This window comes from Aeromicrobium sp. Leaf350, from assembly GCF_916858655.1.
In the GTDB taxonomy this organism is placed as follows: Bacteria; Actinomycetota; Actinomycetes; order Propionibacteriales; family Nocardioidaceae; genus Aeromicrobium.
The window spans coordinates 226,123-339,729 of the sequence record NZ_CAKASL010000001.1; the positions used below are offsets into that span (position 1 = coordinate 226,123).

General features: G+C 69.6%; 109 protein-coding genes, 1 tRNA gene and 1 pseudogene (2 of these 111 cut by a window edge). 40 read left to right on the forward strand and 71 right to left on the reverse strand.

Annotated features, from left to right (window positions below):
• From prfA to LO931_RS01190, 7 genes are all read right to left on the reverse strand, one after another.
• Positions 1 to 206, reverse strand: the start of a protein-coding gene (gene prfA / locus LO931_RS01160; protein WP_229051368.1) for a peptide chain release factor 1. The gene continues 865 nt to the left of window position 1, outside the view; 206 of the gene's 1,071 nt are visible here — the first part of the coding sequence; it begins with the start codon at positions 204 to 206; its stop codon lies beyond the left edge, outside the window.
• 81 nt (positions 207 to 287) lie between these two features.
• A complete protein-coding gene (gene rpmE / locus LO931_RS01165) occupies positions 288 to 494 on the reverse strand; it encodes a 50S ribosomal protein L31 (protein WP_229051369.1) in 207 nt (68 codons plus the stop codon).
• 368 nt (positions 495 to 862) lie between these two features.
• Positions 863 to 1,345 carry a glutathione peroxidase gene (locus LO931_RS01170; RefSeq protein WP_229051370.1) on the reverse strand — a complete coding sequence of 161 codons (483 nt, stop codon included), beginning with the start codon at positions 1,343 to 1,345 and terminating at the stop codon, positions 863 to 865.
• Positions 1,346 to 1,466: 121 nt separating this feature from the next.
• Positions 1,467 to 3,341, reverse strand: a complete 1,875-nt coding sequence (gene rho, locus LO931_RS01175; protein WP_229051371.1) for a transcription termination factor Rho — start codon at positions 3,339 to 3,341, stop codon at positions 1,467 to 1,469.
• Positions 3,342 to 3,467: 126 nt separating this feature from the next.
• Positions 3,468 to 4,340, reverse strand: coding sequence for a homoserine kinase (gene thrB / locus LO931_RS01180; protein WP_229051372.1), 873 nt, complete (start codon positions 4,338 to 4,340; stop codon positions 3,468 to 3,470).
• On the reverse strand, positions 4,337 to 5,416 hold the full coding sequence (gene thrC, locus LO931_RS01185) for a threonine synthase (RefSeq protein WP_229051373.1): 1,080 nt from the start codon (positions 5,414 to 5,416) through the stop codon (positions 4,337 to 4,339). Before thrC ends, thrB begins: the two co-directional genes overlap by 4 nt.
• Positions 5,416 to 6,732, reverse strand: a complete 1,317-nt coding sequence (locus LO931_RS01190; protein WP_370636083.1) for a homoserine dehydrogenase — start codon at positions 6,730 to 6,732, stop codon at positions 5,416 to 5,418. Before LO931_RS01190 ends, thrC begins: the two co-directional genes overlap by 1 nt.
• A 105-nt stretch (positions 6,733 to 6,837) precedes the next feature.
• Between LO931_RS01190 and LO931_RS01195 the strand changes: the two genes are divergently transcribed.
• Positions 6,838 to 7,377 (forward strand): hypothetical protein, encoded by a 540-nt coding sequence (locus LO931_RS01195; RefSeq protein ID WP_229051375.1) that lies wholly within the window; start codon positions 6,838 to 6,840, stop codon positions 7,375 to 7,377.
• A 40-nt stretch (positions 7,378 to 7,417) separates the two neighbouring features.
• On the opposite strand, the gene lysA is transcribed toward LO931_RS01195, so the two are convergent.
• The 3 genes from lysA to LO931_RS01210 are packed head-to-tail and all read right to left on the reverse strand — an operon-like array spanning position 7,418 to position 10,896.
• Positions 7,418 to 8,812, reverse strand: coding sequence for a diaminopimelate decarboxylase (gene lysA, locus LO931_RS01200; RefSeq protein WP_229051376.1), 1,395 nt, complete (start codon positions 8,810 to 8,812; stop codon positions 7,418 to 7,420).
• A 2-nt stretch (positions 8,813 to 8,814) separates the two neighbouring features.
• Positions 8,815 to 10,479 (reverse strand): arginine--tRNA ligase, encoded by a 1,665-nt coding sequence (gene argS / locus LO931_RS01205; protein ID WP_229051377.1) that lies wholly within the window; start codon positions 10,477 to 10,479, stop codon positions 8,815 to 8,817.
• A 9-nt stretch (positions 10,480 to 10,488) separates the two neighbouring features.
• Positions 10,489 to 10,896, reverse strand: coding sequence for a response regulator (locus LO931_RS01210; protein ID WP_229051378.1), 408 nt, complete (start codon positions 10,894 to 10,896; stop codon positions 10,489 to 10,491).
• Positions 10,897 to 10,970: 74 nt separating this feature from the next.
• Here LO931_RS01210 and LO931_RS01215 point away from each other — a divergent pair.
• The 3 genes from LO931_RS01215 (at position 10,971) to LO931_RS01225 (ending at position 11,964) form a co-directional block, all read left to right on the forward strand.
• Positions 10,971 to 11,042 (forward strand) — tRNA-Arg (locus LO931_RS01215).
• Between the two features lie 102 nt (positions 11,043 to 11,144).
• A complete protein-coding gene (locus LO931_RS01220; protein WP_229051379.1) occupies positions 11,145 to 11,648 on the forward strand; it encodes a hypothetical protein in 504 nt (167 codons plus the stop codon).
• A gap of 25 nt (positions 11,649 to 11,673) precedes the next feature.
• Positions 11,674 to 11,964 (forward strand): hypothetical protein, encoded by a 291-nt coding sequence (locus LO931_RS01225; protein WP_229051380.1) that lies wholly within the window; start codon positions 11,674 to 11,676, stop codon positions 11,962 to 11,964.
• 6 nt (positions 11,965 to 11,970) lie between these two features.
• On the opposite strand, the gene LO931_RS01230 is transcribed toward LO931_RS01225, so the two are convergent.
• Entirely contained in the window at positions 11,971 to 12,540 is a 570-nt protein-coding gene (locus LO931_RS01230) for a dihydrofolate reductase family protein (RefSeq protein WP_229051381.1), read from the reverse strand.
• A gap of 104 nt (positions 12,541 to 12,644) precedes the next feature.
• On the opposite strand from LO931_RS01230, the gene LO931_RS01235 reads away from it, so the two are divergent.
• Together LO931_RS01235 and LO931_RS01240 are read left to right on the forward strand one after the other, a co-directional pair.
• Positions 12,645 to 13,016: a MerR family transcriptional regulator gene (locus tag LO931_RS01235; protein ID WP_229051382.1), complete on the forward strand. Its 372-nt coding sequence runs from the start codon at positions 12,645 to 12,647 to the stop codon at positions 13,014 to 13,016.
• Positions 13,013 to 13,453, forward strand: a complete 441-nt coding sequence (locus LO931_RS01240; protein WP_229051383.1) for a PaaI family thioesterase — start codon at positions 13,013 to 13,015, stop codon at positions 13,451 to 13,453. Before LO931_RS01235 ends, LO931_RS01240 begins: the two co-directional genes overlap by 4 nt.
• Here the strand turns inward: LO931_RS01240 and LO931_RS01245 are convergent.
• A complete protein-coding gene (locus LO931_RS01245) occupies positions 13,450 to 14,292 on the reverse strand; it encodes an alpha/beta fold hydrolase (protein ID WP_229051384.1) in 843 nt (280 codons plus the stop codon). The two genes, LO931_RS01240 and LO931_RS01245, sit on opposite strands and share 4 nt — an antisense overlap.
• 90 nt (positions 14,293 to 14,382) lie before the next feature.
• A complete protein-coding gene (locus tag LO931_RS01250; protein WP_229051385.1) occupies positions 14,383 to 15,225 on the reverse strand; it encodes an SDR family oxidoreductase in 843 nt (280 codons plus the stop codon).
• A 46-nt stretch (positions 15,226 to 15,271) separates the two neighbouring features.
• On the opposite strand from LO931_RS01250, the gene LO931_RS01255 reads away from it, so the two are divergent.
• A complete protein-coding gene (locus LO931_RS01255; protein WP_229051386.1) occupies positions 15,272 to 16,246 on the forward strand; it encodes a hypothetical protein in 975 nt (324 codons plus the stop codon).
• Between the two features lie 3 nt (positions 16,247 to 16,249).
• Here LO931_RS01255 and LO931_RS01260 read toward each other — a convergent pair whose 3' ends face one another.
• Positions 16,250 to 17,209 carry an NAD(P)-dependent oxidoreductase gene (locus tag LO931_RS01260; RefSeq protein ID WP_229051387.1) on the reverse strand — a complete coding sequence of 320 codons (960 nt, stop codon included), beginning with the start codon at positions 17,207 to 17,209 and terminating at the stop codon, positions 16,250 to 16,252.
• An 82-nt stretch (positions 17,210 to 17,291) separates the two neighbouring features.
• Between LO931_RS01260 and LO931_RS01265 the strand changes: the two genes are divergently transcribed.
• The 5 genes from LO931_RS01265 to LO931_RS01285 all read left to right on the forward strand — a co-directional run bounded on the left by LO931_RS01265 (position 17,292) and on the right by LO931_RS01285 (position 20,796).
• Complete coding sequence (locus LO931_RS01265; RefSeq protein ID WP_229051388.1) at positions 17,292 to 17,651, forward strand: CrcB family protein; 360 nt, start codon at positions 17,292 to 17,294, stop codon at positions 17,649 to 17,651.
• Positions 17,648 to 18,004 carry a CrcB family protein gene (locus tag LO931_RS01270; protein WP_229051389.1) on the forward strand — a complete coding sequence of 119 codons (357 nt, stop codon included), beginning with the start codon at positions 17,648 to 17,650 and terminating at the stop codon, positions 18,002 to 18,004. Before LO931_RS01265 ends, LO931_RS01270 begins: the two co-directional genes overlap by 4 nt.
• A 90-nt stretch (positions 18,005 to 18,094) precedes the next feature.
• Positions 18,095 to 18,532, forward strand: a complete 438-nt coding sequence (locus LO931_RS01275; protein ID WP_229051390.1) for a VOC family protein — start codon at positions 18,095 to 18,097, stop codon at positions 18,530 to 18,532.
• A 478-nt stretch (positions 18,533 to 19,010) separates the two neighbouring features.
• Positions 19,011 to 19,952 (forward strand): 2,3,4,5-tetrahydropyridine-2,6-dicarboxylate N-succinyltransferase, encoded by a 942-nt coding sequence (gene dapD, locus LO931_RS01280; protein ID WP_229051391.1) that lies wholly within the window; start codon positions 19,011 to 19,013, stop codon positions 19,950 to 19,952.
• A 19-nt stretch (positions 19,953 to 19,971) separates the two neighbouring features.
• Positions 19,972 to 20,796 (forward strand): hypothetical protein, encoded by an 825-nt coding sequence (locus LO931_RS01285; RefSeq protein WP_229051392.1) that lies wholly within the window; start codon positions 19,972 to 19,974, stop codon positions 20,794 to 20,796.
• Between the two features lie 18 nt (positions 20,797 to 20,814).
• Here LO931_RS01285 and LO931_RS01290 read toward each other — a convergent pair whose 3' ends face one another.
• From LO931_RS01290 to leuA, 3 genes are all read right to left on the reverse strand, one after another.
• The gene (locus tag LO931_RS01290; protein WP_229051393.1) at positions 20,815 to 21,627 is read right to left on the reverse strand and encodes an ABC transporter permease subunit; all 813 of its coding nucleotides are present in this window, start codon (positions 21,625 to 21,627) and stop codon (positions 20,815 to 20,817) included.
• Entirely contained in the window at positions 21,624 to 22,649 is a 1,026-nt protein-coding gene (locus LO931_RS01295) for an ATP-binding cassette domain-containing protein (RefSeq protein WP_229051394.1), read from the reverse strand. Before LO931_RS01295 ends, LO931_RS01290 begins: the two co-directional genes overlap by 4 nt.
• Positions 22,650 to 22,773: 124 nt before the next feature.
• Entirely contained in the window at positions 22,774 to 24,507 is a 1,734-nt protein-coding gene (leuA, locus tag LO931_RS01300; RefSeq protein ID WP_229051395.1) for a 2-isopropylmalate synthase, read from the reverse strand.
• Between the two features lie 140 nt (positions 24,508 to 24,647).
• On the opposite strand from leuA, the gene LO931_RS01305 reads away from it, so the two are divergent.
• Positions 24,648 to 25,604 carry a glutathione S-transferase family protein gene (locus tag LO931_RS01305; RefSeq protein ID WP_229051396.1) on the forward strand — a complete coding sequence of 319 codons (957 nt, stop codon included), beginning with the start codon at positions 24,648 to 24,650 and terminating at the stop codon, positions 25,602 to 25,604.
• 1 nt (position 25,605) lies between these two features.
• Here LO931_RS01305 and LO931_RS01310 read toward each other — a convergent pair whose 3' ends face one another.
• On the reverse strand, positions 25,606 to 26,346 hold the full coding sequence (locus tag LO931_RS01310; protein ID WP_229051397.1) for an IclR family transcriptional regulator: 741 nt from the start codon (positions 26,344 to 26,346) through the stop codon (positions 25,606 to 25,608).
• A 117-nt stretch (positions 26,347 to 26,463) separates the two neighbouring features.
• Here LO931_RS01310 and LO931_RS01315 point away from each other — a divergent pair, with 117 nt between their 5' ends.
• From LO931_RS01315 to LO931_RS01325, 3 genes are read left to right on the forward strand one after another with little or no spacing between them, the layout of a single operon-like run.
• A complete protein-coding gene (locus LO931_RS01315; protein ID WP_229051398.1) occupies positions 26,464 to 27,813 on the forward strand; it encodes an SLC13 family permease in 1,350 nt (449 codons plus the stop codon).
• Positions 27,810 to 29,225 (forward strand): acyl-CoA synthetase, encoded by a 1,416-nt coding sequence (locus LO931_RS01320; RefSeq protein WP_229051399.1) that lies wholly within the window; start codon positions 27,810 to 27,812, stop codon positions 29,223 to 29,225. The genes LO931_RS01315 and LO931_RS01320 overlap by 4 nt, the downstream gene beginning before the upstream one ends.
• Before the next feature lie 59 nt (positions 29,226 to 29,284).
• A complete protein-coding gene (locus LO931_RS01325; RefSeq protein WP_229051400.1) occupies positions 29,285 to 29,737 on the forward strand; it encodes a flavodoxin family protein in 453 nt (150 codons plus the stop codon).
• A 126-nt stretch (positions 29,738 to 29,863) separates the two neighbouring features.
• On the opposite strand, the gene LO931_RS01330 is transcribed toward LO931_RS01325, so the two are convergent.
• Entirely contained in the window at positions 29,864 to 30,805 is a 942-nt protein-coding gene (locus LO931_RS01330) for an NAD(P)/FAD-dependent oxidoreductase (RefSeq protein WP_229051401.1), read from the reverse strand.
• Positions 30,806 to 30,861: 56 nt separating this feature from the next.
• Between LO931_RS01330 and LO931_RS01335 the strand changes: the two genes are divergently transcribed.
• Positions 30,862 to 31,266 (forward strand): MerR family transcriptional regulator, encoded by a 405-nt coding sequence (locus LO931_RS01335; RefSeq protein ID WP_229051402.1) that lies wholly within the window; start codon positions 30,862 to 30,864, stop codon positions 31,264 to 31,266.
• Positions 31,267 to 31,279: 13 nt separating this feature from the next.
• Here LO931_RS01335 and LO931_RS01340 read toward each other — a convergent pair whose 3' ends face one another.
• From LO931_RS01340 to LO931_RS01355, 4 genes are all read right to left on the reverse strand, one after another.
• Positions 31,280 to 33,520 (reverse strand): DUF3488 and transglutaminase-like domain-containing protein, encoded by a 2,241-nt coding sequence (locus LO931_RS01340; RefSeq protein ID WP_229051403.1) that lies wholly within the window; start codon positions 33,518 to 33,520, stop codon positions 31,280 to 31,282.
• Complete coding sequence (locus LO931_RS01345) at positions 33,507 to 34,691, reverse strand: DUF58 domain-containing protein (protein ID WP_229051404.1); 1,185 nt, start codon at positions 34,689 to 34,691, stop codon at positions 33,507 to 33,509. Before LO931_RS01345 ends, LO931_RS01340 begins: the two co-directional genes overlap by 14 nt.
• Positions 34,691 to 35,614 (reverse strand): MoxR family ATPase, encoded by a 924-nt coding sequence (locus LO931_RS01350; protein WP_229051405.1) that lies wholly within the window; start codon positions 35,612 to 35,614, stop codon positions 34,691 to 34,693. The genes LO931_RS01345 and LO931_RS01350 overlap by 1 nt, the downstream gene beginning before the upstream one ends.
• A gap of 72 nt (positions 35,615 to 35,686) precedes the next feature.
• Complete coding sequence (locus LO931_RS01355) at positions 35,687 to 36,706, reverse strand: PHP domain-containing protein (RefSeq protein ID WP_229051406.1); 1,020 nt, start codon at positions 36,704 to 36,706, stop codon at positions 35,687 to 35,689.
• Between the two features lie 149 nt (positions 36,707 to 36,855).
• Between LO931_RS01355 and LO931_RS01360 the strand changes: the two genes are divergently transcribed.
• Positions 36,856 to 37,152, forward strand: a complete 297-nt coding sequence (locus LO931_RS01360) for a hypothetical protein (protein ID WP_229051407.1) — start codon at positions 36,856 to 36,858, stop codon at positions 37,150 to 37,152.
• On the opposite strand, the gene era is transcribed toward LO931_RS01360, so the two are convergent.
• From era to hrcA, 8 genes are read right to left on the reverse strand one after another with little or no spacing between them, the layout of a single operon-like run.
• A complete protein-coding gene (era, locus tag LO931_RS01365) occupies positions 37,149 to 38,078 on the reverse strand; it encodes a GTPase Era (RefSeq protein WP_229051408.1) in 930 nt (309 codons plus the stop codon). The two genes, LO931_RS01360 and era, sit on opposite strands and share 4 nt — an antisense overlap.
• 1 nt (position 38,079) lies before the next feature.
• Positions 38,080 to 38,433, reverse strand: coding sequence for a cytidine deaminase (locus LO931_RS01370; RefSeq protein WP_229051409.1), 354 nt, complete (start codon positions 38,431 to 38,433; stop codon positions 38,080 to 38,082).
• Positions 38,430 to 39,731: a hemolysin family protein gene (locus LO931_RS01375; RefSeq protein WP_229051410.1), complete on the reverse strand. Its 1,302-nt coding sequence runs from the start codon at positions 39,729 to 39,731 to the stop codon at positions 38,430 to 38,432. The genes LO931_RS01370 and LO931_RS01375 overlap by 4 nt, the downstream gene beginning before the upstream one ends.
• Positions 39,731 to 40,207, reverse strand: a complete 477-nt coding sequence (gene ybeY / locus LO931_RS01380; RefSeq protein ID WP_229051411.1) for an rRNA maturation RNase YbeY — start codon at positions 40,205 to 40,207, stop codon at positions 39,731 to 39,733. The genes LO931_RS01375 and ybeY overlap by 1 nt, the downstream gene beginning before the upstream one ends.
• Positions 40,185 to 41,186 (reverse strand): PhoH family protein, encoded by a 1,002-nt coding sequence (locus LO931_RS01385; RefSeq protein ID WP_229051412.1) that lies wholly within the window; start codon positions 41,184 to 41,186, stop codon positions 40,185 to 40,187. The genes ybeY and LO931_RS01385 overlap by 23 nt, the downstream gene beginning before the upstream one ends.
• Before the next feature lie 51 nt (positions 41,187 to 41,237).
• A complete protein-coding gene (locus tag LO931_RS01390) occupies positions 41,238 to 41,579 on the reverse strand; it encodes a histidine triad nucleotide-binding protein (protein ID WP_229051413.1) in 342 nt (113 codons plus the stop codon).
• A 26-nt stretch (positions 41,580 to 41,605) separates the two neighbouring features.
• The gene (gene dnaJ, locus LO931_RS01395; protein ID WP_229051414.1) at positions 41,606 to 42,766 is read right to left on the reverse strand and encodes a molecular chaperone DnaJ; all 1,161 of its coding nucleotides are present in this window, start codon (positions 42,764 to 42,766) and stop codon (positions 41,606 to 41,608) included.
• A 33-nt stretch (positions 42,767 to 42,799) separates the two neighbouring features.
• On the reverse strand, positions 42,800 to 43,813 hold the full coding sequence (gene hrcA / locus LO931_RS01400; RefSeq protein WP_229051415.1) for a heat-inducible transcriptional repressor HrcA: 1,014 nt from the start codon (positions 43,811 to 43,813) through the stop codon (positions 42,800 to 42,802).
• A gap of 85 nt (positions 43,814 to 43,898) precedes the next feature.
• On the opposite strand from hrcA, the gene LO931_RS01405 reads away from it, so the two are divergent.
• Positions 43,899 to 44,339, forward strand: a complete 441-nt coding sequence (locus LO931_RS01405; protein WP_229051416.1) for a hypothetical protein — start codon at positions 43,899 to 43,901, stop codon at positions 44,337 to 44,339.
• Positions 44,336 to 45,166: a DUF3097 domain-containing protein gene (locus tag LO931_RS01410; protein WP_229051417.1), complete on the forward strand. Its 831-nt coding sequence runs from the start codon at positions 44,336 to 44,338 to the stop codon at positions 45,164 to 45,166. The genes LO931_RS01405 and LO931_RS01410 overlap by 4 nt, the downstream gene beginning before the upstream one ends.
• Positions 45,167 to 45,224: 58 nt before the next feature.
• Here the strand turns inward: LO931_RS01410 and LO931_RS01415 are convergent, their stop codons facing one another.
• From LO931_RS01415 to LO931_RS01440, 6 genes are all read right to left on the reverse strand, one after another.
• Entirely contained in the window at positions 45,225 to 45,776 is a 552-nt protein-coding gene (locus LO931_RS01415; protein WP_229051418.1) for a GNAT family N-acetyltransferase, read from the reverse strand.
• On the reverse strand, positions 45,773 to 46,945 hold the full coding sequence (gene hemW / locus LO931_RS01420) for a radical SAM family heme chaperone HemW (RefSeq protein ID WP_229051419.1): 1,173 nt from the start codon (positions 46,943 to 46,945) through the stop codon (positions 45,773 to 45,775). The genes LO931_RS01415 and hemW overlap by 4 nt, the downstream gene beginning before the upstream one ends.
• A gap of 28 nt (positions 46,946 to 46,973) precedes the next feature.
• A complete protein-coding gene (locus tag LO931_RS01425; protein WP_229051420.1) occupies positions 46,974 to 48,815 on the reverse strand; it encodes a long-chain fatty acid--CoA ligase in 1,842 nt (613 codons plus the stop codon).
• A 121-nt stretch (positions 48,816 to 48,936) separates the two neighbouring features.
• Positions 48,937 to 49,710, reverse strand: a complete 774-nt coding sequence (locus LO931_RS01430) for a class I SAM-dependent methyltransferase (protein WP_229051421.1) — start codon at positions 49,708 to 49,710, stop codon at positions 48,937 to 48,939.
• A gap of 54 nt (positions 49,711 to 49,764) precedes the next feature.
• On the reverse strand, positions 49,765 to 51,627 hold the full coding sequence (lepA, locus tag LO931_RS01435) for a translation elongation factor 4 (RefSeq protein WP_229051422.1): 1,863 nt from the start codon (positions 51,625 to 51,627) through the stop codon (positions 49,765 to 49,767).
• A 7-nt stretch (positions 51,628 to 51,634) separates the two neighbouring features.
• Complete coding sequence (locus LO931_RS01440; protein WP_229051423.1) at positions 51,635 to 51,973, reverse strand: hypothetical protein; 339 nt, start codon at positions 51,971 to 51,973, stop codon at positions 51,635 to 51,637.
• A gap of 133 nt (positions 51,974 to 52,106) precedes the next feature.
• On the opposite strand from LO931_RS01440, the gene rpsT reads away from it, so the two are divergent.
• Complete coding sequence (gene rpsT, locus LO931_RS01445) at positions 52,107 to 52,367, forward strand: 30S ribosomal protein S20 (RefSeq protein ID WP_229051424.1); 261 nt, start codon at positions 52,107 to 52,109, stop codon at positions 52,365 to 52,367.
• A 204-nt stretch (positions 52,368 to 52,571) separates the two neighbouring features.
• On the opposite strand, the gene LO931_RS01450 is transcribed toward rpsT, so the two are convergent.
• The 7 genes from LO931_RS01450 to glf form a co-directional block, all read right to left on the reverse strand.
• Positions 52,572 to 53,711 (reverse strand): DUF418 domain-containing protein, encoded by a 1,140-nt coding sequence (locus LO931_RS01450; RefSeq protein WP_229051425.1) that lies wholly within the window; start codon positions 53,709 to 53,711, stop codon positions 52,572 to 52,574.
• Positions 53,712 to 53,718: 7 nt separating this feature from the next.
• Positions 53,719 to 54,702, reverse strand: coding sequence for a DNA polymerase III subunit delta (gene holA / locus LO931_RS01455; protein WP_229051426.1), 984 nt, complete (start codon positions 54,700 to 54,702; stop codon positions 53,719 to 53,721).
• Between the two features lie 10 nt (positions 54,703 to 54,712).
• Positions 54,713 to 56,965: a DNA internalization-related competence protein ComEC/Rec2 gene (locus tag LO931_RS01460; RefSeq protein WP_229051427.1), complete on the reverse strand. Its 2,253-nt coding sequence runs from the start codon at positions 56,963 to 56,965 to the stop codon at positions 54,713 to 54,715.
• Positions 56,966 to 56,993: 28 nt separating this feature from the next.
• Positions 56,994 to 57,722, reverse strand: coding sequence for a ComEA family DNA-binding protein (locus tag LO931_RS01465; RefSeq protein WP_229051428.1), 729 nt, complete (start codon positions 57,720 to 57,722; stop codon positions 56,994 to 56,996).
• Positions 57,723 to 57,817: 95 nt separating this feature from the next.
• Positions 57,818 to 58,699 (reverse strand): DegV family protein, encoded by an 882-nt coding sequence (locus tag LO931_RS01470; protein ID WP_229051429.1) that lies wholly within the window; start codon positions 58,697 to 58,699, stop codon positions 57,818 to 57,820.
• A gap of 71 nt (positions 58,700 to 58,770) precedes the next feature.
• Positions 58,771 to 61,467, reverse strand: a complete 2,697-nt coding sequence (leuS, locus tag LO931_RS01475) for a leucine--tRNA ligase (RefSeq protein ID WP_229051430.1) — start codon at positions 61,465 to 61,467, stop codon at positions 58,771 to 58,773.
• Complete coding sequence (gene glf, locus LO931_RS01480; protein ID WP_229053046.1) at positions 61,464 to 62,645, reverse strand: UDP-galactopyranose mutase; 1,182 nt, start codon at positions 62,643 to 62,645, stop codon at positions 61,464 to 61,466. The genes leuS and glf overlap by 4 nt, the downstream gene beginning before the upstream one ends.
• A 152-nt stretch (positions 62,646 to 62,797) precedes the next feature.
• Here glf and LO931_RS01485 point away from each other — a divergent pair, with 152 nt between their 5' ends.
• Positions 62,798 to 63,664, forward strand: coding sequence for an ABC transporter permease (locus tag LO931_RS01485; protein ID WP_229051431.1), 867 nt, complete (start codon positions 62,798 to 62,800; stop codon positions 63,662 to 63,664).
• A gap of 7 nt (positions 63,665 to 63,671) precedes the next feature.
• Positions 63,672 to 64,406 carry an ABC transporter ATP-binding protein gene (locus LO931_RS01490; RefSeq protein ID WP_229051432.1) on the forward strand — a complete coding sequence of 245 codons (735 nt, stop codon included), beginning with the start codon at positions 63,672 to 63,674 and terminating at the stop codon, positions 64,404 to 64,406.
• Between the two features lie 18 nt (positions 64,407 to 64,424).
• Here the strand turns inward: LO931_RS01490 and LO931_RS01495 are convergent, their stop codons facing one another.
• On the reverse strand, positions 64,425 to 64,844 hold the full coding sequence (locus LO931_RS01495; protein WP_229051433.1) for a cupin domain-containing protein: 420 nt from the start codon (positions 64,842 to 64,844) through the stop codon (positions 64,425 to 64,427).
• Positions 64,841 to 65,626, reverse strand: coding sequence for a phosphotransferase (locus tag LO931_RS01500; protein ID WP_229051434.1), 786 nt, complete (start codon positions 65,624 to 65,626; stop codon positions 64,841 to 64,843). Before LO931_RS01500 ends, LO931_RS01495 begins: the two co-directional genes overlap by 4 nt.
• A 9-nt stretch (positions 65,627 to 65,635) precedes the next feature.
• On the opposite strand from LO931_RS01500, the gene LO931_RS01505 reads away from it, so the two are divergent.
• Genes LO931_RS01505 through LO931_RS01515 form a run of 3 tightly spaced genes read left to right on the forward strand, consistent with a single transcriptional unit; the run spans position 65,636 to position 67,646 of the window.
• Positions 65,636 to 66,898, forward strand: coding sequence for a YibE/F family protein (locus tag LO931_RS01505; RefSeq protein ID WP_229051435.1), 1,263 nt, complete (start codon positions 65,636 to 65,638; stop codon positions 66,896 to 66,898).
• A gap of 9 nt (positions 66,899 to 66,907) precedes the next feature.
• A complete protein-coding gene (locus LO931_RS01510; protein WP_229051436.1) occupies positions 66,908 to 67,234 on the forward strand; it encodes a hypothetical protein in 327 nt (108 codons plus the stop codon).
• Positions 67,235 to 67,244: 10 nt separating this feature from the next.
• The gene (locus LO931_RS01515) at positions 67,245 to 67,646 is read left to right on the forward strand and encodes a hypothetical protein (RefSeq protein ID WP_229051437.1); all 402 of its coding nucleotides are present in this window, start codon (positions 67,245 to 67,247) and stop codon (positions 67,644 to 67,646) included.
• Here LO931_RS01515 and LO931_RS01520 read toward each other — a convergent pair.
• The 7 genes from LO931_RS01520 to LO931_RS01550 form a co-directional block, all read right to left on the reverse strand.
• Complete coding sequence (locus tag LO931_RS01520) at positions 67,643 to 68,263, reverse strand: class F sortase (protein ID WP_229051438.1); 621 nt, start codon at positions 68,261 to 68,263, stop codon at positions 67,643 to 67,645. The two genes, LO931_RS01515 and LO931_RS01520, sit on opposite strands and share 4 nt — an antisense overlap.
• On the reverse strand, positions 68,256 to 70,682 hold the full coding sequence (locus LO931_RS01525) for a hypothetical protein (protein ID WP_229051439.1): 2,427 nt from the start codon (positions 70,680 to 70,682) through the stop codon (positions 68,256 to 68,258). Before LO931_RS01525 ends, LO931_RS01520 begins: the two co-directional genes overlap by 8 nt.
• A gap of 210 nt (positions 70,683 to 70,892) precedes the next feature.
• Positions 70,893 to 71,414, reverse strand: coding sequence for a hypothetical protein (locus LO931_RS01530; protein WP_229051440.1), 522 nt, complete (start codon positions 71,412 to 71,414; stop codon positions 70,893 to 70,895).
• A gap of 19 nt (positions 71,415 to 71,433) precedes the next feature.
• Complete coding sequence (locus LO931_RS01535) at positions 71,434 to 71,775, reverse strand: VOC family protein (protein ID WP_229051441.1); 342 nt, start codon at positions 71,773 to 71,775, stop codon at positions 71,434 to 71,436.
• A complete protein-coding gene (locus LO931_RS01540) occupies positions 71,772 to 72,113 on the reverse strand; it encodes a DUF2200 domain-containing protein (RefSeq protein ID WP_229051442.1) in 342 nt (113 codons plus the stop codon). The genes LO931_RS01535 and LO931_RS01540 overlap by 4 nt, the downstream gene beginning before the upstream one ends.
• Before the next feature lie 54 nt (positions 72,114 to 72,167).
• The gene (locus LO931_RS01545; protein WP_229051443.1) at positions 72,168 to 73,406 is read right to left on the reverse strand and encodes an RNA polymerase sigma factor; all 1,239 of its coding nucleotides are present in this window, start codon (positions 73,404 to 73,406) and stop codon (positions 72,168 to 72,170) included.
• Entirely contained in the window at positions 73,403 to 73,750 is a 348-nt protein-coding gene (locus LO931_RS01550; protein ID WP_255657683.1) for a YciI family protein, read from the reverse strand. The genes LO931_RS01545 and LO931_RS01550 overlap by 4 nt, the downstream gene beginning before the upstream one ends.
• Before the next feature lie 147 nt (positions 73,751 to 73,897).
• On the opposite strand from LO931_RS01550, the gene LO931_RS01555 reads away from it, so the two are divergent.
• Positions 73,898 to 75,241, forward strand: a complete 1,344-nt coding sequence (locus LO931_RS01555) for an MFS transporter (protein WP_229051444.1) — start codon at positions 73,898 to 73,900, stop codon at positions 75,239 to 75,241.
• Positions 75,238 to 75,849: a hypothetical protein gene (locus LO931_RS01560; RefSeq protein WP_229051445.1), complete on the forward strand. Its 612-nt coding sequence runs from the start codon at positions 75,238 to 75,240 to the stop codon at positions 75,847 to 75,849. The genes LO931_RS01555 and LO931_RS01560 overlap by 4 nt, the downstream gene beginning before the upstream one ends.
• A 5-nt stretch (positions 75,850 to 75,854) precedes the next feature.
• On the opposite strand, the gene LO931_RS01565 is transcribed toward LO931_RS01560, so the two are convergent.
• Entirely contained in the window at positions 75,855 to 76,052 is a 198-nt protein-coding gene (locus tag LO931_RS01565; protein WP_229051446.1) for a hypothetical protein, read from the reverse strand.
• 10 nt (positions 76,053 to 76,062) lie between these two features.
• A complete protein-coding gene (locus LO931_RS01570) occupies positions 76,063 to 76,872 on the reverse strand; it encodes an alpha/beta fold hydrolase (RefSeq protein ID WP_229051447.1) in 810 nt (269 codons plus the stop codon).
• Between the two features lie 69 nt (positions 76,873 to 76,941).
• On the opposite strand from LO931_RS01570, the gene LO931_RS01575 reads away from it, so the two are divergent.
• Positions 76,942 to 77,286, forward strand: coding sequence for a VOC family protein (locus tag LO931_RS01575; RefSeq protein WP_229051448.1), 345 nt, complete (start codon positions 76,942 to 76,944; stop codon positions 77,284 to 77,286).
• 15 nt (positions 77,287 to 77,301) lie between these two features.
• Here LO931_RS01575 and LO931_RS01580 read toward each other — a convergent pair whose 3' ends face one another.
• The gene (locus tag LO931_RS01580) at positions 77,302 to 77,559 is read right to left on the reverse strand and encodes an amphi-Trp domain-containing protein (RefSeq protein WP_229051449.1); all 258 of its coding nucleotides are present in this window, start codon (positions 77,557 to 77,559) and stop codon (positions 77,302 to 77,304) included.
• Positions 77,560 to 77,650: 91 nt separating this feature from the next.
• The gene (locus LO931_RS01585; RefSeq protein WP_229051450.1) at positions 77,651 to 79,750 is read right to left on the reverse strand and encodes a SpoIIE family protein phosphatase; all 2,100 of its coding nucleotides are present in this window, start codon (positions 79,748 to 79,750) and stop codon (positions 77,651 to 77,653) included.
• Positions 79,751 to 79,966: 216 nt separating this feature from the next.
• Between LO931_RS01585 and LO931_RS01590 the strand changes: the two genes are divergently transcribed.
• A complete protein-coding gene (locus tag LO931_RS01590; protein WP_229051451.1) occupies positions 79,967 to 80,362 on the forward strand; it encodes an ATP-binding protein in 396 nt (131 codons plus the stop codon).
• A gap of 8 nt (positions 80,363 to 80,370) precedes the next feature.
• On the opposite strand, the gene LO931_RS01595 is transcribed toward LO931_RS01590, so the two are convergent.
• Genes LO931_RS01595 through LO931_RS01605 form a run of 3 tightly spaced genes read right to left on the reverse strand, consistent with a single transcriptional unit; the run spans position 80,371 to position 82,532 of the window.
• Entirely contained in the window at positions 80,371 to 81,240 is an 870-nt protein-coding gene (locus tag LO931_RS01595) for a hypothetical protein (RefSeq protein WP_229051452.1), read from the reverse strand.
• Between the two features lie 42 nt (positions 81,241 to 81,282).
• Positions 81,283 to 81,585 carry a hypothetical protein gene (locus LO931_RS01600; protein WP_229051453.1) on the reverse strand — a complete coding sequence of 101 codons (303 nt, stop codon included), beginning with the start codon at positions 81,583 to 81,585 and terminating at the stop codon, positions 81,283 to 81,285.
• The gene (locus LO931_RS01605) at positions 81,582 to 82,532 is read right to left on the reverse strand and encodes a hypothetical protein (protein ID WP_229051454.1); all 951 of its coding nucleotides are present in this window, start codon (positions 82,530 to 82,532) and stop codon (positions 81,582 to 81,584) included. Before LO931_RS01605 ends, LO931_RS01600 begins: the two co-directional genes overlap by 4 nt.
• A gap of 109 nt (positions 82,533 to 82,641) precedes the next feature.
• Between LO931_RS01605 and LO931_RS01610 the strand changes: the two genes are divergently transcribed.
• Together LO931_RS01610 and LO931_RS01615 are read left to right on the forward strand one after the other, a co-directional pair.
• Complete coding sequence (locus LO931_RS01610; RefSeq protein WP_229051455.1) at positions 82,642 to 82,950, forward strand: hypothetical protein; 309 nt, start codon at positions 82,642 to 82,644, stop codon at positions 82,948 to 82,950.
• A 129-nt stretch (positions 82,951 to 83,079) separates the two neighbouring features.
• Positions 83,080 to 83,442 carry a hypothetical protein gene (locus LO931_RS01615; RefSeq protein WP_229051456.1) on the forward strand — a complete coding sequence of 121 codons (363 nt, stop codon included), beginning with the start codon at positions 83,080 to 83,082 and terminating at the stop codon, positions 83,440 to 83,442.
• Between the two features lie 519 nt (positions 83,443 to 83,961).
• Here the strand turns inward: LO931_RS01615 and drmC are convergent.
• From drmC to drmA, 3 genes are read right to left on the reverse strand one after another with little or no spacing between them, the layout of a single operon-like run.
• Positions 83,962 to 84,672: a DISARM system phospholipase D-like protein DrmC gene (drmC, locus tag LO931_RS01620; protein WP_229051457.1), complete on the reverse strand. Its 711-nt coding sequence runs from the start codon at positions 84,670 to 84,672 to the stop codon at positions 83,962 to 83,964.
• Positions 84,662 to 86,707 carry a DUF1998 domain-containing protein gene (drmB, locus tag LO931_RS01625; RefSeq protein WP_229051458.1) on the reverse strand — a complete coding sequence of 682 codons (2,046 nt, stop codon included), beginning with the start codon at positions 86,705 to 86,707 and terminating at the stop codon, positions 84,662 to 84,664. The genes drmC and drmB overlap by 11 nt, the downstream gene beginning before the upstream one ends.
• Positions 86,707 to 90,417: a DISARM system helicase DrmA gene (gene drmA, locus LO931_RS01630; RefSeq protein WP_229051459.1), complete on the reverse strand. Its 3,711-nt coding sequence runs from the start codon at positions 90,415 to 90,417 to the stop codon at positions 86,707 to 86,709. Before drmA ends, drmB begins: the two co-directional genes overlap by 1 nt.
• Positions 90,418 to 90,531: 114 nt before the next feature.
• Between drmA and LO931_RS01635 the strand changes: the two genes are divergently transcribed.
• Entirely contained in the window at positions 90,532 to 91,671 is a 1,140-nt protein-coding gene (locus LO931_RS01635) for an ImmA/IrrE family metallo-endopeptidase (RefSeq protein ID WP_229051460.1), read from the forward strand.
• Positions 91,668 to 92,192 (forward strand): hypothetical protein, encoded by a 525-nt coding sequence (locus LO931_RS01640; protein WP_229051461.1) that lies wholly within the window; start codon positions 91,668 to 91,670, stop codon positions 92,190 to 92,192. Before LO931_RS01635 ends, LO931_RS01640 begins: the two co-directional genes overlap by 4 nt.
• Here LO931_RS01640 and LO931_RS01645 read toward each other — a convergent pair.
• Complete coding sequence (locus tag LO931_RS01645) at positions 92,179 to 93,477, reverse strand: recombinase family protein (RefSeq protein ID WP_229051462.1); 1,299 nt, start codon at positions 93,475 to 93,477, stop codon at positions 92,179 to 92,181. The genes LO931_RS01640 and LO931_RS01645 overlap by 14 nt on opposite strands.
• A 74-nt stretch (positions 93,478 to 93,551) precedes the next feature.
• Between LO931_RS01645 and LO931_RS01650 the strand changes: the two genes are divergently transcribed.
• Positions 93,552 to 94,139: a hypothetical protein gene (locus LO931_RS01650; RefSeq protein WP_229051463.1), complete on the forward strand. Its 588-nt coding sequence runs from the start codon at positions 93,552 to 93,554 to the stop codon at positions 94,137 to 94,139.
• A gap of 21 nt (positions 94,140 to 94,160) precedes the next feature.
• On the opposite strand, the gene LO931_RS01655 is transcribed toward LO931_RS01650, so the two are convergent.
• Both LO931_RS01655 and drmD read right to left on the reverse strand, forming a co-directional pair.
• Positions 94,161 to 98,234: a DNA methyltransferase gene (locus tag LO931_RS01655; RefSeq protein WP_229051464.1), complete on the reverse strand. Its 4,074-nt coding sequence runs from the start codon at positions 98,232 to 98,234 to the stop codon at positions 94,161 to 94,163.
• Positions 98,234 to 101,464, reverse strand: a complete 3,231-nt coding sequence (drmD, locus tag LO931_RS01660; RefSeq protein WP_255657685.1) for a DISARM system SNF2-like helicase DrmD — start codon at positions 101,462 to 101,464, stop codon at positions 98,234 to 98,236. Before drmD ends, LO931_RS01655 begins: the two co-directional genes overlap by 1 nt.
• Before the next feature lie 228 nt (positions 101,465 to 101,692).
• On the opposite strand from drmD, the pseudogene mobF reads away from it, so the two are divergent.
• Together mobF and LO931_RS17535 are read left to right on the forward strand one after the other, a co-directional pair.
• Positions 101,693 to 103,204: pseudogene (gene mobF, locus LO931_RS17530) on the forward strand (MobF family relaxase); the annotation flags it as partial.
• A 112-nt stretch (positions 103,205 to 103,316) separates the two neighbouring features.
• Entirely contained in the window at positions 103,317 to 104,435 is a 1,119-nt protein-coding gene (locus LO931_RS17535) for an ATP-dependent RecD-like DNA helicase (RefSeq protein WP_255657828.1), read from the forward strand.
• A gap of 13 nt (positions 104,436 to 104,448) precedes the next feature.
• Here the strand turns inward: LO931_RS17535 and LO931_RS01670 are convergent, their stop codons facing one another.
• Together LO931_RS01670 and LO931_RS01675 are read right to left on the reverse strand one after the other, a co-directional pair.
• Complete coding sequence (locus LO931_RS01670) at positions 104,449 to 104,793, reverse strand: DUF86 domain-containing protein (RefSeq protein ID WP_229051466.1); 345 nt, start codon at positions 104,791 to 104,793, stop codon at positions 104,449 to 104,451.
• Between the two features lie 11 nt (positions 104,794 to 104,804).
• A complete protein-coding gene (locus LO931_RS01675; RefSeq protein WP_229051467.1) occupies positions 104,805 to 105,266 on the reverse strand; it encodes a nucleotidyltransferase domain-containing protein in 462 nt (153 codons plus the stop codon).
• A gap of 203 nt (positions 105,267 to 105,469) precedes the next feature.
• Here LO931_RS01675 and LO931_RS01680 point away from each other — a divergent pair, with 203 nt between their 5' ends.
• Complete coding sequence (locus LO931_RS01680) at positions 105,470 to 105,703, forward strand: AlpA family transcriptional regulator (protein WP_229051468.1); 234 nt, start codon at positions 105,470 to 105,472, stop codon at positions 105,701 to 105,703.
• Between the two features lie 62 nt (positions 105,704 to 105,765).
• A complete protein-coding gene (locus LO931_RS01685; protein WP_229051469.1) occupies positions 105,766 to 106,866 on the forward strand; it encodes a site-specific integrase in 1,101 nt (366 codons plus the stop codon).
• A 135-nt stretch (positions 106,867 to 107,001) separates the two neighbouring features.
• Here the strand turns inward: LO931_RS01685 and LO931_RS01690 are convergent, their stop codons facing one another.
• The 3 genes from LO931_RS01690 to LO931_RS01700 form a co-directional block, all read right to left on the reverse strand.
• The gene (locus LO931_RS01690; RefSeq protein ID WP_229051470.1) at positions 107,002 to 108,384 is read right to left on the reverse strand and encodes a hypothetical protein; all 1,383 of its coding nucleotides are present in this window, start codon (positions 108,382 to 108,384) and stop codon (positions 107,002 to 107,004) included.
• Positions 108,381 to 111,791, reverse strand: a complete 3,411-nt coding sequence (locus LO931_RS01695; RefSeq protein ID WP_229051471.1) for a serine/threonine-protein kinase — start codon at positions 111,789 to 111,791, stop codon at positions 108,381 to 108,383. The genes LO931_RS01690 and LO931_RS01695 overlap by 4 nt, the downstream gene beginning before the upstream one ends.
• 437 nt (positions 111,792 to 112,228) lie before the next feature.
• Positions 112,229 to 112,771 (reverse strand): putative immunity protein, encoded by a 543-nt coding sequence (locus LO931_RS01700; protein ID WP_229051472.1) that lies wholly within the window; start codon positions 112,769 to 112,771, stop codon positions 112,229 to 112,231.
• A gap of 97 nt (positions 112,772 to 112,868) precedes the next feature.
• Here LO931_RS01700 and LO931_RS01705 point away from each other — a divergent pair, with 97 nt between their 5' ends.
• Positions 112,869 to 113,607, forward strand: partial view of a hypothetical protein gene (locus tag LO931_RS01705; RefSeq protein WP_229051473.1) — the 5' portion only. It continues 14 nt past the right edge of the window; the window shows 739 of its 753 coding nt (coding positions 1-739); it begins with the start codon at positions 112,869 to 112,871; the stop codon falls past the right edge of the window.

Consider the following 113,607-nt stretch of genomic DNA (forward strand, 5'->3'; position numbering starts at 1 on the left):
TCGTCGGCCAGCTCGAGCTCGCGGGCCGCCTCCAGGTCGTCGGCCGCCTCGACCCACGAGCGGTACGTGCGCACGATGCCGCCCAGCTCGGCGTACCGCTGCCCGACGCGCTTGGCCGTGGCCGGGTCGGCATGGACCGCGGGATCAGCGAGGCGCACCTCGAGATCGGCGTACTCGTCGAGCAGCGGCGTGACGGCGTCGAACATGGGGCTCCTTCGTCGGACGGGTGCGGACAGACGACGGCGCCGGCCACTCCCTCACGGGGAGTGACCGGCGCCTCGGAGCAGCTACTTCTTGCCGTAGCGCTTCTCGAACTTCGCCACGCGACCGCCGGTGTCGAGGATCTTCTGCTTGCCCGTGTAGAACGGGTGGCAGGCCGAGCAGACGTCGGCGCGCAGGACGCCCTCGGGGGCGGTGCTCTTAGTGGTGAACGAGTTGCCGCAGGTGCAGGTGACCTGGGTCTCGACGTAGTCAGGGTGGATGGCGTTCTTCATGGTGTCCTCTCGGTGACGCTGGGTCGAGCGCGGTCGCGCTCGTGAACCAGGGCCGACCTCCTATTCTGCCACCCGCCCCGACCGAAACCAAGTTCGGCCGGAGCCGGCGACGCGGCTCGCCTCGCGCGTGGGCACAGGACAAGCAGGCAAGGACCGCAGCAGGGGGTCCGTCGCGGCCGGACCGATCCGGGCTCCTCGGACCGGGTTCGCAAGATTTGCTCCGAAATGTGCCATTCGGGTAGGTCACAATGGCGCATTACGGCGCAAATCTGGGGCGGCTGTGAGGTGACGGTGGCGGCAGGGACGGCTTCGTGTCCGTGCCCGCTTGTCCCCCGCCACCGGCTACCGCCGGGTACGCGAGGCGGAGGTCAGGCGGGGAGGAGCTTCTCGATGTCGCCGGCGATCTTCGCGGGGGCGGTGGTCGAGCCGTAGCGCTTGACGACGTTGCCCTCCGGGTCGACCAGGAACTTGGTGAAGTTCCACTTGATCTTCGAGGGGCCGATGCCGCCCTTCTCCTTCTTGAGCCACTGGTAGAGCGGGTGCGCACCGTCACCGTTGACCTCGATGGCCGAGAACATCGGGAACGTGACGCCGTAGTTCTTCTGGCAGAACGCGGCCGTCTCCTCGTCGCCGTCGGGGTTCTGGTGGCCGAACTGGTCGCACGGGAACCCGAGGACGACCAGCCCGCGGTCGACGTAGCTGCTGTACAGCTCCTCGAGTCCGGCGAGCTGCGGGGTGAACCCGCACTGGGTCGCCGTGTTCACGACGAGAAGGACCTTGCCCCGGTAGTCGGCGAGCTGGCGCTCGGCGCCGTCGATGCCGGTGGCGGTGAAGTCATGAGCGGTGGTCATGACGATCAGCCTAGAGGCGATGACCCAGCCCGGCAGGTGAGCCGCCGACGACACCCTCCCGGACGACGCAGGACCGGCCCGCCGCACGAGGCGACGAGCCGGTCCGGGGCGTGCGTGGGTGTCAGCCGAGGCGGCGGACGACCTCGGCGTTGGTGGCCGAGGAGCCGAGACGCTCGAGCACCGCGGCCACGGCGGCCGAGGACTCCAGGTCGGCGAGCTCGCGGCGCCAGGTGCGGGCCGCGGCCAGCTCCTCGGGCGCCTGGAGCAGCTCGTCGCGGCGCGTGCCCGAGGCGACCGGGTCGATCGCCGGGAACAGGCGCTTCGCGGCCGCATCGCCGACGAGGTGCAGCTCGGTCGTGACCGTGCCCTTGACCTCGCCGAGGATGAGCTCGTCGACGCGCGAGCCGGTCTCGACCAGCGCGGTCGCGATGATCGTGAGCGACCCACCGTTCTCGAGGTTGCGCGCAGCGCCGAGGAGACGCTTCGGCGCGAAGAGCGCCGAGGTGTCGATGCCGTCGGTGAGCACCCGACCCTGGCCGGCGGCGGCCTGGTTGTAGGCCCGACCCAGTCGCGTGATGCCGTCGAGCAGCACGACGACGTCGTGACCCAGCTCGACCAGGCGCTTGGCGCGCTCGATCGCGAGCTCCGCGACCGTCGTGTGGTCGCCGGCCGGGCGGTCGAAGGTCGAGGAGATGACCTCACCCTTCACGGACCGCTGGAACTCCGTGACCTCCTCGGGACGCTCGTCGACGAGGACGATCATGAGGTGGCACTCGGGGTTGTTGGCCGTGACCGAGCTGGCGAGGTCGCGCAGGACGCTGGTCTTGCCGGTCGACGGGGGCGCGACGAGCAGGCCGCGCTGACCCTTGCCGATCGGGGCGAACAGGTCGGCCACACGACCGACGACGTTGGTCGCGTCGGTCTCGAGCTTGAGCCGCTGCGTCGGGAAGACGGGCGTCAGCGCGTCGAACTCCGAGCGCTGCTTGGCCTCGTCGAGGTTCATGCCGTTGACCGAGTCGACCCGGACCATCGGGTTGAACTTCTCCTTGCGCTCGCCCTCGCGGGGCTGACGCACCTGGCCGACGACGGCGTCACCGCGACGAAGGCCCCACTTGCGGACCATCGACAGCGAGACGTAGACGTCGTTCTCGCTGGGCAGGTAGCCCGTCGTGCGGACGAAGGCGTAGTTGTCGAGGATGTCGACGATGCCGGCGGCGGGCACGAGGACGTCGTCCTCGGCGACCTGCACGTCACCCTCGGCGCCGCGGCTGCCCCGGCCGCGACCGCGACGGTTGCGACGGCGGCCACCGGCCTCGTCGTCACCCTGGTCCGGACCCTGGTCGTTCTGCTGGTTGCGGTCCGGACCCTGGTTCTTGTCCTGGCCCTGGTTGCGGTCCTGCTTGTCCTGGCCCTGGTTGCGGTCCTGGTTCTGGTTCTTGTCCTGCTGACCGCCACGACCCTTGTCCTGGCCGTCGTTGTTCTGGCGGTCGTTGTTCTGGCGGTTCTGCTGGCCGTTGCCGTTGCCGTTGCCGTTGCCCTTGTTCTGGCCCTGGTTGCCCCGGCCCCGGTCCTGGCGCCCGTCGTTCTTGGCGCCGTCGTTCTTGGCGCCCTTTTCCTGGCCACCGTCGTTCTTGGCACCGTCGTTCTTGGCGTCCTTGCGGGTGGCGTCGTTCGCGGACGCGTCGTCGGCCGACGCCTCGGCGGAAGCCTTGCGCGGGCGGTCGGTCTTGGCCTTGGCCTGCGGAGCGGACTCCTCGGCCTGGGCCGGTGCAGCCTTGGGGGTCTCGCCACGCGCGAGCTTGATCGCGTCGATCAGCGCGCCCTTGCGCATCGAGCCGGCGCCGTCGATGCCGAGCTCGGCAGCGATCTCCTGCAGCTCGGCGATCACCTTGCCGCCGAGCGCGCCGCCACTGCGGCGGGCCGGACGGGTGGTGGCGGCCGTGTCGTCAGCCGCGTTGTTCGTGGGCTCGTTCGGAGCCTCGGTCGTGTCAGTCACAGATGAGTTTCCCTCTAGAGGTGGTCTCGCCACGTCCGCGCGAAAGCGGATCAGAGCAGAACGAGCCTGAATGGTTGTTCTCGTGGCGTGCCGGGGAGTGTCCTCAACTCCGGCTCCGCCAGCGTATCACCGGACGGTCGCGCCCTCGGCGTCGACGTCGAGGTGGTGCAGGTCCCATCCCGGCGGACAGGCGTCGTCGATGCCGCGCGCGAAGGCGAGGACCGTCGGACCTGCCCCGGAGATCACGGCCGGGACGCCCTCGACGCGCAGCGACCGCACGAGCTGGTAGGACTCCGGCATCGCGGCGCTGCGGTACGACTGGTGCAACCGGTCCTCGGTGGCCGAGATCAGGCGCTCCGGCGCGTGCAGGAGCGCGGCCACGAGCAGGGCGGACCGCCCCGCGTTGAACACGGCGTCGCCGTGGGAGACCGTCTCGGGCAGGAGCCCGCGCGCCTCGGCCGTGGAGACGGCCGTCGGCGGCACGAACACCGTGACCGGCACCTGGCAGTCGAGACGCTGGACCGCTGCAGCGGCGCCGTCGACCCAGGAGATCGTCAGGCCGCCGAAGAGCGCCGGAGCCACGTTGTCGGGGTGCCCCTCGATGTCGGTGGCCAGCTGGAACAGGGCGGCGTCGTCGAGACGGTCCTCGCCCTGCACGACGGCGCGGGCCGCGAGCAGACCACCGACGATGGCCGCGGCGCTCGAACCGAGCCCGCGGCCGTGCGGCACGACGTTGCGGCAGGTCAGACGCAGCCCGGGCGGCTGCTCCCCCAGCAGGTCGAACGCGGCGTGCATCGCCTGCACCACGAGGTGGGTCTCGTCGAGCGGCACCTCGCCCGCACCGGCGCCGGTCACGTCGATGTGCAGACCGGAGTCGACCGCCTCGACCGTGATCTCGTCGTGCAGACCGAGCGCGAGGCCCAGTGCGTCGAAGCCGGGACCGAGGTTGGCACTGGTGGCCGGCACCCGTACGGTGACCGGGGTCGAGCGCACGCTCATCGCAGTCCCGCGACCTCGGCCGCGGCGTCGACGTCGACGTCGATGACGGCGTCGACCAGGTTCTCGCCCTGCGCCTCCAGCCGGTGCGACATCGGCGTGTCGATGTCCTTCAGGCCGTGGCCCGTGACGGTGACCGTGATCGTGAGGCCGGGCTCCACCTCGCCCGCCTGCACGGCGGCGAGCAGACCGGCGACACCGGTGGCCGACGCGGGCTCCACGAAGATGCCCTCGCGGGCCCCCAGCTCACGCTGCGCGGCCAGGATCGCGTCGTCGTCGACCATGTCGATACGGCCGCCCGACTCGTCGCGAGCGTTCTCGGCCAGCGTCCAGGAGGCGGGGTTGCCGATGCGGATCGCCGTGGCCACGGTGTCGGGCTCCGGCACCACGCGACCCAGGACGATGGGGGCGGCACCGGCGGCCTGGAAGCCCCAGATGCGCGGGCGGCTCGCCACGACGCCGGCGGCCTCGTACTCGACGAAGCCCTTCCAGTACGCCGTGATGTTGCCGGCGTTGCCGACCGGCAGCACGTGCAGGTCGGGAGCCTTGCCGAGCACGTCGACGATCTCGAACGACGCGGTCTTCTGGCCCTCGATGCGGATCGGGTTGACCGAGTTCACGAGCGCGACCGGGTACTCCTTGGCGAGACCGCGCGACAGGTCGAGGCAGTCGTCGAAGTTGCCGCGGACCTGGATGATGTCGGCGCCGTGCATGACGGCCTGCGCCATCTTGCCCGCCGCGATGCGGCCGTGCGGCACCAGGACGATCGGCACCAGCCCCGCGCGAGCGGCGTAGGCCGTCATCGAGGCCGAGGTGTTGCCGGTCGAGGCGCACACGACAGCCTTCGCCCCCTGCGCGACGGCGGCCGAGATGGCTGTGGTCATGCCGCGGTCCTTGAAGGACCCGGTGGGGTTCTGGCCCTCGACCTTGACGAACACGTCGCCCTGGACGAGCTGCGACAGCCACGCGGAGTGCACGAGCGGCGTGCCGCCCTCACCCAGCGTCTGCGCCTTCACACCGGCGTCGAACGGGAGCCACTCGCGGTACTCCTCGATCACGCCCCGCCACGGTCGTGCCATCAGCTGCCTCCCTCGACGCGCATGACCGAGGAGACGGCGCGCACGACGTCGAGTCCTCGCAGGATCTCGACCGTCGCGGCGAGCGACGCGTCCTCGGCCTCGTGGGTCACGATGACGAGCTGGGCGTCGGAGCCGTGGCCCTCCTGCCGCAGGGTCTTGATCGAGACGTCGTACCGGGCGAACTCCTGGGCGATGACGGCCAGGACGCCCGCGCGGTCGTCGACCTCGATCACGAGGTGGTACTGCGTGTGGGCACTGCCGATCGGCAGCAGCTGCACGTCGGCGTGCGAGGTCTCGCCGGGTCCGTACACGTCGCTCACGCGGTTGCGCGCCGCGGAGACGATGTCGCCCAGCACCGCGCTGGCCGTGGGGGCACCGCCCGCGCCGGGACCGTAGAACATGAGCTCTCCGGCGGCCTCCGACTCGACGAACACCGCGTTGTACGCGCCACGCACGCTCGCGAGCGGGTGGCTGAGCGGCACCATCGCGGGGTGCACGCGGGCACCCACGGCGGGGCCGTCCGGGGTGTCGATCTGCTCGCAGATCGCGAGCAGCTTGACGACGCTGCCCATCTCGGCGGCCGACTGCACGGCCTCCGCGGTGACCGACGTGATGCCCTCGCAGTGCACGTCGTCGAGGGTCAGGTGCGTGTGGAACGCGAGGCCGGCGAGCAGCGCAGCCTTGGCGGCGGCGTCGTGGCCCTCGACGTCGGCCGTGGGATCGGCCTCGGCGTAGCCGAGACGCTGGGCCTCGGCGAGCGCCTCGTCGAAGCTCTGCCCGAGGGTCGTCATCTGGTCGAGGATGTAGTTCGTGGTGCCGTTGACGATGCCCAGCACCCGGCGCACGCGGTCACCCGCGAGCGACTCGCGCAGCGGCCGCACGATCGGGATCGCTCCGGCGATCGCCGCCTCGAACGACAGGTCGCGCTGGGCCTTCTCGGCCGCCTCGAAGAGGTCGGCGCCCTGATCGGCGAGCAGCGCCTTGTTGGCCGTGACGACCGAGGCACCGTGCTCCAGCGCGGCCCGGATCAGGTCGCCGGCCGGCTCGATGCCGCCCACGACCTCCACGACGATGTCGAGGTCGCCGCGCCGCACCAGGGCGGCGGCGTCATCGGTGAAGATCTCGGCGGGCACGTCCAGGTCGCGCGGCGTGTCGAGGTTGCGGACGGCGATGCCGACCAGCTCGAGCGGCGCACCGACACGGCGGGCCAGCTCGTCGGCGTCACGGGTCAGACGTCGGGCCACCTCCGTGCCGACGACACCGCACCCGAGCAGCGCGACGCGAAGGGGACGATCGTGGGCATTCACGGGGGTCAGCCTATCGGCGGCACTGGCAGGCCGACGAGCCGCGCCACGTACCGAACCGGCGTCCCGCTCGTTGTAGCATCGGCCGACCTGACGACGGCCGCGAGAGGAACACCCATGGCACTCGAGTCCTGGAGCCGTCTGCGTCGGTGGGCGCGTCGCCGCCGCAAGCCCCTGACGATCGGGGGCACCGCGCTCGTCGCGATGGCCCTGGCGGGCTGGCTGATCTACGACGCGGCCACCGAGCCGATCGTCGGCAGCGAGCGCGCCGATCCGTCGAGCACGATCGGTGCTCCCGGCGGGGCGTCGGACTTCGCCCAGCAGCTGGACGTCAACGCGGCCGGACCCGGAGGGCGCACGGGGCCCGCGATCGCGACGGGCGAGGGCACCCACACCGTCACGCTCACGATCACGACGGACGTCGCGTTCACCGCCGCGGCCTACCTCGTCATCGACGGTCGTGAGGTCGAGCTGCCCCCGGGCAAGAAGACCACCACCCAGACGTTCACGGTCAAGGGCAAGTCGCCGCTCATGGTCGCTGCCGCGCAGGCGGGCGAGAAGTCTCAGAACATCGAGTGCCACACCGACGTCAACGGCCGCCGGGTCGACAGCTTCCAGGCCACGGGGGGCTACGGCTTCGTCGTCTGCTTCGCCTGATCCAGCGCGGTCAGGCCCAGCACGGTCAGGCCCAGCCTGGTCAGACGACGTCGAGGGCGAGCAGGTCGTCCTCGGTCTCGCGGCGCACCACGAGCCGGGCCTCGCCCGCACGCACGGCGACCACGGCCGGTCGCGGCACGTGGTTGTAGTTGCTCGCGAGCGAGCGGCAGTAGGCGCCGGTGCCGGGCACCGCGAGGAGGTCGCCCGGGCCCAGGTCGGACGGCAGGTACTCGTCCTTGACCACGATGTCGCCCGACTCGCAGTGCTTGCCGACGACGCGGCTCAGCACGCCGGCGGCCTCCGACGACCGCGAGGCGAGCGTGGCGGAGTAGTCGGCGCTGTAGAGGGCGGCCCGGATGTTGTCGCTCATGCCGCCGTCGACCGCGACGTACCGGCGCGAGGCGCCGCCGTCGAGCGCGACCTCCTTGGTGGTGCCCACGGTGTACAGCGTGAACGTGGAGGGACCCACGATGGCCCGCCCGGGCTCGATCGAGAGCTTGGGCACACCGATGTCGAGGGCGTGGCACTCGTCGTCGACGATCTTGGTGATCTCGCGGGCGAGGTCGTCGGGGGCCCGCGGGTCGTCCTGCGTCGTGTAGGCGATGCCGAAGCCGCCGCCCAGGTCGAGGTCGGGCATCGTGACACCGAGCTCGCGCTCGACCTCGGCGTGCAGCCGCAGCACGCGGCGCGCGGCGACCTCGAAGCCGTCGGTCACGAAGATCTGCGAGCCGATGTGCGAGTGCAGGCCGCACAGCTGCAGTCCCGTGGCGCTCGTGATGCGCCGGACCGCCTCGAGGGCCTGGCCACCGGCGATCGAGAAGCCGAACTTCTGGTCCTCGTGCGACGTGGAGATGTACTCGTGGGTGTGGGCCTCGACGCCGGCGGTGACACGCACCATGACCTTGGCGGTGGCGCCGAGCTCGGTCACGAGGCTTGCGAGCCGGTCGATCTCGTCGAAGGAGTCGACGATGATGCGACCCACGCCCAGCTCGATCGCCCGGCGCAGCTCGGCCTCGGACTTGTTGTTGCCGTGGAACGCGATGCGCGACGGCGGGAACTCCGCCTTGAGCGCGACCGCGAGCTCGCCGCCCGTGCAGACGTCGAGGTTGAGCCCCTCCTCGGCGACCCAGCGGGCCGTGGCGACGCAGAGGAACGCCTTGCCGGCGTAGAACACGTCGGCGTCGGAGAACGCGTCGCGGAAGGCGCGTGCGCGGTGCCGGAAGTCGTCCTCGTCGACGACGTAGAGCGGTGTGCCGTACTCCTCGGCGAGCTCGGGAGCGGACTCCCCCGCCACCGTGAGCACGCCGTCGGCCTTGGCCGCGTTGCGCGACCACAGGTGCTCGACGAGCTCGTTGACGTCGTCGGGACGGTGCAGCCAGGCGGGGCCGCGGTGTCCGGCCTGGCCGTGCAGGGCGCCTGCCTCGTGGGAACGCATGGTCACATCCTGTCGGGAGCGCTGACGCCGAGCAGACCCAGGCCGTTCGCGACCACCTGGCGGGTGGCGGCCACGAGCACCAGACGCGTGCGGTGCACGTCGCTGACCTCCTCGTCGCCACGCGGGAGGACCCGGCACTCGTCGTAGAACTTGTGGAACGCCGAGGCCGTCGCCTCGAGGTAACGGGCGACCCGGTGCGGCTCGCGCAGCTCGGCCGCGCGGGCGACGAGCCGCGGGAACTCGGCGAGGGCGCGCAGCAGGTCACCCTCCTGGTCGGTCGCGAGCAGGCCGGGCTGGAAGCCCTCGACGTCGACCACGACGCCCAGGTCGGCGGCGTTGCGCAGGATCGACGAGAGCCGGGCGTGCGCGTACTGCACGTAGTAGACGGGGTTGTCGCTCGTGCTGCTCGACCACAGGTCGAGGTCCAGGTCGATCGAGGAGTCGGTCGAGTACCGGGCCAGGGCGTACCGGGCCGCGTCGACGCCGATCGCCTCCACGAGGTCCTCGAGGGTGATGACCGTGCCCGCCCGCTTGCTCATGCGCACGGGCTGCCCGTCGCGGACGAGGTTGACCAGCTGGCCGATCAAGATCTCGAGGTTCACGCCCGGCTCGTCGCCGAACGCCGCGCACATCGCCATCATCCGCGACACGTAGCCGTGGTGGTCGGCGCCCAGCATGATGATCGCGCGGTCGAAGCCCCGCTCACGCTTGTCGAGGTAGTAGGCCAGGTCTCCCGAGATGTAGGCGGGCTGGCCGTCGGACTTCACGACGACCCGGTCCTTGTCGTCGCCGTAGTCGGAGGTGCGCAGCCAGCGCGCGCCGTCCTGCTCGTACATCTTGCCGAGGTCGTCGAGGCGGGTGATCGCCCGGTCGACAGCGCCGGACTCGTGCAGGTCGTTCTCGTGGAAGTACACGTCGAAGTCGACGCCGAAGTCGTGCAGGCTCTGCTTGATCTCGGTGAACATGAGCTCGACGCCCTCGGCGCGGAACACCTCGGACGCCTCCTCACCGGGCAGGTCGGCAGCACCGGGGTGCGCAGCGAGCACCTGGGCGGCGATGTCGTGGATGTACTGACCGCCGTAGCCGTCCTCGGGCGCGTCCTCGCCGCGGGCCGCCGCGAGCAGCGACCGGGCGAAGCGGTCGATCTGCACGCCGTGGTCGTTGAAGTAGTACTCGCGCGTCACGTCGGCACCGACGAACGAGAGCAGGCGACCGAGCGAGTCGCCCACCGCAGCCCAGCGGACTCCACCGATGTGGATCGGTCCGGTCGGGTTGGCGCTGACGAACTCGAGGTTCACCCGCTGGCCCGCGTAGACGTCGCCGCGGCCGTAGTCGGCTCCCGCGGCGAGCACGTCGACGGCGAGGCCACCCTGCGCACCGGCCTCGACGCGCAGGTTGAGGAAGCCCGGGCCCGCGATCTCGGCCGAGGCGATGCCCTCGTGCTCGGCGAGCAGACCGGCCAGGTCCTGGGCGAGGTCGCGCGGCGGCCGACCGGCCTTCTTGCCGAGCTGCAGGGCGATGTTCGTGGCGTAGTCGCCGTGCTCCTTGACCTTCGGACGCTCCACGACGACGTGGGTCGGGAGCGGGTCCGGCAGGCTCAGGCGCCCGTCGTCCGCCAGGCGGCCGAGGGCGGACACGATCACGTCACTGAGCTGGTCGGGAGTCACCCGCGGAGTCTATCGACGCCCACTCTCGACCAGCTCCGCCACGGTCGCCACGAGATGGTCGGGGTCGAAGGGCTTCACGACGTACGCGTCGACCCCCACGTCCCAGCCCCGTTGGACCGACGTGGGATGACCCTGGGTCGTGACCATGACGACCACGAGGTCGCGCAGGGCGGGGTCGGCCCGGATGGCCTGCGTCGCCGAGATGCCGTCCATCCGCGGCATCATGACGTCGATCGTGACCGCGTCCGGGAGGGACTCGGCCGCACGCAGCACCTCGAGGGCGTCGACACCGTCGACCGCCTCCTCGACCTCGAAGCCCGCGAGCTCGAGGTTCATGCGGATCAGGAAGCGGATCGATGCCGTGTCGTCGACCACCAGCACCCGACGACCGCTCCCCACGCCCGTGTTCTCCTCCACCTGATCCACGGTATCCGCGGTCCGGTAGGCTCGGCGCGGAAACGGACGGTCCGGCCTCAAGCGCCGGACCCCGGGCCCCCGTAGCTCAGGGGATAGAGCGCCGCCCTCCGGAGGCGGAAGCGCAGGTTCGAATCCTGCCGGGGGTACTCGTCGGACCCGGACCCGTGCGGTCCGGGTTCTTCCACGTCCGGACGTGGTGGGGACCGCTCCCCCGGGTCCACGCCGGCCGGCACTCGTACCGTCGCAGGATGAGCACCTCGCGCCCGCTGCCTTCGCCTCCCCTGGCGACGCGACACTCACGTGGGCCGCTCGTGGCGCTGATCGGCGGCCTCGTCCTCGTGCTCGCCGGCACGGGCGCCGCCGTGGTCATGTCCGTGACCTCGACGCCGCCCGGTTCAGCCACGCCCGAGGAGGCGCTCCGGGCCTACCTCACCGCCGACGCGACCCACGACTGCGAGGAGCTCGTGAGGCACCCCATCGCCGGGTACGCCGACCTGGACGAGTGCGAGGAGGCCGAGGCCGAGCACCGCGAGGAGGACCTGGACCACGACATCGACCCCGACAGCCGCGTCGCCGACTTCGAGGTCATGGACGTCGACGACGAGGGTGACGTCGTCACGTTCTCCATCGACTACGAGGAGTCCTACCTCGAGGACGGCGAGACCCAGTACTCCGGCAACTTCCGGGGCTACGAGGTCGTGCAGGACGACGACGGCACCTGGGCGGTCACCGAGCTGACCTTTGAGGACTGAGCCCGGTCGTGGGTACTCCCCCGGCATGACGGACGACGACGAGCGCTGGCTCGTGATCGACGGACGCCGCTGGCGTCGTACCGACCCGTCGCTGCCCGAGGACGTCGTCGAGGCCCTGAAGTCCCATTTGGGGCGGGCGCGGTCCGCGGTCAAGCAGGCCAAGGGCGCCGGCGACGAGGCAGCCGTCCGTCGCGCCCGGGACCGGGTACAGCTCGCCAAGACCGGGCTCGGCGAGCGGGGTCCGTACTGGTGGGAGGTCGACGAGGCCGACCGCCTCGCCCAGGCCCGCGACGCTCTCCGCGACCTGGGCGACTGAGACCGCTCAGCCCCGCGGCAGCGCGAACCGCAGCAGGAGGGCGCCCTCGCTGAAACGTCGCTCCTCGAGCAGCTCGAGCGCGCGGTGGACCCAACCGTCCGGGAAGAGCCGCCGGCCCGACCCCAGGACGACCGGGTGCACGAACAGCCTGACCTCGTCCACCAGGTCGAGCCGGAACAGCTCGTGGGCGAGCTCGATGCTCCCGGTGAGCACGATGTCCGTCCCGTCCTGCGCGACCAGGTCCCTGATCTCGTCGGCCAGCCCGTCCCCGCCCCGCAGGACCGTCGTGCCCTCCCACTCCGGGTCGTCGAGCGACCTCGACACGACGTACTTCGCCACCCGGTTCAGGTGGTCGGTGACCCCGGTCGAGTCGTCGGTCTGCTGCGGCCAGAAGCCGCGCATCTCCTCGAACGTCACCCGACCGACGAGGAAGCCGTCGGACGCCGCCGCGTGCTGACGGGTCACCTCCGACATCTCGGCGTTCTGGGGCGTGTCGGCCGACGGGTCGAACCACGACTGCTCGTTGTCGACGATCCCGTCGAGGCTGATCATCTGCGTCACCACGATCCTGCGCATGCCGCGTCCTTCCTGTCCTGTCTCCCTTCCATGCTCGGTCGGCCCGCGCCCCGTCGCACCTCGGGCTTGCCTCGCACCGTGCGAGGGTCGCTAGGTTCGGCCGGGTGAGGGTCTCGGAGCTGTCCGCCAGGACCGGGGTGTCGATCCACCGCCTGCGCCGGTGGGAGTCGGCCGGGCTCCTGCGCGCCCAGCGGGACGACCTGGGCACGCGCCGGTTCGACGACGACACCGTCCGCGTCGTGACGTTCGTGGCGATGGCCCGGGACCTCGGCTTCGGACTCGACGAGATCGCCTCCCTGGTGCCCGACTACGCGGCGGGCCGACTCGGCATCGACGAGCTCGTGTCACGCCTGCACCGCCGGATCACGGCGATCGACGCCGAGATCGCCACCCTCCAGCAGCAACGACGGCGCGTCGTGGACCACGTGGCGTGGTTCGAGGCGCGACGCCCCACGCCGACGAAGGAGACCCGATGAACGCACCCGCGATCGATCCCGCCCTGAGCCACATCAGCGACATCGTGCATGCGATGCCGATCGCCCGGACGCTCGGGGTGGAGGTCACCGAGCTGCGGCGCGGGCACGCCGAGCTGCGCACCCCGATCGCCGAGGCGATGACGTTCCGCCCGGGGCAGCTGCAGGCCGCAGCCGTGTTCGCGGCCGGCGACTGCGCGGCCGTGGCCGCGGCAGGGACGCTGCTGGAACCAGGCTCGTGGGCCGCCACGATCGACGGCACGATCAAGCTCGTGGCCCCGGCGTCTGGCACGGGCCTGCGGGCGGTCGGCCGGGTCGTCGACCAGGGCCGGCTGCTCACGACGTGTGCGGCCGACGTCTACGCCGTCGACGGGGACGACGAGCGCCTGTGCGCGACGTGGCTCGGCACCGCTCGCACCATGGCGCAGCGTCTCCTCTAGGCGCCGGAGCTCTCCAGGAACTCCACGACCTGGTGGGCGAAGACGTCGTTGTCGTCCCCAGCCACCATGTGCCCGGCGGCGGCCTCGCGCACGACCGCGTGCGGGATGAGCCGCTGCAGCTCCTCGGCTCCCTCGGCCGACACGACGTCGGACTGCGCGCCGCGCACGAGCAGCGTCGGGACCTGGACCCGCTCGGCGGCCGGACCCAGACGGTCCTGTCGTGTGGCGCGGCTCGGCTCGTCCCGCACCTGCAGGAAGGCCGGGTCCCAGTGCCAGCGCCACCGGCCGTCCGGCCCCTGCCGCACGTTCTTCTTCAGCCCGTCGAGGTTCTTCGGGCGCGGCCGGTGCGGGTTGTAGGCGGCGACGGCGTCCGCGACGTCCTCCAGGGTGGCAAAGCCGTCCGGGGCGGACGCCATGAAGTCGAGGATGCGCTTCACTCCTTCAGGCTCGGTCCGGGGAGCGACGTCGACGAGCACGAGCGCGCGGGCGGCCACCGCGGACTCGCCCACGGCGATCAGCGAGGTCATGCCGCCCATCGAGGCGCCGACCAGCACGGGCTCGATCGCGAGCTGGGACGCCACGGCAGCGAGGTCGCCGACGAGCGCGTCCATGGAGTAGTCACCGTCCTCGGCCCAGGCGCTGTCGCCGTGCCCGCGGGCGTCGAGGGCGATCGTGGTCCAGCCTGCCGCGGCGAAGCGCGGTCCGCTGCGGTGCCAGGAGTGACGTGTCTGCCCGCCGCCGTGGAGCAGCAGCACCACGCCGCGCTCGTCGTCCGCGGACCAGCGGTCGGCGACGAGCCGTCCAGCAGCCCCTTCGAGATCGATCTTCTCGGAGTCCACGGATCCCCCTCGCTCGGCGAAGGACGCGCAGGCGCGCCCCGACGTCGTCCGGCCACGTCGCGTCGCACGCTAGCGCACGGTGCTCGACCCTCAGCCGAGGGCGAGCAGCTCGGTGAGCGTCAAGGGCTCGCGGCCTGTGAGCGCCAGGACGTCGCCCGAGATCTCGGACTGCTCTCCCCGCGCGATCGAGGTGTAGGTCGAGACCCAGGCGTCGAGCTGCCACTGGGGCGCCCCGTACCCGGCGCGGGAGGCGTAGGCCTCCTCGATCGTCTCGTCGTGGAAGCGCACGTCGGTGCCCCGTGCGGCCGCGATGGCCCCCGCCACCTCGGACATGGTCAGGGCCTCACGACCCGTCAGGTCGTAGGTGCGACCCAGGTGCGAGTCGGGGTTCCGCAGCACCGCGACCGCGGACCGGGCGACGTCCTCGCGGGCCACGAGCGCCGCGCGGCCGTCGCCGGCGGGGCCGCGGATCACGCCGTCGTCGCCCACGAAGTGCGGCATCAGGTCGAGGTAGAACGCGTCGCGCAGGAAGGTCCACCCCAGGCCGGACGCCCGGAGGTACTCCTCCGTCACGCCGTGGTCGCGGGCGAGGGTGAACACCGCTTCCGGGCCGGCGGCGTGGAAGGACGTGTAGACGACGTGCCGCACACCGGCCGCAGCCGCTGCGTCAATGAACGAGCGGTGCAGGTCGAGGCGGTGCGTGCTCTCCGGCGCCGACACCATGAACAGCACGTCGACACCCGCCATGGCCACGGCCGACGCGGACCGGTCGCCGTAGTCGGCCGGGCGCACCTCGGCCCCGTCGAGGTCGGGCGCGCGCTGCGGGGAGCGCACGAGCAGCCGCTGTCTGACGCCCGCGTCGGCGAGCAGCCGGGCCACTGCACCCCCCACCGACCCGGTCGATCCGGTCACGGCCACGAGTGGCTGGGTCACGTCGGTCTCCTCGGTCGGGCTGTGGTCGCCACCCTAGGCTGACGGCATGTCACGCGTCCGAGTCCTCGTGATCGCCGTCTCGGTGCTGCTTCCGGTGCTGGTGCTCGTGGCCCTCGTGCTGCGTCCCGTGCCCGCCCAGACCCGCGACGCCTCCGTCGTCGTCGTGGCGACCGACGTGGTGTCCGCCGGGCTGGTGGACGCGTTCGAGACGGCCGGGGACGACGTCGTGGAGCCGTTGACCGCGTCCTCGTCGGAGGAGGCCCGGGTCGCCGTCGAGCAGGGCGATGTCGTCGCAGCGCTGACGGTGGACCTCGAGGCCGAGAACGACGTGCTCTACGTGGCCGGCGCCAACGGCAGCCGCGTCAACACCGCCGTCATCACCGCGGTCGAGGACGTCATGGCGACCTTCGACCGCACCGTGGTCGTGCAGGATGTGAACCCGGCGGACGTCCGCCCGGTGGTGCCGCCCGTGCTCGTGGCGGTCGGGCTGCTCCTGGGGATCGTCACCATGCTCGTGCGGCGCTGGGGCGGCAGATTCCGTCGCACTGCGCGACCGCCCCGCCACCTGGCGGAGCGCATCGGCACCGACGCGCTGCTGTATGGCGTCGTCCTCGGGCTCGCCGCCGTGTTCGCCGGCCTGCCCGGGTCGCCGCCGGTGTGGATCGGGCTCGGTGTGCTGCTCGTCGCGCTCTCGGCGACCCTGACGGCCGCCGTCCTGCGGGCGATCGGGGCGTGGGGTCTCGGCCTGGTCGTGGCTCTGCTCGTGCTGCCGACCTGGGTCATCGTGCGGGCCCCGCACGTGCAGCTGCTGCCGGCGTCCTTCGAGGCGGTCGGTCGCTGGCTCCCGCACGGCGCCGCTGCCGACGTCGCCTCGCGCATGGCCCTGTTCGGGGACACCGGGAGTGCTCAGCCGTGGCTCGTCCTGCTCGCCTGGGCGGCGGTGGGCGTCGCCGCCCTCGTGCTCGTCCTCCGGTTCACGCGCGCACCCTCGTCCGAGGTCGCCGTCGTCGCCGAGGACTGAGGCTCAGAGCAGGCCCTCCTGGCGCAGCCAGGCCTCCACACGCACCATGCCCTCGGCCAGGTCGACCGTCGGCTCGTAGCCGAGCAGGCGTCGGGCCTTCTCGATCGAGTACGTGCCGGTGCGGCAGAAGTACCGCACCGCGACCGTGCTGACCTCCGTGCCGGGATCGAGCATCCGGGCCGGGACGGCTGCGCCACCGGCGATGGCGAGCGCGAGCGAGGTCGGCAGCAGCACGGGCCGGCGACCGAGCATGCGGTAGTAGTGGCCGAAGAACTCGGCCGTGGTCACCCCGACGCCTCCCGCGAGGGTGAAGACCTGACCCGCTCCCTCGGGTCGCAGCGCGGCGAGGCTGATGCCGTCGACCAGGTCGTCCACGTAGACCGGGCTGTGGATCCCCCGCCCCCGCGCGGGCAGGAAGAACTGACGCTTGCGGATCATCTCGACCGGCAGGACCGTCCACGGACGGGACGCCGGACCGTACACGTCGCCGGGTCGCACGATCGTGGCCTCGAGCTGACCGGCCGCGTGCGCCTGGAGCACGACCTGCTCGGACGCGATCCGGGTGTCGACGTACGGGTTGCCGTCGGGGCGCACGGGGTGGTCCTCGGTGACGCCGTCGGGAAAGCCGAGGTCGGAGAACACCCGGATCGACGACAGGTGGACGAAGCGGCCGACCTCGGCGCTGACCGCCGCGTCGAGCACGCGCCGGGTCCCGAGCACGTTGACCCGCCAGGCCTCCTCCAGCGTGGGCGAGTTCGAGACCAGCGCGGCGGTGTGGATCAGGACGTCGCTGCCGGCGAGGTGCTCCTGCCACGCAGCGGGCTCCCCCACGTCTCCGGCGACGACACCGCGGTCCGGGTCGGCCACGAGGTCGAGACCCCGTGCCTCGTGCCCGTCGGCGGCGAAGCGCGCGAGGAGGTGCCGTCCGATGAAGCCGTTCGCGCCCGTGACGAAGATTCGCATGGCGTCATTGTGACGGCACGAACACGAATCTGACAGGGCTTCCGGTCAGATAGTTCCGGTCGGCAGCCCCTATCGTCGTCCCGTGAACCGCACCACCGACCTCGGGCTCGTCGCCGGGGGTGGCGCGATCGGCACGCTGCTGCGGTTCGGGCTCGACGAAGCGGTCGGCTCGGTCGGCGACCTCCCCCTCTCGACGCTGCTCGTCAACCTCGTCGGCTCGCTCGCCCTCGGCCTGCTCGTGGGCCACGGTGTCTCCGATCGCCTGCGGCTGCTGCTGGGCACGGGCGTGATCGGCGGGTTCACGACGTACAGCGCCTTCGCCGTGCAGACGCAGGAGCTCGGGTCGGCCTCCGAGGTCGTGCTGAGCGCGGTCTACCCGGTGGTGACCGTCGTCGGGGGCTTCGCCCTCGCCGTGCTCGGCCTGCGCTGGGGCCGTCGATGACGGGCATCGCGCTCGCGCTCGCGGTCGCCGCTGCGGGAGGTGCCGGCGCCGCGCTGCGACACCTCGTCGACGAGCTCGTCCCCGCCCGCGGCCACGTCCCGTCGGCGCTGCTCGTCATCAACGCGACCGGCTCGTTCGCCCTCGGGGTCCTCGTCTCGGTCACGGCGGACACGACCTGGCACACGGTCGTCGGCACGGGGCTGCTCGGCGGATACACGACCTTCAGCGCCGCGAGCCTCGACGCCGCGCTCCGATGGGTCGACGGCGAGCGGGCGAGCGGCGCCCGGTCGGCCGCGTTGATGCTCGCCGTCTGCGTCGCCGCGGCGTTCGCGGGGGTCAGCGTCGGAGGTTGAGGTCGCCGGGACGGTCCACGATGCAGAACCCGGTTCGGATCGTCCCGTCCGCGACGCATGCTGGGAGCAACGACCAGTGCAGGGGGATCCATGACCGACCGCGACCTCTCGACCTTCTGGCGGGCCGAGCCCTCGAGCGAGGGCCGACCGCCCCGCGTGCTGATCCGCGTGTTCCTCGAGCCGGACCGACTCGGGCAGGGCATCGCGTACTACGAGCGCCTGCAGGCGGTCGAGGTCGACGCGATCTTCCCCTACCCGGAGGCGGGCCTGCGACTGGCGACGGTCGGCGGCTTCCTCCTGATCGAGGGTGACGACAAGCGTCTCGCTCCCTTCCGCTCGACGACCGGCACGCTGCTCGTCGACGACGTCACGCCGTACTACGACCAGCTCGTCGCCGACGGGGCAGAGATCGTCGTGCCCCTGCAGTCCGTGCCGACCGGCTCGGGGTTCAACGCGCGCCACCCCGACGGCACCGTCGTCGAGTACGTGCAGCACCGCCCGACACCGCAGGAGCTCACCGCCGGCTGAGGCACCGGACCGGCGGCGGTGAGTGAGAGCGGTCGGTCTCGGCTCGGGCCAGGTGCGGGAAAAGCAGCACGGACCAGGAGCCGGTCGGTCTCGGCTCGCGGTCGGGTGCACGACCGAGGTCGAGGGATTGCGGTCGCCGGAGTAATCGTGATCCCTTGACCTTGCCGCGGCGACGACGAAGGTCGAGGGGTTGAGGGTGCCAGGGCGACCACAAACCCTCGACCTCCGTCGTCAGGGACCGGAAACGATGCATCCGGGTAGCCCCAACAACCGCAACGCCTCATCCCCGGTCCGACGAGGACCGCCGATGATGCATTCCGGCACCCCAGGCAGCCCGAATGCATCACCTCCGGTCCCAGCCACGCCGGATCGTCCGTGCCCGCCTGTCGCCGACCAACCGGCGGCGGCCGGCAACCCGGCGGTCCCACCGCGCGACCGGCGGGGTCCTCGCGCGGCACGAGTCGGTAGCGTGGTGGCCATGACGACGGAGCACCCCGGCGCCCACGCCTTCGGCCTTGCCACCCTCACGCAGGACGGCACCGTCCTCGACGTCTGGTACCCGGAGCCGCGCCTCGGAGCCGCCAGCGCCCACGACCACGAGCCGGAGGCCCTGACCGCGGCCGATCGTGACGACGCGATCCGCGGCGTGCGGGTCGCGGTCGTGCACACCGTGATCGACGACCTCGGCCAGGCGCCGACCGACGCGTACGACGTCTACCTGCGCCTGCACCTGCTGTCGCACCGGCTCGTGCAGCCGCACGGCCAGAACCTCGACGGCATCTTCGGCCTGCTGGCCAACGTCGCCTGGACCTCGCTCGGCCCCGTCGCGGTCGCCGACCTCGACGCGGCACGCGCCCGCGCGCGTGCGCAGGGCCTCCACCTCGCCGTCACGAGCGTCGACAAGTTCCCGCGCATGACCGACTACGTCGTGCCCTCCGGCGTGCGCATCGCCGACGCCGACCGCGTCCGCCTCGGCGCGCACCTGGCTGACGGCACGACCGTGATGCACGAGGGCTTCGTGAACTTCAACGCCGGCACGCTCGGGCACGCGATGGTCGAGGGCCGCATCTCGGCCGGCGTGGTCGTCGGCGACGGCAGCGACATCGGCGGCGGCGCGTCCATCATGGGCACGCTCTCGGGCGGCGGGTCGCAGGTCATCAGCATCGGCTCCAACAGCCTGCTCGGCGCGAACTCCGGCATCGGCATCAGCCTCGGCGACGACTGCGTCGTCGCCGCGGGCACCTACGTCACGGCCGCCAGCAAGGTGACGCTCCCGGACGGCACGGTCGTCAAGGCCCTCGAGCTGTCGGGACAGAACGGCCTTCTCTTCCTCCTCAACACCGAGACGGGCCGCCTCGAGGCGCGCCCGCGCGGCGAGCGCGCCGGCATCGAGCTGAACGCCGCGCTCCACGCCAACTGATGCCGGCCGCGCCCACTCCGTGAAGCTCCGCTGGGTCGTCGCCGGATCCCTCGCGCTCGTCGGGGTCGTCGCCGCGACGACGCTGCACGACCGTGAGCCGAACCGCGCGGAGTACTGCGTCGCCGAGGTCGAGGGCACGCGCGCCCAGGTCGACCTCGAGCAGGCCCGCTGGAGCTCGCTCATGGCCGCGATGGCGCAGAACCGCGGCCTGCCGCCCCGGGCCACCACGATCGCGATCGCCACGGCGTTCCAGGAGTCGCGGATTCACAACATCGACTACGGCGACCGCGACTCGGTCGGGCTGTTCCAGCAACGCCCCTCGCAGGGGTGGGGCACGGTCGAGCAGATCATGGACCCGCGCTACTCGATCGGTGGGTTCTACGACGGACTCGTCCAGGTCGCCGACTACACGACGCTCGAGATCACCGCGGCGGCCCAGGCCGTGCAGCGCTCAGCGTTCCCGGAGGCCTACGCCCAGCACGAGCCGGCCTCCCGGTCGCTCGCCTCCGCACTGCGGGGCTACAGCCCGGCGGCGTTCACGTGCCAGCTCAACGACGAGGGCGGCGGCAGCGCCACGGGCGTGCTCGACGACGTGAACGCGGCCTTCGGCAGCCTCGGCGGGGTCGTCGACGGCGACTCCGTGGTCACCCGCTTCACCGGACCCGCGGAGGACACCGTGATCCGCGGTTGGGCACTCGCGCAGTACGCCGTCGCGAACGCCTCCCACCTCGGCATCTCGAGCGTGAGCTTCGACGGCCGCGCGTGGACCGTCGAGGACTCCCCCGAAGGCTGGGTCGAGTCGCCCGACGCCGCCGCCGACACCGTCGTCATCCGGACCCGCTGAAGCCCGCCGCGGGACGCCTCAGCCGATGTCGCGGCGGAACGTCGTGAGGCGTCCGACGACCGCCAGCACGAGGATGTAGGTGACCATCACGATCGCGCCACCCCACTGCGGGAGCAGGTCGGTGCCGCCACCCTCCCCGCCGAACGAGCTGAAGAAGCTCGATCCGAGCAGGGCGTCGGCTGCGGCGCCCGGTAGGTACTTCGAGACCTCGCTCGTGGCGTCGAAGGCCCCGAGGGCCACGCGGGCGATCGGCTCGATGAGCTGAGTGAAGGCGAGCACCACGACGATGGCCGCGACCTGGTTGGTGAGCACGGTGCCGAAGGCGACGCCCATCATCGTCCAGAGCGCCATGACCACGACCGACAGCACGAGCGTCTCGATGACGTCGCCGTCACCCAGGAAGGCGCCGTCACCGACGAGCTCGAGCACGGGCGCGCCCGCGGCCACCACCGTGACCGTGGCGAGGACGCCATAGGCCAGGCCCATCGGGATGCTCGAGACGAGCTTTGCGACGACCAGCATCGACCGTCGCGGCTCGACGAGCAGGCTGCCGGTGACGGTCTTGTGCCGGAACTCCGACGTCACCGCGAGGCTGCCGATGATGAGCGGGAAGACGTAGCCGATCGGGCTCGTAAGCGCGTAGATGCTCTGCGCGATCTCCTTCGGTGACAGGAAGTTCGACGCCTGCGCGTCGGCACCGGTGTCGACCGTGAGCGAGAAGCCGAACACGCCGGCGATGAAGGCCAGGTAGGCCACCATGACGATCGCGAGGATCCACCACAGGCGGGTGGAGAAGAACTTGCGGTACTCCGCGACGAGAGCGGCGATCATGCGACACCTCCCGTCGTCGGCGGTGCCGGGGGCGGCGGCGGTGCGACCGTTCCGTCGACAGGCGGCGCAGCCGGTGCGGGCGGCGCAGCCGGGGCAGCAGAAGCAGACCCGGTGAACTGGGTCGTCGGCGCGTCCGAGGACTCGGTGAGCCGCAGGAACACCGCCTCCAGGTCGGCGCCGTGGTCGGCGAGCTGGTGCACCTCGAGACCGGCGGCGAACAGGGCCGCCCCGATCTCGGCGGCCGCGACGTCGTGCACGACGTGGTGGTCGAGCTGCGCGTCGAAGCTCCATCCGCGCTCGCGGACGAGCGTCTCCACGGCCTGGTAGTCGGTCGTGCGCACGACGACGTCGCGCGAGGCGAGCTCCTCGAACTCCAGCAGCGTCGAGGCGTGGATGAGCCGGCCGCCGCCGATCACGACGACGTCGTCCACCGACTGCTGCACCTCGGCGAGCACGTGGCTCGAGACCAGCACGGTGCGTCCGTCGGCGGCCAGCGCGCGCAGGAGCCCGCGCAGCCACGCGATGCCCTGCGGGTCGAGACCGTTGGCCGGCTCGTCCAGGATGATGATCGACGGGTCGCCGAGCAGCGCGGTCGCCAGACCGAGACGCTGCCGCATGCCCATCGAATAGCCGCCGACCCGGCGCTTCTTCGCACCGGAGAGGCCGACGAGCTCGAGCACCTCGTGGCAGCGGGCATCCTTGACGCCCACCTGGGGCGCGAGCGTGCGCAGGTGCCCGAGACCCGTGCGGCCCGGGTGGAAGCTCGACGCCTCCAGGGCGGCGCCCACGAGCTGGGCGGGACGCCGGATGTCGCGGTAGGCCCGCTCACCCACGATCGCCTGCCCGGAGGTCGGCTGCATGAGACCGAGCAGCATCCGCAGCGTCGTGGTCTTGCCGGAGCCGTTCGGCCCCAGGAAGCCCGTGACGCGTCCGGGCGCGACGGTGAACGACAGGTCGTCGACGGCGGTGACCGCGCCGAAGCGCTTGGTCAGGCGGTCGACGGTGATGGCTGGTGAGGTCACGACTCCCCCTTGGTCGGTGATGGCTCACGAACGACCCTATCGACGTCCGGCGCCGAGAACACCTCGACCCGCCCGGCGCGAGGCAGAGCGGGTCGAGGAGGTGCCGCGAGCGCGGCCGTGAGGCTCAGGCCTCGGGGATCGTCACCGCGACGGCGCGGTTGGCGGCCGACACGACGGCCTCCAGCGAGGCTCGCACGATGTTGGCGTGGATGCCCACGCCCCACACGATCTCGCCGGCGAGCTCGCACTCGACGTAGGCCGCGGCCAGGGCGTCACCTCCGGCTGAGAGCGCGTGCTCGGAGTAGTCGAGCACGCGGATCTCGGAGCCGGCCTGGCGCATCCCGTCGACGAACGCGTCGACCGGGCCGTTGCCCTCGCCCTTGAACGACTGGGCCTCGCCCCGCACGACGAGGTCGACGACCTGCTGGTCGCGACCGTCGCTGGAGGTCGTGGAGCTGAACGACGTGAGCGCGTAGGGCTCCGTGCGCTGCAGGTACTCGCTCTGGAAGGTCGACCAGATCGTGGGGCCGTCGATCTCGCCGGCGTCACCCTCGGAGAGCGTCTGGATGACCCGGCTGAACTCGATCTGCAGACGGCGCGGCAGGTCGAGCTGGTGCTCGGCCCGCAGGATGTAGGCGACGCCGCCCTTGCCGGACTGGCTGTTGACCCGGATGACGGCCTCGTAGTTGCGACCGACGTCGTGCGGGTCGATCGGCAGGTACGGCGCCTCCCACGGGATCTCCGAGACGCTCTTGCCCTGGGCCGCGGCCTGGCGCTCGAGGTCCTCCAGGCCCTTCTTGATCGCGTCCTGGTGCGAGCCCGAGAAGGCCGTGTGCACCAGGTCGCCCGCGTACGGGTGGCGCGGGTGCACCGGCAAGTTGGTGCAGTACTCGACGGTGCGACGGACCTCGTCGATGTCGGAGAAGTCGACCTGCGGATCGATGCCCTGGCTGAACAGGTTCATGCCGAGCGTGACCAGGTCGACGTTGCCCGTGCGCTCGCCGTGCCCGAACAGGCAGCCCTCGACGCGGTCGGCGCCGGCCATGAGCCCCAGCTCGGTGGCGGCGACGGCCGTGCCACGGTCGTTGTGCGGGTGCAGGCTGATCGCGACGTGCTCGCGGCGGCTGATGTTGCGGCCGAAGTACTCGATCTGGTCGGCGTAGGTGTTGGGCGTGGCCATCTCGACGGTCGCCGGCAGGTTGAGGATGATCTCGCGACCGTCCTCGGGCTGCCAGACGTCCATGACGGCCTCGCTGACCTCGAGCGAGAAGTCCAGCTCGGCGCCCGTGAAGATCTCGGGGCTGTACTGGTAGCCGAACTCCGTGCCCGCCATGTTCAGCTCGGCGTGCTTCATGACCAGCTCGGTGCCGCGGGTCGCGATCGCGCGGACCTCGTCGCGGCTGGCGTCGAACACCACGCGGCGGAACAGCGGCGCGACGGCGTTGTAGAGGTGGATGTTGGCGCGCTTGGCACCGCTCAGCGCCTGCGTCGTGCGCTCGATCAGGTCCTCACGGGCCTGGGTCAGCACCGAGATCGTGACGTTGTCAGGAATCAGGTCGCCCTCGATGAGCGAGCGGATGAACCCGAACTCGGTCTCGGAGGCCGACGGGAAGCCCACCTCGATCTCCTGGTAGCCCATGCGCACCAGCAGGTCGAACATGCGGCGCTTGCGCACGGGGGTCATCGGGTCGATCAGGGCCTGGTTGCCGTCACGGAGGTCGGTCGACAGCCAGCGCGGCGCCTGCGTGATGACCTGGCCGGGCCAGGTGCGGTCGGGCAGGTCGATCGGCGGAAACGCCTTGTAGCGCCCGAAGGGCATCGGCGACGGCGTCTGCGGAGAAACAGCGTTGTTCTTCATGGTCGGATCCTCAAAGGTGTGCGGTCTCGGCGGTCGGCATCACGAGACTCCACGGCGAGGTGTCCGACCTGATCAGACCTCGACGTGGCAGCGAAGGAGGAGGATGTTCGCGATACGCATGTCCCGGATAGCGTAACAGCATGACGAGTCAGGACTCCCCCACGCCCGACCACTCGACCTCCGGCGCGTACGTGAAGGCGGGCGCCGAGTTCGACCGCGACATGGACTACATCCCCGACCGGATCACGCGCGACTCCGAGCAGTGGCCGGTCGAGCCCGGGCGCTACCGGCTCGTCGCCGCGAAGGCGTGCCCGTGGGCGAATCGCGCCATCATCGTGCGCCAGCTGCTCGGCCTGGAGGACGTCATCAGCCTCGGCCTGGCCGGTCCGACGCACGACCGTCGCAGCTGGACCTTCGACCTCGACCCCGGCGGCGTGGACCCGGTGCTCGGCTACGAGCGTCTGCAGCAGGCCTACTTCGCCCGCTTCCCCGACTACCCCAAGGGCATCACGGTGCCCGCGATGGTCGACGTGCCCACGAAGCAGGTCGTGACCAACGACTTCCCGTGGATCACGCACGACTTCTTCTTCGAGTGGAAGGAGTTCCACCGTCCGGACGCCCCAGACCTGTGGCCCGAGGACGTGCGCGAGGAGATGGAGGCCGTCATGAAGCGGGTCTTCACCGAGGTCAACAACGGCGTGTACCGCTGCGGCTTCGCGGGCTCGCAGGCCGCGTACGAGTCGGCGTACGAGCGGCTCTGGACCGCGCTGGACTGGCTCGAGGAGCGCCTGGGCGACCGGCGCTTCCTGATGGGCGACACCATCACCGAGGCGGACGTGCGGCTCTACACGACCCTGGCCCGCTTCGACGCGGTCTACCACGGGCACTTCAAGTGCAACCGCACCAAGCTGACCGAGATGCCGAACCTCTGGGGCTACGCGCGCGACCTGTTCCAGACGCCGGGCTTCGGCGACAACACCGACTTCGACCAGATCAAGGCGCACTACTACGTCGTGCAGACCGACATCAACCCGACGCAGATCGTGCCGCAGGGGCCCGATCCGGCGGTCTGGCTGACGCCCCACGGACGCGGCTGAGCTACAGCACCTTGCTGATGCGGGCGGCCGCGGCAGCGACCTGCGGCCCCAGCTCGGGGAAGCGGCCGGGCTCGATGCGGGTCGAGGGGCCCGAGATCGAGACGGCACCGACTGGGGCGCCCGTGCGGTCTCGGATCGGGGCGCCGACCGAGCTGATGTGCGACGTCAGCCCGCCGACGTTGATCGAGTACCCGCGCTCGCGGATGCGGGCCAGCTCGGCCCGGATCTCGTCGGGGTCGACGAGCGTGTCGCCCGTGCGGACCTCCAGCGCTCCGCCCAGGTAGCGGTCGACCTGAGCGCGGTCCCACGCCGACAGGAACGCGAGCCCGGTGGCTGAGGCGTGCAGCGGGATGCGAGCGCCGAGCGCCAGGAACGCGCGCAGCTGGTGCGACGTGTCGAGGCGCTCGAGCAGCACCAGGACGTCGCCGTCCGGCGCGGCGAGGTGGACGGTCTCGGTCGTGGCGAGCTGCAGCTCGTTCATGACGGGCAGCGCGGCGTCGCGCAGGCTGTCGCGCGTGCCGGCTCCGCCGCACACCGAGAGGGCACGGAGCGTCATGCTCCAGCGCGTGGGCGACTGCGCCGAGGAGTCCGCCCAGCCGATCTCCTGCAGCGTGAGCAGGCAGCGCTGCACCGTGCTCTTGGGCAGATCGACCTCACGCGCGAGCTCGGACAGACCCACCGGCTGCCGCCGCGCGACGCCCTCGAGCACCCGGAACGCGGAGACGACACTCGTCGTGGCCATGGCTTGCCTTCCTCGTCGGTGTGGCCTACGTTACAGCGAACGGTCCACTAGTCAGTCCAGTGTGCCACTAGATGGACCGATTGTCACGTACCCGCCTCCCTCACCTCGGAGACCTTCATGCTCGAGCAACTCGTCGCCCTCGCGATCTTCGTCGCGGTGTTCGCGATCGCGGCCGTCCGCAACGTCAACATCGGGATCGCGATGTTCCCCGTCGCCTGCGTCGTCGGCATCTGGATCGCCGACGTCGCCCTCGCCGACGTCGTGGCCGGCTTCCCGCTGAGCATCCTGGTGCTGCTGGTGGGGGTGACCTACTTCTTCGGCATCGCCCACAGCAACGGCACGATCGACTGGCTCATCGAGGCCTCGCTCGCGAAGGTCGGCGACCGCGTGGCCCTGCTGCCGACCGCGTTCTTCCTCCTGACCGCCCTGATCTCCGCGATGGGCGCTCCGCTCGGTGGCCTGGTCATGGCGCCCATGGGCATGAGCGTCGCGCACAAGCGCGGGATCGACCCGATGCTCATGGCCCTCGCGATGGGCTGCGGCCTGAGTGCGGGTGCGTTCGCACCGACCAGCCTGTTCGGCATCATCACGTGGGGCACGGCCGACTCCGCCGGCATCGAGCTCAGCCCGCTGCTCCTGTTCGCGGTCGCGGTGATCATCAACGTCGTGCTGCTGGCCGTCGCGCACCTGCTGTTCGGTCGCGGTCGTCGCCGCAGCACCACCCCCGAGTTCGCCAAGGCGATGGTCGCCCGCGGCGAGGCGCTCCCCACGTACGGTCAGTCCTCGCTCGACCTCGACTCCGGTCGCGGCGCCGACGGTGACGACGAGGGTGGACCGGTCGGCCGACCGACCGGCCTGCAGTCGCTGACGCTCGCGACGATGGTCGCACTCGTCGCGGTCGTGGTCGTCCTCGCCCTGCGCGACGCCGAGCCCGACATCGGCGTGATCGGCTTCGCGCTCGGCGCGATCCTGGCGCTCGTCGACCCGAAGGCCGGCAAGGCCGCGATGTCCCGCATCGACTGGGGCTCCGTGCTGCTGGTCGGCGGCATCATCACCTACGTCGGCGTCCTGACGCAGATGGGCGTCATCGACATGCTGGGCGAGAAGGCCGCCGAGATCGGCGCACCCGTGATCGCCGCGCTGATGCTGTGCGCCGCGGCCGGCCTGATCTCGGCCTTCGCGTCGACGACCGGCATGCTCGCCGCCATCGTGCCGCTGGCCCTCCCCCTCATCTCCGAGGGCGGGATCCCCGGCTGGGCCATGATCTGCGCGATCGGTGTCTGCGCCTCGATCGTGGACGTCTCGCCGTTCTCCACGGTCGGTGCGACCTACGTCGCCACGACGGTCGACGAGGAGCAGCGTCCGCGCATGACGACGCTCCTGACACGCTGGGGCCTGTCGATGGTGGTCGTCGGACCCGTCGCGCTGACCCTGACCCTGATCCTCCCCGGGATGGCCTTCTCATGACGTTCCTCGCCGCGCTGCGCGACACCACCCGCCCCGACGCCCCGGACGCGCTCCGCATCGGCGACGTGACCCTGTCGTGGTCGCAGGTGCGCGACGCCGCCTCGACCTTCGCCGCGGGCGTCGACCGGACGGGCCCGGTCGCGGTGTGCGCCGTGCCGACGATGGAGACCGTCGTGGCCGTGACCGGCTGCCTGCTCGCCGGTGTGCCGGTCGTGCCGATCGCGCCCGACTCCGGTCCTGCCGAGCTCGCCCACCTCGTGACCGACTCCGGCGCCACGAGCTGGGCCGGGCCCTTGCGCGATGGGATCGAACTGCCGGTGCAGAGCATCGACCTGCACCCGAGCGACCCCGCTCCCCTGCCCGAGGCGATCGACGAGGCCACGCCCGCAACGATCCTCTACACGTCGGGCACGACCGGCTCCCCCAAGGGCGTGCTGATGAGCCACCACGCCCTGCGCACCGGCATCGAGGGGCTCGCCGAGGCCTGGGGCTGGACCGACGCGGACACCGTCGCGCACGGGTTGCCGCTGTTCCACACGCACGGGCTCGTGCTGGGCGTGCTGGGCTCGCTGCACATCGGCTCGCGCGCCGTGCACACCGGCAAGCCGACGCCCGAGCTGTACGCCGCGGCCGAGGCCACGATGTACTTCGGCGTCCCGACGGTGTGGACCCGCGTCGCCCGCGACCCGGAGTCGGCCCGCCGGCTCGCGTCCGCGCGGCTCCTCGTCTCGGGCAGCGCCCCACTGCCCGTGCCGGTGTTCGAGAGGCTCCGTGAGCTGACCGGGCAGTCGCCCATCGAGCGCTACGGCATGACCGAGACGCTGCTGACGCTCAGCACCCGCGCCGACGGCGAGCGTCGTCCGGGCTGGGTCGGGCTGCCGGTCGGTGAGGCCGAGACGCGCATCCGGGGCGAGGACGGCTCGTTCGCTCCGCACGACGGCGAGACCGTGGGCCGTCTCGAGGTGCGGGGTCCGATGCTCTTCGACGGCTACCTGAACCTGCCCGAGGTCACGGCCGAGGTGTTCACCGAGGACGGCTGGTTCGTCACGGGCGACCTCGCCGTCGTCGACGCCGACGGCTTCCACCGCATCGTCGGGCGCGAGTCGGTCGACCTGATCAAGTCGGGTGGCTACCGCATCGGCGCCGGCGAGATCGAGACCTCGTTGCTGTCGCGGCCCGAGGTGCACGAGGTCGCGGTCGTCGGCCTTCCGGACGAGGACCTGGGCCAGCGCATCGTGGCGTTCGTCGTCACCGCCGAGGCCTCCGACGACCTCGCCGCCTCGCTCGTCGACCACGTCGCGACGGACCTGTCGTGGCACAAGCGCCCCCGCGAGGTGCGCTTCGTCGAGTCGCTCCCCCGCAACCACATGGGCAAGATCCAGAAGAAGCAGCTGCTGGAGCCCGCCCCCTGAGCGGTGCGCGCACGCCGCCACGCTATCCGCCTCCGGGTCCACCGCGTAGCGTCTCCGGCATGCCTCGCCTGCTCGTCGTCCAGCACACGCCGACCGACCACCTCGCGACCATCGCGGACGCCGTGCTGGCCGGTGCGCGGCACCCCGACCTCGAGGGGGTCGAGGTCACGGTGCTGCCCGCGCTCGAGGCCGGGATCGACGACGTGCTGGCCGCGGACGGCTACCTGCTCGGGACGCCCGCGAACTTCGGGTACATCTCGGGCGCGTTGAAGCACTTCTTCGACACGGTCTACGACCACGTGCGCGAGGGGACCGCGAAGCGGCCGTTCTCGTACTGGATCCACGGCGGGTACGACACGACGGGCGCCGAGCGGGCGATGGAGCAGATCACGACGGGACTGGGCTGGAACCTCGTCGCCGAGCCCCTGGTCTTCACCGGCGAGGTGACCGACGCCCACCTCGAGTCGGCCACCGAGCTCGGCGGCACCGTCGCCGCCACCCTCACCACCTGACCCCGGAGCGGTGACTTACAGACGTGTCCCCCACCCGAGCGGTGAGCTAGGGGCGTGTCGAGCCCCGTTACGCGTCCCTAACTCACCGCCCCTCCACGCACAGGTCCCTCAGTCACCGCCCGGGGGTCAAGGGGTGGGGAGGAGCGTGGCGCGCTCGGCTGTCATGAGGTCGGCGACGCACGCGCCTCCGGCGGTCAGGCCGGCGCCGATCGCGGTGCCGACCGAGGCCATGGCCATCGGGAGGTCGCGGTGGTGGGCGGCGTCGCCGGCGGCGTAGACACCGGGAACGCTCGTGCGCCCGAAGCCGTCCAGCAGGATCCCGCCCGTCGCGGACACCTCGACGCCCAGCTGGGCCGCGAACGGTGCCGCCTGGTGCACGGTCGGCGCCACGAAGACGCCACCGAGCTCCACGACGTCGCCTCCGACCAGGTGCACCGCCACGCCGTCCGCAGACTTCTCGACGCGCTCGACCGACTCCGAGCGGACCGTTGCGCCGTAGGCCTCCGCGAGCGTGCGCGCCTCCGCGTCGACCTCGGTGCCGTGCGAGAAGACCGAGAACGAGTCCGCGATGCGCCCGAAGAACCCGGCCAGGTGCAGGAGGCGGGCCGGGTCCGTGCCGATCACGCCCGTCGCCCGCCCGCTCAGCTCGTGTCCGTGGCAGAACGGGCAGTGCGCGACCCCGCGACCCCACAGCTCGGCCACCCCCGGGATCGCCGGCAGCTCGTCGCGCACGCCGGTGGCCAGCACGACGTGCCGCGCCCGGCGCGTCGAGCCGTCCTCGAAGGTCGCCGTGAACTCCCCCGCCTCCCCCGCCAGCCACTCGACCCGCGCCGCGAGCGACGTGACGGTGGCGTACGCGTCGATGTCGCGGCGCGCCGCCGCCCGGAGCTCGCTCGGGTCCTGGCCCTCGTGGGTGATGAGGTTGTGCATGTGCCGCTCGGGGGCGTTGCGATACGCACCGGAGTCGACGTGCAGCACGGTGCGGTGCACGCGGGCGAGGGTCAGCGTGGCCTGGAGGCCCGCCGGCCCTCCGCCGATCACGAGGGCGTCGAACAGGTCGTCGTGCATGGGTTCTCCTGGGTCTGGGGCTTGCCGTCCTCACCATCGTGTGACTTCATGTTGACATGAAGTCAAGCCCCGCCCCCGAGGAGACCTGGACCGTCGGCGAGACCGCCGCGAAGTTCGACCTCCCGACCCACGTCCTGCGCCACTGGGAGGACGTCGGACTCGTGCTCCCGGCGCGCGACGGCGGAGGCCGGCGGCGCTACGACCACCACGACGTCGTGCGCATCGCCGTGATCGTCCGCAACAAGGCGGCCGGCATGAGCCTCGACCAGATCCGGGTGCTGCTCGACGAGGACGCACCGAACCGTCACCAGGTGCTGCTCGACCACGTCGCCGACCTCGACCGCCGGATGGACGAGATGCGACGCTCGCGCGAGATGACGATGCACGCCTTCGAGTGCGAGCAGCACGACATCACGCGCTGCCCGTCGTTCGCCGGATTCGTCGCCGACCTCGTGGCCTGACCCGCCGGGCGCGTCAGCGGAACAGCGAGCGCGGCAGCAGTCGCGCACGGCGACGACGGCCCGCCGGCGCGGTCGCGAGCAGCGACCTGACCACCGCCGACGCATCGGCGCGCAGGTCGTCGGCGACGGCGGTGGCACCCGGCGGTCCGTACCGCCTCGCCTCCATCGCGAGGCAGAGCCGTTCGACGGCCGGCGCCGCCTCCTGTGCGACGTGGTCGAACAGCCCGACCGCGTAGGCGCGCAGCGTGGTCGTCGGACCGACCTCCACGCCGAGGTCGGTAGCCGTGGCGACCACCTCGCGCCACCGCTCGTCCGGCGTCGCGGAGGCGCGCAGCCGCCGACGCCTCAGCAGGCCCCGCACGGCCGCCGGCAGGAGCAGCAGCACGAGCATCACGGGGACGACGGCCGCCCAGGCGCGCCGGTCCTGCTCGGTCTGCTGTGCCGTCGTGACCTCGTTCTGGTCCGCGGCCTCCGGGGTGGGCGTCGCCTGCGTGGGTTCCGGCTGCGGGGCCGTCGTCTCGGGCGCCGGTGCCGAGGACGTCGGACCGTCGTCAGGGCCCTCGTCCTCGTCGGAGATCCCCGGCGTGGGCTCGAAGGCCACCCACCCGACGCCGTCGACGTAGATCTGCGGCCACGCGTGCAGCTGGTCGGTCGTGACGCGGTAGCGCTCCTCGTCGTCGTCCGTGTCCGGCCCCGGCGCCTGACGCACGCCGGGCGCGTAGCCCACCATGATGCGGGCCGGAACCCCGACCGAGCGGGCCATGACCGCCATCGCCGACGAGTAGTGCACGCAGTACCCGCTGCGCTCCTCGAGGAAGCGCTCGATGACGTCGAAGCCGTTGCCGTCGTAGTCGCCGTCGACCGGGGCCGTCTCGGAGTACTCGAAGGCCCCCGACCGGAAGAAGTCCTGCAGCGCCTGCGCCTTCGCGAAGGCACCGACGGCGTCGCCCGCCACGACCTGCGCGGTGTCGGTCACCGACTGGGGCACGTCGTCGGGCAGCTCCAGGTACGGGTCGAGGCGCTCGGGCGGGTCCTCCGGCGCCTCGGCGAGCTGCTGGAGCGTGGGCTGCCGGGCGAGGGTCGTGACGGAGTAGGTCTGGTCGCGGGTGTCGCTGTCGTCCGAGGAGTACGTCAGCCCCGGGTTCGTGCGCTCCCACACGCCCTCGAGACCTCGGACGTCGACCGCCGGGTACGGCACGGGCAGCATCGAGGTGCGCAGGGAGCGGATCTCGACCTCGACGACCTGGCGTTCGACGTCGATCTCCTCCGAGAGGTCGGCCCGGCCCTCCTGGGGGCCGCCCGCGTCCGACGACACGGGCTCCCACGTGTCGCCCGTGAAGTCCCGCAGCATCGCGACCGAGAGGTACGGGGCGGGCCCCTGCGTCGTGTACTCCAGCGCCACCGCACGGTCGGGGCGACGCAGGTCGTCGCCGAGGGTCAGCATCGGGTTGACGCCGCGCTGGAACGGGCCGGACTCGAGGTCCTCGGCCACGCCGGTCAGCGCGGTCGTGTCCGGGAGGACGGGCGGCAGTACCAGCGCCAGGACGATCGCGCCGACCCCGACGACGGCACCGGCGGTGCTGAGCCAGGGGCTGCTCGGTGCGCCGTCCACGCCCGGACCCGTCGCGGACCGGTTCCTCGCCCGCACCTCGGCCGTCGCCGATCGCTGGAGCAGCACGAGCCACAGCGCGGCCGGGACCGCGAGCACGACGAACGAGGGCACGTCGCCCAGGACGACGCCGGGCACGAGGTAGATCGCGACCAGGAGCACCCCGATCAGCGGCACACCGCCGCGCCGTTGCAGCAGGAGGTCGCCGACGAGAGCGACCAGCCCGAAAGCCCCTGCCGCGAGCAGCGTGACCCCCGGCGACGCGTCGACCGGTGGCGCCTCTTCGGCCACGATCGTCCCGGCACGGTCGAGGAGGTCCGCCAGGCTCACGACGGTGTCAGGGGTCGGGATGAGTCCGAGGAGCATCGATCCCGGCGCGAACACCCACCCGAGCACCACCACGACCGACACCAGACCGACCACCGGCGCGCCTCGTCGTCCGAGCCGGCGGAGCACCGCGGTGGGCACGAGGACGGCGGCCGAGACGGCCACGATCGTGACCCACCACCAGGTGCCGCTGAGCAGGGTGACGTAGCCGCCGGCCAGCACCGCCAGCGTCGTGAGCAGGAGCCCGTGCTCCACCAGGTGCTCGGAACCGCCGACCGGAGCGCGACCGCTCAGCGGAAGGCCGTCACGCCGACGCACGACTCACCTCGCGAGCCAGCTCCGACCACCGGGCGGCGACGTCGTCGCTCTCGTCCCACGCCACGACCCGCCACCCCGCCGAGCGCAGCGTGTCGAGCGACGACTCGGGGCTCTCGCCCGCGACCAGCGCCAGGACCTGAGCGGTTTGTCGCAGGGCGGAGGCCCACTCCCGGGCGCGCTCGACGTCGACGACCCCGAGGACCGCGATCACGAGCCGCCCGTCCGGAGGCGTGACGCCGATCTGCTCCTGGGTCTCGTGCGACAGCCGGGCGAGGTCGACGAGAGTCGGACGCACGGAGTCCTGTCCACCCAGGATCGTCCGCGCCTCGCAGCCCGGGACCACGGTGGCGACGGCATGGCCGTCAGCGGCGAGCTGACCGATCACCGAGGCACCGGCCACCAGGGCCCACTCGGCCGGCGCGGCGGACGATCCCGGGTCGATCGCGACGGCGACGCGGTCGGCCGTCGACGGCTCGTCCTGGCGTACCATCAGCTCTCCGCGACGCGCCGTCGTGCGCCAGTCGATGCGCTTCGGCGGGTCGCCGGGCTGGTAGCCGCGGGAGATGACGTCGTCCTCGCCGTCGCCGCGACGCTGCGACATCGGGCGGCCGACCCGGGTGCTGCCCGTCCCCTGCAGCGAGGTCAGTCGGGTGAGGGACACCTGCCGCGGCAGGACCACCAGGTCGAGGTCGTCGGTCACGCGACGACGGCGCAGCACGACCCCGAACGGGTCGCACACGTCGACGACCAGCGGCCCGAGCGGGTGCCACCCGCGAGCCTCGCCGCTCACGCGCACCGTCGCGTCGACGGTCTGCGTGCGCGAGCGCGCCGGTCCGAGGCCGGCGAGCGACCCCTCCACGGTGCCGCCGAGACCGGACGGGAGGAGCGCACGCCAGGCCAGGTCGAGCGACGTGACGGGCGACCGGTTAGTGACCCTCACCCGCACGGTGCCGCTCGCACCGTGCTCGAGCACCCGCGGCGACGCCGACCGCTCGACCGTCAGGCGGCGGGGCACCAGCAGCACGGCCGCGACCGCCAGCAGCACGAGGCCCAGCAGCAGACCCGTGACCGGCAGGAGCGCCGGCAGCTGGTAGCGGCCGGCCACGAGCAGGGCCACGACCGCGGCCAGCAGCAGGACGAGGCCGCGGCGGGTGGGCCGGACGAGGGGCATCAGGACGGGTGGCGCGCGCCGGACGGCACCGGGGTGGCTGCGAGGACCCGCGCGACGGCGTCGTCGCCCGAGCCGCGGTGCGTCGCGATGCGGTGGGCCAGCACCGGGCCGGCCAGGGCGGAGAGGTCGTCCGGCAGCACGAACTCGCGCCCGTGGACGTAGGCGCGCGCCTTCGCGGCGCGCAGGAGGTGGAGGGCGGCGCGAGGGCTGGCCCCGAGCCGGACGTCCGGGTCGTCGCGCGTGGCCCGCACGAGGGAGACGCCGTACTGCTCGACCGCTCCGGAGGCGTGCACGGCCCGTGCGGAGGCGATCATCGCGCGCAGGCCCTCGGCGGTCGTGACCGGGACGATGGCGTCCATCGGGTCACCGGCGTCACGGTCGCGCATCATCGCCAGCTCGGCCCGCTCGTCGGGGTAGCCCATCGAGATGCGGGCCATGAAGCGATCGAGCTGGGCCTCGGGCAGCGGGTAGGTGCCCTCCATCTCGACGGGGTTCTGCGTCGCGATGACGGCGAACGGCGACGCCAGCGGGTGGGTCGTGCCGTCGACCGTGACGTGCCGCTCCTCCATCGACTCCAGGAGCGCGGACTGGGTCTTCGGCGAGGCTCGGTTGATCTCGTCGCCGATCACCACGTTGGCGAAGACCGCGCCGGGCTTGAAGACGAAGTCACCGGACTGCTGGTCGTAGACCGCGACACCGGTCACGTCGGACGGCAGGAGGTCGGGCGTGAACTGGATGCGGCTCACCGAGCAACCGAGCGTGCGGGCCATCGCCTTGGCCAGGACCGTCTTGCCGACGCCGGGAACGTCCTCGATCAGCAGGTGTCCCTCCGCGAGGAGGACAACGAGCGCGGTCTCGACCGCCTCGGACTTGCCGTCGATGACGCGCTCGACCCGTTCGACGATGCTGCTGACCTGACTCATGCACGCCCCTCAACCGTAGGTCTCCATGATGGCCTCCATGGCCCAACGCCGCCGGTCGATCGGAGGTTCCCGTCACCGGCGGGCGTGGCTCCACTCCAGCAGCCGGTCGACGGGCCAGGTGGTGACGATGCGGTCCAGGGGCACGTCGAACCCGGCCACCCGGGCGCATCCGTGGTCGAGGAAGTCGAGCTGTCCCGGGGCGTGGGCGTCGGAGTCGATGGAGATCAGGCAGCCCAGGTCGAGCGCCAGCTGCAGCAGGTCGTCCGGCGGATCCGCACGCTCGGGTCGGGCGTTGACCTCGACCGCGACGCCGTGCTCGGCACACGCGGAGAAGACCGCCTCGGCGTCGAACTCGCTTTGCGGACGCGTGCCGCGCGAGCCCTCGACCAGCCGGCCCGTGCAGTGGCCGAGGACGTTCGTGTGGGGGTCCTCCACGGCGCCCAGCATCCGGCGCGTCATGGTGCGGCGCTCCGCACGCAGCTTCGAGTGCACGCTGGCCACGACCACGTCGAGACGTCCGAGCATCTCCGGCGTCTGGTCGAGTGTGCCGTCCTCCAGGATGTCGACCTCGATGCCCGGCAGCAGACGGAAGTCGTCGTACGACGCGTCGACCGCGGCCACGACGTCGAGCTGGTTGGCGAGGCGCTCGGCCGAGAGGCCGTTCGCGACCTTCAGCCGGGGCGAGTGATCGGTCAGCACGGCGTACTCGTGCCCGAGCCACCGGGCCGTCTGGGCCATCAGCTCGATCGAGGACCCGCCGTCGGACCAGTCGGAGTGCAGGTGGAGGTCGCCGCGCAGGGCGGCCCGGACCTCTTCGCCGCCCGGAGCCAGCGGCTCCGACCCCGCCTCGCGCAGCTCGGCCAGGTAGGCAGGCACCTCGCCGCGGGCGGCGTCGGTCACCACCGTCGCGGTGCGCTCACCGATCCCGTCTAGGCGCCGCAGTCGGCCCTTCTCGGCCATCTCGACGACCTCGCTCGCCTGCATCGACTCGAGCGTGCGCGCGGCACGACGGAAGGCCTCCACGCGGTACGACGACGACCGGCCGCGTTCGAGCCAGAAGCCGATCTCGTCCAGCGCCTCCACGGGGTCCATGCCCCCATCGTCACCCGGGACGTCCGCGAGGGCGAGCCTGGGAGCGGAAGCCCGGATGGGAGCCACCTATCAGTAGCCAACCGACTGCTACGTTCCCGCAACTGACCACCCCACAAGCAGTGGCCCGACCCCGACCGGAAGGCCGTGACATGACTCGACCCGATCTCCGCCGTTTCTATCCAGCGAGCCTGGTCGCCGTGTTCGGAGTGACGCTCCTGTACATCGCGGGTCTCACGATTACCGCAACCCGCCTGCGCGCCATCGAGTCCGGGTCCACCGAGCTCACCGTTGCCGGCCTCCCGATCTTCAGCGGCGAACGTGACGGCCTCACCAGCTCGGCGTCGCCCGAATGGGGGTTCCTCGTCATGTCGGTCGTGTTCGTCGCCGTCGTGGTAGCCGCGTGGATCGAGTCAGGCCGACGATCGCGGTCGCGCGGCGAGGCCTAGAACCCGAGCTTGCGGAGCTGCTTGGGGTCTCGCTGCCAGTCCTTGGCCACCTTGACGTGCAGGTCCAGGTAGACCGGGACGCCCAGGATCTTCTCGATCTGGCGACGGGAGCCGGCACCGATCTCACGCAGGCGTACCCCCTGCTTGCCGATGATGATGCCCTTCTGGCTGTCGCGCTCGACGTAGACGTTCACACGCACGTCGGTCAGCGGCTTGCCCTCGGGCCGGTCCTCGCGCGGCACGATCTCGTCGACCACGACCGCCAGCGAGTGCGGCAGCTCGTCGCGCACGCCCTCGAGCGCTGCCTCACGGATGACCTCTGCGACCAGCGTCTCGGCGGGCTCGTCGGTGAGCTGGCCGTCCGGGTACAGCGGCGACCCCTCCGGGAGCGTGCGGATGAGCAGGTCGCGCAGCAGCTCGACCTGGTTGCCGTCGACGGCACTGACCGGCACGATCTCCTGCCAGCGCAGCCCGGCCTCCTCCCCCGCGGCCTGGATCGCCATGAGGTGCTCGGCGAGACGGGCGGGCGAGACCAGGTCGGTCTTCGTGGCGACCGCGAGCACCGGCTTGCGACGCAGGCCCGCGAGCTCCTTGACGAGGTACTTGTCGCCCGGGCCGACCTTCTGGTCGGACGGGAAGCACATCGCCACGGTGTCGACGTCGGTCCACGTGGAGCGCACGAGATCGTTGAGCCGCTCACCCAGCACGTTGCGCGGGCGGTGCAGGCCCGGCGTGTCGATGAGGATCAGCTGCGCGTCGTCGGTGTGCACCAGCCCTCGGATCGCGTGACGCGTGGTCTGCGGCTTGGAGGAGGTGATGGCGATCTTGTCGCCGACGAGGGCGTTGGTGAGCGTGGACTTGCCGGCGTTGGGCCGGCCCACGAAGCAGGCGAAGCCGGAGCGGAAGGTGATCTCGGGATGCGTCATCTCAGGTGTGCTTGACGGCGTGCACCGTGCCGTCGGGGTGGGCGGAGAAGACGGGGGTCTCCTCGCCCGCGAGCTCGCGGAAGGCGTCGAGGTTGACGATGCGGTCCTCGGGTCCGACGACGGCGCCGGCCTCGAGGCTCGTGGCCCCGGACGAGACGGCCATCGCGACCGCGAGGTCGAGCGCCTCGAGCTCGAGCGTCTCGAGGCGGACCGTCGTGGCGGTGTACGTGCGACCGTCCTGGTCGCGCACGGCGGCGCCCTGGACGGCACTGGTGCGGGCACGGGACGCGCGGGCCAAGGTCACCAGCTTCGCGTCCTCGGCCTCCAGCTCGAAGGCACTGTGGGAGTCGGTCATGAGCCTGAGGCTACCGACTCGTCGTCCGGGGCGATGCGCGTCACCCTCACGTGGCCGACCTTGTTGCGGCGACCCGTGGATCCCTCGGCGACGATCTGCAGCCCGAGGGCCTCCGTGCGCGAGCCCGGCAGGGGCACCTCGCCCAGGTGCTTGGCGAGCAGGCCGCCGACCGTGTCGACGTCCTCGTCCTCGAGGTCGTCGATGCCGGTGAGCTCGGCGAGGTCGTCGATGTCGAGCCGCACGCTCACGCGCCAGGAGCCGTCGGCCAGGACCTCGACCTCGTCGGGCTCGGAGTCGTACTCGTCGGTGATCTCGCCGACGATCTCCTCCAGGACGTCCTCGATCGTGACGAGCCCTGCGGTGCCGCCGAACTCGTCGACGACGATCGCGATGTGGGTGCGACTGGCCTGCATCTCGCGCAGCAGGTCGTCGCACGGCTTGGTGTCGGGCACGAACAGGCAGGGGCGCATGATCGTCACGACCCGCTCGATCTGCTCGGCCGTGTGGTTGTCGAAGACGCGCTTCGTGACGTCCTTGAGGTAGGCGATGCCGACGACGTCGTCGAGGTTCTCGTCGACGACCGGCAGCCGGGAGTAGCCGCTCTCGAGCGAGAGCGACATCGCCTGGCGCAAGGTCTTGGTCTGCTCGACCGACACGACGTCGGTGCGGGGCACCATGACCTCGCGCACGATCGTGTCGCCCAGCTCGAAGACCGAGTGGATCATCTTGGACTCGTCGGACTCGATGACCGAGGACGCCGCGGCCAGGTCGACGAGCTCGCGGACCTCGACCTCGGAGGCGAACGGACCGTCGGTGAAGCCGCGACCGGGCGTCAGGGCGTTGCCCACCACGATGAGCAGCTTCGGGATCGGGCCGAGCACCCACTCCAGCGCCATGACCGGCCAGGCCGACCAGACCGCGATCGCCTCGGCTCGCTGGCGCCCGAGGGTGCGGGGTCCGACGCCGATGAACACGAAGCTCACCACGCCCATCACGAGCGTGGCGACGACGAACTGCTGCCACAGGCCGTCGATCTCGCCGGCCACGAAGATCGCGGCCAGCACGACCGAGGCCGTCTCGGCCAGCACCCGCACCAGGGTGACGCTGTTGAGGTACGGCGCCGGGTCGTCGAGGATGCGCATGAGCCGGGCGGCCCCCGCGCGACCCTCCTCGTCGAGCTCCTCGGCGCGCGCGCGGGAGAACGACGAGACGGCGGCCTCGACGCTGGTGAGCAGGCCGGCGATGAACGCGAGGCCCACGGCGACGACCGCCGGGGTCCAGCTGACCGGGTCGAGCATCAGGGTCCTTCGGGGTCGACGCCGAGCTCGGCGCGCTGCCACTCCAGCAGGAGCCGACCCTGCAGGCCGAACATCTCCCGGTGCTCCTCCGGCTCGGCGTGGTCGTACCCCAGCAGGTGCAGGATGCCGTGCACGAGCAGGAGGTCGACCTCGTCGGACGTCGAGTGGCCGGCGGCCGGCGCCTGCTGCTCCGCGATCTGCGGGCACAGCGCGATGTCGCCGAGGTAGCCCTCGGGGGCGTCCTCGTCGTCGCTGCCGGGGGTCAGCTCGTCCATCGGGAACGACAGGACGTCGGTCGGACCCTTCTTGCCCATCCACTGCTCGTTGAGCGTCGCGATGGTGTCGGGCTCGACGAGCCTGACGGTCAGCTCGGTCGCGGGGTGCAGGCGCATCCGCCGCATGACGAAGCGGCAGAGACGGGTGAGCGCGACGACGTCGACGCCCGTGCCGGACTCATCGAGGACGTCGACGTTCACGACTCTCCTGCTCCTCGGCGCCGTTCTCGAACTCGTCGTACGCCGCGACGATGCGGCCGACGAGACGGTGTCGCACGACGTCCTGCGCCGAGAGCTGGGCGAAGTGGATGTCGTCGATGTCGTCGAGGATGCCTTGGATGATCCGCAGACCGCTGCGCTGGCCCGTCGGGAGGTCGACCTGCGTGACGTCACCCGTCACGACGACCTTCGAGCCGAAGCCCAGGCGCGTGAGGAACATCTTCATCTGCTCGGCGGTGGTGTTCTGCGCCTCGTCGAGGATGATGAACGCGTCGTTGAGCGTCCTTCCCCGCATGTACGCCAAGGGAGCGACCTCGATGACGCCGGCCGTCAGCAGCTTCGGGATGGCCTCGGGATCCATCATGTCGTGCAGCGCGTCGTACAGCGGGCGCAGGTACGGGTCGATCTTCTCGCTCAGCGTTCCGGGCAGGTAGCCCAGCCGCTCCCCCGCCTCGACCGCCGGCCGGGTCAGGATGATGCGGCTGACCTGCTTGGACTGCAGCGCCTGGACGGCCTTGGCCATCGCGAGGTAGGTCTTGCCGGTGCCCGCGGGGCCGATGCCGAAGATGATCGTGTTCTCGTCGATCGCGTCGACGTAGCGCTTCTGGTTGAGCGTCTTGGGACGGATCGTGCGGCCGCGGTTGGAGAGGATGTTGAGGCTCAGGACCTCGGCCGGCCGCTCCTGCGTCTCGGTGCGGAGCATGCCGATGCTGCGCTCGACCGTCTCGCGGGTCATGCCCTGGCCGGTGCGGACGATCGTCGTGAGCTCGTCGAGGAGGCGCTCGACGAGGGCGACCTCGCCGGGCTCGCCGGTCACGCTGACGCGGTTGCCGCGCACGTGGATGTCGGCGTCGAAGTCGCGTTCGATGAGGCGGAGGAACTCGTCGCCGGGGCCGAACAGCGAGACGGCGTCGATGCTGGTGGGAACCGTGAAGGTGTGGGTGGGGTGCTCGTCAGTCATGGGTGTCCCCAGTCTACGACCAGAACCGCAGGCGTGGACCCCGTCGGCCGCTCAGCCGGGCGGCCAGGTGAGCGAACGGCCCGAGAGCACGTGGCCGTGGCAGTGGAACACGGTCTGGAACGCGTCGGCGCCCGTGTTGAACACCAGGCGGTACGAACCCGTGCCGAGCTCGTCGGCGATGCGGCGCGTGTGCGTGATCAGGTCGACCGTGGCCTCTGGATCGGCCTCGGCCAGGCTCGCGACGTCGGGCTCGTGGCGCTTGGGGATCACCAGCACGTGGGTCGGGGCCTGGGGGTTGATGTCGCGGAAGGCGATCGTGTGGTCGGTCTCGCCGACGATCTCGGCCGGGACGTCACCCTTGACGATCGAGCAGAACAGGCAGTCGTCAGTCATGGGTCCAGGCTCTCACTCGCCGGCCGTCACTCACCAGCACCGGCGCGGAAGGCGTCCTTCATGCGGCCGAACACGCTGCGGTGGGTCGCACCGAGGCGGGCTTCCGGTCGCTCCTCCTCGCGCATCGCCGCGAGGCGGTGCAGCAGCTCCCGCTGCTCGTCGTCGAGCTTGCCGGGCGTCTCAACGACGACCGTCACCCGCAGGTCACCGGCACCGACGCCGCGCAGACGCGGCACGCCCTCACCGCGCACCACGACGACCTGACCGGACTGGGTGCCGGCCTCGACGTCGACCGTGACGCCCTCGGGTCCGTCGTTGTCCTCGAGGTCGGCCTTGAGCGACGGCAGGTCGAGGGTCGTGCCGAGCGCCGCCGCGGTCATCGGCAGCGTGACCTGGCACTCGAGGTGGTCGCCGCTGCGCGTGTACACGGGGTGGCGACGCACCTGGATTTCGACGTAGAGGTCGCCGGCCGGTCCGCCGCCGGGACCGATCTCGCCCTCCCCGGTGAGCTGGATGCGCGTGCCGTGGTCGACGCCGGCCGGGATGGTCAGCTTGAGGTTGCGGCGGGCGCGGACGCGGCCCTCGCCGTCGCACTCGCGGCAGGGGTCGGGGATCACGGTGCCGAAGCCGTGGCACGTGGGGCACGGACGCGCGGTGCGGATGTCGCCCAGCAGCGAGCGCTGCACGTGCTGGATCGCGCCCTGGCCGCGGCACGTTCCGCAGGTGACGGGCGAGGAGTCCTCGTGCGCGCCGCTGCCGTCGCAGACCTCGCACACGACGGCCGTGTCGACCTTGAGCTCCTGCGTGACGCCGAACGCGGCCTCGGCGAGCTCGACCTCGAGCCGCAGCAACGCGTCCTGACCGCGCTGGATGCGCGACCGGGGCCCGCGCGGACCGGACTGCCCGAAGAAGGCGTCCATGATGTCGTCGAAGCTGAACCCCTGGCCGAAGCCCGCGCCGCCACGCTGGCCACCCATCGGGTCGCCGCCGCGGTCGAACACCTGACGCTTCTGCGGGTCGGACAGCACCTCGTACGCCTGCGAGACCTCCTTGAAGCGCTCGGAGGCGTCCGGGGCGTCGTTGACGTCGGGGTGCAGCTGTCGCGCCAGTCGGCGGTACGCCTTCTTGATCTCCTCGGGAGTCGCAGAGCGTTCGACGCCGAGGGTCGCGTAGTAGTCGGTGGCCATGAGGTGCTTTCGGGCTGGATGTCAGGAGAAGGGTCAGGCGTCGTCGAGCATGCGGCCGACGTAGCGGGCGACGGCGGCGACCGCTGCCATCGTGCCGGGGTAGTCCATGCGGGCCGGACCGACCGTGGCGAGGGTCGCGCGGCTGCCGTCCCCACCGTAGGCAGAGGCCACCACCGCGTTGCCGGCGAGGGTGTCGAAACCGGTCTCGCCGCCGATGCGCACCGTCACGCCGCCGGAGACCTCGCCGAGCAGCTTGAGCAGCACGACCTGCTCCTCGAGCGCCTCGAGGACCGGGCGGACCGTCGTGTCGAACTCGGCGCCGTAGCGGGCGAGGTTCGACGTGCCGCCCACGACGATGCGGGCGTCGGAGCGCTCGTCGGAGAAGGTCTGGGTCAGGGTCGCCACGACCGCCGCGACGAGCGGCTGGTCGACCGGCTCGAAGGTGTGGATCAGGTCGGCGACCTTGACCGCGGCCTCCGAGAGGCGCTCGCCCAGCACGACGGGCATGAGGCGGGAGCGCAGGTCGGCCAGGAGCTGGTCGGTCAGGGGCGACGGCAGGTCGATCGTGCGCTGCTCGACCCGGCCGGAGCTCGTGATGACGACCACGAGCGCGCGATCGCCGTCGAGCGCGACGACCTCGACGTGCCGCACGGTCGACCGGGTCAGGCTCGGGTACTGCACGACCGCGACCTGGCTGGTGAGCTGGGAGAGCACGCGCACGCTGCGCTGCACGATGTCGTCGACGTCGACCGACTCCGAAAGGAAGCGCTCGATCGCCCGGCGCTCGGCCGGCGAGAGCGCCTTGACCGTGGCGAGCCGGTCGACGAACATCCGGTAGCCCTTGTCGGTGGGGATGCGGCCGGCAGACGTGTGCGGCTGGGTGAGGTAGCCCTCGTCCTCCAGCACGGCCATGTCGTTGCGGATCGTCGCCGGCGAGACGCCCAGGTGGTGACGTTCCACGAGGGCTCGGGAGCCCACGGGCTCCTGCGTGGCGACGTAGTCCTCGACGATCGCCCGGAGGACGTCGAGGCGACGGTCGTCGGACATCCTGGCCTCCTCTCGGCGCGTCGCTGGCACTCTCGGTGCCCGTTTGCCAGTCTAGCCCGATGGGAGTGGAACGGTGAGGAGCATCGTGCGTCGAGACGACACGATCGTCGTGGAGGGCCACGAGCGCAGCCTCACGTACCGCCCGCGCCGGGTGACGCTGAGCGACGGCTCGTGGGTCGCCCACGAGTCGCTCGGCGGATCGCTCAGCTCGGTCTGGGCCGTCGACCTCGGCGACCGGTTCGTCGAGGTCGTGCACCTCGGCGACGGACCGTCGGGTGGTGAGCTCGTGGTCGTGGTGCCCGATGCCGACACGGTGCTGCTGGGCGACCTCGTCAGCGAGCCGACCGGCCCGGTCCCGGAGAGCTGGCCCGTCGCGGTCGACCTGGCGATCGGGCTCACCGGGCCCGGCACGACGATCCTCGGCCCGTCGGGCGAGGTCCCGCGCGAGGACCTCGCCGACTTCCACCAACGCCTGCTCGGCCTCCTGCACCCGGGCCATCCCGGACCCAGCGGCGGACTCGCATGAGCAAGGACCGCTACGGGCAGGACGTCCTGTCGGGTGACTGGCAGCGTCCGGCGAAGGGCCGCTCGGCCGACCTCCCCGTCGAGCTGGGTCTCGTCGTCGAGGACGTCACGAGCGGTTTCGTCGGCGAGGTCGTGCAGGTCGATCCGCAGATGGGCATGGTCGTGCTCGAGGACCGCCGGTTGAAGCGCCGCAGCTTCCCGCTCGGACCGGGCTACTGGGTCGACGGCAAGCCCGTCACGCTCCGTCCGCCGGCCGTGGCCGCCTCAGGGCCTCAGCGCACCGCGTCCGGGTCGGTCGCCGGGCCCCGCGAGCGGGCGAAGGTCGCCCAGCCGAGCCGCATCTGGGTCGAGGGTCGGCACGACGCCGAGCTCGTCGAGAAGGTCTGGGGCGACGACCTTCGCCACGTCGGCGTCGCGGTCGAGTACCTGGGCGGCATCGACGACCTCAAGGCCGAGGTCGACTCCTTCGACCCCGGCCCTGGTCGTCGCCTCGGCGTGCTGGTCGACCACCTCGTCATGGGCTCCAAGGAGTGGCGCATCGCGCAGACGCTCTCGAAGGAGCCGCACGTGCTCGTCGTCGGCCACCCCTACGTCGACGTGTGGCAGACCGTGAAGCCGGCGCGTCTCGGCCTGGACGCGTGGCCCGTGATCCCCCGCGGCATCGAGTGGAAGCACGGCATCTGCGAGGCGATGGGCTGGCCGCACGCCGAGCAGGCCGACATCGCCCGCGCCTGGAAGAAGATCCTCGGCTCGGTCTCCACCTGGACCGACCTGGAACCCGTCTTCCTGGGCAAGGTCGAGGAGCTCATCGACTTCGTCACGGCCTGAGCCCCGCCGGGGTGTCCCCCAGATGTGTGCGCTCCCGGGGGTCCGTCGACACGATGTGTCAGCCGAGGGAGACCAGGTGAGCCAGGTCGTCCGGGGTGAGGTCGCGGTCGGCGTGGACCTGCCTCACCAGGCCGTCGTCGCGCGGGCCCTCGAAGAGGAGCCGGAGCCCGAGCTTCTCGAGCACCCGGACGGATGCCGGATTGTTCACCAGGACCCTCGCCACGACCGGGGTGCCGGGATCGTGCTCGTGAGCCGCCTCCAGCGCCGCCTGCGCGACCTCCGTGGCCAGCCCGCTCCCCCACACCGCCGGCGAGAGCCGGTATCCGAGATTCCTCAGCACGCGGCCCTCCACCCGGCGAGTGCCGGCGATGCCGACGACCTGCGCATCGACGTCCTCGACGACCCAGGTGTCGAGCCCGAACCGTCGCCAGCCGGCGATCATCATCGCGAGCATGTCGGCCGTCATCGCACGGTCACCGAGACCGGACGGCAGGTGCTTCCACGTCGCCGGATCGCCGTAGATCGCGTACACCGCGTCGAGATCGTCCTCGACCGGAGGCCGCAGCAGCGTCCGCGACGTGCGCACGAGCGCCGGGTCGGACGCGCTCATGTCAGCTCGCGCACCACGTGGTCGGCCAGCAGTCGCCCCTTCTTCGTCAGCACCAGCTTGGTCGCGACTGGCTCCAGGAGGCCCTGCTCGATCAGGTGGTCGTGCGCAGGGAGGCCTGCCGGGTCGAGACCGGTGCGCAGGCGCGTGCGCAGCATGACGTCCTCCATCCGGGCGGCGTCGGCGTCGATGACCTCGCCGTCGGCCTCCGGCGACTGCCCCGCCGCCAGCCGCTGGGCGTACGCCGCGGGGTGCTTCACGTTCCACCAGCGTCGACCCCCCACGTAGGAGTGGGCACCCGGTCCGATGCCGAACCACTCGCCGCCAGTCCAGTACAGGACGTTGTGCCGGCACTGCGCCGCCTCGTCGCGCGCCCAGTTGGAGAGCTCGTACCAGCCGAGACCGGCTGCCTCGAGCATCTCGTCGGCCAACAGGTACTTGTCGGCCGTCTCGTCGTCGTCGGGCATGACGACCTCGCCGCGCGAGACCTTGCGGGCGAAAGCGGTGCCGTCCTCGACGATCAACGCGTAGGCGCTGACGTGGTCGGGCTCCAACGAGATCGCGTGCTCGACCGTGCGGCGCCAGTCGTCCATCGACTCCCCCGGCGAGCCGTAGATGAGGTCGACACTGACCTGCTCGAAGCCGGCCTCGCGGGCCCAGCGCACGGCCTCGGGCACCCGGAGCGGGTCGTGGGTGCGGTCGAGCATCTGCAGCACGTGCGACACGGCCGACTGCACGCCGAAGGAGATGCGGTTGAAGCCACCGGCGCGCAAGGTCGCGAGCATCGCGGGGTCGACGCTGTCGGGGTTCGCCTCGGTCGTGACCTCCACGTCCGGCGCGAGCCCCCACGCCTCGTCGATCGCCCGGAGGATGCGCACGAGATCGGCGGCCGCCAGCTGCGTCGGCGTGCCACCGCCCACGAAGACGGTCTCGACCGTGCGGGGCCCGGTCTGCGCCGCGGCCCGCCGGATCTCGGCGATCGCGGAGTCGGCGTACGACGCCCGCGTCGCGCCCTCCCCCAGCTCGTCGGCCGTGTACGTGTTGAAGTCGCAGTACCCGCATCGCACGGAGCAGAACGGGACGTGGACGTACACGCCGAAGGCGGGCAGCGAAGGTGCAGGCGCGCCGAAGGGCCGCCTCCCCACAGGAGACGACCCTTCGAACGTGTTCACGCCCCCAGCCTAGAGGGGGCCGGAACCGTCAGACCCCGGCGTAGAACCCGTCGAGGATCTCGCGGTAGTTGTCCTCGACGACCTTGCGCTTGACCTTGAGGCTCGGCGTGAGCTCGCCGGACTCGATCGACAGGTCGTTCGGGAGGATCTTCCACTTCTTGATCGTCTCCCAGCGGTTGAGCTTGGAGTTGAGCTCCTCGACGTAGCCGGCGACGAGCTTCTCGATCTCGGGCGACTGCACGACCTCGGTGTACGACTGACCCGACTTGCCGTGGCTCTCGGCCCACGCCGCGATGGCGTCGGGGTCGAGCGTGATGAGCGCCGAGCAGAAGTTGCGGTCGTTGCCGTGCACGATCATCTGGCTGGCCAGCGGGCACACGCCCTTGAAGACGCCCTCGACGTGCGACGGGGCGACGTACTTGCCGCCCGACGTCTTGAAGAGGTCCTTCTTGCGGTCGGTGATGCGCAGGAAGCCCTCGGAGTCGAGCTCGCCGATGTCGCCCGTGGCGAGCCAGCCGTCGGCGTCGAGCGTCTCCTTCGTGGCGGTGTCGAGGTTGTGGTAGCCGTGCATGATGTTCGGGCCCTTGATGAGCACCTCGCCATCGGCCGCGATCTTGATCTCGACGCCGGGGAACGGCAGGCCGACCGTGCCGAGCTTCAGGTGGTCGGGGTGGTTGACCGTGGAGCCGGCGGAGGTCTCGGTCAGGCCGTAGCCCTCGAGGATGATGACGCCGGCGGCGTGGAACCACTCGGCCACGTCGGCCGACAGCGCGGCCGAGCCCGAGATGAAGAAGCGCACGCGGCCACCGAAGCGGTCACGGATCTTGCCGAAGACGAGCTTGTCGGCGAGTCCGTGCTGCACCTTGAGACCGACCGGGATCGGCTGGCCGGCGCGGGTGCGGCGCGAGTGCTCCAGACCGACCTTCTCGGCCCAGCGGAAGAGCTTGAGCTTGGCGCCACCGTCCTCCTCCATCATGCCGACGACACGGCCGTAGACCTTCTCGAAGATGCGCGGCGCGGCGCCCATGAACGTGGGCTTCACGATGCTGAGGTTGTCGACGATCTTGGTGACGCGGCCGTCGATCGCAGCGGCGAAGCCGATCTGCAGCTGCGTCATCTGCAAGACCTTGCCGAACGAGTGCGCCATCGGCAGCCAGCGGTACTCGAGGTCGTCGACCGTGAGGATGCCGTTGGCCTGGATGGCCGCACCCTCGAAGACCCAGCCGCTGTGGCTCAGGCGCACGCCCTTGGAGCGGCCCGTGGTGCCCGAGGTGTAGATGAGGGTCGCGAGGTCGTCCGGCTTGATGGCCGCGACGCGCTGCTCGACGACGTCAGGGTGGTCGGAGAGGTGGGCCTCGCCGATCTTCTCCAGGTCGGTCAGGCTGATGACCCAGTCACCGTCGGTCTTGCCGTCGAAGGTGATGACCTTGGTGATGTCGGGGAGCTCGGACTTCTTCTCCTGGAGCTTCGCGATCTGCTCGTCGTCCTCGGCGAACACGATGACGCTGCCCGAGTCGGACAGGATGTACGCGACGTCGTCGGAGACGGTCGAGGGGTACACGGTCGTGGTGGCGCCGCCGGCGGCGTTGATCGCCAGGTCGGCGAGGATCCACTCGACGCGGGTGCCGGACGCGACGGCCGCGCGGGACTCGTTCTCGAGTCCGAGCGAGACCAGACCGGCGGCGAGCTTGTTGACGCGCTCACCGACCTCTCCCCAGGACAGGGAGTGCCAGCGCTCGTTGGCGTCGGGGTAACGGAAGGCTTCGCGCTGCGGCGTCTCGGCGACGCGGTTCAGGAACAGTCGGCCGATGCTCGGGGCTCGGTCGTCGATCTGGGCCTGCTGCTGCGGGGTCAGGACAAGGGGGCTCATGCGGTCCTCACAGGGCTACGGGGCGTGTGGTGCGGATCACCCTAACCTACTGTCCGGTCACTACGATCTTGGTTGCGCCCGGCACGCATTCGGGCGGTGCCAGGCGCCCAGGACCGCCGTCTCAGGCGGGGTTCGACGGCACGTCGGTGACGCGCACGACGACCTGCTCGTGGTCGAAGGTGTAGGCCACGTACTCGTAGGAGATGCCCGTGCGGGCGACGTGCTCGGCCCACGCCTTGAACTCGCCCTGCTGCCAGTTCTGGTGGTTGAGGTACTCGTCGAAGATGACGATCGAGCCGGGACGCAGACGGTCGCCGGCGAGCTCCAGCACCGTCACGGCGCCGCTGTAGAGGTCACAGTCGACGTGCAGGAGGTCGATCGGGCCGTCGTGCTCGGCGAGGAAGCCCGGCAGGGTGTCCTCGAACAGGCCGACCACGAGCTCGGCGCAGGCGACCTTCGGCAGGTCCTCGACCTCGAACGTGCCGGCGGGGAAGCCGGGGCGCCAGTCCTCGGGCAGACCGCTGAAGACGTCGAAGCCGTACACCTCGCCGCGGCGCTCACGGGCGATGATGCGCAGGGTGGTGCCGGAGAAGACGCCGAACTCCAGGGCCATGCCGCCGGTGGGCGCGGCAGCCAGGGCGGCACGCAGCGTCTCGTGCGGGTGCGGGTGCCAGGTCGCCCCCGAGAAGTGCTGGCCCACGTACGCGGCGCTCGACGTGACGGCCTCGCGCTCGGCCGCGGCGAACATGTCGCGGCGGTCGCGCAGCTCGAGCCCGGCGACCTGCTCGTTCAGCTCGCGCACCTGACGGTGGAGCTCCTCGTTCTGGCGCCGGACCGCGTCCTCGACGACGTGGACGAGCTTCTCGCGCACGCGCTTCTTCAGCTGGTCAAGCATGGGAGCTCCTGGTGATGAGGTGGGACGACACGGGCGATGCCGGGGGCTTGCGGGTCAGGACGGGCCGTCGCCGGTCGAGAGCGCGGCGATGAACGCCTCCTGGGGGACCTCGACGCGGCCGACCATCTTCATCCGCTTCTTGCCCTCCTTCTGCTTCTCGAGCAGCTTGCGCTTGCGGCTGATGTCGCCGCCGTAGCACTTGGCGAGCACGTCCTTGCGGATCGCGCGGATGTTCTCGCGGGCGATCACGCGCGCGCCGATCGCGGCCTGGATGGGCACCTCGAACTGCTGGCGCGGGATGAGCTCCTTGAGCTTGCCCGCGAGTGCGACCCCGTACGTGTAGGCGTTGTCGCGGTGCACGATCGCGCTGAACGCGTCGACGATCTCGCCCTGCAGGAGGATGTCGACCTTCACGAGGTCGGCCGCCTGCTCGCCCGACAGCTCGTAGTTGAGCGAGGCGTACCCCTTCGTGCGGCTCTTCAGCGCGTCGAAGAAGTCGAACATGATCTCGCCCATGGGGAGCGTGTAGCGGATCTCGACGCGGTCCTCGGACAGGTAGTCCATCGCGACGAGCTGGCCGCGCCGCGCCTGGCAGAGCTCCATGATCGTGCCGATGTACTCGCTCGGCGCGAGCACGGTGGCCGACACGACGGGCTCGAAGACCTTCGAGATCTTGCCCGAGTTCGGGTAGTCGCCCGGGTTCGTGACGACGTGCTCCGAGCCGTCCTCGAGCTCGACGCGGTAGACGACGTTGGGCGCCGTCGCGATGAGGTCGAGGTTGAACTCGCGCTCGAGCCGCTCGCGCACGATCTCGAGGTGCAGCAGGCCGAGGAAGCCGATGCGGAAGCCGAAGCCCAGCGCACCGGACGACTCGGGCTCGTAGACCAGGGCGGCGTCGTTGAGCTGCAGCTTCTCGAGCGCCTCGCGCAGCGTCGCGAAGTCGTCGCCGTCGATCGGGTACAGACCCGAGAACACCATGGGGTTCGGGTGCGCGTAGCCGCCGAGCGGCTCGGTGGCCGGCCGGGCGTTCGAGGTGACGGTGTCGCCCACGCGGGACTGACGGACCTCCTTCACGCCCGTGATGAGGTAGCCGACCTCGCCGACGCCGAGGTGGTCGGCCTTGACCGGCTCGGGGCTGATGACGCCGACCTCGAGCATCTCGTGCACGGCACCGGTCGACATCATCTTGATCTTGTCGCGGTGGCTGAGCTTGCCGTCGAACACGCGGACGTAGGTGATGACGCCGCGGTAGGTGTCGTAGACGGAGTCGAAGATCAGCGCCCGCGGCGGGGAGTCGGGATCGCCCTGCGGGGGCGGGACCTCGTCGACGATGAGGTTCAGCAGCTCCTCGACGCCCTGGCCCGTCTTGGCCGAGACTCGCAGCACGTCGTCGGGGTTGCCGCCGATGATGCCGGCGATCTCCTCGGCGTACTTCTCGGGCTGCGCGCCCGGCAGGTCGATCTTGTTGAGCACCGGGATGATGTGCAGGTCGGCGTCCATCGCCAGGTAGAGGTTCGCGAGCGTCTGCGCCTCGATGCCCTGCGCGGCGTCGACCAGCAGGATCGCGCCCTCGCACGCCTCGAGCGAACGGCTGACCTCGTACGTGAAGTCGACGTGGCCGGGTGTGTCGATCATGTTCAGCACGTAGTCCGTGCCGGCGTCGTCGCCGTCGGACTTGCGGAACGGCATGCGCACGGCCTGGCTCTTGATCGTGATGCCGCGCTCGCGCTCGATGTCCATGCGGTCGAGGTACTGGGCGCGCGCGGCGCGCTCGTCGACGACGCCGGTGATCTGCAGCATGCGGTCGGCGAGCGTCGACTTGCCGTGGTCGATGTGGGCGATGATGCAGAAGTTCCGCAGCAGGCCGGGGGGCGTGGACCCGACCGCGGGAGGCGTCGAGGGCGTGGGGGGCGTCATGTGGTGGTCACCAGAGGTAGGCGAGGCCGACGTTGACGACGACGAGCGCCGCCACGACGTGGGCCAGGGGGTTGGGGGCGGGCTTCTTGCGCGTGCCGTGGGCCAGCCCGACCGCCACGGTGGCGATCACGAGCTTCACGGCGACCTTGGCGTGGTTCGGGTCGGCGACGTCGTCGCTCATGGAGGCGATCGCGACCAGGATGATCCCGAGGAGCCACGCAGCGCTGAGACCGTGGGCCATGAGGCCGTTGATCTGCGGAGACGACAGCACGAGCACGTACCCGAGCAGGACCGCGGCCCAGCTCGCGATGTGCACCCACACCAGCACGTCGTAGAGAGTCTCCATGAGGGCCGATCGTAGTGACCTGTCCGGATTTGGGAGCCACCGGACGCCGATGGTAGGGTTGGCGGTCGCGTGCTCTGGCACGCCACCACACTTCTTTTCCTGCACGTCTCCATCGAAAGAACAGGTACGCCCCGTGGCGAACATCAAGTCGCAGATCAAGCGCAACCGTCAGAACGAGGCTGCCCGTGAGCGCAACAAGTCGGTCCGTTCCGCGCTGAAGACGGCCATCCGCCGCTTCACCGAGGCTGCCGACGCCGGCAACAACGACGACGCCAAGAAGCTCGCCGCCGAGGCCAACCGTCGCCTCGACAAGGCCGCCTCGAAGGGTGTCATCCACAAGAACCAGGCGGCCAACCGCAAGTCGGCCATCGCCAAGAAGGCTGCCTCGCTCTGAGCCGCAGCTGACTCCAGCTTCACGACCGACCCCGGCCACCGGCCGGGGTCGTGTCATGTCCGGGGGCTGCCCGGGCTGGGCGGTGAGTCTTCTACCGAAAACCCCTCCCGCCAGGGGTGGACGGTGAGTTAGCCACCGTATGAGCACTCATAGGGTGGAACACTCACCGCCGACCCCCGTCCGCCCCGCCATTCGGTGGAGGACTCACCGCCCAGCGCGGGTGCGGCGCCAGGGCAGGCAGAACCAGCGGACCAGGGCTTCGAGCGGGCCTCGCGGCACGAGCGCGCGCCAGAGCCAGGCGAGGGCCACGAGCAGCAGCACCTGCACCCACCACTCGCGGTAGTAGCCGCCCGTGAAGCTGGCCTCGTGCTGGCGGTTCGCCCACGTGAGCACGACGTGCATGACGTAGAGCGTCAACGTCATCGAGCCCGCGAACCGCAACGGCGTGGTGATCCGCGTGCCGGCGCCGGATCGGCACACCAGGAGGCACAGGCCGATCACGAGCACGGCCGACCCGGTCGCTCCGATCACGTTGAGCGGTGTCGACGTGTGCTGCCCGGCCGCGAGGAACCAGGTCGGGTCGAGCGGGTCGAGCTGGGAGGACGACCAGAAGAGCTGCTCCACCGCCGGGTCGCCGAAGACCTGGTCCTGGAACGCCCCCAGGAAGAGCGCCGTGGCGGCGATCCAGAGGGCCGCGACCGTCGCGACCCCTCCTCCGACCACGAGGCGCCGCACGACGACAGCGCTGCGCAGGTCGAGCCGCGCGAGCACGAGACCGACGAGGACGTACCCGAACCACACGACGGCCGGGTAGCCGCCCCAGAGCAGCAGCGAGACGGGCAGCTCGCCCAGTCCCCCGGCGAACGACGGCTGGATGACGTCGCTGACCGGTGGGTCGACGAGGTGCCGCAGCCCGAACAGCGCCGCGGGCGACAGCAGGATCCATCCCCCGGCCAGGAGTGCGAGGGCGCGGGTCGAGAGCTGGCGCACGAGCACGGTCGCCGCGACCAGCAGCGCGTAGCACGGCAGGATCACCAGGATCGTCAGGTCGGGCAGGGCCGCGAGACCCAGGCCGATCACCATCAGCGCGACGCCTCGTCGCACGACCGCGGCGCGGGTGCCGGTGCCCTCGGGGTCGAGGCGGGTCATGAGACCCACGCTCAGCCCGGCCAGCACGGCGAACAGCGGCGCGGCGCGACCCGAGGCCAGCCACTCCGAGACCGGCGGCCAGTCGTACCCCGTCCACGGGGGCCCGAGGTGCGCCAGCATCATGCCGAGCAGCGCCACCGCGCGGGCCAGGTCGATGCCCGCCAGGCGTGCGGAGCCCTGCCGGGGTGGCGTCACGACCGCATCATCCGCGGGACGGACGGCGCCGCAGGGACGCGACGCGCAGCACCATGCGCTCGGTGGCGTACTCCGGGTCGGCCGTGGCGCCCTTGACGTCGAGGTCGGCCTGCGCCACGGCGGCCAGCGCACCCTGCAGCCCGGTGGCGTCCCACTGCTGCAGCTGACGGCGCATCCCCTGGATCTTGAACGGAGGAGCGCCGACGTGCTTCGCGAGGTCGGCGTCGCGAAGTCCCTGGGGGGCCGTGGCGAGGCGGACGAGCTGTCGGACGCCGGACGCGACGGCCGAGACCACCACGACCGGCGAGGTGCGCGAGGCAAACGCCCAGCGCAGGCGCTCGACCGCGATGTCGAGCCGCCCGTCGAGCACGGCGTCGGCGATCTCGTAGCCGCGCACCTCGGCGCGACCGCCGAAGTACCGGCGCACGACCTCGACGGAGATGTCGTCGCCCTCGGGCACCGAGGCCACGAGCTGGTCGGCCGCACCGGCGAGCGCCCGAAGGTCGAGGCCCACCGCGGTGACGAGGGTGCTGGCGGCCTCGTCGGACATCGAGGTGCCGAGGCGCTTGACCTCGGCGCGCACCCAGCCCGCGTGGTCGCGCTCGTACTTCGGGGCCTCCTGCTTGGCCTCGGAGACCGCGCTCAGCTTGCGGAGCTTGTCGAGCACGCCGCGACCCTTCTGGCCGCCACCGTGCACGAGCACGAGCGCGACCTCGGGGGCGGGCTCGGCCGCGTAGGCCAGCAGCTCGGCCTGCACGTCGTCGCCCAGGTCCTGCAGGTCGTGCACCACCACGGCGCTGGCGGTGCTGAACAACGAGGGGCTGGTGAGGGTCAGGAGCTCACCGGGGACGAGCTGCCCGGCCACGCACTCCGACACCTCGCACTCGGGCTCCTCGGCCAGGACGGCGGAGACGGCCCGGCGACGGGTGCGGTCGGCGAGGAACTCCGATCCGCCCGTGATGAGCAGGATCCTGCCGAAGACCGAGGGCACGCACGCGAGTCTAGTCGCGCGTCAGGACACGGAGTCCACCGTCGCGCACGACGACCCCGAGGTCGCCCTGAAGGTCGGTGCGCCACCAGGTCGCCCCGAGCCGGGCGAGCAGCTCGAGCGTCGACGGCGCGGGGTGGCCGTAGTCGTTGTCGCGCCCGGCACTCAGCAGCGCGACGGACGCCCCGGTGGCCAGGACGAAGTCGGGGTCCTGGTGCGCGCTGCCGTGGTGCGGCACCTTCAGCACGTCGGCGCGGACGTCGGTGCCGGCTCGCAGGATGGCCCGCTGCGCCTCCGGCTCGACGTCTCCCGTCAGCAGCAGCCGCACGCCGTCGACCTCGAGTCGGAGCACGAGGCTCAGGTCGTTGCGGTCCTCGCCCGGGGTCGGTTCCCGCTCCAGGGGCCACAGCACCTCGAGCCGCACCGGGCCGACCTCGATCACGTCACCGGCCGCCGCGAGCTCGACGGGCACGCCTGGGACGTCCGGCCCGCCCGAGGCCCCCACCACGACCGTGTCGACCGCGCGGTCGCGCGTCACGCCCTGCCACCCCGCCACGTGGTCGGCGTCGGCGTGGGTCAGCACCAGGGCCGACACGCGGTCGATGCCGAGCCGGCTCAGACAGCGATCGATGGGTTCGGGCTCCATCCCCGTGTCGACCACGACGGCGCGCCCCTCCCCCGCATCGATCACGAGACCGTCGCCCTGTCCGACGTCGCACGCCACCAGCACCCAGTCGTCCGGCGGCCAGCCCGGGCTCGGCGGTCGCCAGACGACGACGGCCAGTCCGACGACGAGCCCGATCGTGACGGCCGGGCGACGCAGCAGCCACCAGAGCACGACCGCGGCGACGGGGACGACCACGAGGCTGACCCACCACGGGCCCGCCCATGAGACGGCAGCACCGTCGAGCCCGCCGGCGTGCCGGGCGACACCGACCAGCCACCGCGCCCCGAGGGCAGCAATGGTCCCGGCCACCGATCCGAGCGCCGGGTGCAGAAGCCACAGCAGGCCCCCGAGCAGGCCCGCGACCGTGGTGGGCGCGACCGCCGGCGCCGCCACGATGTTGGCCAGCACCGCGACGACCGACAGCTCGCCGCTGAGCGCCACGAGAGCCGGCGTGCAGGCGACCTGCGCCGCCAGCGGCACGGCGGTCGCGACGGCCGCCCACCGCGGCAGCCAGCGCATCCGCGTGACGAGCGGCGGCGCCAGCACGACGATGCCCGCCGTGGCACACACCGACAGCACGAAGCCGGGTGAGCGACCCAGCCACGGGTCGACCACCAGCAGCGCCAGCACGGCCACGGCCAGCGCCCGCACCCCGCCGGCGGCACCGACGCCGAGCGCGACGATGCCCACCACGCCCATCGCCGCCGCACGCAGGACGCTCGGCTCGGGGCGGGCGACGAGCACGAAGCCCACGACCGCCACGAGTCCCAGCACCACCCACCACCGGCGCCGCACCCCGAGGACCCGGGCGACGCCGAGCACGGCCGCGAGCACGATCGTGAGGTTGGTCCCGGACACCGCGAGCAGATGGGTGAGCCCGCTCCGGCGGAAGTCCTCCTCGAGCGGGTCGGAGACGGCTGCGTCGTCGCCGTCGACCAGGGCCGGCACCAGGGCACGAGGGTCGAGCGGCTCGTGCGAGACCGACTCCCGCACGCCGGTGCGCACCCGCTCGCTCATGGCCCACCACCACGGCACGCCCGGCAGCACCTCGACGTCGAGGGCGCCGAGCACGGCGACCTCGGCGGGATCGTCCGACGGCGAGGCCCGAGCGGTGACCGCGACACGGCGACCGACCGTCAGGTCACGCACGTCGACTTCGGTGGCCGTGGCCGGCACGAAGACCGTCACGGCACCGCCGTCGCGCACCGCACCGAGCCGGCTCGTGCCCTCGACCACCTGGCCGGCCAGCACCACGCCGTCGCCGCCTGGGGCGCGATACGCACGTCCGTCGACCGTGACCTCGAGGACCACCTCGACGGTCACCCCTCGCTCGGCCCACGCACGCACCGGAGAACCCTCGACCGCGGCGACCTGCCACGCCGCGGACGCCGCCACGACCCCGACGAGGCACGCGGAGACGGTGAAGACCGGACGCCGCACCAGCGCTGCCAGCGCGACGCATGCACCCGCCGCGGTGAGCGCGACCCAGGACGGCTGCCCGACGGCCCAGGCCGCAAGCGCCCACGCCAGTGCCGCCGCCGGCACCAGGCGCAGGTCGTGCCGAGGCCGCAGCAGCGCCTCATCCGGTGACGAGGTCACGGGGTCAGACGGTGACGAGGTCACGGGGTCAGACGGTGACGAGGTCACGGAGATCGGCGAGCGTCGCCTCGCCGATGCCCCGCACCTCGAGCAGGTCGTCGACGCTCGTGAACGACCCGTTCTCGGTGCGCCAGTCGATGATCGACTGCGCCGTGACCGGGCCGACCCCGGGCAGCTCGTCGAGCTCGTCGGCCGTCGCCGTGTTGAGGTTCGTGGCTCCACCTGGGGTCGAGCCGGAGCCGGCCGGCGCGACGGGTGCGACGCCCACCAGCACCTGCTCACCGTCGACGAGCTTGCGCGCCAGGTTCAGCCCCGAGGTGTCGACGACGCCGGCCAGCCCGCCGGCGGCCTCGATCGCCTCGTGCACCCGCGAGCCCGCCGGGAGCGCGACGATGCCGGGACGCTGCACGAGTCCGGCGACGTCGACCACGATCTCGCCGGTCTCGACCGGCCCTTCGGTGGCCTCCGAGACCGCCGGAGCGTCGCCGACGCCGGCCGGGTCGGCCTGGGGACGGCCCGACAGCACCGACCACGCCAGCACGACCGCGGCTCCGACCACGACCGCCACCACCACCCGCACGTGCAGCCGGGTGACGCGCCGATGGAGCGGCGCGGCGGGAACCGGCACCGCAGGCGGAGTCGTGGGCTCGGCGACCGGGGCTCCGTGCGCCGGAGGAGGCACGTGCTCGTCGAAGGACGCGACGAGCTGCGCGAGTCTGCGGCGGGCGATCTCCGCGCGGGTCTCCTCGGTGTCCACGTCCCGACGCTAGGTGGCCGGAGCCTCCCGCGGGCCGACGAACCGGCGGCCTGTGGACGACGCGGCCTGTGGACGGAGCTGCCGCTGGACGACGCTCAGTGCGGCGTGACGGTGACCGCGACCGTGCCCGGCCCGACGTGCGCACCGATCACGGCGCCGACCTCGTCGACCGCGATGGCGTCGCGCTCGAGCCGCTTGGCCAGCCGCTCGGCGAGCTGCTCGGCCACGGGCGCGTTCGCGAGGTGCTGCACCCCGATGTCGTAGCCGTCGAGCTGCTCGGCGGCCTCGGCCGCGAGCGTCTCCATGCGGGCGATGGCCTTCCCCGAGGTGCGCACCTTCTCGAGCGGCACGACGAGGCCGTCGGTGATCGTCAGCAGCGGCTTGACCGCCAGGGCCGAGCCGATCAGGGCGCCCACCGCGTTGACCCGACCGCCGCGACGCAGGTACTCGAGCGTGTCGACGTAGATCAGGGCCGTGGAGCTGGACCCGGCGACCCGGGCGACCTCGGCGACGTCCTCCGGGCTCACGTCCTCACCGCGGGCCCGCGCCGCGAGACCGGCCGCGAAGCCGGTCGCGAGCCCGACCTGACGCGAGTCGACGACCGAGACCGGCACCGGCGAGCGCTTGGCGGCGAGCATCGCGGAGTCGAGCGTGCCCGACATGCGGCTCGACAGGTGCACCGAGACGATCGACGTCGCGCCCTCCTTGGCCAGACGCGCGTAGACCTCCGCGAACTCGTCCGGGTTGGGGCGGGACGTGCTGACCGGCACGAATTCCTTGAGCGCCGCGGCGATCAGGTCGGCGGACGTGTCGACGCCCTCGGTGTAGGTGTCGGCTCCCACGACGACGCTGAGCGGGACGACGGCGATCCCCTCACGCTCGGCGTCAGCGGGATCGAGCGACGCCGTCGAGTCGGTGACGACCGCAACGCCCCCGGGGAACGCCGCGGACTTCTTCGTGCGTCGTTTCCCGGCCATGCGCGGAGTCTATAGCGGGCAGGCGTAGCCCCCGGGAGGTTGACCGCGCCGGAAGGCACGCCCTTCGAGCATCAGACGACGATGTTGACGAGCTTCGGCGCCTTGACGATGACCTTGCGGACCTCGCGGCCGTCGATCGCCCGCTGCACGTTGGCCTCACCGAGAGCCAGCTCGGTGAGCTGCTCCTCGGTCGCGTCGGCCGCGACGTCGAGCTTGGCGCGCACCTTGCCCTGCACCTGCACGATGCACAGCACCGTGTCGGCGACCAGGTGGGCCGGGTCGGCTACCGGGTACGGCGCCCGCGCGAGCGAGCCCTCGTGCCCCAGGCGGGCCCAGATCTCCTCGGCCAGGTGCGGCGCCAGCGGCGCGAGCATCAGCGCGAGGGGCTCGATCGCCGCGCGGGCGGTGACCTCGGCCTTCGTCAGGTGGTTCGTCAGCTCGATGAGCTTCGCGATCGCGGTGTTGAACCGCAGCCCGTCCATGTCGGCCGCGACGCCCTCGATCGTGCGGTGCAGCACGCGCAGAGTGGCGGCGTCGAGCTCGGCGTCGGTCACGACGGACTCACCGGTCTCCTCGTCGACGACGAGGCGCCACACGCGCTGCAGGAAGCGCTGCGAGCCGACGACGGCGCGCGTCTCCCACGGTCGCGAGACGTCGAGCGGGCCCATGCTCATCTCGTAGACGCGGAACGTGTCGGCGCCGTACGCGTCGTACATCTCGTCGGGCGTGACGACGTTCTTGAGCGACTTGCCCATCTTCCCGTACTCGCGGTCGACGGGCTCTCCGTTCCAGGTGAACGTCGGGACGCCGGCGTCGGACACCGTCTCCTCGACCTCGTCGGCGGGCACGTAGGTGCCACGGGCGTCGGTGAAGGCGTAGGCCTGGATGTAGCCCTGGTTGAAGAGCCGGTGGAACGGCTCCTCGCTCGAGGTGTGGCCCAGGTCGAACAGGACCTTGTGCCAGAAGCGCGCGTACAGCAGGTGCAGCACGGCGTGCTCGACACCGCCGACGTACAGGTCGACTCCGCCGGTGCCACCGGTCTCGCGCGGCCCGAGCCAGTACTCCTCGTTCGCGGCCGAGACGAGCTCATCGCCGTTGTGCGGGTCGGCGTAGCGCAGCTCGTACCAGCTCGATCCGGCCCAGTTGGGCATCGTGTTGGTCTCGCGGCGGTACTGCTTCGGGCCGTCACCGAGGTCGAGCGTGACGTGCACCCACTCGTCGACGCGTCCCAGCGGCGGCTCGGGCTCGCTCGTGACGTCGTCGGGCGCGAACGTGCGCGGGCTGTAGTCCGGCACCTCGGGCAGCTCGACGGGCAGCATGTGGTCGGGCACCGCGATCGGGTTGTCGTGCTCGTCGTAGACGATCGGGAACGGCTCGCCCCAGTAGCGCTGGCGGCTGAACAGCCAGTCCCGCAGGCGGTACGTCGTGGTGCCGGTGCCGTGACCGCTGGTCTCGAGCCACGCGATGATCGTCGACTTCGCGTCGTCGACCGACAGGCCGTCGAGGCTCACGTCGTCGTTGGAGGAGTTCACGATCGTGTCGCCCGCGATGACCTCCACGGTCGGCAGGCCCAGGACCTCGGCGAACTCGGCGTCGCGCGCGTCGCCGTCGGGGACGGCCATGATCGCGCCGGTGCCGTAGCCCATCAGGACGTAGTCGGCCACGAGCACGGGGATCTGCTCACCATTGACCGGGTTGGTCGCGGTGCTGCCCGTCAGCACGCCGGTCTTGTGCTTGTCGGCCTGGCGCTCGACGTCGGTCTTGGCCGCGGCCGTCTCGCGGTAGGCGGCGACCGTCTCGGCCTGCTCCGGCGTGGTCAGGGCGTCGACCAGCGGGTGCTCGGGCGAGAGCACCATGAACGTCGCGCCGAACAGCGTGTCGGGGCGCGTCGTGAAGACCCGGATCGGGCCGGCGGGCGACGCGAAGTCGACGTGCGCGCCGTGGGACCGGCCGATCCAGTTGCGCTGCATCAGCTTGACCGGCTCCGGCCAGTCGACGCGCTCGAGGTCGTCGATCAGGCGGTCGGAGTAGGCGGTGATGCGCATGTTCCACTGCCGCAGGCTGCGGGTGAACACCGGGAAGTTGCCGCGCTCGGAGCGGCCCTCGGCCGTGACCTCCTCGTTGGCCAGCACGGTGCCCAGGCCCGGGCACCAGTTGACCGGCGACTCCGACACGTAGGCCAGGCGGTGCGTGTCGATCACGGCGGGGTCGGACGTGCCCATCTTCTCGACCAGCTCGGCGATCGGGCGTGCCTTCTGCTGCTCGGGGTCGAACCAGGCGTTGAACAGCTGCAGGAAGATCCACTGCGTCCAGCGCACGAAGTCGGGATCGATCGTCGCGAACGAGCGGCGCTCGTCGTGGCCCAGGCCGAGGCGCCGCAGCTGGCGCCGCATGTTGGCGATGTTGGCCAGGGTGTTGTCGCGCGGGTGCTCCCCCGTCGAGATCGCGTGGATCTCGGCCGGGAGCCCGTACGCGTCGTAGCCCAGCGCGTGCAGCACGTTCTTGCCCAGCATGCGCTGGTGGCGGCCGACGACGTCGGTCGCGATGTAGCCCAGCGGGTGGCCGACGTGCAGGCCCGCACCCGAGGGGTACGGGAACATGTCCATCAGGAAGTACTTCTCGCCCAGCTCACCGGCCGTGGGGTCGGCCAGGTCGCCCTCGGGGTTGACCGCGTGGAACGTGCCCTCGGCCTCCCAGCGGTCCTGCCAGCGCTGCTCGATCTCCGCCGCGAGCGCAGCGGTGTACCGGAAGCCCTGGTTCTCGCTCACGCCTTGCTCGCCGGCGTGACGTCGTTCAGGGCGGGGATCAGCTCGGGCAGCTGGTTGTCGAACATCGACAGCGCCGAGCCGATCGCCATGTGCATGTCGAGGTACTGGTACGTGCCCAGGCGGCCACCGAACAGCACCTGCGGCTCGGCCTCCGCGCGGGTGCGGTACGCCAGCAGCATCTCGCGGTCCTCGGGGGTGTTGACCGGGTAGTACGGCTCGTCGTCGCCCTCGGCGAAGCGCGAGAACTCGCGCATGATGACGGTCTTGTCCTTCGGCGCGTCCCGCTCGGGGTGGAAGTGGCGGAACTCGTGGATGCGCGTGTAGGACGCGTCCGAGTCGGCGTAGTTCATGACCGAGGTGCCCTGGTAGTCACCCACCGGCAGCACCTCCTCCTCGAAGTCGAGCGTGCGCCACGACAGGTGACCCTCGGAGTAGTCGAAGTAGCGGTCGACGGGGCCCGTGTAGACGATCGGCAGCTGGCCGAGCGTCTGCGCCTTGCTGGCGTCGTGGGAGTCGTCGAAGAAGTCGGTGTCGAGCCGGACCTCGATGTTCTTGTGGTCGGCCATGCGCTCGAGCCACGCGGTGTAGCCGTCGACCGGCAGGCCCTCGTGGGTGTCGTTGAAGTAGCGGTTGTCGTAGGTGTAGCGCACGGGCAGGCGGCTGATGATCTCCGGCGGCAGCTCGGTGGGCGAGGTCTGCCACTGCTTCGCGGTGTAGTCGCGGATGAACGCCTCGTACAAGGGGCGGCCGATCAGGCTGATGCCCTTCTCCTCCAGGTTCGACGCGGAGGCGGACTCGAACTCGCCGGCCTGCTCGGCCAGCAGCGCGCGGGCCTGGTCGGGCGAGTGCGCGGAGCGGAAGAACTGGTTGACCGTGCCCAGGTTGATGGGCAGCGGGTACACCTCGCCCTTGTGGACGGTGTAGACGCGGTGCACGTAGCTCGTGAAGGCCGTGAAGCGGTTGACGTACTCCCACACGCGCTCGTTGGAGGTGTGGAACAGGTGCGCGCCGTAGCGGTGGACCTCGATGCCCGTCTCCGGCTCGAACTCGCTGTACGCGTTGCCGCCGAGGTGCGAGCGACGGTCGATGACCACGACCTTCTGGCCGTGCTCGGCAGCACGCTCGGCGATCGTCAGGCCGAAGAAGCCCGAACCGACGATCAGCAGATCAGCATTCACCACGGGAGATTCCTTGCTCGTTGGACGACGGGGCGTGGGTCGCGGCGCGGTGGCACCGCAGGACACACAGCCCTCCACGTTACCGGAGCGCGCCCGGCTACACTCACTGCGACCGTCAGGGCGCTCGAGGCGCTGACCACGAAGGAGAGCACGTGTCGGTACGCGCTGGTGACCCGGTGCCCGAGCTGGTCGACCCGGGGCGCGGGCTCGGCCTGGTCGACGTCTTCCGACGCCGCTACCTGCTGCAGCTCCTGACCCGCAAGGACGTCCAGGTCCGCTACCGCGGCTCGGTGCTCGGCTGGGCCTGGTCGTTCGTGAAGCCGGCCGCGCTGTTCGCGGTCTACTTCCTGGCGCTCGGCGTGTTCCTGCGTCTGAACGACACGATCGAGCACTACCCGATCTACCTGTTCTCGGGCCTCATCCTGGTCAACTTCTTCAGCGAGTCGTTCACCAACTCCACCCGCTCGCTGGTCGAGAACGGTCCGCTGATCAAGAAGATCTTCATGCCGCGCGAACTGTTCCCCGTGGCCACGGTCTTCGTCGCGATCGTCAACCTGCTGCCGCAGGTCGGCATCCTGCTGGTCGTGTGCCTCGCCATCGGGTGGACGCCCACCGTGCTGCAGGTGCTCGGGGTGCTCCTGGCGATCGCGATCATCATGATCTTCGCGCTCGGCCTGGGCATGCTCTTCGGTGCGGCGAACGTCTCGTACCGCGACTCGCAGAACTTCGTCGAGCTGATCGTGATGGTCGCTCCGTGGGCCGCGCCGGTGCTCTACCAGTGGAACATGGTCAAGGACGTCGTCCCGGACTGGCTCTTCACGATCTACCAGCTCAACCCCGTCACCTCCGCGGTCAACCTGATGCACCAGGGCTTCTGGGAGCCGACCACCAGCAACGGCACCGTCGCCCCCGACACGTGGCTCTTCGCCGGCATCGGCCTGCTGTCCTCGCTGATCGTGCTCGCCGCCGGCCAGTTCGTCTTCCACCGACTGGAGGGTCGTTTTGCCCAGGACCTCTGAGGCCCGCGTGCAGGTCACCGACCGCACCGCCGTCGCCGTCTCCGACGTGCGCAAGACCTTCCTGCTGCGTCACACGCACTCGCTCAAGGAGTCGATGGTCGCGCTCGTCCGCGGCCGCAAGATCTCCTCGACGTTCGACGCCCTCAGCGGGGTCGACTTCGCGATCGAGGCGGGCGAGTCCGTCGCGCTGCTCGGCTTCAACGGCTCCGGCAAGTCGACGCTGCTCAAGCTGATCTCCGGCGTGCTGCGCCCGGATGCGGGCACGGTGCGCATCCGCGGTCGAATCGCTGGGCTCATCGAGGTGGGCGCCGGCTTCCACCCTGACCTGTCCGGACGCGAGAACGTGTACCTCAACGCCGCGATCCTCGGCATGACGAAGGACGAGATCGACTCCCGCTTCGACGACATCGTCGCGTTCAGCGAGATCGAGAAGTTCATCGACACCGAGGTCAAGCACTACTCCTCGGGCATGTTCCTGCGCCTGGCGTTCTCCGTCGCGGTGCACACCGAGGTCGACATCCTGCTGGTCGACGAGATCCTCTCGGTCGGCGACGAGCCGTTCCAGCGCAAGTGCCTCGAGCGCATCCGTGAGCTGCAGGCGGCCGGCAAGACGCTCGTGGTCGTCAGCCACGACCTCAACATGGTCTCGGACCTCTGCAGCCGCGGCATCCTGCTGCGCGAGGGCAAGGTCATGTTCGACGGCGACGCCAAGCTCGCCGTCGAGCAGATGCGCGCCCAGTAGCAGGACGCGACCCGCGGTTCAGCCCTCGAGGCGGAAGTCGGCGAAGTCGAAGCCGGGCGAGACGAGGCAGCTGACCAAGGCATCGGCGTCGCTCGGGACGGTCCGCTGCCAGACGCCGGCCGGCACGAGCACCTGAGGCTCGGCGTCGACGGCGCACGTGTGCGTGACGACCTCGGCACCCGGCTGCTCTCCCGCCCCGGCGAGCTCCAGCGTGACCGAGCCCGACTGGGCGATCCACAGCTCGTCGGAGGCGACGGCGTGCCAGGCGGACGACTCCCCGGCCGGCAGGTGGAAGTGGATCAGCGTCGCGGTCGCCCGGACGCGCCCGTCCGGCAGCGTCACCTCGACCGGGGAGCGCCAGGTCTCGGCGAACCAGCCACCCTCGGGGTGGGGCTCGAGCCCGAGCCGCTCGATGTCGCTCGTGCCGCCATCGCTCATGACAGGGCCGCCTCGATCTCGGCGCGACGCTCGCGGAACGCCGCGACCCGGTCGCGGGTGCGCTGGGGCTCGCCCTTGGTCTGCAGGTTGAGCATCCCCGGATCGCCCCGCTCGATGCCCGCGGCGATGCGCTCGGTGGCCATGGTCATGCGGCGGTCGACGGCGTCGAGCAGAGTCAGCGGGCCGCACTCGGCATACGCGTCGACCACGAGGTCGAGGCGGCGGGCCGTCTCGGCGGCACCGATGTCGCGGTAGAGCGGGATCGCGGTCCAGCAGAGGAAGGCGAGGTCGTCGAGCGGGTCGCCCGGACCGGCGAGGTCCCAGTCGATCATCGCGACGAAGTGGCCGCTCTGGATGATCCAGTTGTAGGCGCCCGGGTCGTTGTGGCAGATGATCTGGCCCTGCTCGAGCTCCACGGGCTCCTCCCCCGTCTGCCGCCAGATGCGTGGGCTGTCGGGTCGGAAGGAGTCGACCAGGTCGTGGAAGTCGCGCAGCCAGCCGACCGCCTCGACCAGCACGTCGTCGAGCACGACCTCGTCGTCGACCGGCACGCCGCGACCCTCGACGTAGGAGACGATCTCGCGGCCCTCGTCGTCGATGCCTCCGACGTGCGGGATGCCGCCGAGCCCCTCGTCGGCGAGCCAGGTCAGCAGCTCGTGCACCGCCGGGGTCCAGGGGCCGGTGGGACGGCGGACCGTGCGGCCCACCTTCCAGACGCCGCCCGAGCCTCCGGGCAGGTGCTCCGGCGTGGGACCTTCGGACGGGGAAGCCTCGCGTGACACCCTGGCATCGTGTCACACACGCACGGCCACGGCTCCCTCGATGTCGGCCCTCCTCGACCCCAGCTGGCCCGCACCTTGGGCGGCATCGTCGCCGCGATCGCGGTGGCCACGGGCATCGCGATGGCGATGCTCTGGCCCTCCGCGGAGGACGTCCCCCGCAACACCGACCCGTTCGGCGGCGAGGGCGTCACGACGGTCGAGGCCACCGTGACCGGCCTCGAGCCGTTCGACTGCGGCAGCACCGGCGAGGTCGACATCGACAGCATGCCGACCGTCGCGGGCGAGTGCGCGAACGTCACCGCCACGGTCGAGCAGGGCGAGGCCGAGGGCGACACCGCCGAGTTCCAGCTCAACTCCACGAACTACGTCGCCGGGACCGTCGCCGAGGGCGACCACGTGCGGCTCGTGCAGTACGAGATCGAGGGCGGCGCGTTCGGCTACGAGTTCCGCGACTTCGTGCGCGGGTTCCCGCTCGCGGCCCTCGCCATCGCGTTCGCGGTGCTGGTGGCCCTGATCGGTCGCTGGCGCGGGCTCTTCGCCCTCGTCGGCATCGGCGTGACGCTGCTGGCCCTCATGACGTTCGTGCTGCCCGGCATCCTCTCCGGCCAGGCACCGCTGCTGATCGCGGTGGTCGGCTCGACGGGCATCATGATCGCCGTTCTCTATCTGGCCCACGGCATCTCCATCCGCACGACGTCGGCCCTGTTCGGCACGCTGTTCGGCATCGCGTTCACCGCCGCAGCCGGGCTCATCGGCACTGACTGGTCGCACCTGACCGGCCTGACCTCCGAGGACGACGCCCTGCTGCTCGCGACCGTGCCCCAGCTGCAGATGCAGGGCATCGTCGCGGCGAGCATGGTCATCGCCGGGCTCGGCGTGCTCAACGACGTGACGGTCACGCAGGCCAGCGCGGTCTGGGAGCTGCGCGCCCTCCAGCCGTTCGCGTCCGCGTGGGAGCTGTTCCGCTCGGCGATGCGCATCGGTCGCGACCACATCGCCTCCAGCGTCTACACGCTCGTCTTCGCGTACGCCGGGTCTGCCATGACCGTGATGCTGCTGATCACGGCCTACCAGCGCGGGCTCGTGGACGTGCTCACGAGTGGCGAGATCGCCCAGGAGGTCGTGCGCACGCTCGTCGGCGCGATCGGCCTGGTGCTGGCCGTGCCGGTCACCACCGCGTTCGCCGTCTGGCTCGCTCCGCAGGCGCGCCAGCACGAGGAGCCCGAGCCCCGCGTCGCCGGAAGGCGGGTGCGGCGACCCGACGAGGCGTAGGGTTGCCCCATGTCCTGGTTGGAACCCGTCCTCGTCATCGGGGGCATCCTGACCGCCGGCTTCGTCGCCGTCTGGCTCTTCCAGCGGTCGCTCGACCAGCCCGGCGGACGCGCGGGCCTCGGCACGGGCGGCAACGGTCTCGGCCTGGTCGAGAACCTGTTCAGCCCCGGACGCGGTGACGCCCGCGAGGAGCTCGACCGCCAGAAGAAGGCCGGTGCCGTGCTCCCGTCCGCCGACGACGAGCAGCCGCGCACCGACGCGGAGTTCGACGAGGACGGCAAGCTGACCAGCGTCACGCTGCGTCGCGTCAACCCCACGCGCCCCGCCGACGACTGACTCCCGGCCGATGACGCGCTACTGCATCGATCCGGCCACCCTGCTGCACCTCGCCCGATCAGGGCAGCGCGCGCATCCCTCGCACCAGCTCGTCGCGCCGAGCGCGCTGCGGACCCAGGCACTCACCCTGCTTCTCCCCCTCGCCGCTGATGGTGAGCTCGACGACCGTGCCGTGCTCGAGCTCCACACGGCGATGACCGAGATCAAGGTGCGTCTGCTGGGCGACCGGGTCTCGCGCCGTGGTGCCTGGCAGATCGCCCGAGAGCACGGGTTGGAGGACCTGCGGCTCGCGGAGTACCTCGCCGTGACCCGCCTGCAGGCCGATGCCCTCGTGACGACCGATGCTGAGCTGCTGACGCTGGCCGACGGCGTCGTCCCGCTGGCCGACACCGCCGCCCTGATCCGTCCCTAGCCCGCCGGAACGGCCGTCACGATCGCCGAGTCCCGGAAGCTGCGCCGTCCCTGCTTGACGACCAGCGGGCCGGTGCACGTCACGACGGTCAGGCGCCGCTCCCCCGTGGTGGCGAAGTGCTCACGCGCCATCACCTTGTCCCGCGAGGTCTCGAGGGCGACGACGACCCACTCGCGCCCTTCACCCGCGTCGTCGCGCGTGTAGATCCGTGAGCCCGGCGAGATCAGGGGCAGGTCGTGCAGCGCCCCGTCCTCGCCCCTTGCCTGCACGTGACCGGCGATGAAGGTCGATCCCTCCTGCGACGAGAGCGGCGAGGTGCGTTCGTCCTGGCCGACGACGGCCGGGTCACCGGGGACCTCCAGCACCCCGGCCCTGACCCCGACCTGCTCGATCGGGGCGTGCACGTCGAGCGACGGGATGAAGATCGACCCGTCCTCCATGTCGTCGGCGCTCATCGACGCGCTGGCCGTCGGGCCCTGCGGGTTCGCGTTCGGGGCGCGGAACGAGCTGATCGGGGCCGGCCCGTCCGCCGGTCTGGCCAGCACGACGACCACCGCACCGAGCACGACCGCGAGGACGCCTGCGACCAGCGGAGCCCGCCGGGCCCGCTCAGCCATCGGTCGTCCGCCGGCGCCGGACCTGCCACACGGAGGAGCCAGCGCCACCGGCCATCAGCAGCAGGCCGAGGACGAACCACACCGACACGGATGCTCCGGACGGCTCGCCGGCCGGCACCGCGGGCACCTCCGGCACGAACAGGATCGTCTCGGCGGGCAGGCCGGCCTCGTCGACCGCCGCTGCACCGATCATCTTCTCGTGGTCGGGCGTCCACGAGACGACGAACGTCGCGCAGAGCGCGTGGTCGCCGTCGATCACGGTCGCGCTGGAGGTGAAGACCCCGTCGTCGGTCGTGGCGATCGGCTCGATCTGCCCCGCCTCGGTGCCGTTCGCCGCCCAGTCGACCTCGGTGCAGCCGTCGCCCACCGGCGATGCGGTGAGGACCTTCCCGGTCAGGGTGCCGGGCTGGCCCTGCGTGCCGGCCAGCGTGATGACGTCCTCGAACCGGCCGCCGAGGTAGGTCGTGCTCGCCTGCGCGACGGTCGCGATGGTCGGTTCGGCGACCATGCCCGTCTCCGTCTCCAGACCGGGCGGCGACTCGAGCTCGGTGCCGGGTGCGTCGTCGAACGTGAAGGTCTCCGACCACGTGTAGCAACCGATCTCGGTGACGGTCACGTCCGAGGTGGTCACGTCGCCGTCGCCCGCGAACGGGACCGTCTCGGTGTGGTGCCGGGGCGCCTGGCCGGACGCGACCATCTCGCCCCACACCGCAGGATCGAGCCAGCAACCTCGCTCCGCATTCGGCGCCACCGGACCCCACAACGTCGCCTCGAAGGTGCCCGTGGCGCCCGCGCTGCCGCTGATGGTCACGGTGTCGCTGAACGACTCCCCCGGTGCCACCACCGACGCGTTGATCTGTGTGACCGCCTCCGGCACCTGAGCGAGCGTCGTCTGCTCGGCGCGACCGGCAGGGTGGTCGACGCGGTAGATCTCGGCACCCTGGCTGTTCGTCGCGACGAGGGTCTCGCCGAAGGAGTAGCAGCCGCGCTCAGTCGGCGTGAACTCGCCGATGCCGGTGAACGTCAGCTGGGTGCTGGTGACCGGGGTGGGCCCGAACTCGTGGGCGATCGGCGCGTTCGTCCAGTCCGCGCCGCCGCATCCTCGGCCGTCGGAGGCGACCGGTCCGTAGAGGCGGCCGGTCAGGACCGTGCTGATCGGGCCGCGACCGTCGTGGTCGTAGACCGTGCCGGTCACCGTGACGGTGTCGCTGATCGGCTGACCCACGACGACCTCCTGGCGGCTGACCTGGGTCGAGACGTCCGGCGGAGGTGCCACCAGAGACGTCTCCGAGCCCACGCCGTAGTTGCCGGCAAACCCCCGGTTGCGCGGACTGGGCGTGCTCTCCGGGTCGCCGTCGATCTCCTCCTGCCAGACGAAGTACCCCTGGGCCGGCAGCGTCAGCGACGTGGTGTCGACCGTGGCTGCGCCGCTGCCGTCGACCGTGACCTCGTACTCGACCGTGCCGACCACGGGCGTGCCCGCAGGCGGCGCAGGCGACTCGGTCGGCTTGGCGGGCAGCGGCCCGAACAGGGTGGAGCGGCCGGTGAGGGTCGACATCGGCTTGGCGCCGGTGATGCGGATCGTGTCGTGCACCTCGACGCCCGGAGCCGAGGCCGTCACCACGCTGGTGTCGGTGACGGCCGACGGCGCGTAGTCGAAGACGGCGAGCTGCTCTCCCGTGGACCCGGTCAGCGGCTCGTCCCCCACGCGCGTCGTGATCCGCTGGTGGCCGGGGCTCTCCGACGGGTGCGAGGTGACGTAGTTCGACGGCACGGACGTCTCGGCCGAGACCGTGAACCCGCCGTTGCCCGTGGCCCGGAGGCCGACCTCCTGCGGGGCGCCGGTCGAGGTGACGGTGATCGAAGCCGTGCCGGTCGCCTCGAAGACGACCGGGCCGCTGGCGGTCAGCGTGATCAGGCGACCGGGCATCCAGCCGCCGGGCGCCTGGACGCCCACGCCGCCGAGGCTCCAGGTCAGTCCGGGCGGTGTGGAGGTCGAGGTGAGCCCCAGCGGGATGGACCTGGCGCCGGCGTAGGCGTTCGCCTCGGCCACGATCTGGGCCACGCGCCCTCCGACGCCGACGTCGGGCGTGGGGTTCTTGTGGTTGCTCGGCACCGCCGGATCGTTCTTGACGATCGTGGCGACGGCGGCGCCGGTGGTGTCGTCGAGGTTGGAGCCGTCGCCGTTCGTCACGTGGTTCAGCGCCCAGGCCGAGGTGGGCGCGTAGACACTGGTGCCTGGCAGGAGCGTGGTGGGCGCGGCGCGACCGTTGCCGGTGCACACACCGACCACTCCGTGCACGGCCTCGACGCCCACGTAGGTCGAGGGGTGGGCCTTGCCGGCGATGCGCTCGACGGCGGCCGACGCGGTGCCGGCGCCGGTGGTCATCACCCCGGCGAGCACGACGACGGAGGCCACGAGCCCTCGTGCGGCCAGCGTCCGTCGTCGGGTTCGTGCGGGTGGGCTGTCTGGGCGTCGGTGCTGGCTCATCGTGGTCCTCGTCTGCTGGCGGCCACGCCGATCCGGTGGCACTGCCAGGACGCTAGGCGCGCAGGTCAGCCCTCCGCGCCCACCGCGAGGTCGCCTGTGGACGGCCGGAGGCTGTGCACAACCAGCGCACCAACAGGGTCAGGACCGCGGTCGCGCCCAGCCGAGGTCCGCGGCGGCGAGAGCTTCACCCAGCAGCCGCATGGCCTTCGGGCCGACGCCGTGCAGGTCCGCGATCTCCGACTCCGTGCGGGTCGAGAGCTCGGCCAGGGTCGAGATGCCGGCTCCGTGCAGCGCCGAGGTGGCAGGGCGCCCGATCGCGCGGGGCAGGTCACCGTCCGCGGACGCGGCAGCCGCCGACACCTTCGTGAGACGGCCCGGGGCGCGGTGCGCCCACGCCCGACCGATCACGGCGTTGGCCTGCATCCCGTTCATCACGTCGAGCGGCACGAGAACTCCACCCTCGACCACCGAGGCGCCGGGGATGTCCTCGGTGACCTTCCGCGCGTCGTCGCCGGGCAGGCTCAGCTCGATGCCTGACCGGTCCGCCGTGACCGTCACGAAGGTCTGCCCCGCGACCGCGTACGACTCGCCCCCGTCGGCGCACTTCTCGACCTCGTCCAGCCGCGTCACCGCGGTCCGCACGTGCGCCAGGCTCGTCATGCGCCCGAGGCTAGCCGCCCTAGCCGGCGCTTGAAGGGGTCGAGCCGACGCGGACACGGTTGCCGTCGGGGTCGGTGACCTCGCAGTCGCGCGCCCACGGCATGTCCTCGATCGGCACGCCGAACTCCGCCGCCACCGCGTCGACGTCCTCGACCCAGAGGTAGAGCAGTCCCGGGCCGAGGGCGTCGCCCGTGTGCTGCGACAGGTGCACCTGCGCATCGCCTCGCACCAGACCGACGTACCAGGGGAAGCCCGGTTCGAACTGGTGGCGGAAGTCTTCGGCGAAGCCCAGCCGCGCCCACCAGGCGAGGGCCTGGTCGACGTCGCTGATGCGCAGGATCGGCACGGCCTGGGTGGTCACGCCCGCAGGACCTTGACCATCGGCCGCCCCTTGGCCAGCTCGTCGACGAGCTTGTCGAGGTAGCGGATCTTCTGCATCAGGGGGTCTTCGACCTCCTGCACCTTCACCCCGCAGACCGAGCCGGTGATGAGCGAGACGTTGGGGTTGATCTCGGCCTCCGCGAAGAAGTCGAGAAACGTGGTCTCGGCGTCGAGGTGCTTCTGCAGCTGCTCCTCGTCGAACCCGGTGAGCCACTCGATCACCTCGTGCAGCTCGGCCTTCGTGCGGTCCTTGCGCTCGACCTTCGTCACGTAATGGGGGTAGACGGAGGCGACGCTCGTCGTGAAGATCCGGTGCACCTTCCCGAGAGTAAGTGAGGTGGCGGGTCGCTGGCGAGCGTTCTGGACGGACCGTCAGCGACCGAGCTCGTCCCGCCGGCGGGTCAGGTACGCCTGCTCGGCCGGGTTGTCGCCGGCCGCGATCGCCGCGTCGTAGGCAGCGCGGGCCTCGGCGCTGCGGCCAAGTCGGCGCAGCAGGTCGGCCCTGGTCGCGTGCCACGCGTGGTACCCGTCGAGATCGAGCCGGTCGACGATGGCGAGTGCGACCTCGGGTCCGTCGAGCTCCGCGATCGCGATCGCCCGGTTGAGGGCGACGACCGGCGTGGGTGAGACCGCGTAGAGCTGGTCGTAGAGCTGCGCGACCTGGCTCCAGTCGGTGTCGCGGGCGTCGCGAGCATCGGTGTGGACCGCGTTGACGGCGGCCATGAGCTGGTACCGACCGGGCGCCGCTCCCCCGCCGGCCACCCGGGCCAGGCACTCGCGCACCAGCGCGTGCCCCTCCGCGACGAGCTCGCGGTCCCAAGCGCCGCGGTCCTGCTGGTCGAGCGTGACGAGCTCCCCGCCCGCCACCCGTGCGGTGCGGCGGGCCTCGATCAGCAGCATCAGCGCCAGCAGCCCGGCCACCTCGCCGTCGTCCGGCACCAGCTCGCGCAGCAGGCGACCGAGCCGGATCGCCTCACCCGTCAGGTCCGCGCGGATCGGGTCGTCGCCCGTACCCGCCAGGTAGCCCTCGTTGAACACGAGGTGCACCACGTCGAGCACGGTCCCCAGCCGGTCGGTGACGTCGGTGCCGTCGGGCACGCGAAACGGGATGTTCGCGGCCTTGATCTTGTGCTTGGCGCGGGTGATGCGACGGGCCATCGTGGTCTCCGGCACGAGGAAGGCCCGCGCGATCTCCTCGACGGTCAGCCCGCCGAGCATGCGGAGCGTCAGCGCCACGCGCGCCTCGCCCGGCAGGGCGGGGTGGCAGCACGTGAACATCAGCCGGAGGCGGTCGTCCTCGACCACGCCGGTCGGTTCGTGCGCGGTGTCGTCAGTGATCATCAGGGCTGCCTGGTGCTTGGTGTCGCGCTGGGACTCGCGGCGGATGCGGTCGATCGCGCGGTGCGTGGCGGTGGTGGTGAGCCATCCGCCGGCGTTGGGCGGGACGCCGTCGGTGGGCCACTTCTCCAGCGCGACGACGAGGGCCTCGGCGGCCGCGTCCTCAGCGAGGTCGAGGTCGCCGAAGCGGCGAGTGAGTGCGGCGACGACGCGCCCGTGCTCCTCGCGGAAGGTCCGCTCGACCTCCGCGAGGAGCTCCGGCGTCGTGCTCACACCGAGTGGAAGGGACGGACCTCGATCGGGTCGTTGCAGGCCTTGGACGCCTCGGCCGCGAGCGCGATCGCCTCGTCGAGGTCGGCGGCCTCGATCACCCAGAAGCCCGCGAGGTGCTCCTTGCTCTCGACGTACGCGCCGTCGGTGACGACCGCGTCGCCACCCCGGGCGTCGATGCGCGTGGCGGTGTCGACGCCCTGGAGGCCGCCGACGAAGACCCACTGGCCGCTGGCCTGGAGCTTGTCGGTGAACGCGCCGGTCGCGGCGAACATCTCCTGCGCCTCGGGCGAGTCCATCGCCGGGTAGGCGCCGGTGTGCTGGACGGAAAGCATGTACTGCGTCATGGTCGTGCCTCTCGTGTGCGGCGGCCCGGTGGCTGCCTCTCACCCTGTCATCGAACGGGCCCGACCGGATACGACAACTTCGCGAGAAAAAGTTTCGGCGGCGCTCCGCCACGGGCGATTCCCTGGTGCCGCTGAGAGGATGACGGGATGCGTCTCGTCACGGCTCCCCTGCTCGCCGTGACGGTGGGGCTCGTCCTGGCGGACTCGGCGATCGTGACGCTCGCGCTGCCGGAGATCCTGCACCACCTGGACGCCTCGGTCGGCCAGGTCGCGTGGGTGCTGATCGCCTACAACCTGGTGCTGGGGCTCGGAGCGGTGCCTGCCGCGCTGGCGTTCCGGCGCGCGGATCCGCGGATCTTCACCGCCGTCGGCATCGCGATGTTCGCGGGGGCCTCCGCCTGGTGCGCGTTCGCGGACTCGATCGAGGTGCTCATCGTCGCGCGGTGCGTGCAGGCCGTCGGCGGCGCGCTGGCGCTCGTGGGCTGCCTCGAGCAGCTGGTGGCCGAGCGCGGTGAGCGTCGCGGTGTCGGGTGGTGGGTCACCGCGGGCGTCATCGGCACGGCCGTCGGCCCGGTCGCGGGCGGACTCCTCACGCAGGCGATCTCGTGGCAGGCGATCTTCGTCGTGCAGGTGCCGTTCGCGGCCCTCGCCGTGCCGGCCGCCCTGGCCGTGCGCGCGGTTCCGCAGCAGGGCCCGGACCGTCACCGTCCCGCGATCCGCGCGAACCTGACCCTCGCCCTGCTGTCGGCCGCGCTCACTGCGGCGCTGTTCCTGCTCGTGCTGCTGCTGGTCGAGGGCTGGGGCCGCTCCCCCGCCACGGCCGCCCTGACGGTGTCGGTCGTGCCCGTCGCCGCGATCGCCGCGCGTCCGCTGGCACGGCTCTTCCGGCCGCCGCCCGAGGTCGAGATTGCGGTCGGCTGCTTCCTCGTCGCCGGTGGCCTCGTGGGCCTCGCGATCCCGCCGTCGTCGAACCTGCTGTGGAGCGTCGCCCCGCAGGCGCTCGTGGGCCTCGGGCTGGGCCTGACGGTCGACCAGCTCACCTCGCGGGCGATGGACCTGCGCCTGCCGCGCTCGGAGCACGCCGCCTGGACGATCGGCGCACGACACGTCGGCGTCGTGCTGGGCCTGGCCGTCCTCACCCCGGTGTTCACGGCCGACCTGCAGGACGCGCAGGAGCCGGCGCAGGAGGCCATCACCTCGCTCGTGCTCGACTCACCGCTCATGCCGCAGGACAAGGTCTCCGTGGCCGAGGCGCTCGGCGGTGCGCTCGTGGACCAGCAGGGCCAGGTGCCCGAACTGGCTCCCGCGTTCGACCGCATCGACGTCGCCGCCGGCGAACAGCCAGCCCTCGACCAGCTCGAGCGCGACCTCGACGACCAGCTCGAGCGGGCCGCCACCCGCGCGTTCCGCGACTCGTTCCTGATCGGTGCTGGCCTCGCGCTCGCCGCCCTGCTGACCCTCGTGCCGCTGGGCCGCCGGAGGTCCTCGTGAATGCCACCGCCCGCTGGGCCGGGCTGCCGGTGCTTGCACTCGTTCTCGTGGCCCTGGTGGTCGGCGTGCAGCTCGGCAACGGCGGCGGCTCCTACGAGCCGCTGAAGCCGGCCGACCCGTGCGCCGAGCGCGAGGTGACCTCCCGGGCCGAGGGCATCGAGGGGCTCACCGAGCAGCTCGTGCTCATCGGCATCGACGAGGCTGCCTGCACGCTCCAGGTCAGCCGCGAGGAGCTGACGCTCGAGCTCGCCCGGCCCGGTGAACGCAACGACGCCCAGGTCGACGCGCTGCGCGACGGGCTGAAGACCGCCGTCACCCGCATGAAGGACGACGGCACGCTCCCGCCGGCGTCCGCCCTCGTTGACGAGGCCCTCGAGTCCTCCGACCTGAACGGCTTCCTGAAGACCGCGATCCGCGCGCTGCCCGACGGCGTGATCGACGCTGCGCTCAAGACCGACGACGTGCTCACGCGCGCGATCGACAAGCTCGACCTGCGCGACCTGCTGGAGAACCTCACCAGCCAGGCCGACCTCGAGCAGCAGATCGGTGCCGCGGTCGAGGAGGCCGTGAAGGACTCCCTCCGCGACCGGCTTCGCAACCTGATCTGACGGCGCTACTTCTCGGACTCGCGGACGGCGGACCGAGCGCCGACGACCGCGAGGATGGCGACGAGCGCACAGACCAGCGAGAGCGGAAGGTCACCGGCTCGCCCGGTGAGGAAGGCGCCGACGGCAGCCACCCCCGCGCACACGACCAGAGCCAGGGCGTTGAGCCGCAGGACGGTGCGCGCCCAGGGCGGACGGCGTCTCATCGGCACGGGCTCACCCCGCCGTTGCGCGGACCGCGGCGATCCAGCCCGACAGGAGGGCCCGAGCCTGGTCCGGCTGGTCGAGGTGGACGTTGTGGCCCGCGCGGTCGAGGACGGCGTAGGTCGCGTGTGGCAGAGAATCGGCCAGGGCGCGCTGGTCCTCGAACCCGACCACCGCGTCCTGCCGCCCGGCCACGACGAGCACCGGGCGGTCGAACCCGGCGAGTCGAGCGTCCGGATGGGGAACCAGCTCGTAGCGCCGGCCCAGTCGATCCATCGCGCGTTCGTCAGCAGCCCGGATGCCCGGCAGCACCGCGGCGCGGAAGCGGTCCCAGTCCGCAGGCGACTGGACGACCGCCATCTCAGCGTAGTCGGCCGCGTCGTCCGGGTCGAGCGAGGCGAGCAGGTCTGGATCCTCCGTCAGCACGACCTGGGGAGGCAGCGTGCGGCGCGAGGCGACCGGGTCCACGACGGGAGCGAACAGCGCCAGTCCGAGGCACTGCTGCGGTCGGCGGACGGCGAGGTCGCGGGCGAGGAGCCCGCCCATCGAGCTCCCGACGACGGCGAACGGCCGATCACCCAGCAGCGACGACGCGGCGCCGTCCACCCAGTCGGCCAGCTCGGGGAGACCGCCCGGCTCGTCCAGCGCGGCTGTCCTCCCGAATCCCGGGAGGTCGAGGTGGAGGCGCTGCCAGCCGCCGGCGGCCTCGAACGCGGGGTCGAGGTCGAGGAGGATCCGGTGGTCGACACCGTTGCCGTGGATGAATAGCACTGGCGTGCCGGATCCGCGCTCGACCACGTGGGGAACGGGACTCACGGCCATGCACCCAGCATGCAGGACCCGGGCACGCGGATCCCTCGACGTGGCCCCCTCGGATGTTTCACTCGAGTCATGAAGGTGGAGCGTGTCGTCCCGAACCTGGTGGTGAGCGACCTCGAGGTCGCCGTCCGTCAGCACACGGAGACGCTCGGCCTGCGCGTGGTGATGGACCACGGCTGGATCGTCACGCTCTCCGACGACGCCGGACACCAGCTGAGCCTCATGACGGCCGACGCGACGGCGCCCGTGAACCCCGACGTCTCGGTCTTCGTCGACGACGTCCACGAGGCGCTGTCCTCCGCGATCGAGGCCGGCGTCGAGATCGTGCACCCCCTGACTTTCGAGCCGTGGGGCGTCACGCGGTTCTTCTACCGCGACGCGTCAGGGCGCGTGGTCAACGTCGGCACGCACACCTGACGCGGGGTCCGCATCTCAGACGACGGGCTCGTCGCCGTCCTCGTCGTCGTCTGACTCGAGCGACCACTTCAGCTGGAACTCGACCTCTTCCTCGTCCTCGCCGCGCTCGTGCTCGATCGAGAACTCCGCCCGCGCCGGCACGCGGAAGCGCTCGCCGGCGATCTGGATGCGGAAGGACGAGCCGGTCTCCAGCGCGTCGGCCAGGCGCCGCAGCTTGGCCACGACGTCCTCGGTCTTGTAGATCTTCTCGACGTCACGCTCGGGCTTGGCCATGAGTGCCTGCTCTCGTGAGGGCGCCGTCGAACCGGCACCGGTTGAGGCCGACGGTAGCCACAGGAGCCACACAGCGGCGCCCTGGCGGACCTCAGACGACGGAGGCGTCGGGATGCAGGCGGACGGCCACGATGGCGACGTCGTCCTGCGGCGAGCCGGGCAGCATCCGCTCCAGCACCTCGTCGAGGGCGCCGTCGAGCTCCACTCCCTCGGCCACCAGCTCAGCCAGCACGCTGGCGAGCCGCGAGATGCCCGCGTCGAGGTCCTCGCCGCGACGCTCCACGAGGCCGTCGGTGTAGAGCAGCACGGTGGCGCCGAGCGGGAGGGTGATCACGGCCTCCGTGCGCTCGGTGTCGGGGAAGAGACCGAGCAGCAGGTTCGTGTCGGTTCCCCAGAGCTCGCGAACCTCGACGTCGTCGGTCGTGAGGTCGGCCGCGTCGCGGGCGATCGCCACCAGGGGCGGCGGGTGCCCGGCGTTCGACCAGCGCAGGCGCGTCAGGCCCTCGGCCCGCTCAGCGGGAGTCTGCTCGAAGCGCGCCATCACGACGCTCGCCGTGGTGTCGACCTGCAGCCCCGCCAGCACGTCGTCGACCCGCCGCAGCACGTCGGCGGGGCCTTCGTTGGTCGTCATCGCGATGCCACGCAGCAGCGAGCGGACCTGGCCCATCGCCGCCGCGGCGGCCGTGTCGTGGCCGACGACGTCGCCGATGACGACGTTGGTCGAGCCACCCGGCTGCACGAACGAGTCGTACCAGTCGCCGCCGACCTGCGCGACGTCTGCGGCGGGCTCGTAGCGCACGACGACGTGGAGGTAGTCCGGCTCCGGCGGCTCGGTCAGCATGCTGCGCTGCAGGGCCTCCGCGAGGTCGCGCTGCTCGGTGAACGCGCGGGCGTTGCCCAGTGCCATGCCGGCGCGACCGCCGACGTCGCGCAGGAGGTCGAGGTCGTCGGGTCCGAACGGGGGCCGCTGGTCGGAGCGGAACATCGTCAGCAGTCCGTTGGCCTGACCCTGGCCGCGCAGCGGCATGATGACCGCCGACTCCGGGGCGAGCTGCTGGTAGAGGTCGCGCGCTAGCCCGGGCTCGAGCACGGCGCTGATCGCTGCGGTCGCGTCGCGCTCGATGAGGATCGGCTCGCTGCCTTGCAGGGCCCGGAACAGGAAGGCGTCGTCGCGGAGGGCCGGCAGGCGCGTCTCCGCGTACTGCTCCACGAGGGACTCCTGGGCCGGGTCGACGTGCCAGGCACCGATGTCGCGCAGGTCGCGCCGTGTCACCTCCGCCCCGCGCGGGCCGTCGACGATCGTGACGATGCACCAGTCCGCGATCTCGGGCACCAGCAGGCCGGCCAGACGGGTGACGCCCACCTCGGGATCCATCGTGTCGGTGAGCGCCTCGGTCACCGCGGCGAGCATGGAGCTGCGGCGTGCGTGCCGCTCGAGCGCCTGCTGCGTCGCGCGGCGCTCGGTGATGTCGAGGAAGTAGACCGACAGGCCGTCGGGCGTGGGCCAGGCGCGGATCTCGTACCAGTCGTCGAGCGGCGGCGGGTAGTACGCCTCGAACGAGACGGGCTCGTGGGTCTCGGCGGCGCGGCGGTAGCTGGTCTCGAACTCGGTGCCGACGGCGTCGGGGAACAGCTCCCAGATCACGTGGCCGACCGGATCGGTGCTGACTCCGCCCAGGAGGCGCTGCGCCGTGGGGTTGACGTAGGTGAAGCGCCAGTCGCGGTTGAGGGCGAAGAACGCGGTCGGCATGGCCTCCAGCACCTTGAAGGCGCGGGTGTCCTCGTCGGATCCGGTACCGCTGGCGATGGCGGCACCGACGACCCGCGTGGACGTGCCGTCGGGGCCGGCGAAGGCGCGGCCGCTGGCCCGAATCCACCGGTCCTGCCCGCCGGGCAGGGTGATGCGGTACTCGGCCTCGTACTCCCCCACCGTGTCGACGGCGAAGGCGAGCGCGCGGGAGACGCGGTCGCGGTCGTCGGGGTGGACGTACTCGGTGAAGCCCTCGATCGTCCCCGCGAACGAGGCGCGGTCGCGGCCGAACAGCGCGAGCAGCCGGTCGTCCCAGACGAGCGCGCCCGTCGTGAGGTCCCAGTCGAAGACCCCGACCCCGGCAGCGTCGACGGCGAGCTCGAGCCACGGGGTGACGTCCGCGTCGGCGCCGTCGAACGGCGTCGGCTCGTCTCCCGGCATCCTGCGCTCCACCTCGAGGTCTCTGCGGTCGTCGAGGTGCGCTGCGCCGCCCCCCGCACCGCCGTTCCCCGGGCGGTGATTGGGGCGAGCCTATCGCCGCGCGGGCCCCGATCCGCGGGCGGACGCTGCGCGACTTCGGGCCTGGCCGCGCAGATCGCGCCGACCCCGCCTAGTCTTGCCGCGACGGGACCGGCAGGCGCGGGGCGAGGAGCACGGGTGAGCGATACGGAAGTGACGCAGCTCCCGTTCGCGTCCACGTCGCTGCGGGCCGCACGGCACCAGCTCCTGACGTTCCTGGCCGAGCACGACGTGCCGAAGCCCACCGCCGACGACGTGCTTCTCGTGCTCGGTGAGATGGCGGCGAATGCCGTCCGACATGGAGCGCCTCGCCACGACGGGACCTTCGAGGCGCGGTGGTCCCTCGCTCACGGCAGCATCAGCCTGAGCGTGGAGGACGGTGGGCAGGGCGGACACCTCGAGCCGACGCAGGCCGCCGACACCGCGACGTCGGGCCGCGGCCTGGCGATCATCGACCGCCTCGCCGAACGCTGGTGGATCGAGCGCGACGGTGGCACGCGCGTGTGTGCGGTGCTCCCGCTGCGGACGGTCTGAGTCGCCCGCTATCCGGCGACGCGGATCGTCCCCGGCGACAGGCGACGGGGCGGCGGCGGCACCCAGTCGTCCGATGACGCGATCAGCCGAGCGATCTCCGCGTGGTCGACCGCGAGGAAGTCGGTCGTCAGCACGCGCCGCTCCCCCTCGGGCTTGAAGCCGAGAAGGTCCAGCTCCGGCCTGTCGATATCGGTCACGACCTCGGTGATGCCGGTCCAGGCAGCCTCGTGCGCCAGGACCTCGCAGAGGTTCAGACCGACGGTCACGGGCAGGCCCGGAACGGTCTCGCAGAAGTCGATCTCGGCCCGCGTGTCGCTGACCCGCACGACGGCGGCGTGCCCCACGTAGGGCGAGCCGGTCGAGTTGTTCACGTAGACCCGGTTCCAGGAGATCAGGTCGCCCGAGGCGCGCAGCTCTTGCACGCGGGTGGTGTCGAAGCCGTCTCGCTCGAAGAACTTCAGGGCGCCCCAGGCCTCGCCGTCCGGCGGAACTATGGATAGGTAGAACCTGCGGTCCCACGCCTGGCGCTCGAGCAGCTCGATCACGCCGCCCTCGCGGATCTTCCGCGCGGCTCCGACGACGATGCCCGTGCCGGTGAGCTCGGCAAGGTAGGTCAGCGCGTCGCTGGCCCAGGCGTCCACCGTGTCCGGGTACTCGTCGTACTCGCTCTCGGGTCCGAATCCGATCGCCAGCAGCCACGGATACCGCTTCCACCGGAACGTCACCAGCACGTCGTCCTCGCGCGCCGTCACGTCGCGGACGCCGATCTCCCGCTCGAGATTCGGCGCGGTGGGCTTCTCGAACCTGCCGATGCGGCGAATAGCTTGCGCCATCTCCGCCGTGGTCCACCGCGACTCGTGCATGAGGGATGTTTGCACGGGTGCGTGCTAGGCGCGGTCGCTTCGCACCGAATCGCACGGCTATCCGCGGTGGCGTGCCCACATCTGCTCGAACTCCTCGGCGCTGATCTCGACTCCCGAGAACTGCGGGTCCGCGTTGATCTCATCGAGCGACGGAGTGGCCACGGACGCGAGGGACGTCGCCTGCCGGTCCTGGTCGTCGACCGAGTCGGAGGTCTGCGCAGAACCGTCCGCCCAGACGTCGACCTTGCGCACCTCGAGCCGCCCGGCATCGAGCGCGCTGTGGAGCAGCACCGGGTACTCGTCGTTCTCGTGGCGCCACTCCACTCGCAGGAACGTCGTCTCGGCTGCGTCGCTAGTCACCAGAGCAGCTCGGCTTCGCCGATCGTGAGGTGCGGACGTCCCGACGCCCACTCCTCCAGGAACTGCGCGAGGGCGTGGTCCGACCCGGCGAGGCCGAGCCGCAGGGTGTCACTGACTGCCGGCGGGTGGTGGTGAGCGGGGTCAGACGGCCCGTGCGAGCAGTCGCTGCAGAGCATGCGCATCGATGACCAGTCGTCGGCCCCGACCTCGTGGCGGTAGGCGATCTCGCCCACCGCATCCCAATCGGCCTGACCGGCGTTCTCGACCGCGACCTGCCAGGTGCTCGTGCCCGAGCTCTCCAGCCGTTCGATCTCGTCGAACACGCTTACCTCCGCGCCGCCGAGACGACGTGACCCCTTGGGCTCGCCGTCGTGGAGCAGGACGTCGCCGAACCGGTGTCCTGACTCTGGCATCGGCACGCTGACGATCACGGCGTGCGCCGGGCTCAGCCGACGGCACCACACGACCTCCGTCACGCCGAAGTCGGGCAGCACCTGGTGCGGCAGCGACGGACGATCCGGGTTGAGCCGGATCGGAGCGGTGCCGAACGATGCGTCGATCGGTCCCTCCCCCTCGGCCAGTCCCGATACCCCGAAGCGGGTCCACGCGTATCGCGCGGTGGCCCAGTCGCCCAGCGCCGTGGCGGCGATGGCGAGGTTCCAGGCGGCCGGGTTCACACCCTCGAACTCCTCGACCTGGCGCTCCCCGTACAGCTGGTCGGCACGGCGGTTGCGCTCGAGCGACGTCACCCAGTCGCGGCGTGCCTTCGAGTAGAGACCTGCCTGGAACCACCCCATGAACGACTCGGGCAGCCGCTGCGTCATCTCCTCCGCCAGCTCCCCCGCGCGAGCGGCGTCCCCGGCATCATCGGCGGCCTGCCACTCGGCACCGATCTTGTCGGGCGCTCGCTCGTCGTCCTGAGGACGCTTCCCGCCGAACAGCCCCATGCGAGCAGTCTGCACGATTTCGGGTCCATGGTTGCGGCCACTCGGGCAACTGCAGGCGCCCGCCGCCGCGACGGTCGATTTCGTCGGTCCGTCCGACGACGATGACGCCATGGCAGATGAGGAGCTGATCAGATCCGTATCCGACCTCGCCGTCTCGCTACGGACAGGTGCCGGGATCGACGAATCTCGAGTGGATGCGTTCCGATCCGCTCTCGCTGCGGCGAGCGAAGGCTGGGGCCGCGACGACGGTCTGATCCCCGCGGCAACCGTGGGCGCACTCCTCGAGCTGTATCCCGCCGTTGCCGGAAGCGCCGGCATCTACGCCGACGAGGTCGAGCAGATAGTGCTGCGCCTCGCAGAATCACTGCTCGACGAGGTCCTCGCCGTCCTTGCCCGACACACGCAGGCGACGTCATGACCCGTCCCTCGGCAAGAATGCTCGCCGAGGACCTCCCGCGTGCAGCATGTTCGCGACTGTCTAGCTGAGGTTCTCCGAGCTCCGCCGACAAACTTTCCGCACCCGACGATTCGGACCATGATGCCGGACATGAACACCCACCGGATCAGGGAGCGCAACCGCCTTCTCGGGGTCGACGAGGTCGTGGTGTTCGAAGGAGCTGGCTACGACCCTCAAAGCCGCCGGTCGGTGGACCGGCTTGCGACCGAACGTGATCCTCGCGAGATCAGTGCCCTCGTGGATCTGCTGGACGTGTGGGACTGCATCTGTGAGCCGATGCAATGGATGGAGTGGCCGACGTGCTCGCTGGCATTCTTGACGGGCCGCGAGCTCGTCGCCGAGTTCGAACTGCTCTCGGGCGCGGGATGGATCAGACGCCCTGATGGCGACTACCCCGCCACGGATCCCGACTCGCTCGAGCGATGGTTGGCCGCGCGCTCGGTGACCGTATAGGTGCGGCGCCCCGGCGGATGGCAGTTCAGACGTTGAAGCGGAACGAGAATTGGGGCTAGTGGAGACGGTGGAAACCGTTGAAAAGTGGCCCTGACCTGCGGAAACGTCCAATCTCGAAAGTTGGACATTATTTGCAGTTTTGGACTGTTGTGGGACGTTTTGCGGACCGTTTGCGGACCGGCAAGGCCAGTATCTGCCGCCAGGGTCGACCGTCCTGAGCCCCAAACAGGCAGCGGCTCGAAGATGACCCTTCCCCTTTGGAGCGACCGGCGGTATCCTTGCGATGAACGATACTTCTACCGTAACTCTGCAGTAGAAGGTCCAGGCTGGAGATGCCAATGGGACGTCCTGAGGGCTCGAAGAATCGAACGCCCCGCGAGCTTCGCGCTGAGGCCAAGCGACTTAACGAAAAGGCCAACTACATGGAAAAGCTTGCGAAGCTCAAAAAGGATTCCGGCAGCAAGAACTGACGGACCACGCGGCGCACTTCTCGACCTCTGCGTGACACTCGCGCCGAGGTCAGAGTGACACCAGTTCGTAGAGGGAACCGTGCTTGCTGGACATCGTCGACTCGACCGACTCGGCGAGGGCAGCGTCACGAACGAGGAGACCGAACTCGATGTTGCGGTTCTCAGCGCTGAAAGAAAAGTTGGCGCTGGTGAGCAGTAGTACCTCGTGGTCGATGACGATGAACGTAGCGTGGCTGACCACGCGCCTGCCGTTTGGGAGCTCGGTTGACCGGTAGACGGTCGCCCTCGGAAGCTGGGACCTGACTTTGGCCGCGTCGGCTTTGTCACCATCGACGTAGACAGTCACGACCACACCCGGCTGCTCGGAAGACTTCTTGAGCACCTTCCACATCTGGGAGGTCTGCTCGAAGTTGTAAGTTGCGCACACAATCGATTGCCGAGCAGCCTGGACGAGGCGGTGAAACTCGCCGGTCAGGTGGCCGATCTTCGCTTCGTTACCCGGCATCGTCCAGACGGGCGTGAGGTCACGGCTTAACGACTTCGCCCCGGCGATGGCACTCAGAACCCCTGCGGCACGCTCGCTGTGCTCGTGGTTAAGTCCGGCGTCGGCGAGCAACTGCTTGGCCTCGCCACGACGCGCGGCGTTGACGACAGACAAGGCCTTGAGGACGTGCTGACCAGAGGCGAACTGGACAGCGAGGGCTTCGGCCTCGCTTGCAGTCAGGAACTCTCCAAGTGATGCGAAAGGCTCAGAGGGCATCCGGGCTCCCGAAGAACCCGGGCACGGTCTCGCCCGTGGCCGTCGGGAGGTCGAGAAGGAACCGCCGGTCGAGGAAGCGGTTGGCCTTCTCGCAGGAGGTCTCCGAGGCGAAGGAACAGCAGTGGCAAGCGGCACCGTGGAGAAAGTCCTCCGGGTCGCTCGGGGTCCGAGTTGCACACACCGGGTCGGACGAGCATCGCGCGGCTCGACGAAGCGCGGACACGACGAGACCGTGGAGCCGCGCCGGCTCGGACAGCGCCACAAGGCCACCGAGTGTGCCTTCGCTGTCGGATGCGGTCGTACAGATCAGCAATCCAGCGGCCGCCTCGCGCTGAGGAGTGCTCGCCCAGCCATAGATGCGTTCGGTGAGGCTGGCTGCGCCGTAGCCGCTCGACATGGCCATCTCCCGGATAAGGGAGTGCGAGAGCGTGTGGAGCAGCCAGTAGCGAGGAGCGGGCAGGCGCAGATCAGGGTCAACGTTCTTGGCGGTCTCAGAGAAACGGCGCTCGAAGTTGCGGCGGTGGGCGGACCGTTGGGCGTGCCACAGCGGGGTCGAGAGGATCGTCTGCTCCCACGTCGCGACCTCGTCGAGGTCGAGCTGGAGGAAGATTCCTTCACCTCGGTCCTCGGTGGCAGGAACCCAGGTCGGTTTGCCGTTGCGGGTGAGCTTGACCATGCGGCTGACGAGGTCGTTGACGCGGTCCATCTCATCGAGGCGGGTGAAGCCGAGGACAGCGTTGATCTTCTTCATCTTGTTGACCGCGACGACACGACTGATCCGTTGGTGCAGATCAGGATCACACTTCATCTCGGTAACCATGAGGCCGCTGGCGTTCTGTTGCTGCGGGAAGAGTGACGGCTTCTGGAGGTAGCGCCACTCGGGCACGAGGAGGTCCACCGGGTCCCATGCTGCGAGCTTCTCCTGGCGGACCTCTTCGGAGTCGGCTGGTGCGAGCACGTCGGCGATGGCGGTGGCGATGTCGTCGTCGGTGAGTCCGTCGAGGTCGATGCTCTTCGCGCCCGCAAGTGCCCTGATCACGTCGATCTGGCTGCCGAACTGCTCGACCTGCTCAACGCCCAACGCGACGCGGAGCCGGTCGGCGAGGGCTTCCTTCTCCTCGGCGTCGGTGCGCGGCATGACGATGATCGACTGGGTGGAGGCGAACCAGAGGTTCGAGGCTCCCATCATGATGAGCGCCGGACGGGCGTCGCAACCGTTGTCGAAGGCGTTGAGGTGCGGGTGGCGACCACGGCACTTCTGCGGGAGTTTGTCGCGACCGATCGACCCCTGAGCCTCCGCCATGCCTCGGGTCTGACCACACGCGGCGCAGGCGATGATCGAGCCGACACTTTTGCCGACGTTGGCGTCCTTCATCTTCAGGTCCGGAAATTCGGCCTTGAGGCATTTCTTGCCTCGGTGGACCCACAGCGAGTATGGGAACTCATCGAGGTGGCCGTTGGTGCAGGTCAGCAGGTGCTGGGCGGGCACCGCGGGGCTGCCTGATTTCTTCTTCGCGCTACCTCCTCGGCCAGGGCAACTCCTGTGGGCGAACTGCGCGAGGTCGGGCCGGAAGGGGTGTGTGTTCGTGTAGTCGAAGCGCGGCAGCGGACCGAGGTAATCGCATCCAGTGCAGCGGAACCACTGCGGGAACACCCGTCCCGGGATACCGAGGTCGGACCCTTCATTCGACATGCCCATGCGCTTGGGCTGCCACGGGAAGGGACGCAGCTCGTCGACTTGGGGGCCGAGGTGGAGACGGACAACGTTGAGCAGGCGGGGTTCAACGATGGAGGGGACGTGGTCGCGCCGCTTCCAAATGGTTTCCCAGTCATCGAGGCCAGCGGGCATGATCGCAAAGTTCGGAAGATCCATGATTGCGCCGGGGCCATAGGTATAGAGGAGCGACGACGGGCGAGCCGAGCCGACCTTGGCGCGGTTCTTGACTACGCCTTCCTCAGCGTCCCCCAGCGGGTCGAGCATCTCGTGCTCGTCGTGCAGCATGTCCTCGCCGGACTTAAAGGTCAGATCGGTCATCAGTCCTCATCCCCGACCGGCAAGGTCCAGTCGTCGACACTGTCAGGCTTCCTCGCGAACAACCGGTCAGGCACAGGGCTGACCAGCAGATTGATCTCGGGCTGCACCTCGCGCATGGAGTTGGCGATGACGAACGGCGCCTCCATCGAGCCGCCGACGGATGCCTTCGCGTTCTCGGGGCTGATGATCAGCGGCAGGTACTTACCTCCCTCGCCCGTGCGCTCGTAGACAAGCGTCTTGTGCATGTCGGCAGCACGCTTGGCACGTTCGGTCCATCGGTCAAGTCGGTTGACGAGCAGGTCGTTGGCTCTCTTTGTCGCCGCCTCGTCGAGAGCGGCGGCGGCGATCCGCTTTTTGAGTCTCTCAGCGACGGCCTCAACCGCAGCGCGCTGGTCCCTGATCCGCCACGCTTCACGCTCGGGTGAGAGCCCGTCGACTACGGCAGCTTGAAGAACGCGGGCAACGCTCACGAGCAGCCCGTCGATACCGCGCGCCAGCGACGTCGGCGAGTACGGCGTGACGGAGAGTGCTTCGACCTGCGCATAGAAGGTCTCGTGGTAGTGCCGGAACTGCTCGAAATGCGCGAGGTCACGGGGACGCGCCCAGTTCCCGAGCGACACCACCAGCCCGGGCCGGGCGGAAGGGTCACGTCCCACACGGGACGATGCCTGGATGTACTCAGCAGTGTTCTTGGGCTGGCCGACAACGAGCATGAGCCCGAGACGCTGGACGTCCACACCAACCTGCAACATTGAGGTTGCCAGTACGACGTCAAACGGCGAGTCAGCCTCGGTACGGCGCGACGTCTTCTTCCCGTCCTTTTCGTCGGCGATGCGCTGCCGTGCGGCCTCCGTGGTGTCGTAGTCCGGGTCGAACTCCAAGCCGAGCCTGTCGAGCGTCGCACCGATCTCTGACGACGCGATACGCGAAGTCAGCTCGCCTGTCTTCAGCAGACCGAAGCTTGCCCCACGACGGCTTGGGAAGCCCGAGTCCTTGCGCGGTCGCTTCACGCGGCTTTGCACGTCGTCGGCGACGTACCGCGCCATACCGGCGAGCTCACGGGTGGCGTTGAAGTAGCCGACCAGTGTCATGTACGGGTCCGCGGCTGCTCCGGCCCTATCGAGCAGCAACTGCCCGGCCGAAAGCAGCACTTCGGACACACGAATCTCGGCGCTCGACAGGCGCACCCCCTGGGCGCTGACACCGATGTATCGACGGCCCGGGTTGGCGTCGTCAATGGGTACTTCTTGCGAGAAGAACGTGTCGGCAACGTCGAGCACCTGCGGCGGAAAGATCTCGACCTGCCGGCCATAGAGCCCCCGCACCTGCTCCTGCGCGTTGCGCACCGTTGCAGTCGAGGCCACGATCAGCGGCTTGACCGGAGCACCGGCGACGGTCTCCCACGACGACAGCGTCTCCACGGCCACCTCGAACAGTCCAACTGAGGTGCCGAGCGCTCCCGTGATGAGGTGCAACTCGTCCTGAATGATCAGGTCGGGCGGGCGGAGCCGCCCGACAGGTGCGACTGTCGAGCCGGGCAGCCCGTCTTTGGCAGGGTGCGAACCGACCTGACATGGCGCGTAGTCGGCGTGAACGTAGCCGTGCCGACCGCAACGCCTGCTGACGAACCCAAAGAGAGCGGCTGCTTCCCCCTCGCGAGCGAGGCGCGCGAACTTGTCGACCGTCGCGATGACGAAGGCGGGCGTGAGGCGGTAAATCTCCTCGTCCACGGTCAGGACTGGCAGACCCTCGCTGACTGCTCCGCCCTTGGAGAACGGGCAGCGTGCCAACTCGTCACCGCAGTGGACATAGACCCGGCGATAATTCGCATCCGCCCTGACCTGGGCTCCGGTGATCGGGGTGCCGCACCAAGGGCACCGCTGGATCTGGAGGACCGTCAGCCGGTGGCCGAAGCCTTCGTTGGCCTTCTTGAGTTGTTCGTCGGCTTCCTCGAACCGCTTGGGGCTGACGTCGGTTCCTACCCACAGTCCGATGCGGAACGGCTCGGCGCCCCAGACCTGCTCGTCCTCGAGGCGGGCAAGTTCGGCGGCGCAGACTAGTGCGGTCGCACGTTGGAACTGCTGGGCGGTGAGCAAGCGAAGGGTATATCGCATGAGCACAGCGATGCCGTCACTTCCGTCGAGCGGTCCGTCAGCTGACTCGATGACGCCCTGTCGTCGGCGGATGGCGAACGTGTAGGCAGCGAGGCCGAGATACGCCTCGGTCTTGCCGCCACCGGTCGGGAAGAACAGCAACTCGACCTTCGACTGGTGCTCCGAACTGCGGGAGGGCGCGGCGGGGTCGGTGAGCGCTCCGAGCTGCATCAGGATGAAGGCGAGCTGGAACGGACGCCAGGACGCAGCCACCGCGCCTCGACCCGCGACGATCTGTTCCGCCGCCTCAATCGACAGCGTGGCATCAGCCGCGCGAGCCGCCGCCACCTGTGATGCGATGCGCTGGTCACGCATGACTCGGTTCATGAACTGGAAGCAGCGCAGCGCCTCAGGGTCGCTGGCGACGTGCTCCAAGCCGACAATCAGCCGCTCGTGCGCCTCGCGCGCCTCCCAGAGCGCAACCTCGGCCGTCTCCTGGAGGTGACCCGGCAGCGCGACGGCCTCCGCCTCCTGCATGCCCAGCCATTCGCCGTACCCATCAACCAGCGGAGTAAGGCCAGACCGCAAGTCGTCTGCCGCGACGGACGAGAGCGCGTCCATCGACAGCACCGCATCCTCGACCGAGCGGGCTTTGGTCTGCGGGGTCTGCCCGGTGGGCAACCAGGTCGTCTCGACAGCCGTCGCGCGACGCGAACCGTTCCGGACCGTCCAGTCGACTGAGCAGGTGCGGCCGATGGCGAACTCCAGGCGGTTGCGGTACTGGAGGTTGAGTCGCTTGACCTCTTCGTCGTGCTCCGGCAAGTCCTGCTCCATCACGTCTTGCACCGGCAAGAACACCTCGGCTCCACCGGCGTCCACGAGGAGCTTGGTCTGGAACATCCACATGCTCAGCGGGATCGGCATGGGGGTCTCGCGGTCGTTGCACAGCGCGATCTCCACGAGCACGCGGTTGAACTTCGGGTCGTCGTACCGGTCGACCCGAAGCACGATTGACTCCTTCAACCTGACGGTCGCGGTGTGGCCGGGAGCGAGGTCGGCGAGGCGGACGGTGCGGGTCTCCTCGACTGGGGTGCGCTGGTACTCGCGCACAGGACGGCCGGCCTTGGTGACCTTGTCGGTCTCGACCGTCTCGTAGCTGCCCCACGAGGACACGACGCGGAACGCTTCGACGTCGGCGGGAACCTGGAACCGCAGACCCATCGACGCAGGGATCATCAGGCCCTGCTTCGGAGCGCGGTCCTCGACGTCATCGTCCTCGGCATCCGCCTCAGTGTCATCGGCGGCGTACGCCGGGACGCCGCGGCCCTCGCTCATGGCGTCGTCATCAGTGCGAACCTCGACCAGGTCACCGCCGTCGGTGTCGTCTGGGGTGGCGGTCACCGAGCCGACTAGCTTGACCGGAGCAATATGCCCGACGAGGTACTGCGAGCGAGGGCTGAACGGAAGGGTCTCCTCTGGACCGTGGATTGGGCCGAGCAGCTCACGCTGAAGGATGTCCACGAGATTCTCGCGCACCGCAAATGACGAGCCGTCCAGCTCGTGGTTCAGCTCGTACGACTCCTGCGGCCCAGCCGACTCAGTGGTTACCTCTGTCACAGGTCAAAGTCTGCCGTAGACGTCCGACATTGGGGTTGGCTGGCATGAAGTGTCGGAGCCGGCATGCATACTGTCAGCGTTGGGATATTCCCAATCGCCGACTAGCCTGGAGGCATGAACGCCATGATCGAGGTAGGCGAGCGCATCCGCTCGATGATGCCACTCGGGATGAATCAGCGGGACTTGGCGAGGCGTGCCGACATGACTCCCGATGCACTTTCGCGTGCCCTCAACGGGCAACGCGGCCTATCTCCCGCCGAGGTAGCGTCAATCGCGAAGACCCTTGGAGCGGACACTCACTGGCTGATCACTGGGGCCCCAGACCCGCTCGCCGTCTCGGTCGCAGCGCGGCACTCTTGGGATGCGCGGCGGCGTGTTCGCGTCAACGATGGCCAGGAAGAAGACAGAACGATCCTCGACCAAGTGGTCTCGCTGTACCGCGCTGCCTACCCCCAAGGTCCCGCCGGATCGGGCCCCCTGCCAGCCACTCCGGCGGCGCTCAGGAACGCACTCGGGAGCACATTTGTCCGAAACTTCGCCAACGCCATCGAGTCGGAGCTCGGCGTCGATGTAATTCGCATCCCCGGCCTCACAACCGACTACTCCATCCGTATCGGCGAGCGGGGGGTCATCGTTCTCGCCACCCAGTCGTCTTGGTTCCGAAGCAACTGGTCACTCGCGCACGAACTTGGGCATCTTGCGTTGGGACATCACACAAGTGACGTCTCCGCCAAGCGGATACAACGCGACGAGAAGGCAGCCGACAACTTCGCCGGAGGCGTGTTGGTGCCCAACGAGGTGCTTGAGCAGTTCGACAGCCCGCCAGACGCAAGGTCCGTTGCGCAGCTGGTGTGGAACCTTGGCGTTTCCACTGAGGCGATCCGAATCCAGCTCCGCAAGGCCAAGCGACCGCTCACCACGCCTGTCGCTGAGGCGCTATCCAAGAGCACGCCGCTCTTAATGCGGCAAAACGTCACCGCGCTGGCTACCAGCGGTGAGGCCAATCCGATCGTCGCGCGAGAGCAGGCTGCGTCGTCCCGTCGGTTCCCCGTCACCCTGCTCTCCGCGCTTCAAGACCAGATCGATCTCGGCGCTGCCTCTCCGGAGCTGCTCGCCTGGGCTCTCGACGTGCCAGTCGACGACATCGACTTTCCCGAGCCCATTGATGAGACGGCGTCGGAGATCGCCGAGCGAATCAACGCCGACCGGCCGACTGCTGCCGACTGGCACGCCATCCTTGCTGCGCGGGCGTGACCCGCGACGAACTGTCGTGGCAGCGTGTCACGAAGCGCTCCGACCTTCGCGAACTTCAGAGCCTGACGTGCACGACGGCAGACCCAACCACCGAGGGTGGACGAAAGCTGCCCCACCCCCGCCCGTGGGAGAAGGAAGCGCAAACGTTGTTGCGTCAACTCTCCCTGACCCTCCGTCCCGGGGATCTCGTGCTGCTGGGAAAGCTGGGCGACCGAACTATTGCGGCCCTCCACCTTCAGTTCCTCGCCGGCGGCGACTTCCTCGAGGTCTACCACGCTGTTGCCGGCATCACGCAAGACATGAGGCGCGATGGCGGCACCGTCGCCGACGCTCTCCTGGCCGAAGCACAAGCAATCTGCCTGGAGCGCCTCGCCGAAGGCGGACACCAGGACGTGGTCATAAGCGGCCGAATCCATGTACGCAACGCGGCGAGCCAACACATGGTCGCCCGTGCCGGATGGGAGCCGCAGGACGCTCCGGTCAACGACTACCAGACTTGGGCACGGATCATCTCTGCCTAGTGAGTTGCCTGCCGCCTGCCGCGCGCCAGCGGAGCAGCACGCGGTCCTCGTCGAAGTAGCGGCCAACGACGCCTCGACGGACGCGCAGGCTCTCCAACTGCGTCAGCAGAATCTCACGCCTCGCCGTGTCGCTGGTTCCGACGGCAGCCCAGTGAGCCGCCACGGTGGAGCTGCCAAGTGGCTCTGCCCCGCGCTCGGCCAGGAGCCGGTCGACAAGGTACGGGTCGAAGGACGACCGGCTCATGGTCTGACGACAGGTTGGGCAGTAGAGAACGGGCCGCTTCTGGTTGGTGCCCCGGCAGAGGAACACGTCGCAGTCGTCGCACCTGACGAGGCGTGAAAGGAAGGGGCTCGTGGGCACCCGCTCACTCCGTTTCCTGGCCTGCGGAGTGCTGCGCGCGTCGAGCAGGTTCTGAAGAACAGTGAACTGCTCAGCGTTGATAACCGCCAAGGCGTCGTTGACGACTGGCTCGCCATCCTCGTCGCGGAAGACCGCGAGCGGGTCAGCTCGCTTCGCACTCTTTGGGCGACCCGGATTGTGCGGCGTCATTCCCGCAAGCACCGGGTTTCGGAGGATGCCCTCCACAGTCTGCCGATTCCATGCGGTCGCGCCGGACTTCCTGCGGGCGAGCGAGCCAGCGGGCAGCGGCGCGCCAGCGGCTGTCAGCCAAGTCGTGATGGCATTGACAGTCGCACCACCAAGTGCCTTGGCGACCATCTCGGCCAACCAGGGCTGGCGTTCGGGGTCTTTGACGAGCACCCAGCCGGGACCGGCTGGATTCTCAGCGGACTTATAACCGTAGGGAACACCGCCGCCAGCCCAGCGACCGTCCTTCAAGAGCTGCGCCCGCGCCGCTCTGACACGAGCCCGGATCGCCTCAGCCTCCATCTCGCCGAAGACGGCGAGCATCACCGCGAAAGCACGGCCCTGCGGACTGGTCATGTCGATGGGGTCCTCCACTGCAACCAGCCCAGCACCTCGTTTCTGGAGCGCCTCATCGGCGTGGAGGAAGTCGAGAACGCGCCGGGCAAGCCGGTCGACCTTCCAGATGACGACCGCGTCGAAGTCTGTCGCGGCGAGGAGAGACGCCCAGCCGTTGCGGTCCTCGGGACGGCTGGCGGTGGCAGAGACCCCATCGTCGATGAATTCGCCCACCACCTCCCACCCTCGGGCCTCGGCGTACCGGCGACATGACAGAAGCTGGCGGGCGATTGAAACGGACTCTTCCTTGGTGACGCTGAGCCTTGCATAGAGCACGCAGCGCCGTTCTTGATGTGTATTCATAGGCTCCAGCCCATCGGAGAGGCCGCGGCATCCCTCTACCGAGGTGCCTCATCGCGCGTGTCAGCAAGACGGTCATGCCCCTCAGGGTCGCCACGGGACATGTCTTCAGCGACGCCACTGAGGTCTTCGCCTTTTCCAGCTACGGCGACCAGGCAGTCTTGTCATCAAGCCTCCACCAACTCTGGGCGATCACCTACGGGTCCGGAATGCGCAACGACCCCCGCTACACGCCGTCCGATGTCTTCGAGACGTTCCCGCGACCAGTCGCCACCACCTTGGTTGAAGAGGCCGGACGGTCGCTTGACCACTTTCGGCGCGATGTCATGCTTCGTCGCAACCTTGGACTCACCAAGCTTTACAACCTTGTCAATGATCCGGAGGTCGCTGGCACGAAGGACCCAGAGATCGCGGGTATTCGACAGGCTCATGTTGACCTCGACGCTGCTGTCCTGGATGCCTACGGCTGGAATGACTTGGACCCCCAGCATGGCTTTCACGAGTACCGGAAGATGCTGCGATGGTCGCTCAGCCCACTCGCCCGGGTAGAGGCTCTTGACCGATTGCTTGAGGAGAATCATCGGCGGAAGAAGAACGAAGGTGCTGGCGCACCGGCAACGCGTAGTGATGGCGCCGGCGCCGAGGCCGCGACGCTCTTCGATTAGCTCCATCAAGCTGCTGCACGCTCAGAACGCATCGAACAGAGTGCCTTCGTCGGTCGCGAGCCCGTTCGCTTTCGATCCGCTGGACTTGGAGAGCGCCGCTGCCGCCCGTGCATGGTTCTCGAGCAGAAGCCGATCCAACAGCTCAGTGCGAACCTCGGGACTCGGCCCCCAGCGATTCTCTTGGCGGTAGGTGTGGAAGCCATGCCGGGTCGACAGATCGGACCAGTGAAACGCGGCCATGACCGCCTCGTCAACCTCAAAGTGAATCATGCGCAGACGTTCGACGTCGGCGTCTCCGGTGACCATCGAGTCATTGACAAGGTTGTAGAGCTTGGTGAGTCCAAGGTTGCGACGAAGCACAATCTCCTTCCTCTCGTCCTCAAGGACGCGGCCGATGGAGGTCAGTCGGTCTGTTGCTGACGGTCGCGGGAACGTCTCAAAGACGTCTGAGGGCGTGTAGCGAATCCGGGTCTCCAGCGTAGATCCGTAGGTGATCGCCCAGAGTTGGTGAAGGCTTGATGACAAGACTGCCTGCTCGCTGTAGTCGGCAGTCGCGAAGACGTCGAGTGCGTTGCTGAACACCTGTCCCGTCGGAACGCGGACAGGCATCACAGACTTGCTGGTACAAGCGATGACCAACACTTCATCCAAGGCTCCGATCGCCTGCCGCATCGCAGCCCGAGGTCGCTCGTACAACCAGAAGTTGTCGCGTAGCTTCGGCGCCAGGAGATTGCGCTCAGCGCGCACTGCCTCGGACACACGCGCAAACGGGAGCTGGAAGCCGGATGCAGCGGTCTGATCTAGGCCGGTGAAGTCGATGACCCATCGGGAAGCCGACGCGTCTGGTCTGGAGTTGAGGTCGTCGCCGTTCAGGTAAGGAAACAGGACGTCGCGATTGGCGGGATCCGACGCGATCCACTCCGCTGCCTCACCCGACTCGATGATGAAGCCAGTGCCTCGCAGTTTGCATCCCTCGAAGGCGATGCCCTTGTTCTCGCCTAGTTGGTGGGGCAGCCCATCAACGCGACCGGCAGCTTCGAGGAGGGTTGAAATGCGTTTGACGGGCGTGCCGTTGGCGATTCGGGAGGCGATCTCGGCGACTGATCCACGGGTGCCCCAGACGGCCGCAAACTCGAGGTTGGCACTTGCAGACGGCCACGACTGGGACTGAATCGCTCGGGCGATCGTGAACCCGGCAGCGACCATCGTGTCGAGACCGACCTCGCGACTCTCCCCTTGCGCAACGCTGTTGGTCGCGATCAGTCCAAGTGTCCCGTTCGCCTGCAAGAGCCCGGTGGCACGCAAGAAGAAGTAGGCAACGAGATCCGCGTTGCCGCGTCGACCTGCGATGGTGTTGACGAACCAGTCACGAATGTTCGTCCCCATCGCCCCAGTGAGCTTGCTTCCGCCAAGGAACGGCGGGTTGCCGATGACGGCGTCGAAGCCGCCGTTGTCGATGATGACGTCCGGCGCCTCGATTACCCAGTGGAGGGGCTGCCACCGCTCGTAGTCAGTCACGACTGTTGGTGTCAGACCGGAATCGATCAGAGAAGTGAGGAACGCGCCGTCGGCCTCCCCCTTGTCCGGGTATGCCTTGCCGACCGCGATGCGCAGGTTGTCGTACGCCTCGTTGAGCGCCCTGCCGGGCTTGCCGCCCTGAGCCAGACCGACCGCCACCACTCCGTTCGCGATCTGGCGTAGGTCCGACGTGACTTGGCGGAAGTCAAGGAGTTGACGCCGCTTGGCGGCGCTGGTGCGAGCCGGGTCGTTCTCGTTGATCTCGTTGAGTAGCGTGCGGCGCAGTTCCTTGGCCCGGTCGATGATGGAGTCGATGTCGACGTCGTAGGCGTAGTAGCCCGCCATCTCCGTCTTGACCTTCGGGTCGATGTGGAGGCGACGCAATTGGTTAAGGTCGGTGACACCGAGCAGCGAGTTGCCGAGGAAGACCTTGTCGTCGACGAAGGAGAATGGCAGGTCTCGGTCGAGGGAGACGAGCCAGAGCGAGAGCTTGCACATCTCGACTGCCATGTCGTTGATATCGGCTCCGTAGAGGCAGTTGGCAACGACCTGGCGGATAGCGCGGGTGTAGAGGTCCTTTCGGACTCCGTTGCGTGGGTCCTCGCCGGTCCATGCCTCGACGACGCGCTCGGAAAGGTAGCGGGCGGCAGCCACGAGAAACGCGCCGGACCCGCACGCGATGTCGGCGACCTTGAGGCTCAGCAGTTCGTCGGAGGACTTGAGCTTCCACTCCTTCGTATTGGCTGTCTGGTGGGGACCTGGCGAGTAGCAGAGGGGCTGGAGCGCGTGGAGTACGACGTCTTCGGCGAGTGACTTGGGTGTGTAGTGCGCGCCAGCGTTCTTGCGGGACGGGGTCTCTCTAACGGTGAGACCGCCGCCGAGTACGACGAAGGGTCGCTGGCGCAGGTCAAGCCGGACCAGGCCGAGCCACGGCAGCACTCGGTCACGCAGTTCGAGGTCGTCACCGACAGCCTGAGTCAGTGCGCTGACGATGCTCGGCTCGACCTCCGCGCTGAGGGCCTTAGCGATGGCCGCCGCCGACGACGGCTTAGCCGAGGGCTGGTCGCCCTCGACGAAGGCGCGGATTGCCGCGGCGAGCTTCTTCGGGTCGGTGTGCTCGGCAGCCAGCTCTTCGAGTTTCGCGAGGGGGATTTCTGGCTCTTCGCCGAGGGTGCCTTTCAGGCCGACAGTGACTTCGTCGGCGATCGCGGCTGTGTAGCCGAGCAGACCCTCGTAGATGTAGCCGATCTGCTCAACATCGATGTCGCGGAAGGAAATGCGACGGGCTTCGCCCTTGATGTCTGCGACCTGGACTGAGCGCAGGACGTGAAGCATCACGCGGTCGGAGACCGTGATGGCGAGCGCCCCCTGCTCGTTGGTGTCGGTGAGGAACGGGAAGCGGGCCGGGTCGAACAGTGAGCCACCGTAGGCCGGCATCCGAAGGCTCTCGAAGCTCGCGCCTTGGTAGAGGGCCTGGCTGGTGGCCAGGAGCCGGTGCCAGGTGAGCGAGGTCGCGTCGAGAGCTTCCTCGCTCTCTTCGGTCTCACGCGCGATGAGGCGTTCCAGTTCGCCGGCAATGCCGTACCCCTGCTCGAACAGCTCACCCGAAGGCAGCAGTCCGCGCTCCTCGGCGAAGAGAAGGAAGACAGCGCGCATCATCACCGTGACGGCAGCCTCGTAGCTGGCGTGGGTGCGCCCGTTCGAGTCAGCCGGTGGGAGCGGGTCGGGCAGACCACGGCGCTGCGCGTCCGCGGCGGATTCGGAAAAGGACTGGATGAGCAGTTCTACGGCACGGCGGACCTGGGCACCGAGGGCTTCGGTGATCTCCTCAGCCGCGGCGACCGACTCTTCAAACAGGATCGGCAGTCGCTCGCAGGGGTCGCCGCCGATGAGGTGCTGGCGCCCGATGAGGGCGAAGAAGGAGTCGCGGGTGCGGGGTTCTTCGATCCACGTCAGGGCGTCGACGATGCCGGAGGCAGCCATAGCGCCTTCTCGGGCGCATACGAGTCCCCACCAACGGCCGTCGGTGACGATTCCGATCGGAATCTTGTTCTCGCGGAGCATCACCTCGACGCGGTCGATGGGGTTGGCCGCCCACAGGTCACCGGGGGTCTGGCGCAGCGAGTCGACGGAGTCGATGACGTGCACGATCGCGCCGATGCCGTCAGCGCCGTTGAGTGACGCATGAGCTCGGACCGTCACCGCACGGTTCGGCGATTGCGCTTCAACCCCGGGGCCCTGCCGCCACGTGAGGGACTCGGCCCACCCGGCGACGTCACGCAGGATCGTCTCGACCCACTTGTCACGGGCGACGCGGTAGGCATCCTGTGCGCTCTCGGAGTCAGGGGTGCGGTCGAGAGACTCCCACGCGCCCTCGAAGTCCTTGCGAGCATCGACGAGGGCTGCCTTGCGCTCGTCAGCAAGGCTCGGCATCCCTTGGGGCCAGACCCGCTTCAGCGGCGGGATGGCAAGAAACGGACCTTCTGTGTCGACTAGTTCGAGCCAGGCGCGGTGCTGGTCCGTCACGTTGATGGGCTTGCTGCCACGGGCGGCGGTGTTGGTCTTTGCGCGTGCCATCACTCAACCCACCCGTCTGCATCGGCGCGAGTAAGTGCGAACACGACAGCCGCTGCGGTGGTGTGAGGCTTCACATCGGCGTAGCGGTCGGTGATGGCGGCGATCTCTCGTGCTTCCTCGTCGTCAAGTTCGTCCAGGCGGCGGCTCATAGCGTCGATGTCGCGTCTCCATTGGCGCATCTGGTCGGGGTCGGTGAACAACTGCCCCTGGGCCTCGTCCTCCTCCGCCCGGAGCCGTGCGAGCGAGTCGCGCAGGTTGGCGCGAAACGCCGCAAAGATGTCCTTCGCACGTTGGATGTCAGCGGCTTGGCGTTTGGCGAGTTGCTCGATGACCAGGTCGTGACGACGGCCCGCACGGGCTTGCATCGACTCTTCCAGACGCAGGCGCAGCGGTGCGTCAGGGACGTTCCACAGGTCGCAGAGCTGATCGCGGACACGGTCGTCGGCCACGGAAAGACGCTCGCGGTCGAGTGCCTTGTCGAGAGCGGCTTCAGCCTTCTCTTCGGCCATCGCGCGGCGACCCTTCAACCGGACACCGGCGAGGAAGACCTCCTCGTGGAGCCGGACACCGCCGCGGCCGACGAGCACCATGCGGGTGACGGCGGCAACGAAGGATTCTTCGAGGTCATCGACCACCACGGCGGTCACGCGGTTGAGTGGGGAGTCAACACTCCACAGCGAGCGGCGTAGGAGGCGCTGGGCCTTCTGCACGATGGGATGCCCGAGGTGGACGTAGACGAGGTCTTCCGGCCCAACTTTGTGGTCCTCGTCGAACGCGGCGGGATCGAAGGTAATCGGTCGCAACTCGCCGGGCTTGAGTCGCGTGTCGAGGCCACGCAGCGTGTCGTGCCAGCCAGTCGTCAGAGTTGGGACGGTGAAGACTTCGGCGTCGGTGTCTTGGGCGAACTCGTGATTCTCGATCAACGGCGCCTGGTGGTTGATCCGCAAGGCGGTGTCGACCACCCGGCGTAGGTTGGCCGGGTCGAGGTGCATCTCAGTGCGGGACTCGTCGTACCCCTGCTCCAACTGGGTCAGGCGAGCATTGAGCTCCATGCCGCCGGCGAGAGCGGCGTTGATGGCCTCGTTCGTGTCGACACCCTTGGACTTCGATTTGGTCGGGGCGCGCTTGCCGAAGTGGCCCTGAATCTCCTCGCCAACGACCTGGTTGGCGGAGCCGAGGTCATACTCGACCTGAGCGATCTTGCGAGCGATGCGCTCCATGAAGTTCAGGTCGGCGGCGTACGTCGAGGAGTCGACGACTGGCACGAAGTGGAAGACTTGCGGCTCCTCGGTCTGGCCATACCGGTCGATACGGCCGATGCGCTGTTCGAGGCGCGAGGGGTTGAACGGGATATCGAAGTTCACGACCCGGTGGCAGTAAGTCTGGAGGTCGATACCTTCACCGGCGGCGTCGGTGGCGAGAAGCACGCGCACGGGCTCGTTGGTGGGGTCGGCGGTGAACTGCGAACGGATGTACTCGCGCTCATCAGTTGGCGTCGACCCCTGGATGACCGCAAGTCGGTCATCGGTGTAGCCCTTCTGGTTCAGCACGCGAGTCAACCAGTCGACCGTGTGGGCGTACTCGGTGAAGACCACGACGCGCTCATTGGACCACGTATTGCCAACAGGGCGGCAGACCGCGTCGAGGAAGCTGATGAGTCGGTCGAGGCGGGAGTCGGCACGGCTCTCGTAGCCCAGGCCCCACTCCATGAGCGTTTCGAGCTGACCCGATTCAGCCGCGACAAGCGGGTCGGACCCCTTGGACTCGCGCAGTTTTTCTGCCTCGTCCTGCTCCCACAGTCCCTCCTCCTCATCCGACTGGCCCTCGCCGAAGATGTCGTCGTACTCGTCGTCGGACAAACCGCGCCCGGCCTTCAAGGCGACGTAGTGACTCAGCGTCATGCCGAACGCGAACGGGCTAGACAAAAATCGCTTCTTCAGAAGCATCGTGACAATGTCGCCGCCAGGCTTGGTGCCGTTCTGCTTGGCGCTCTGGGTGACGATGTCGTCGAGCAAGGAGAACATCTGCTGCTCGGAGTCCGACGGCGTGACGTCGAGGGTGTTGACCTTGCGCTTCTTGAAGCTTTTGCTGGGAAGGTCGGTCTTCAGTCGACGGACGGTGACGTCCTTGAGTGCGGTCGAGTCGAGGTTCGCGCCGCGAGCGAAGCGCCGGGGGTCGATCATCTCCATCAGCGCGGTGAACGACTCGGGGTGACCGTTGTGGGGGGTCGCGCTCAGAAAAAGACGGTGCTCGCACTTCTCGGCGAGTTGGCGGACCGCGACGGTGCGCTGGGTGTCCACCGCGTAGCCGCGCCCACCGGCGATGGCTGAGGGGCTAGACGGCGCCACGTGATGAGCCTCGTCGACCACCAGGATGTCGAAGGCGTACCGCTTCCCGGTCTTAGGGTTGGTGGCCTGGGTGTAGACGTCGCGGAGCAGACGCTGGGCGCGGACCTGCGGCAGCCACGCCATGCTGACGATAACGCGCGGGAAGAGCTGAAACGGGTTGGCGTGCAACCCGTGGGTGCGACGCACCTGGGCCATCAACTCGGAGTTGACGATGGTGAACTCCAGACCGAACTTCTCGCGCATCTCGTCCTGCCACTTCAGCGCGAGGCTGGGCGGGCAAACGATGACGGCGGTGCGGGCGCGGTGACGAAGGAACAGCTCCTGAATCACCAGGCCGGCCTCGATGGTCTTGCCCAGTCCGACGTCATCGGCGAGTAGGAGGTTCGCGCGAGGTGCGCCGAGGGCGCGGCGGAGCGGTTCGAGCTGATACGCCTCGACGTTCACGCCCGACCAGAAGGGTGCTTGGTATCGGTTCGGGTCGGCACTGGTCACCGCTCCCCACCGCATCGCGTCGATGAAGCCTGCGAGTGTGGCCGGCTCATCAAAGGCGTCCGCGTAGATGACGTCCGGGAGTCCCTGCGCGGGTGTGACGGTGTGGCCGACCTCCAACTCCCACACGACCGAGAGCTGCTCGCCGAGGCGGTCCTCGTCAAGGGACTGCAAATCGACAACGTGTGACAGCCCCGCGACGAGTTCATCGGCCGGGCTTCGCGGCAGGCCCTGTTCCCGCACCGAAGCCACAGCCCAAGTCGATCCGCGAACCTCGACGACTTGGCCGCTTTCGGGAAGCGCAGGCCGACTAAGAACGGTTGTCGCAGTGTCATCCCCCACGACGTGCACGATAGTCCGCCGACAGCCTGAGCGGACGCGAACGACTCGCATCACCCGCGGCGGTGATGCACTTTCGAGGTGGCAGCCCTCAATGCGTGCCCCCCCCTACTCAGCGCACAGTCCGCTCCTTTGGCTCTGGCAACCGCGATACACACGCCGTCGCGACCTCCTCTCCCGCAACCCTCCTCCCGTCTAATGCAACGTCCCTCGCCTGCCCGTTTCCCCGTTACCTGACCACCCAGCCCCCTCATCACGGCCCTGCCCAGCGAAGCGGCACGCATGCTACGGAGTTCCGTAGGCCAGTCCCCCACCGTTGGTGGGCCGGCTCGACGCCGCCGAAACGTCGGGGGTGGTGGGCAGGTGCACGGTGGGGTCAAGTTCTACCGCGGAGCGCCGAAGGCAGCCCGGGCCTACGTCGAGGCCGATCACTCCCGCGCCGACGACTACTACCTTGCCGAAGGAACCGGAGTCGCCGTGCTGCTCGTGGCGACCAGTCCCGAGTCGTCGGAGCCCCAGCTCTCGCCGAGCGCGGTCGAGGCTGGTCAGCTCGACGGCGACGCCTACGAAGCCTGGGTCGTCGGCATCGATCGCGAAGGCAACCCGAAGGGCCGCCTCCGCACCGGCGCCCACGGACTGCGATTCGTCGAGATTGTCGTCAACGGACCGAAGACCTGGTCGATCGCAGCCTTGATCCACCCCGGCATCAGCGCCGCCTACGGCCGCGCTCAAGACCGGGCCGCGAAGGAGATCGTCACCTGGCTAGCGGCGAATGCCACCACACGCGTCGGGCCGCGCGGTCGCCAGGTGCAGGTGCCGGTCGACCAGCTCGAGGCCGCGGTCATCCAACACTTCACGTCTCGCGCAGGCGACCCGCATCGACACCTCCACGTGCAGATCAACGCGCGCGTCCTGGCGCAAGGTCGATGGCGAGGACTTCACTCCGCAGGCGTCGTCGACATGATCGATGCCCTCAACGGCATCGGCCACGCGGCGGTCGCATGCGACCCGGAGTTCCGACGCGAGCTCGCCCGGCACGGCTACACCCTCGACCCCGCCTCCAGCGAGATCGCCGAACTCGCTCCCTGCGCGTCAGCGTTCAGCCAGCGAACGCGACAGATCGGCCGCAACGTCGACCGCTACGAGGCCGAATGGCGGAGAGACCACCCCGGCCAGGAACCGGATGCGCGACTTCGACGCACCTGGGACCGACGGGCATGGGCGGAGGCTCGGCCGGACAAGGTCGTGCCCCAAGATGGCGAACAACTCGCTCAAAGGTGGACCGACGAGCTGCACGAGATGGGCTTCCGTTCCCCGGCAACCGGCCACGCGACACACCCCAGTACGCCAATCGGATCGCTCAACCGCGATGCCGTCGTCGACCTAGTTCAAATGCGGCTCGGCACGCGCCGGTCTAGCTGGAACCCTGCCGACATCCGAGGCGAGGTCGAGCGGATTCTCGCCTCCGTCGACGTGGTCGCCGAGCCGATTGTGCGCAGAGAGCTCGCTGAGGACCTGACGTCACGCATCGTCGCCGCCTGCGTGCCGCTGCTCGAACGCGACGACGTCCCGGGCCACATCCGGTGCCTTAGCTCTCACCACGTGGTGGCCGTGGAAGCTGAGCTTGTCGACCGTCTCGCCGCGCGGTCAATGCGGCGGGACCGCCCGTTGGCTGACCTGCCCATCGACTCGAACCACGCCTTGGATGACGATCAGCAGTCCGTCGTCGCGACGCTCGCTGGCACCGGACGTCTCATTACGGTCGAGGGAGCAGCGGGCGCCGGCAAGACCACGACCCTGGCTGCCGCGGAGCAGGTCATCCGGGCCCAGCGACATCAATTCCTCGTGATCACCCCCCACACTGAAGGCCGCACAAGTCGCACGGGCCGAGACCGGCGTGGCCGCAGTGTCCGCTGCGTGGCTCGCGCACCAGCACGGCTTCCGATGGAACGACGACGGCGATTGGCAACGCCTGCCTTTCGAGGATCGCCAGCCCAGTCGAGCAGCGACTCTTCACACCGGCGCCCTGCTCCTGATCGACGAGGCCGGAATGCTCGATCAGGACACGGCGCTGGCGCTGATGACCATCGCCGATGAGGCCAGCGCTCGGGTGGCGTTCATGGGCGACCGGCACCAGCTGCCGGCCGTCGGACGAGGCGGAGTGCTCGACCACGCCGTGCGATGGACCAGGCCGGAGTCGACCGTTTCACTCGAGACCGTGCGCCGGTTCGCAGACCCTGAGTACCGCGACCTCACGCTCCGCATGCGCACCGGCGAGGCAGAGGACACAGTCTTCGACACCCTCCTGGCCCGCGGCGGCATCGTCATTCATGCGAGCGACGTCGAACGCATCGCGAGCCTCGCTGAGCATGGAGCGGGCGGGGAGACGGTGATCGCGGCGAAGCTCGAAGACGTCGCCGCGCTCAACGCCGCGATTCAGGATCGCCGACGATCGGATCGACCCGAAGGTTCGGCCTCGCCTGTGGCGTATGGGCGGACGGACGCCATCCACCTCGGCGACCGGATCGCGACCCGACAGAACGACCGGGACCTCGATGTCGCCAACCGCGACACGTGGACCGTGGTCGGGAGCCGGACCAGGGGCGAGCTCGAGGTCCAAGGCAAGCGCGGCACTCGAACACTCCCGATCTCCTACGTCCTGGACCACGTGGAGCTCGCCTACGCCACCACGGTCCACGGCGCACAGGGCGACACGGTCGACCGGGCTCATCTCGCGCTCAACGACACGACCGGCGCGGCCGCAACCTACGTGGCCATGACCCGTGGTCGGCACAGCAACACCGCGCACCTCGTCGCGGACTCGGTCGACTCAGCGAGAGCCCAGTGGACATCAGCTTTCGCACGCGACCGCGCTGACCTCGGGCCGGAGGCCGCGCGTGACCAGGCACTGGCAGACATCGAGCGCTACGGGCCCATGCCGACACCTCGGCCCGTGCGGCGCAAGGATTACGAGAGGTTCTCCCCATCCCCCGGATCAGATCGAGGGCCGAGCATCGGTCGGTGACCGAGCTGCTGGGTCAGACGGCGCCGAGCTTCGCCCGCGCCTCGTCGATCAGCGGAACCAAGGACCGGCGCCAAGCAGGCAGGTCTACGGCGAGTGTCGGCCACGTCAGTGCTCGGTCGATCTCGTCGTACTGGTGGATGAGGAAGTTGCGGTTGGCGATCGCAAGCGCCCACTCGACCCCCGCCGGAGCAAGAACTCCGCTCGCCGAAAGCCGCTCGGCCGCCTCGCCGAGCTTCATCATCAGGGAGTCCCCCGCCTCCTGAAGAAGGCCGTCGGCCAGGTAGGCGTCCTGACCACGGGAGAAGATCTCGTCGGCTCGCGACAACCACCCGTCGATATGGAGCAGGTCCTTCGCCACGCTGGTCTCCATCAGAGCACCACCGCGTCACGGCGGATGTCGTCGTCGATCGGCTTCAGGCCGCCGTAGGAGATCAAGTCGATCTCGCGCCCCAGGACATTCTCGAGCAGCTGCTTCAAACGGAGGAAGTCGAAGGTCGAGGTGCCCTCGGGTGCTTCGACAAGCAGGTCGATGTCCGAGTCCGGTCGGGCTTCGCCGCGAGCCACCGACCCGAAGACGGCGAGGCGGGCGTATCCCCGTTCGGCGGCCAGCGCGCGGAGGACCGGCGCAGCGGCCTCGACGAGGAGCTCGGGATGAACTCCAGCGAGGTCCGGAGCATGGCGAAGCTGCTGACTGACCGCGGGCTGGGAGATGCCGAGGACCTCGGCGATCTGCGTCTGGCTCGAGCCTGTCGCCACCATCGCTCGCAACGCGATGGCACGGCGCAAACGCGCCACGTCCTCGTCGCGACGCGCCGCGGCGTACTCCGCCAACAGGGTCATAAGACAACCTTATACGGCCGACTCCAGAAAGTCTTCAAACTTTCGGGGGTACGTGCCCTGACCTGCGCCGATGCGAACGTACCCCCTTCGCACCCCCTGCAAGATCCGCCAAGGGGGTACGAATCCGGTGACGTCACCGGGTCACTCTGCAGCCATCGGAAGCACCACCCCACCATCCGAGTCCAGGAGTGACCATGAAGACCTCGCCCCGAACCACCCTGCAGGACCAGCCACATGCCGCCGACGAGCTGATGTCGATCGCCGAGGTCGCAGCACTTGTCCGCGTCCCCGTCGCCACGGTCCGCTACTGGCGCCACCTCGGCACCGGCCCTCTCGGCTTCCGCGTCGGCCGATCCGTCCGCTACTGGCGTAGTGAAGTTATCCACTGGCTCGACGAGCAGTCCCGCCATCCACAGACCGGCAACTGACCCTGGCGACCCGCACCCGGACCTGCTGACGATCCGAGTACAGCCAACGACAGGAGACGAACGTGGCCGGCAACATCGCACGTCGATCGAACGGCAAGTGGCGAGCTCGGTATCGCGACGAATCGGGCAGAGAGCACACCCGGCACTTCGAGCGGAAGGTCGACGCCCAGCAGTGGCTCGACCAGATCGCCGCCGCGATCATCACCGGGACCTACGCCGACCCGAGGGCCGGGCAGATCACCTTCGCGGCATTCTTTGGCGAGTGGTCAGCGCGACAAGTCTGGGCACCCGGCACCGTGCTCGCGATGTCACTCGCGGCGAGGTCGGTCCCGTTCTCGGAGAAACCGATGCGACACATCCGCCGATCGGACGTTGAAGTCTGGATCAAGTCGATGGACGCCGCCGGGCTCGCGCCGGGCACCGTCAAGACTCGATACGTCAACGTGCGGTCGGTGTTCCGCGCTGCCGTCCGCGACCGAGTCATCGGCCAGGACCCCACCGACGGCATCCGACTCCCCCGGCGCCGCCGCAGCGACGCCGCCATGTCGATCCCCACACCCGAGGAAGTCGGCACACTCGTGGCCGTCGCCAACGACGAGGTCCGGACCTTCATCGCGCTCTGTGCATTCACCGGCCTTCGACTCGGGGAGGCTGCAGCGGTCCAGCTCGGCGACATCGACTTCACCAACGCGACGCTGGCCGTCACCCGCCAGGTGCAACGTCTCGGCGGACCTGACCTCGACATCCGCCCACCGAAGTACGGATCGGAGCGAGTCGTGCACCTCGCCCCCGGGATGGTCGATCTGCTGACGCGACACGTCGCAGAAGTCGGAACCGTCGGACACGAGCAGTGGCTGTTCGGCGAGGACGATCAACCACCCCACCAGAACACCGTTGGCTACTGGTGGCGGAAGACTCTAAAGGCAGCAGGCCTAACCGGAATCAAACTCCACGACCTTCGGCATTTCTACGCGTCAGGGCTGATCGCGGCCGGGTGCGACGTCGTCACTGTTCAGCGTTCTCTCGGCCACGCGAAGGCGACCACGACGCTCAACACCTACGCGCACCTTTGGCCCACAGCAGAAGATCGCACCCGCGTCGCGGCTCAACTCGTTATGGACTCGTCGTTGCGGACTCACGGAGAGCCGACAGAAAGTTCATGACGTACGGACTCCGTCACCTCCGACTACCCCGCCCAAACCCGTGCGGCAGGTCCGACGCCGGGGACGGCTGATCTCGGTCTATCCGAGCGCCTGAATGTAATGCCGGACCAACGAAATAGTCCCGAACTGATAACTTCAGTGCTGGACGCGGGGGTCGACTCCCCCAGCATTCAGGATCTCGTTGTACCGATCGAATGCTTTATCGACCTCACTTTGGATCTGAACGAGCGTGCCTTCTTCCATGCGATAGGTCCTGTTCGGGTCGCCCCTGAATGACAGCCAGTTGAAACTCGTAGTGATCCACTGATCGTCGAAGATCAGGATCTTGGCGTGGGTATTCCGCAGGCGGACAACGCGCAAGTTGTCGTAACGGTCCGCCAGGTTTGCGAGTTTGCGCAGTGCGAAGTCGTCCGACCCCTTGTCGTCGGGTCCGTAGCCATGCCCGATATGGACTTGCACACCCGCCCGCAATCGCCGCTCAAGCGCAGCGACAAAATCTGTGTTGACTACTCCACCCTTCACCCACGGCGCGATGAGCAACATGCGCCTCTTGGCGCCGTTGAGCGCGCTAGTCAGCAGTTCCGGGTGCTCATGGACGCCGACACTACGAACAGCCATGTCCTCGACACGGCTCGCATTCTCTGACGACTCATGCACCTCCGGGTCGATGCGACCACCTGCGACTCTGAGCAACTCAACCTGATCGCTCCCCACACGCTGTTCCTCCAACTCACGAGCGAGCGTGGGACGAGGTTCCGGGCGAGCCACAGAGATGCCCAATTTGATGACGGCATCGGCTGCCGCGAGTTCCAAACCGTGAGCTGCCTGCAGATCTCCGTCGATACAAAGTCCGAGCTCAACTTCCCCGGACTCGGTGTCTCCGTAAACCAGTAGTTGCGCGGGCAAGTAGAGATGCACGTTCTGGGAGGCAATCTTGCGAACACGTAGCACCTCGACACGTCGCGCGCGGTCTTCCCGAGATTCGACCAATTCATTGAACCGTTCGACTGTGAGATCAGGCAGATCGACTCGCGAGCTCTTCTTCGCCGGCAAAATCTCGAGCCCAGCCTCCTGTGCATCACGCTTCTTGATTAGAGCGCCGCGCGCGTAGTCCTGGGCATTCCAAACCAGACGGTCAAACGGAACGTTTAGTTGCGTGAGCACCGGCTGGACCGCCGCGAGGTTTCGCGCTGCCTCAAGACCTAGCGTGGTGAGGCCTAGTTCACCCGCTGACGATCGGACTAGATTGCTGGAGCTGATCTGGTCCGCCACCGTAGAGACGACTTGATCCCGGCGTAGACCGAGTAACGCCGCGATCTCGTCGATCTCGCGGACGCCCGCGTGGACGAACCGCAAGATAAACTCTTCCAAAAGAGGCAATGGCTTGCGCTCCTGCGCAAGGACGTCGACACGCAAGATGGTGACTGGCAAGGCGGCGTCGACAACGCTGATCAGCTGGAGCCCTGGCCTGTGGTCGCCGAACCTCCGTCGAATCGTGTCGGCTGAGGTCAGGCTCATCGTTCGGCCATTCTTAGTTCGCAGTCATCCGGATGTGACTCGACGTAAGTCAACACCTTCTTCAGTGCGCCGGTCGTTCCTCGGACGAACCCCGCGTCCCCGACGATGGTGAGACCGAAACGCGCACGGGAGAGTGCGACGTTAATTCGACGCCAGTAGTCAGGACCGATGAAGCCGAGTTCGGCTCGCGAGTTGCTTCTCGTGACCGAGAAGATCGCGACATCAGACTCGCGCCCCTGAACCGCGTCGACACTCATCACCGTGACGGCGAGATGCCGGAGACGGTCGCGGATTGGAGCCAACTGCTGATTCAGGTCGGCGACTTGCGCGACGTAGGGTGCAATTACGAGCACGTCGAGTTGCTTGGAGCCTTCTGGCAATCGGACAACGTTCATGTCGATCGAACCGTTCAGCACCTTAAGTCGATCGATAACGATGCGCACTTCGGCACGATTTGCAAAACTCTTGCCCTTGCCAAGAGGCGCGGCCTCGCGCCGAGCTTCGCCGTGCGCGGAGGTGTCGAGCCAAAGCACCGGCTTCCCAAAGCCGAGTGTGTAGCCCTCGAGGCCACCCTCATTGGGCGAACGCAGCTGCTCGTCATAGAAGCAGGTAGAAATCATGTCGCCGATAGGCCGAATCATGCGGTACTGCTGATTGAGCATCACTTGCGAGTGCTCTGGCAATCGGTCCGTCAGCCGCTGAAAAAGCGTCTGCTTAACGTCCTCTGGGAGGAGTTGATGATCGTTCATAAGCTCCTTGTTCCGAAGCAGGTTCTCGTCCACCGGGGGCAACTGGTTGGTGTCCCCCACCACGACCCAACGTTTGGCACGCGAAACTGGCACCAGCGCTTCCGTCAACGTCGCCCGGGACGCCTCGTCAACGATGCACAAGTCAATGTCGAGGTGTCGGACCGCCGGATGCCTCAAGTAGCCGATGCACGTACCTGCAATGACGCTTGTCTGATCGAGGAAGGTGTTCGCAAGACCAGAGTCTGAGGCAATGCGCTGAAGCCACTCACCCTGAAGCCGCAGACGAGAGAGCAACTGCTGCGCATGGGAGCTCTCGCCGATGAGAACATCCACGGCGCTGCGGGCGTCCGCCGCACTCATGTCCGCCGACAGTGTCAGGTCACCTGCCAACTCTGACTGCGCCTCGGATACCAACTCATCGCGGAGGTCAGCTAGAGCGTCAACCTTCTCCTGAACCGACGTGGAGGAGGTCGTCTCGGATAGCGATGTCGCAATCTCGGATCGTTGTCCGTCCTCATCCTCAGGTCTAGCCGACTGCAGGTGGTCCAATTGCGCCACGGTGGCTGCGAGTTGCTGCAGGGCGAGCGCCGCTCGAAGATGAGTGGGGGCTAGTCCCGCTTCGGCTGCCCTCGCTGCCAGGTGGTTCTCAGCGCTCTTACGGACCGACCGCGCCCAACGCTTCATCTGTGCGTCCAGGACAAGGTGACGGACCGACTCGTCGACGCGGTTCGGGTCAGCACTGGCAAGTCTCACCATGCTCGCCTGCCCATCGCCAGCCAACCGTTGCAAGGCGTTATCTACGGCCACGTTGGTTTGCGACGCAATGAGCACCCGCGCGTCTGAGTTTGCGCTCAGAGTCTGCTCAACAAGTTCAGCGATGAAGCTCGTCTTACCTGTGCCCGGCGGTCCTTGAACGACGTAAATGTCCGTGGACCCCATGGCCGTCTCAATCGCCTCGCGCTTCCGATCGTCAAGATCACGGTTCCAGTTCGTGATCGAGACGGTCCGCGGCTTCGCGTTCCGGCCAGGATCAAGCAACAGCTCTCTCAGATCCGGACGGGCCGACTTGTCTCTCTGCACATCATCGACTGCCTGACGCTGCCTATTCAGCGCCGCTTCGTCCGGGCCAAGGTGCGGGTCAAGCACAGCTCGGTCCGGCAGGCCTTCCCAGCGACGAGCACTCAGCACCACTACTCGGTCGACGTCATGATCGATTACCTCGCCCCAACCGAACTTTCGATCAGTGACTTGATCCCTTACACGCCACTCTGTACCGACCAGGTCATGATCCACCGGCGACTCGAGCGTAAACGTGGCTTCCCGGCCACGAGCATGACACTTCTTGTAAGGGATGGGCTTCTTCTCGCCACGCGCCAGTTCCTCACGCGCGTTCAGCACTCGACGCCAGGTGTCAAAGAGCTCGTCCCCGTCACGCTCGTCAACAATTGACTCGGCCGTCTGATCCCTCTTCAGGTAGAAGTCATCAATGGCATCGACCAACGTGGCGAGGCCCGCGCGAGCCGCCGACTTGTTGGCGGGCTCACTGAGTGCCCACTCAAAGACCTTGGGTACGAGCAGAGCCCGGCGTCGATGATTCTCAAGTCGATCGAAGTCGAGTTCCGCCGCTTTAACGATCACGGCGCCGCTCTCATCGGACTTCAACGTGAAGGACCATGCCTCGCCATCAAGCCGAATACTGTCGCGCTGGAGTTCGCCTGACTGGTGATCGTTGTAGAACGACGCATAGACTTCTCCGGAGAGGTCAGCCTGTGCCTTTGCGATCGCTTCTAGTCGGGCGTCGTCGCCGCCTCCCAGGGACCTGATCGCTGACTTAGTGAGCCGAAGCCATACAGGGTTTCGAGCGACCTGTTTCTGAGCTTGCCGCCTCTGTTGAATCGATCGCAATGCTCCGAAGAGATCGCTCGCATTCTTCGGCCGATCGTCCGGTTGCGTAGCAATACAGGCGCCGAGAAGGCGACGGACATCGGGAGGAACAGCAATGGAGTTCAACGCTTGCTCGACGCCAACCAGATCGGTCAAGCGGTCGTTCGTCATGCACTGGATAAGCAGAACGCCCATCGAGTAAACGTCCCTCACGTAGCGAATATCTGCGTTCAGCTCAGGCGGGGCGTACGGCTTAGAGTGCCAACCGGCGACGGTCTGCGAGGTTGTCTGCTCCTCACCGCGGATCTTTGCGATCCCGAAGTCAGCGAGTAGCGGAACCCCCGAGTCGGACATGAGCACGTTCTGCGGCTTGATGTCCCGATGCTCGATCTGCTTCAGATGGGTGTACGCCAGCGCGTCCGTAAGTGGCAGTGCTACCTCTGCAGCGAGACGGTCCCACGAGTCCCATGGGCCAGACGCTTGGAGTACGTCATCCAGATTTCGCTCGACCCAGTCGAGGACCAGCACGTAGGTTTCAGACTCGTCCATCCCGGCCCATCGACAACGGACGATGTTGGGGTGCGACAGGCTTTTGAGAGTCTTTGCCTCATTGTTGAACACCTTGCGCGTGACATCGTCAGATTGTCCGGAAAGCAACTTCACTGCGACAAAGGACTCATCTCTTTCGTCGATGGCCTTCCGGACCACGGAGAAGGTCCCACTGCGGCGCTCAACCTTCAGAAGCATGAAGTGGTCGCCGATGATGTCTGGCACTCTAGGCCCCCTCTAGCGCCGCGCCGGTCTGCGCGGCGATCCCCAGTACGAGTAGTCCGGCGCTGCATCACCGGTTGCGATGTTTGCGTACCGGCCGGAGATTCTGACCGCCAGCGTATAGCGCGCGCGGGTCGATCGAGGTCCCATCGATATAAGTGATAGAGACCGATCGTCGTGGACGGCCACGGCCGGGCGTCCCGCGGCCACCGGCGCTTCATGGGAGCGGGCGAGCGGCTGGAGGTAGACGTCCGGACCCAACTTGACCACTTGACTCGACCATATCCAAGGTAGGCGCGCTCCGAAATCTTGCGGACTGAGTGCGGACCGCAAGCACCTTGCAGGTCCCTGACCTGCGCAAACGCGCACATTCACACGTTGAAGCGGAACGCACAAACAGTCGCGCTCGAATCTCGAAGCTCTGCTGCCGTCACCACTGCTCAGGCTGGGGTCGAGCCGACTTGCGCCTGGATCTCGCGGATCGCTTGCCCCACGATGCCGCCGGCCAGGAGGCCTGGTCCGAGGGGGCCGGAGGTGTCGGATCCGAGTGGGGGCAACTGCCGAAGGATGGACCGGTCGACGTCGGTCAGCCGCGAGAGCTGCCAGCGGATCTCCGCGGTGACTGCGTCGGGGCTGCTCGGGTTGGCCAGCGACACCGCCTTCACTGCGTAGCCGGCGGCACCCAGGGCGTGGGCACCCATGTGCGCCACGGCGGAGGCTTGACCGACGGCCCTCGCGGCTGCGGCTCCGGCGGGGGTCGTCGCCGACTTGGCTGCCTTGACGGCCACGAGCCGCTTCTTGATCTCCTCGGCCGCACTCCCCTGCCCAGCGGCGTAGGCACGCGTGCGGGCCAGCGCATCGGCGACGTCGGCCACGGCTCGGGCGTCGCCGTCAAACAGCGGGATCACGCGCTCGGCGCAGGCGGCGGCCCATCGGGCGATCGTGCGCCGGTCGGCGTCGCTGAGCGTCTGGATCGAGGCCATCGGATCATCATCGCCGACGGCTCGCCTCGCGTGAGCCGGCGTGACGCGACGTCCTAGAGTTGCTGCGCCAGTATCGGCTCGACTCAGGAGTAAATCCGTGGATCGCAGGCAGCTGAAGTCGATGGGCGTCGCGGCGCCCGGGTACGGCAACGCCTTCTTCATGGATGAGGGCGACGCCGCACGAGCTGACGGGGTGGCGTTCGCGCGGATCGCCGGGGTCGCCACCGTGTTCGCAACCGACAGCTCGGCGGCTCCGATCGAGGCGACGCAACGATCGTTCGCCACCGACGCCGAGGCGTTCGACTACATGTTCCGGTGCTTGCGAGACAGCGTGGCGGCCCGCAGGGCGACGACCGAGACCGTGGTCGAGGCGACTGAGAAAGCGGCAGCCCAGCAGCGGCCGAGCCTGCACGAGCGCTACCGGGACCTGGGACTCAGCGGGGTCACGGCGACCCTCGTGTGGATCGCGACGGCCCTGGGATGGCTCTGGATCTCGCCCTTCACCTACACCCGCGACGACATGGTCGGTCTCGCGGTGAACGGCAGCCGCGTCGGCGACTACATCTTCGACGCCGACACCGGACTCGTCGTTGTGGCGGTCTGTTACAGCCTCGCCGTCGTGCACATGGCGGATCAATGGTCGCTGGGTCGCCGAGACCCCGGCCAGGTCGGACGACGCGCCCTCGGCACGGCGATCGGAACCGCCGTGTTCTCAGCCCTAGCGCTGGCCTGCATGGCCATCCGCTCCGACGAGATCGACAACCCGCTGTACTGGCTCCCGCCGGCCCTGGCGCTGCTGAGCGCGGGCGTCGTGGCGGTCTCGCTCACGGCATCAC

Excerpts from the sequence above, each read along its gene's own strand:
- rpmE (WP_229051369.1), bottom strand. The coding sequence starts at position 494 with ATGAAGAACGCCATCCACCCTGACTACGTCGAGACCCAGGTCACCTGC.
- LO931_RS01170 (WP_229051370.1), bottom strand. The coding sequence starts at position 1,345 with ATGACCACCGCTCATGACTTCACCGCCACCGGCATCGACGGCGCCGAG.
- thrB (WP_229051372.1), bottom strand. The coding sequence starts at position 4,340 with ATGAGCGTGCGCTCGACCCCGGTCACCGTACGGGTGCCGGCCACCAGT.
- thrC (WP_229051373.1), bottom strand. The coding sequence starts at position 5,416 with ATGGCACGACCGTGGCGGGGCGTGATCGAGGAGTACCGCGAGTGGCTC.
- LO931_RS01195 (WP_229051375.1), top strand. The coding sequence starts at position 6,838 with ATGGCACTCGAGTCCTGGAGCCGTCTGCGTCGGTGGGCGCGTCGCCGC.
- lysA (WP_229051376.1), bottom strand. The coding sequence starts at position 8,812 with ATGCGTTCCCACGAGGCAGGCGCCCTGCACGGCCAGGCCGGACACCGC.
- LO931_RS01220 (WP_229051379.1), top strand. The coding sequence starts at position 11,145 with ATGAGCACCTCGCGCCCGCTGCCTTCGCCTCCCCTGGCGACGCGACAC.
- LO931_RS01225 (WP_229051380.1), top strand. The coding sequence starts at position 11,674 with ATGACGGACGACGACGAGCGCTGGCTCGTGATCGACGGACGCCGCTGG.
- LO931_RS01230 (WP_229051381.1), bottom strand. The coding sequence starts at position 12,540 with ATGCGCAGGATCGTGGTGACGCAGATGATCAGCCTCGACGGGATCGTC.
- LO931_RS01240 (WP_229051383.1), top strand. The coding sequence starts at position 13,013 with ATGAACGCACCCGCGATCGATCCCGCCCTGAGCCACATCAGCGACATC.
- LO931_RS01255 (WP_229051386.1), top strand. The coding sequence starts at position 15,272 with ATGTCACGCGTCCGAGTCCTCGTGATCGCCGTCTCGGTGCTGCTTCCG.
- LO931_RS01260 (WP_229051387.1), bottom strand. The coding sequence starts at position 17,209 with ATGCGAATCTTCGTCACGGGCGCGAACGGCTTCATCGGACGGCACCTC.
- LO931_RS01270 (WP_229051389.1), top strand. The coding sequence starts at position 17,648 with ATGACGGGCATCGCGCTCGCGCTCGCGGTCGCCGCTGCGGGAGGTGCC.
- LO931_RS01275 (WP_229051390.1), top strand. The coding sequence starts at position 18,095 with ATGACCGACCGCGACCTCTCGACCTTCTGGCGGGCCGAGCCCTCGAGC.
- dapD (WP_229051391.1), top strand. The coding sequence starts at position 19,011 with ATGACGACGGAGCACCCCGGCGCCCACGCCTTCGGCCTTGCCACCCTC.
- LO931_RS01290 (WP_229051393.1), bottom strand. The coding sequence starts at position 21,627 with ATGATCGCCGCTCTCGTCGCGGAGTACCGCAAGTTCTTCTCCACCCGC.
- leuA (WP_229051395.1), bottom strand. The coding sequence starts at position 24,507 with ATGAAGAACAACGCTGTTTCTCCGCAGACGCCGTCGCCGATGCCCTTC.
- LO931_RS01305 (WP_229051396.1), top strand. The coding sequence starts at position 24,648 with ATGACGAGTCAGGACTCCCCCACGCCCGACCACTCGACCTCCGGCGCG.
- LO931_RS01310 (WP_229051397.1), bottom strand. The coding sequence starts at position 26,346 with ATGGCCACGACGAGTGTCGTCTCCGCGTTCCGGGTGCTCGAGGGCGTC.
- LO931_RS01315 (WP_229051398.1), top strand. The coding sequence starts at position 26,464 with ATGCTCGAGCAACTCGTCGCCCTCGCGATCTTCGTCGCGGTGTTCGCG.
- LO931_RS01320 (WP_229051399.1), top strand. The coding sequence starts at position 27,810 with ATGACGTTCCTCGCCGCGCTGCGCGACACCACCCGCCCCGACGCCCCG.
- LO931_RS01325 (WP_229051400.1), top strand. The coding sequence starts at position 29,285 with ATGCCTCGCCTGCTCGTCGTCCAGCACACGCCGACCGACCACCTCGCG.
- LO931_RS01330 (WP_229051401.1), bottom strand. The coding sequence starts at position 30,805 with ATGCACGACGACCTGTTCGACGCCCTCGTGATCGGCGGAGGGCCGGCG.
- LO931_RS01335 (WP_229051402.1), top strand. The coding sequence starts at position 30,862 with ATGAAGTCAAGCCCCGCCCCCGAGGAGACCTGGACCGTCGGCGAGACC.
- LO931_RS01345 (WP_229051404.1), bottom strand. The coding sequence starts at position 34,691 with ATGCCCCTCGTCCGGCCCACCCGCCGCGGCCTCGTCCTGCTGCTGGCC.
- LO931_RS01350 (WP_229051405.1), bottom strand. The coding sequence starts at position 35,614 with ATGAGTCAGGTCAGCAGCATCGTCGAACGGGTCGAGCGCGTCATCGAC.
- LO931_RS01355 (WP_229051406.1), bottom strand. The coding sequence starts at position 36,706 with ATGGACCCCGTGGAGGCGCTGGACGAGATCGGCTTCTGGCTCGAACGC.
- LO931_RS01360 (WP_229051407.1), top strand. The coding sequence starts at position 36,856 with ATGACTCGACCCGATCTCCGCCGTTTCTATCCAGCGAGCCTGGTCGCC.
- era (WP_229051408.1), bottom strand. The coding sequence starts at position 38,078 with ATGACGCATCCCGAGATCACCTTCCGCTCCGGCTTCGCCTGCTTCGTG.
- LO931_RS01370 (WP_229051409.1), bottom strand. The coding sequence starts at position 38,433 with ATGACCGACTCCCACAGTGCCTTCGAGCTGGAGGCCGAGGACGCGAAG.
- LO931_RS01375 (WP_229051410.1), bottom strand. The coding sequence starts at position 39,731 with ATGCTCGACCCGGTCAGCTGGACCCCGGCGGTCGTCGCCGTGGGCCTC.
- LO931_RS01385 (WP_229051412.1), bottom strand. The coding sequence starts at position 41,186 with ATGACTGACGAGCACCCCACCCACACCTTCACGGTTCCCACCAGCATC.
- LO931_RS01390 (WP_229051413.1), bottom strand. The coding sequence starts at position 41,579 with ATGACTGACGACTGCCTGTTCTGCTCGATCGTCAAGGGTGACGTCCCG.
- dnaJ (WP_229051414.1), bottom strand. The coding sequence starts at position 42,766 with ATGGCCACCGACTACTACGCGACCCTCGGCGTCGAACGCTCTGCGACT.
- hrcA (WP_229051415.1), bottom strand. The coding sequence starts at position 43,813 with ATGTCCGACGACCGTCGCCTCGACGTCCTCCGGGCGATCGTCGAGGAC.
- LO931_RS01410 (WP_229051417.1), top strand. The coding sequence starts at position 44,336 with ATGAGCAAGGACCGCTACGGGCAGGACGTCCTGTCGGGTGACTGGCAG.
- LO931_RS01415 (WP_229051418.1), bottom strand. The coding sequence starts at position 45,776 with ATGAGCGCGTCCGACCCGGCGCTCGTGCGCACGTCGCGGACGCTGCTG.
- LO931_RS01425 (WP_229051420.1), bottom strand. The coding sequence starts at position 48,815 with ATGAGCCCCCTTGTCCTGACCCCGCAGCAGCAGGCCCAGATCGACGAC.
- LO931_RS01430 (WP_229051421.1), bottom strand. The coding sequence starts at position 49,710 with ATGCTTGACCAGCTGAAGAAGCGCGTGCGCGAGAAGCTCGTCCACGTC.
- lepA (WP_229051422.1), bottom strand. The coding sequence starts at position 51,627 with ATGACGCCCCCCACGCCCTCGACGCCTCCCGCGGTCGGGTCCACGCCC.
- LO931_RS01440 (WP_229051423.1), bottom strand. The coding sequence starts at position 51,973 with ATGGAGACTCTCTACGACGTGCTGGTGTGGGTGCACATCGCGAGCTGG.
- LO931_RS01470 (WP_229051429.1), bottom strand. The coding sequence starts at position 58,699 with ATGGCCGGGAAACGACGCACGAAGAAGTCCGCGGCGTTCCCCGGGGGC.
- LO931_RS01495 (WP_229051433.1), bottom strand. The coding sequence starts at position 64,844 with ATGAGCGATGGCGGCACGAGCGACATCGAGCGGCTCGGGCTCGAGCCC.
- LO931_RS01510 (WP_229051436.1), top strand. The coding sequence starts at position 66,908 with ATGTCCTGGTTGGAACCCGTCCTCGTCATCGGGGGCATCCTGACCGCC.
- LO931_RS01515 (WP_229051437.1), top strand. The coding sequence starts at position 67,245 with ATGACGCGCTACTGCATCGATCCGGCCACCCTGCTGCACCTCGCCCGA.
- LO931_RS01520 (WP_229051438.1), bottom strand. The coding sequence starts at position 68,263 with ATGGCTGAGCGGGCCCGGCGGGCTCCGCTGGTCGCAGGCGTCCTCGCG.
- LO931_RS01530 (WP_229051440.1), bottom strand. The coding sequence starts at position 71,414 with ATGACGAGCCTGGCGCACGTGCGGACCGCGGTGACGCGGCTGGACGAG.
- LO931_RS01550 (WP_255657683.1), bottom strand. The coding sequence starts at position 73,750 with ATGACGCAGTACATGCTTTCCGTCCAGCACACCGGCGCCTACCCGGCG.
- LO931_RS01555 (WP_229051444.1), top strand. The coding sequence starts at position 73,898 with ATGCGTCTCGTCACGGCTCCCCTGCTCGCCGTGACGGTGGGGCTCGTC.
- LO931_RS01565 (WP_229051446.1), bottom strand. The coding sequence starts at position 76,052 with ATGAGACGCCGTCCGCCCTGGGCGCGCACCGTCCTGCGGCTCAACGCC.
- LO931_RS01570 (WP_229051447.1), bottom strand. The coding sequence starts at position 76,872 with ATGGCCGTGAGTCCCGTTCCCCACGTGGTCGAGCGCGGATCCGGCACG.
- LO931_RS01575 (WP_229051448.1), top strand. The coding sequence starts at position 76,942 with ATGAAGGTGGAGCGTGTCGTCCCGAACCTGGTGGTGAGCGACCTCGAG.
- LO931_RS01580 (WP_229051449.1), bottom strand. The coding sequence starts at position 77,559 with ATGGCCAAGCCCGAGCGTGACGTCGAGAAGATCTACAAGACCGAGGAC.
- LO931_RS01585 (WP_229051450.1), bottom strand. The coding sequence starts at position 79,750 with ATGCCGGGAGACGAGCCGACGCCGTTCGACGGCGCCGACGCGGACGTC.
- LO931_RS01605 (WP_229051454.1), bottom strand. The coding sequence starts at position 82,532 with ATGGGGCTGTTCGGCGGGAAGCGTCCTCAGGACGACGAGCGAGCGCCC.
- LO931_RS01610 (WP_229051455.1), top strand. The coding sequence starts at position 82,642 with ATGGCAGATGAGGAGCTGATCAGATCCGTATCCGACCTCGCCGTCTCG.
- LO931_RS01615 (WP_229051456.1), top strand. The coding sequence starts at position 83,080 with ATGAACACCCACCGGATCAGGGAGCGCAACCGCCTTCTCGGGGTCGAC.
- drmC (WP_229051457.1), bottom strand. The coding sequence starts at position 84,672 with ATGCCCTCTGAGCCTTTCGCATCACTTGGAGAGTTCCTGACTGCAAGC.
- drmB (WP_229051458.1), bottom strand. The coding sequence starts at position 86,707 with ATGACCGATCTGACCTTTAAGTCCGGCGAGGACATGCTGCACGACGAG.
- LO931_RS01635 (WP_229051460.1), top strand. The coding sequence starts at position 90,532 with ATGAACGCCATGATCGAGGTAGGCGAGCGCATCCGCTCGATGATGCCA.
- LO931_RS01645 (WP_229051462.1), bottom strand. The coding sequence starts at position 93,477 with ATGAATACACATCAAGAACGGCGCTGCGTGCTCTATGCAAGGCTCAGC.
- LO931_RS01650 (WP_229051463.1), top strand. The coding sequence starts at position 93,552 with ATGCCCCTCAGGGTCGCCACGGGACATGTCTTCAGCGACGCCACTGAG.
- LO931_RS01655 (WP_229051464.1), bottom strand. The coding sequence starts at position 98,234 with ATGGCACGCGCAAAGACCAACACCGCCGCCCGTGGCAGCAAGCCCATC.
- drmD (WP_255657685.1), bottom strand. The coding sequence starts at position 101,464 with ATGCGAGTCGTTCGCGTCCGCTCAGGCTGTCGGCGGACTATCGTGCAC.
- LO931_RS01680 (WP_229051468.1), top strand. The coding sequence starts at position 105,470 with ATGAAGACCTCGCCCCGAACCACCCTGCAGGACCAGCCACATGCCGCC.
- LO931_RS01690 (WP_229051470.1), bottom strand. The coding sequence starts at position 108,384 with ATGAGCCTGACCTCAGCCGACACGATTCGACGGAGGTTCGGCGACCAC.
- LO931_RS01700 (WP_229051472.1), bottom strand. The coding sequence starts at position 112,771 with ATGGCCTCGATCCAGACGCTCAGCGACGCCGACCGGCGCACGATCGCC.